The 115,343-nt window shown below is 34.8% G+C and carries 107 protein-coding genes, 1 pseudogene and 1 riboswitch (1 of these 109 running past the window's edge); of the genes and pseudogenes, 83 read left to right on the top strand and 25 right to left on the bottom strand.

Features of this window, described 5'->3' with window-relative positions:
* The 15 genes and pseudogenes from esaA to FS935_RS16705 all read left to right on the top strand — a co-directional run.
* Nucleotides 1–1,222 carry the final stretch of a type VII secretion protein EsaA gene (gene esaA / locus FS935_RS16775; protein WP_146949795.1) on the top strand. The gene continues 2,033 nt to the left of window position 1, outside the view, so only the last 1,222 of its 3,255 coding nucleotides appear in the window; its start codon lies beyond the left edge, outside the window; the stop codon is at nucleotides 1,220–1,222.
* Nucleotides 1,212–1,718, top strand: a complete 507-nt coding sequence (gene essA / locus FS935_RS16770) for a type VII secretion protein EssA (protein WP_146949794.1) — start codon at nucleotides 1,212–1,214, stop codon at nucleotides 1,716–1,718. Before esaA ends, essA begins: the two co-directional genes overlap by 11 nt.
* A 24-nt stretch (nucleotides 1,719–1,742) precedes the next feature.
* Complete coding sequence (locus FS935_RS16765; protein WP_146949793.1) at nucleotides 1,743–2,171, top strand: YwqH-like family protein; 429 nt, start codon at nucleotides 1,743–1,745, stop codon at nucleotides 2,169–2,171.
* A complete protein-coding gene (locus tag FS935_RS16760; RefSeq protein WP_146949792.1) occupies nucleotides 2,171–2,437 on the top strand; it encodes a DUF5344 family protein in 267 nt (88 codons plus the stop codon). Before FS935_RS16765 ends, FS935_RS16760 begins: the two co-directional genes overlap by 1 nt.
* A gap of 12 nt (nucleotides 2,438–2,449) precedes the next feature.
* Nucleotides 2,450–2,917: a T7SS effector LXG polymorphic toxin gene (locus FS935_RS16755; protein WP_146949791.1), complete on the top strand. Its 468-nt coding sequence runs from the start codon at nucleotides 2,450–2,452 to the stop codon at nucleotides 2,915–2,917.
* Between the two features lie 57 nt (nucleotides 2,918–2,974).
* On the top strand, nucleotides 2,975–4,423 hold the full coding sequence (locus FS935_RS16750) for a pre-toxin TG domain-containing protein (protein WP_146949790.1): 1,449 nt from the start codon (nucleotides 2,975–2,977) through the stop codon (nucleotides 4,421–4,423).
* Between the two features lie 11 nt (nucleotides 4,424–4,434).
* The gene (locus tag FS935_RS16745) at nucleotides 4,435–4,821 is read left to right on the top strand and encodes a UCP033725 family protein (RefSeq protein ID WP_146949789.1); all 387 of its coding nucleotides are present in this window, start codon (nucleotides 4,435–4,437) and stop codon (nucleotides 4,819–4,821) included.
* Nucleotides 4,822–4,896: 75 nt separating this feature from the next.
* The gene (locus tag FS935_RS16740; protein ID WP_146949788.1) at nucleotides 4,897–5,238 is read left to right on the top strand and encodes a hypothetical protein; all 342 of its coding nucleotides are present in this window, start codon (nucleotides 4,897–4,899) and stop codon (nucleotides 5,236–5,238) included.
* Between the two features lie 171 nt (nucleotides 5,239–5,409).
* Nucleotides 5,410–5,811 (top strand): hypothetical protein, encoded by a 402-nt coding sequence (locus FS935_RS16735; protein WP_146949787.1) that lies wholly within the window; start codon nucleotides 5,410–5,412, stop codon nucleotides 5,809–5,811.
* 193 nt (nucleotides 5,812–6,004) lie between these two features.
* Entirely contained in the window at nucleotides 6,005–6,481 is a 477-nt protein-coding gene (locus tag FS935_RS16730) for a hypothetical protein (RefSeq protein WP_146949786.1), read from the top strand.
* Between the two features lie 734 nt (nucleotides 6,482–7,215).
* Complete coding sequence (locus FS935_RS16725) at nucleotides 7,216–7,728, top strand: hypothetical protein (protein WP_158638631.1); 513 nt, start codon at nucleotides 7,216–7,218, stop codon at nucleotides 7,726–7,728.
* Between the two features lie 183 nt (nucleotides 7,729–7,911).
* Nucleotides 7,912–8,283: pseudogene (locus FS935_RS16720) on the top strand (UCP033725 family protein); the annotation flags it as partial.
* Between the two features lie 247 nt (nucleotides 8,284–8,530).
* A complete protein-coding gene (locus FS935_RS16715) occupies nucleotides 8,531–9,136 on the top strand; it encodes a hypothetical protein (protein ID WP_146949783.1) in 606 nt (201 codons plus the stop codon).
* A gap of 100 nt (nucleotides 9,137–9,236) precedes the next feature.
* Complete coding sequence (locus FS935_RS16710; protein ID WP_146949782.1) at nucleotides 9,237–9,872, top strand: hypothetical protein; 636 nt, start codon at nucleotides 9,237–9,239, stop codon at nucleotides 9,870–9,872.
* A gap of 52 nt (nucleotides 9,873–9,924) precedes the next feature.
* Complete coding sequence (locus FS935_RS16705; RefSeq protein WP_146949781.1) at nucleotides 9,925–10,548, top strand: hypothetical protein; 624 nt, start codon at nucleotides 9,925–9,927, stop codon at nucleotides 10,546–10,548.
* 106 nt (nucleotides 10,549–10,654) lie between these two features.
* Here FS935_RS16705 and iadA read toward each other — a convergent pair whose 3' ends face one another.
* Complete coding sequence (iadA, locus tag FS935_RS16700; RefSeq protein WP_146949780.1) at nucleotides 10,655–11,827, bottom strand: beta-aspartyl-peptidase; 1,173 nt, start codon at nucleotides 11,825–11,827, stop codon at nucleotides 10,655–10,657.
* A gap of 76 nt (nucleotides 11,828–11,903) precedes the next feature.
* Nucleotides 11,904–13,406 (bottom strand): putative basic amino acid antiporter YfcC, encoded by a 1,503-nt coding sequence (yfcC, locus tag FS935_RS16695; RefSeq protein ID WP_146949779.1) that lies wholly within the window; start codon nucleotides 13,404–13,406, stop codon nucleotides 11,904–11,906.
* A 174-nt stretch (nucleotides 13,407–13,580) separates the two neighbouring features.
* Between yfcC and FS935_RS16690 the strand changes: the two genes are divergently transcribed.
* Nucleotides 13,581–15,620 carry a sigma-54 interaction domain-containing protein gene (locus tag FS935_RS16690; RefSeq protein ID WP_146949778.1) on the top strand — a complete coding sequence of 680 codons (2,040 nt, stop codon included), beginning with the start codon at nucleotides 13,581–13,583 and terminating at the stop codon, nucleotides 15,618–15,620.
* 189 nt (nucleotides 15,621–15,809) lie between these two features.
* On the opposite strand, the gene FS935_RS16685 is transcribed toward FS935_RS16690, so the two are convergent.
* Entirely contained in the window at nucleotides 15,810–16,031 is a 222-nt protein-coding gene (locus FS935_RS16685) for a hypothetical protein (RefSeq protein WP_146949777.1), read from the bottom strand.
* Between the two features lie 377 nt (nucleotides 16,032–16,408).
* Here FS935_RS16685 and FS935_RS16680 point away from each other — a divergent pair, with 377 nt between their 5' ends.
* Nucleotides 16,409–17,791 carry a VWA domain-containing protein gene (locus FS935_RS16680; RefSeq protein WP_240050936.1) on the top strand — a complete coding sequence of 461 codons (1,383 nt, stop codon included), beginning with the start codon at nucleotides 16,409–16,411 and terminating at the stop codon, nucleotides 17,789–17,791.
* 370 nt (nucleotides 17,792–18,161) lie between these two features.
* On the opposite strand, the gene pepT is transcribed toward FS935_RS16680, so the two are convergent.
* Entirely contained in the window at nucleotides 18,162–19,400 is a 1,239-nt protein-coding gene (gene pepT / locus FS935_RS16675; protein WP_146949775.1) for a peptidase T, read from the bottom strand.
* A 119-nt stretch (nucleotides 19,401–19,519) separates the two neighbouring features.
* Nucleotides 19,520–20,224, bottom strand: a complete 705-nt coding sequence (locus tag FS935_RS16670; RefSeq protein ID WP_146949774.1) for a bacteriorhodopsin — start codon at nucleotides 20,222–20,224, stop codon at nucleotides 19,520–19,522.
* A gap of 185 nt (nucleotides 20,225–20,409) precedes the next feature.
* On the opposite strand from FS935_RS16670, the gene FS935_RS16665 reads away from it, so the two are divergent.
* Complete coding sequence (locus FS935_RS16665; protein ID WP_146949773.1) at nucleotides 20,410–21,441, top strand: hypothetical protein; 1,032 nt, start codon at nucleotides 20,410–20,412, stop codon at nucleotides 21,439–21,441.
* Between the two features lie 336 nt (nucleotides 21,442–21,777).
* On the opposite strand, the gene FS935_RS16660 is transcribed toward FS935_RS16665, so the two are convergent.
* Together FS935_RS16660 and FS935_RS16655 are read right to left on the bottom strand one after the other, a co-directional pair.
* The gene (locus tag FS935_RS16660; RefSeq protein ID WP_146949772.1) at nucleotides 21,778–22,707 is read right to left on the bottom strand and encodes a DMT family transporter; all 930 of its coding nucleotides are present in this window, start codon (nucleotides 22,705–22,707) and stop codon (nucleotides 21,778–21,780) included.
* 207 nt (nucleotides 22,708–22,914) lie between these two features.
* On the bottom strand, nucleotides 22,915–24,981 hold the full coding sequence (locus tag FS935_RS16655; RefSeq protein WP_146949771.1) for a metallophosphoesterase family protein: 2,067 nt from the start codon (nucleotides 24,979–24,981) through the stop codon (nucleotides 22,915–22,917).
* Nucleotides 24,982–25,144: 163 nt separating this feature from the next.
* Between FS935_RS16655 and FS935_RS16650 the strand changes: the two genes are divergently transcribed.
* From FS935_RS16650 to FS935_RS16635, 4 genes are all read left to right on the top strand, one after another.
* Nucleotides 25,145–25,903, top strand: a complete 759-nt coding sequence (locus tag FS935_RS16650) for a threonine/serine exporter family protein (RefSeq protein WP_146949770.1) — start codon at nucleotides 25,145–25,147, stop codon at nucleotides 25,901–25,903.
* Nucleotides 25,904–25,937: 34 nt separating this feature from the next.
* On the top strand, nucleotides 25,938–26,387 hold the full coding sequence (locus tag FS935_RS16645) for a threonine/serine exporter family protein (protein WP_146949769.1): 450 nt from the start codon (nucleotides 25,938–25,940) through the stop codon (nucleotides 26,385–26,387).
* A gap of 91 nt (nucleotides 26,388–26,478) precedes the next feature.
* A complete protein-coding gene (gene purU, locus FS935_RS16640; RefSeq protein WP_146949768.1) occupies nucleotides 26,479–27,378 on the top strand; it encodes a formyltetrahydrofolate deformylase in 900 nt (299 codons plus the stop codon).
* 482 nt (nucleotides 27,379–27,860) lie between these two features.
* Nucleotides 27,861–29,219: an SMI1/KNR4 family protein gene (locus FS935_RS16635; RefSeq protein ID WP_146949767.1), complete on the top strand. Its 1,359-nt coding sequence runs from the start codon at nucleotides 27,861–27,863 to the stop codon at nucleotides 29,217–29,219.
* A 362-nt stretch (nucleotides 29,220–29,581) separates the two neighbouring features.
* On the opposite strand, the gene FS935_RS16630 is transcribed toward FS935_RS16635, so the two are convergent.
* Nucleotides 29,582–29,971, bottom strand: a complete 390-nt coding sequence (locus FS935_RS16630) for a hypothetical protein (protein ID WP_146949766.1) — start codon at nucleotides 29,969–29,971, stop codon at nucleotides 29,582–29,584.
* Nucleotides 29,972–30,015: 44 nt separating this feature from the next.
* Nucleotides 30,016–30,219 (bottom strand): helix-turn-helix transcriptional regulator, encoded by a 204-nt coding sequence (locus FS935_RS16625; RefSeq protein WP_146949765.1) that lies wholly within the window; start codon nucleotides 30,217–30,219, stop codon nucleotides 30,016–30,018.
* A gap of 305 nt (nucleotides 30,220–30,524) precedes the next feature.
* On the opposite strand from FS935_RS16625, the gene FS935_RS16620 reads away from it, so the two are divergent.
* The 11 genes from FS935_RS16620 to FS935_RS16570 all read left to right on the top strand — a co-directional run bounded on the left by FS935_RS16620 (nucleotide 30,525) and on the right by FS935_RS16570 (nucleotide 41,433).
* The gene (locus FS935_RS16620; protein ID WP_146949764.1) at nucleotides 30,525–31,352 is read left to right on the top strand and encodes a uroporphyrinogen-III synthase; all 828 of its coding nucleotides are present in this window, start codon (nucleotides 30,525–30,527) and stop codon (nucleotides 31,350–31,352) included.
* Between the two features lie 382 nt (nucleotides 31,353–31,734).
* Nucleotides 31,735–32,058: a PadR family transcriptional regulator gene (locus tag FS935_RS16615; RefSeq protein WP_146949763.1), complete on the top strand. Its 324-nt coding sequence runs from the start codon at nucleotides 31,735–31,737 to the stop codon at nucleotides 32,056–32,058.
* Nucleotides 32,051–32,608 carry an HAAS signaling domain-containing protein gene (locus FS935_RS16610; protein WP_146949762.1) on the top strand — a complete coding sequence of 186 codons (558 nt, stop codon included), beginning with the start codon at nucleotides 32,051–32,053 and terminating at the stop codon, nucleotides 32,606–32,608. The genes FS935_RS16615 and FS935_RS16610 overlap by 8 nt, the downstream gene beginning before the upstream one ends.
* Complete coding sequence (locus tag FS935_RS16605; protein WP_146949761.1) at nucleotides 32,605–33,450, top strand: DUF4097 family beta strand repeat-containing protein; 846 nt, start codon at nucleotides 32,605–32,607, stop codon at nucleotides 33,448–33,450. Before FS935_RS16610 ends, FS935_RS16605 begins: the two co-directional genes overlap by 4 nt.
* 524 nt (nucleotides 33,451–33,974) lie before the next feature.
* Nucleotides 33,975–34,091, top strand: a riboswitch (SAM riboswitch).
* A 174-nt stretch (nucleotides 34,092–34,265) separates the two neighbouring features.
* On the top strand, nucleotides 34,266–35,285 hold the full coding sequence (locus tag FS935_RS16600) for a BMP family protein (RefSeq protein WP_146949760.1): 1,020 nt from the start codon (nucleotides 34,266–34,268) through the stop codon (nucleotides 35,283–35,285).
* Nucleotides 35,286–35,362: 77 nt separating this feature from the next.
* The gene (locus tag FS935_RS16595) at nucleotides 35,363–36,871 is read left to right on the top strand and encodes an ABC transporter ATP-binding protein (protein ID WP_146949759.1); all 1,509 of its coding nucleotides are present in this window, start codon (nucleotides 35,363–35,365) and stop codon (nucleotides 36,869–36,871) included.
* Nucleotides 36,868–37,947 carry an ABC transporter permease gene (locus tag FS935_RS16590; RefSeq protein WP_146949758.1) on the top strand — a complete coding sequence of 360 codons (1,080 nt, stop codon included), beginning with the start codon at nucleotides 36,868–36,870 and terminating at the stop codon, nucleotides 37,945–37,947. Before FS935_RS16595 ends, FS935_RS16590 begins: the two co-directional genes overlap by 4 nt.
* Nucleotides 37,934–38,851, top strand: coding sequence for an ABC transporter permease (locus FS935_RS16585; RefSeq protein WP_146949757.1), 918 nt, complete (start codon nucleotides 37,934–37,936; stop codon nucleotides 38,849–38,851). Before FS935_RS16590 ends, FS935_RS16585 begins: the two co-directional genes overlap by 14 nt.
* A 42-nt stretch (nucleotides 38,852–38,893) precedes the next feature.
* A complete protein-coding gene (locus tag FS935_RS16580; RefSeq protein ID WP_146949756.1) occupies nucleotides 38,894–39,556 on the top strand; it encodes a sulfite oxidase-like oxidoreductase in 663 nt (220 codons plus the stop codon).
* Nucleotides 39,549–40,271 (top strand): nucleoside phosphorylase, encoded by a 723-nt coding sequence (locus tag FS935_RS16575; RefSeq protein WP_146949755.1) that lies wholly within the window; start codon nucleotides 39,549–39,551, stop codon nucleotides 40,269–40,271. Before FS935_RS16580 ends, FS935_RS16575 begins: the two co-directional genes overlap by 8 nt.
* Before the next feature lie 178 nt (nucleotides 40,272–40,449).
* On the top strand, nucleotides 40,450–41,433 hold the full coding sequence (locus FS935_RS16570) for an aldo/keto reductase (RefSeq protein ID WP_146949754.1): 984 nt from the start codon (nucleotides 40,450–40,452) through the stop codon (nucleotides 41,431–41,433).
* 295 nt (nucleotides 41,434–41,728) lie between these two features.
* Here the strand turns inward: FS935_RS16570 and FS935_RS16565 are convergent, their stop codons facing one another.
* From FS935_RS16565 to FS935_RS16555, 3 genes are all read right to left on the bottom strand, one after another.
* Nucleotides 41,729–43,006, bottom strand: coding sequence for an MFS transporter (locus tag FS935_RS16565; protein WP_146949753.1), 1,278 nt, complete (start codon nucleotides 43,004–43,006; stop codon nucleotides 41,729–41,731).
* A gap of 54 nt (nucleotides 43,007–43,060) precedes the next feature.
* A complete protein-coding gene (locus tag FS935_RS16560) occupies nucleotides 43,061–43,468 on the bottom strand; it encodes a MarR family winged helix-turn-helix transcriptional regulator (RefSeq protein ID WP_146949752.1) in 408 nt (135 codons plus the stop codon).
* Nucleotides 43,469–43,629: 161 nt separating this feature from the next.
* Nucleotides 43,630–44,835, bottom strand: a complete 1,206-nt coding sequence (locus FS935_RS16555) for a nitrate/nitrite transporter (RefSeq protein ID WP_146949751.1) — start codon at nucleotides 44,833–44,835, stop codon at nucleotides 43,630–43,632.
* A 268-nt stretch (nucleotides 44,836–45,103) separates the two neighbouring features.
* Between FS935_RS16555 and nirB (FS935_RS16550) the strand changes: the two genes are divergently transcribed.
* The 5 genes from nirB (FS935_RS16550) to cobA all read left to right on the top strand — a co-directional run bounded on the left by nirB (FS935_RS16550) (nucleotide 45,104) and on the right by cobA (nucleotide 55,029).
* Complete coding sequence (gene nirB / locus FS935_RS16550; protein ID WP_146949750.1) at nucleotides 45,104–47,446, top strand: nitrite reductase large subunit NirB; 2,343 nt, start codon at nucleotides 45,104–45,106, stop codon at nucleotides 47,444–47,446.
* Nucleotides 47,447–47,497: 51 nt separating this feature from the next.
* The gene (gene nasC / locus FS935_RS16545; protein WP_146949749.1) at nucleotides 47,498–49,630 is read left to right on the top strand and encodes an assimilatory nitrate reductase catalytic subunit NasC; all 2,133 of its coding nucleotides are present in this window, start codon (nucleotides 47,498–47,500) and stop codon (nucleotides 49,628–49,630) included.
* Nucleotides 49,631–50,621: 991 nt separating this feature from the next.
* Nucleotides 50,622–53,036 (top strand): nitrite reductase large subunit NirB, encoded by a 2,415-nt coding sequence (gene nirB / locus FS935_RS16540; protein ID WP_146949748.1) that lies wholly within the window; start codon nucleotides 50,622–50,624, stop codon nucleotides 53,034–53,036.
* 75 nt (nucleotides 53,037–53,111) lie between these two features.
* Nucleotides 53,112–53,435: a nitrite reductase small subunit NirD gene (gene nirD / locus FS935_RS16535; protein ID WP_226669023.1), complete on the top strand. Its 324-nt coding sequence runs from the start codon at nucleotides 53,112–53,114 to the stop codon at nucleotides 53,433–53,435.
* Nucleotides 53,436–53,583: 148 nt separating this feature from the next.
* The gene (cobA, locus tag FS935_RS16530) at nucleotides 53,584–55,029 is read left to right on the top strand and encodes a uroporphyrinogen-III C-methyltransferase (protein WP_240050934.1); all 1,446 of its coding nucleotides are present in this window, start codon (nucleotides 53,584–53,586) and stop codon (nucleotides 55,027–55,029) included.
* A gap of 317 nt (nucleotides 55,030–55,346) precedes the next feature.
* Here the strand turns inward: cobA and FS935_RS23465 are convergent, their stop codons facing one another.
* Nucleotides 55,347–55,493, bottom strand: coding sequence for a hypothetical protein (locus tag FS935_RS23465; RefSeq protein WP_158638630.1), 147 nt, complete (start codon nucleotides 55,491–55,493; stop codon nucleotides 55,347–55,349).
* A gap of 135 nt (nucleotides 55,494–55,628) precedes the next feature.
* Between FS935_RS23465 and desB the strand changes: the two genes are divergently transcribed.
* Nucleotides 55,629–56,747 carry a Delta(10) desaturase DesB gene (gene desB, locus FS935_RS16525; protein WP_146949745.1) on the top strand — a complete coding sequence of 373 codons (1,119 nt, stop codon included), beginning with the start codon at nucleotides 55,629–55,631 and terminating at the stop codon, nucleotides 56,745–56,747.
* Between the two features lie 534 nt (nucleotides 56,748–57,281).
* Here the strand turns inward: desB and FS935_RS16520 are convergent.
* Nucleotides 57,282–58,823, bottom strand: a complete 1,542-nt coding sequence (locus tag FS935_RS16520) for an FAD-dependent oxidoreductase (RefSeq protein ID WP_240050933.1) — start codon at nucleotides 58,821–58,823, stop codon at nucleotides 57,282–57,284.
* Nucleotides 58,824–59,251: 428 nt separating this feature from the next.
* Between FS935_RS16520 and FS935_RS16515 the strand changes: the two genes are divergently transcribed.
* The 6 genes from FS935_RS16515 to FS935_RS16490 all read left to right on the top strand — a co-directional run bounded on the left by FS935_RS16515 (nucleotide 59,252) and on the right by FS935_RS16490 (nucleotide 63,834).
* The gene (locus tag FS935_RS16515) at nucleotides 59,252–59,602 is read left to right on the top strand and encodes a lmo0954 family membrane protein (protein WP_146949744.1); all 351 of its coding nucleotides are present in this window, start codon (nucleotides 59,252–59,254) and stop codon (nucleotides 59,600–59,602) included.
* 42 nt (nucleotides 59,603–59,644) lie between these two features.
* Nucleotides 59,645–60,292 carry a PspA/IM30 family protein gene (locus tag FS935_RS16510; protein ID WP_146949743.1) on the top strand — a complete coding sequence of 216 codons (648 nt, stop codon included), beginning with the start codon at nucleotides 59,645–59,647 and terminating at the stop codon, nucleotides 60,290–60,292.
* Between the two features lie 268 nt (nucleotides 60,293–60,560).
* A complete protein-coding gene (gene liaF / locus FS935_RS16505; protein WP_240050932.1) occupies nucleotides 60,561–61,298 on the top strand; it encodes a cell wall-active antibiotics response protein LiaF in 738 nt (245 codons plus the stop codon).
* On the top strand, nucleotides 61,295–62,338 hold the full coding sequence (locus FS935_RS16500) for a sensor histidine kinase (RefSeq protein ID WP_146949742.1): 1,044 nt from the start codon (nucleotides 61,295–61,297) through the stop codon (nucleotides 62,336–62,338). Before liaF ends, FS935_RS16500 begins: the two co-directional genes overlap by 4 nt.
* Nucleotides 62,331–62,963: a response regulator transcription factor gene (locus FS935_RS16495; RefSeq protein WP_146949741.1), complete on the top strand. Its 633-nt coding sequence runs from the start codon at nucleotides 62,331–62,333 to the stop codon at nucleotides 62,961–62,963. Before FS935_RS16500 ends, FS935_RS16495 begins: the two co-directional genes overlap by 8 nt.
* A 31-nt stretch (nucleotides 62,964–62,994) precedes the next feature.
* Nucleotides 62,995–63,834: an STAS domain-containing protein gene (locus FS935_RS16490; protein WP_146949740.1), complete on the top strand. Its 840-nt coding sequence runs from the start codon at nucleotides 62,995–62,997 to the stop codon at nucleotides 63,832–63,834.
* Between the two features lie 160 nt (nucleotides 63,835–63,994).
* On the opposite strand, the gene FS935_RS16485 is transcribed toward FS935_RS16490, so the two are convergent.
* Nucleotides 63,995–65,551, bottom strand: coding sequence for an ABC-F family ATP-binding cassette domain-containing protein (locus FS935_RS16485; RefSeq protein WP_146949739.1), 1,557 nt, complete (start codon nucleotides 65,549–65,551; stop codon nucleotides 63,995–63,997).
* 247 nt (nucleotides 65,552–65,798) lie between these two features.
* Here FS935_RS16485 and FS935_RS16480 point away from each other — a divergent pair, with 247 nt between their 5' ends.
* From FS935_RS16480 to qoxD, 7 genes are all read left to right on the top strand, one after another.
* A complete protein-coding gene (locus FS935_RS16480) occupies nucleotides 65,799–67,976 on the top strand; it encodes a DNA topoisomerase III (protein WP_146949738.1) in 2,178 nt (725 codons plus the stop codon).
* 40 nt (nucleotides 67,977–68,016) lie between these two features.
* Entirely contained in the window at nucleotides 68,017–68,481 is a 465-nt protein-coding gene (locus FS935_RS16475) for an SRPBCC family protein (protein WP_146949737.1), read from the top strand.
* 304 nt (nucleotides 68,482–68,785) lie between these two features.
* Nucleotides 68,786–69,760, top strand: coding sequence for a nuclease-related domain-containing protein (locus FS935_RS16470; protein WP_158638629.1), 975 nt, complete (start codon nucleotides 68,786–68,788; stop codon nucleotides 69,758–69,760).
* Between the two features lie 316 nt (nucleotides 69,761–70,076).
* A complete protein-coding gene (gene qoxA / locus FS935_RS16465) occupies nucleotides 70,077–70,997 on the top strand; it encodes a cytochrome aa3 quinol oxidase subunit II (protein WP_146949735.1) in 921 nt (306 codons plus the stop codon).
* An 82-nt stretch (nucleotides 70,998–71,079) separates the two neighbouring features.
* The gene (qoxB, locus tag FS935_RS16460) at nucleotides 71,080–73,023 is read left to right on the top strand and encodes a cytochrome aa3 quinol oxidase subunit I (RefSeq protein ID WP_146949734.1); all 1,944 of its coding nucleotides are present in this window, start codon (nucleotides 71,080–71,082) and stop codon (nucleotides 73,021–73,023) included.
* Nucleotides 73,024–73,026: 3 nt separating this feature from the next.
* Complete coding sequence (gene qoxC, locus FS935_RS16455) at nucleotides 73,027–73,623, top strand: cytochrome aa3 quinol oxidase subunit III (RefSeq protein WP_146949733.1); 597 nt, start codon at nucleotides 73,027–73,029, stop codon at nucleotides 73,621–73,623.
* A gap of 1 nt (nucleotide 73,624) precedes the next feature.
* Entirely contained in the window at nucleotides 73,625–73,915 is a 291-nt protein-coding gene (gene qoxD / locus FS935_RS16450) for a cytochrome aa3 quinol oxidase subunit IV (protein ID WP_146949732.1), read from the top strand.
* 74 nt (nucleotides 73,916–73,989) lie between these two features.
* Here the strand turns inward: qoxD and FS935_RS16445 are convergent, their stop codons facing one another.
* Entirely contained in the window at nucleotides 73,990–74,256 is a 267-nt protein-coding gene (locus FS935_RS16445) for a spore morphogenesis/germination protein YwcE (RefSeq protein WP_158638628.1), read from the bottom strand.
* 432 nt (nucleotides 74,257–74,688) lie between these two features.
* Here FS935_RS16445 and FS935_RS16440 point away from each other — a divergent pair, with 432 nt between their 5' ends.
* The 4 genes from FS935_RS16440 to FS935_RS16425 all read left to right on the top strand — a co-directional run bounded on the left by FS935_RS16440 (nucleotide 74,689) and on the right by FS935_RS16425 (nucleotide 79,889).
* The gene (locus tag FS935_RS16440; RefSeq protein ID WP_146949731.1) at nucleotides 74,689–75,897 is read left to right on the top strand and encodes an MFS transporter; all 1,209 of its coding nucleotides are present in this window, start codon (nucleotides 74,689–74,691) and stop codon (nucleotides 75,895–75,897) included.
* A 154-nt stretch (nucleotides 75,898–76,051) separates the two neighbouring features.
* Nucleotides 76,052–77,581 (top strand): sensor domain-containing diguanylate cyclase, encoded by a 1,530-nt coding sequence (locus FS935_RS16435; RefSeq protein ID WP_146949730.1) that lies wholly within the window; start codon nucleotides 76,052–76,054, stop codon nucleotides 77,579–77,581.
* A 420-nt stretch (nucleotides 77,582–78,001) separates the two neighbouring features.
* Nucleotides 78,002–78,877: an ABC transporter permease subunit gene (locus FS935_RS16430; RefSeq protein WP_146949729.1), complete on the top strand. Its 876-nt coding sequence runs from the start codon at nucleotides 78,002–78,004 to the stop codon at nucleotides 78,875–78,877.
* The gene (locus FS935_RS16425; protein WP_146949728.1) at nucleotides 78,870–79,889 is read left to right on the top strand and encodes an ABC transporter permease; all 1,020 of its coding nucleotides are present in this window, start codon (nucleotides 78,870–78,872) and stop codon (nucleotides 79,887–79,889) included. Before FS935_RS16430 ends, FS935_RS16425 begins: the two co-directional genes overlap by 8 nt.
* A 48-nt stretch (nucleotides 79,890–79,937) precedes the next feature.
* On the opposite strand, the gene FS935_RS16420 is transcribed toward FS935_RS16425, so the two are convergent.
* The gene (locus tag FS935_RS16420) at nucleotides 79,938–80,105 is read right to left on the bottom strand and encodes an aspartyl-phosphate phosphatase Spo0E family protein (protein ID WP_146949727.1); all 168 of its coding nucleotides are present in this window, start codon (nucleotides 80,103–80,105) and stop codon (nucleotides 79,938–79,940) included.
* Nucleotides 80,106–80,327: 222 nt separating this feature from the next.
* Between FS935_RS16420 and FS935_RS16415 the strand changes: the two genes are divergently transcribed.
* The 4 genes from FS935_RS16415 (at nucleotide 80,328) to FS935_RS16400 (ending at nucleotide 84,628) form a co-directional block, all read left to right on the top strand.
* The gene (locus FS935_RS16415; RefSeq protein ID WP_146949726.1) at nucleotides 80,328–81,629 is read left to right on the top strand and encodes a TolB-like translocation protein; all 1,302 of its coding nucleotides are present in this window, start codon (nucleotides 80,328–80,330) and stop codon (nucleotides 81,627–81,629) included.
* A gap of 419 nt (nucleotides 81,630–82,048) precedes the next feature.
* On the top strand, nucleotides 82,049–82,954 hold the full coding sequence (locus FS935_RS16410; RefSeq protein WP_146949725.1) for an SDR family oxidoreductase: 906 nt from the start codon (nucleotides 82,049–82,051) through the stop codon (nucleotides 82,952–82,954).
* Between the two features lie 397 nt (nucleotides 82,955–83,351).
* Nucleotides 83,352–84,260 (top strand): NAD(P)/FAD-dependent oxidoreductase, encoded by a 909-nt coding sequence (locus FS935_RS16405; protein WP_146949724.1) that lies wholly within the window; start codon nucleotides 83,352–83,354, stop codon nucleotides 84,258–84,260.
* Between the two features lie 113 nt (nucleotides 84,261–84,373).
* Nucleotides 84,374–84,628, top strand: coding sequence for a hypothetical protein (locus tag FS935_RS16400; RefSeq protein ID WP_146949723.1), 255 nt, complete (start codon nucleotides 84,374–84,376; stop codon nucleotides 84,626–84,628).
* 160 nt (nucleotides 84,629–84,788) lie between these two features.
* On the opposite strand, the gene FS935_RS16395 is transcribed toward FS935_RS16400, so the two are convergent.
* Nucleotides 84,789–85,640 (bottom strand): AraC family transcriptional regulator, encoded by an 852-nt coding sequence (locus tag FS935_RS16395; RefSeq protein WP_146949722.1) that lies wholly within the window; start codon nucleotides 85,638–85,640, stop codon nucleotides 84,789–84,791.
* 445 nt (nucleotides 85,641–86,085) lie between these two features.
* Here FS935_RS16395 and FS935_RS16390 point away from each other — a divergent pair, with 445 nt between their 5' ends.
* The 3 genes from FS935_RS16390 (at nucleotide 86,086) to galT (ending at nucleotide 89,880) form a co-directional block, all read left to right on the top strand.
* Nucleotides 86,086–87,252, top strand: a complete 1,167-nt coding sequence (locus FS935_RS16390) for a galactokinase (protein WP_146949721.1) — start codon at nucleotides 86,086–86,088, stop codon at nucleotides 87,250–87,252.
* Between the two features lie 40 nt (nucleotides 87,253–87,292).
* The gene (gene galE / locus FS935_RS16385) at nucleotides 87,293–88,282 is read left to right on the top strand and encodes a UDP-glucose 4-epimerase GalE (RefSeq protein ID WP_146949720.1); all 990 of its coding nucleotides are present in this window, start codon (nucleotides 87,293–87,295) and stop codon (nucleotides 88,280–88,282) included.
* 71 nt (nucleotides 88,283–88,353) lie between these two features.
* Entirely contained in the window at nucleotides 88,354–89,880 is a 1,527-nt protein-coding gene (gene galT / locus FS935_RS16380) for a UDP-glucose--hexose-1-phosphate uridylyltransferase (protein WP_240050940.1), read from the top strand.
* Nucleotides 89,881–90,000: 120 nt separating this feature from the next.
* Here the strand turns inward: galT and FS935_RS16375 are convergent, their stop codons facing one another.
* Nucleotides 90,001–90,315: a YflT domain-containing protein gene (locus FS935_RS16375; RefSeq protein ID WP_146949718.1), complete on the bottom strand. Its 315-nt coding sequence runs from the start codon at nucleotides 90,313–90,315 to the stop codon at nucleotides 90,001–90,003.
* Nucleotides 90,316–90,590: 275 nt separating this feature from the next.
* On the opposite strand from FS935_RS16375, the gene FS935_RS16370 reads away from it, so the two are divergent.
* The 6 genes from FS935_RS16370 (at nucleotide 90,591) to FS935_RS16345 (ending at nucleotide 94,419) form a co-directional block, all read left to right on the top strand.
* Nucleotides 90,591–91,424: a glycosyltransferase family 2 protein gene (locus FS935_RS16370; RefSeq protein WP_146949717.1), complete on the top strand. Its 834-nt coding sequence runs from the start codon at nucleotides 90,591–90,593 to the stop codon at nucleotides 91,422–91,424.
* On the top strand, nucleotides 91,405–92,094 hold the full coding sequence (locus FS935_RS16365; protein ID WP_146949716.1) for a uracil-DNA glycosylase: 690 nt from the start codon (nucleotides 91,405–91,407) through the stop codon (nucleotides 92,092–92,094). The genes FS935_RS16370 and FS935_RS16365 overlap by 20 nt, the downstream gene beginning before the upstream one ends.
* Before the next feature lie 29 nt (nucleotides 92,095–92,123).
* Complete coding sequence (locus FS935_RS16360) at nucleotides 92,124–92,297, top strand: uracil-DNA glycosylase (RefSeq protein WP_193559374.1); 174 nt, start codon at nucleotides 92,124–92,126, stop codon at nucleotides 92,295–92,297.
* A 23-nt stretch (nucleotides 92,298–92,320) separates the two neighbouring features.
* Entirely contained in the window at nucleotides 92,321–92,635 is a 315-nt protein-coding gene (locus FS935_RS16355) for a YwdI family protein (RefSeq protein WP_146949715.1), read from the top strand.
* A gap of 147 nt (nucleotides 92,636–92,782) precedes the next feature.
* Entirely contained in the window at nucleotides 92,783–93,082 is a 300-nt protein-coding gene (locus tag FS935_RS16350) for a hypothetical protein (RefSeq protein ID WP_146949714.1), read from the top strand.
* Nucleotides 93,083–94,047: 965 nt separating this feature from the next.
* Entirely contained in the window at nucleotides 94,048–94,419 is a 372-nt protein-coding gene (locus FS935_RS16345; protein WP_146949863.1) for a DUF423 domain-containing protein, read from the top strand.
* Between the two features lie 54 nt (nucleotides 94,420–94,473).
* On the opposite strand, the gene gerQ is transcribed toward FS935_RS16345, so the two are convergent.
* Nucleotides 94,474–94,956 carry a spore coat protein GerQ gene (gene gerQ, locus FS935_RS16340; RefSeq protein WP_146949713.1) on the bottom strand — a complete coding sequence of 161 codons (483 nt, stop codon included), beginning with the start codon at nucleotides 94,954–94,956 and terminating at the stop codon, nucleotides 94,474–94,476.
* A 270-nt stretch (nucleotides 94,957–95,226) separates the two neighbouring features.
* On the opposite strand from gerQ, the gene FS935_RS16335 reads away from it, so the two are divergent.
* On the top strand, nucleotides 95,227–95,697 hold the full coding sequence (locus tag FS935_RS16335) for a GNAT family N-acetyltransferase (protein WP_146949712.1): 471 nt from the start codon (nucleotides 95,227–95,229) through the stop codon (nucleotides 95,695–95,697).
* A gap of 134 nt (nucleotides 95,698–95,831) precedes the next feature.
* On the opposite strand, the gene hemQ is transcribed toward FS935_RS16335, so the two are convergent.
* The gene (gene hemQ / locus FS935_RS16330) at nucleotides 95,832–96,581 is read right to left on the bottom strand and encodes a hydrogen peroxide-dependent heme synthase (RefSeq protein ID WP_146949711.1); all 750 of its coding nucleotides are present in this window, start codon (nucleotides 96,579–96,581) and stop codon (nucleotides 95,832–95,834) included.
* 756 nt (nucleotides 96,582–97,337) lie between these two features.
* On the opposite strand from hemQ, the gene pta reads away from it, so the two are divergent.
* Together pta and lipL are read left to right on the top strand one after the other, a co-directional pair.
* Complete coding sequence (gene pta, locus FS935_RS16325; protein ID WP_146949710.1) at nucleotides 97,338–98,306, top strand: phosphate acetyltransferase; 969 nt, start codon at nucleotides 97,338–97,340, stop codon at nucleotides 98,304–98,306.
* A 223-nt stretch (nucleotides 98,307–98,529) separates the two neighbouring features.
* On the top strand, nucleotides 98,530–99,375 hold the full coding sequence (lipL, locus tag FS935_RS16320; protein ID WP_146949862.1) for an octanoyl-[GcvH]:protein N-octanoyltransferase: 846 nt from the start codon (nucleotides 98,530–98,532) through the stop codon (nucleotides 99,373–99,375).
* 56 nt (nucleotides 99,376–99,431) lie between these two features.
* On the opposite strand, the gene FS935_RS16315 is transcribed toward lipL, so the two are convergent.
* Both FS935_RS16315 and FS935_RS16310 read right to left on the bottom strand, forming a co-directional pair.
* On the bottom strand, nucleotides 99,432–100,241 hold the full coding sequence (locus tag FS935_RS16315; RefSeq protein ID WP_146949709.1) for an EcsC family protein: 810 nt from the start codon (nucleotides 100,239–100,241) through the stop codon (nucleotides 99,432–99,434).
* A 296-nt stretch (nucleotides 100,242–100,537) separates the two neighbouring features.
* A complete protein-coding gene (locus tag FS935_RS16310; protein WP_146949708.1) occupies nucleotides 100,538–101,350 on the bottom strand; it encodes an RsfA family transcriptional regulator in 813 nt (270 codons plus the stop codon).
* Nucleotides 101,351–101,727: 377 nt separating this feature from the next.
* Between FS935_RS16310 and FS935_RS16305 the strand changes: the two genes are divergently transcribed.
* The 4 genes from FS935_RS16305 to FS935_RS16290 all read left to right on the top strand — a co-directional run bounded on the left by FS935_RS16305 (nucleotide 101,728) and on the right by FS935_RS16290 (nucleotide 104,858).
* Nucleotides 101,728–101,952 (top strand): YuzB family protein, encoded by a 225-nt coding sequence (locus FS935_RS16305; RefSeq protein WP_146949861.1) that lies wholly within the window; start codon nucleotides 101,728–101,730, stop codon nucleotides 101,950–101,952.
* A 245-nt stretch (nucleotides 101,953–102,197) separates the two neighbouring features.
* Nucleotides 102,198–103,496, top strand: coding sequence for an HD domain-containing protein (locus FS935_RS16300; RefSeq protein WP_146949707.1), 1,299 nt, complete (start codon nucleotides 102,198–102,200; stop codon nucleotides 103,494–103,496).
* Nucleotides 103,497–103,539: 43 nt separating this feature from the next.
* On the top strand, nucleotides 103,540–104,061 hold the full coding sequence (locus FS935_RS16295) for a YwgA family protein (RefSeq protein ID WP_146949706.1): 522 nt from the start codon (nucleotides 103,540–103,542) through the stop codon (nucleotides 104,059–104,061).
* A 92-nt stretch (nucleotides 104,062–104,153) separates the two neighbouring features.
* Nucleotides 104,154–104,858 (top strand): Dps family protein, encoded by a 705-nt coding sequence (locus tag FS935_RS16290; RefSeq protein ID WP_146949705.1) that lies wholly within the window; start codon nucleotides 104,154–104,156, stop codon nucleotides 104,856–104,858.
* A gap of 103 nt (nucleotides 104,859–104,961) precedes the next feature.
* Here FS935_RS16290 and thmT read toward each other — a convergent pair whose 3' ends face one another.
* Nucleotides 104,962–105,147 carry a 2-hydroxymuconate tautomerase gene (gene thmT, locus FS935_RS16285; protein ID WP_146949704.1) on the bottom strand — a complete coding sequence of 62 codons (186 nt, stop codon included), beginning with the start codon at nucleotides 105,145–105,147 and terminating at the stop codon, nucleotides 104,962–104,964.
* Between the two features lie 587 nt (nucleotides 105,148–105,734).
* Between thmT and FS935_RS16280 the strand changes: the two genes are divergently transcribed.
* Nucleotides 105,735–106,409: a site-2 protease family protein gene (locus FS935_RS16280; RefSeq protein WP_146949703.1), complete on the top strand. Its 675-nt coding sequence runs from the start codon at nucleotides 105,735–105,737 to the stop codon at nucleotides 106,407–106,409.
* Between the two features lie 82 nt (nucleotides 106,410–106,491).
* The gene (locus FS935_RS16275; protein ID WP_146949702.1) at nucleotides 106,492–107,013 is read left to right on the top strand and encodes a YwhD family protein; all 522 of its coding nucleotides are present in this window, start codon (nucleotides 106,492–106,494) and stop codon (nucleotides 107,011–107,013) included.
* Nucleotides 107,014–107,246: 233 nt separating this feature from the next.
* Here the strand turns inward: FS935_RS16275 and FS935_RS16270 are convergent, their stop codons facing one another.
* Nucleotides 107,247–109,313, bottom strand: a complete 2,067-nt coding sequence (locus tag FS935_RS16270) for a transglycosylase domain-containing protein (protein ID WP_146949701.1) — start codon at nucleotides 109,311–109,313, stop codon at nucleotides 107,247–107,249.
* Nucleotides 109,314–109,691: 378 nt separating this feature from the next.
* On the opposite strand from FS935_RS16270, the gene speE reads away from it, so the two are divergent.
* The 5 genes from speE (at nucleotide 109,692) to argS (ending at nucleotide 115,188) form a co-directional block, all read left to right on the top strand.
* Complete coding sequence (gene speE, locus FS935_RS16265) at nucleotides 109,692–110,522, top strand: spermidine synthase (RefSeq protein ID WP_146949700.1); 831 nt, start codon at nucleotides 109,692–109,694, stop codon at nucleotides 110,520–110,522.
* 263 nt (nucleotides 110,523–110,785) lie between these two features.
* On the top strand, nucleotides 110,786–111,667 hold the full coding sequence (gene speB, locus FS935_RS16260; RefSeq protein ID WP_146949699.1) for an agmatinase: 882 nt from the start codon (nucleotides 110,786–110,788) through the stop codon (nucleotides 111,665–111,667).
* Nucleotides 111,668–112,038: 371 nt separating this feature from the next.
* Nucleotides 112,039–112,737, top strand: a complete 699-nt coding sequence (locus FS935_RS16255) for a CAP domain-containing protein (protein WP_146949698.1) — start codon at nucleotides 112,039–112,041, stop codon at nucleotides 112,735–112,737.
* A gap of 352 nt (nucleotides 112,738–113,089) precedes the next feature.
* The gene (locus FS935_RS16250) at nucleotides 113,090–113,521 is read left to right on the top strand and encodes a YwiB family protein (RefSeq protein ID WP_146949697.1); all 432 of its coding nucleotides are present in this window, start codon (nucleotides 113,090–113,092) and stop codon (nucleotides 113,519–113,521) included.
* On the top strand, nucleotides 113,518–115,188 hold the full coding sequence (argS, locus tag FS935_RS16245; RefSeq protein ID WP_146949696.1) for an arginine--tRNA ligase: 1,671 nt from the start codon (nucleotides 113,518–113,520) through the stop codon (nucleotides 115,186–115,188). Before FS935_RS16250 ends, argS begins: the two co-directional genes overlap by 4 nt.
* Nucleotides 115,189–115,343: the final 155 nt, after the last annotated feature.

Raw genomic sequence — 115,343 nt, 5'->3', positions numbered from 1 at the left:
GTATTTAGATCGATATGAAGCTACTTTAATTAGCATGATATCAGAAGATCAGGCAAAAAAAGATACATTGAGTAATGTAGAATTGCAAGAGGAAGCAAATAAGATGGTAGCTATTACAAGTGAAGAACAAGTAATCTGGGATCAACTCGAGGGAGATCTGCCAACAACGCAGGATGCTTTAAATACTATGGAGGATAACTTCACAGTCTTTATGGTTGAGTATCAAGTCACCGTTGATGAGCAGCAAACAAAGCTGATTGAAAGTCTTGATAGTATTGCGCAAGAAGCACAAGAAGTATTGAATCAAATTCAACAGCCAGAAAAGATGTTATCTCAAGCACCGCCAACATCAACGATAGAAGGTCAAGAAATGATAGTCGGAACTGAGCGTATCAATGATCAAATGGAATCCATTCATACATGGCTAGATTCTGTGCAGGAAAGTCAAACAAGTATTATTGATTATACAGGTGAGCTTCAAGGAAGAGTCGGTGACGTTCAAGCAGACGCAGATAAATTAAATAATAAATGGGCAACAAATGTTGCATCAACTGAATTGATTAGAGACGACGTATTTAGCGTACTAGGTAATACTTTTGTTGATGGCCAATCCAACGGATATGTTTATGATTTCCTAACAAATCCATTAAAAATAAGTGGAGATATTCCAGAGGAAACGAAGAGTACAACAGTTAAAAATATCCCACCGGTCGTTGTTTTATTTATTGTTCTTGTATGTAGCTTGTTAATTGGTTATACAAGTTTCTACTTTAAACAGCCACCATTGTGGATTCAAGGTATCTTGTTTTTGTTATTAAATTTAATTGTTGGTTTTGTTATCAGTCTATTTGGATTAGAAATTTATCCTTTAAGAGAAGAAAGTGCTGTGGAGTGGACTATTTTTACAATCGTTCTACTTACAGTAGGATCAGCATTAGTTAGAGTAGGCTTTGCTGTCCATCATTTAGTGGGGTTATTTATTACAGTAGGTATGGTGGTCTTCTATGTAACACCACTACTTGCTTTAACAACTCCAAACTTTAGCTTCCAGGATCCGATGTCTAAGGTGTATATGAGTATTCAATATGGAACAGAGTCTTTATTTACACAGGCAATGATTGTTCTTTGTTTATTACTTCTAGGTTTAGGAGCATTACAATACTTTATTGGCAGATCTCAGATGACTGTTGTTGAGAAAGGGTCTGAAACATATGAAGCATAAGCAAGTGAAACTAGTTTTCTTCTTTCTTTTGATGGTAACTGTTTATCATCTCGCAGCTGCTAGTGTTGTGCTTGGCGTGGAAGAAAAGTCGAAGATTGATGAGCTTGTGCCAAATGATTATCAAAAAGAAAAATTTAAGATTAATAAAGATCTAATTTTAGATGAACAACAGCAAAACCAACGAACGACAATACCAGAGGAACAAAAAGAGCTAACATTTGAAGGTGAAAAAACCTCAAATGATCGTGAAGTGAAGCATAACTTATTTTCAAGTGATGCAAAAGATTTAAACACAATTAAAGCAAAAGCTGTAAGTATGCAGCTTTTCTCAGAAAAAGAGCTGCTATCACAGAGTGCAATGGAGGAAGAGACAGATTCTTCCTCTGCTTCACCACTGAGCCTGTTAATTTGGATTTTAGTAGCGATGTGCAGTATCTTGCTGATTGTTGTGCTTTTTGTATGGAATAAATCGACTACTTTAGAAAAACGGGTTTAAAAATAGCTAGTGAGGTGATTTTTCATGAGCTTATCAAGTGCGTTATATGCGATTCAACGAACAATATCTTCACAGTCCAATGATCTTGATGAAAAAATTGATCGATTAAGAAAAGCAAAAAATGATATTAATAGAGAGCAAGGCTACTTACTTCAAGAGATAGCGAAGTTAAAGCAACCAGATCTAGGTAAAGAATGGGTAGGAAAAAGAGCAAATGAATATGATGATGAACGTGAAGAAGCCTATTCTATTATGCGGAAAATCGGTAACGTTGATTATGATGGATATCAGCAGCTTATTGAAAATAAAATCAATAGCTTAGAAATGGAAAGAAGTGTTCTTTCCTTTACACAAAGTCTTGCTTATGAAGCTGGAAGATTAGTTGGTAAAGGTGAAGAAGCGGCAGATGAGCTATCAGATCGTATTAATGACTTAAGAAGGCGGTTATTTTAATGGTAACAATTAAATTAAACTATCAAGCTGTCATAAAAGATCTAAATGAAGCGAAATCTGCGCTTCTGCATGTGAAGTTAGCTACACCAAGTTCTAGTGATCTTGGTAAGAACAAACTAGATTACACAAGGTATTTTCTTGAACGTGAAGTAAGAATTCATCAGCTAATTAACGAATATGTTTCAATTGTTGAAAAAAATCTTGAAGATACAAAAGTAAATGTCCGTTCATTAAAAGAACAGGATGAAGCCATTACGAGAAACTAATGGAAAGGGCAGATGCGGGCTGTGAAAGTATTTGAAGCAAAAACATTAATCGAGTCAATGGAAGACCGCTCACAAAATTATGATGATTTAAGAGAAAAGCTTCAACACCTAAAAAAGAAATTTACTGATATTGTTCAACTAGACGATCCCCTTCAAGGTAAAGGTGCAGCAGCAATCAAAGGCTTCTATCAAGGTCAGATCGACGTTGTAGAAGCCTGGCTTCGCCTTATCGACCGAAATATTGCCTTTTTCAATGGTGTATCAGGTATGACTGAAGATATTGATTTAAGTGGTAACACTACTGTATACCTTCCCTTTCTTGAAGACGAACTATCCCATCATGAAACCAGCTATAGCGCAATGGTCACAAGTCAGCAAGAAGAGCTCCAAACAATAGTCAATCTAATTGATGACCTTGTTCCTCTAAACGTATTTTCAATGGATCGCTTCAATGATCAACTAGCCCAGGCACAAAAGTAAAGGCGTTCTACAATACAAGCAGTAGAATCACTTGATGCAGACTTAAAAACAGAATATATGCTTTCAGAGAACGATGAATATTATGCAGTTACTCTCTTTCAGCAATTAATAGAAGCAACCAGACAAGGTGGCAATACAATTTCGCCAATTCATTTTAACGCTGAGGCTTATAAGTCGAGTGATGTTTATAAACTGAAGGAGCAGGCCGAGCAGCAGGCGAATGAATATCTTTCTTACAAAGAAGAACAAGAGAAAATGAGAGAACAACTTAGAGAGTTAGAAGAATTGGAAAGGCGTCCTTGGTATGAAAAAGCAGCTGATACCGTAAGAACCTTTACAGGAGAATTAACAGGCTATTACGATTATATTCGTGCATCAGAAGGAGTTGACCCAGTTACAGGCGAAGAATTAACAGAGGGTCAACGAGTTGCAGCTGGTGCAATGGCAGCAGCTGGATTCATCCCAGTTGTCGGATGGGCAGGAAGGATCTTTAAAGGTGGCAGTGCTATATACAAAACAACAAAGGGAGTAAAAGCTGCAGACCAAGCATTGGATGTATATCGTAATAGCAAGACTTTTTCAAATTTAGAAAAAGCTGAGATGGGCATTTATGGGCTTGTCTCTGCAAACGGATTTAGTGAGTATCTTACAGGCAAAGATATGTTTGGAAATAAACTAACTGTCGAGCAACAAGAGAATAGTCTTTATCAGGCTCTAGGGTTACTGGCTGTTGGTGGTGGTGCTTATTATGTTAATAGGTTGCAGGCTGAGAATGGGATTTATCAGGTGAAAAGAAGTTCAATTTCTAAAGAGATTAATGAGAAAAAAGATAAAGCCTTTTATATGGAATTAGAGGATCTCCTTAAACAAAAAGATTTAAGCATGAAAGATTTTAACGATATGCGTCTAAAGAGAGTAAGTGAGCTAAGTACAATAGAGATACAAAATATGAAAGAGATTCGTAGAAGTGTATCCCCAATCAATAAAGATACAATGATGCAAAAGGTTTTACCACCTAGTGCAAAAAAATGGTTATTTAGTTCTCCCAATGAGGGACAAATAAAGATAGGTGGTTTTTTAGCAAAAGTAACCGATACAGAAGCATTAAATACGTATGATAAAATATTTGAAGGTCTTCGATTAGATTATAAAGGAACAGCTGAATGGCCGAATGAATATTTAACAGTCGACTCTGCATTGGCAATACGCTTTAAATCGGTTGAACCAGACGACTATAAGATTCCATTTGGGGGTCAAAATAAAGATGAAGTAACTAAAATGATAGATGGGGATAATAGTGATGACTTTATTGATGAGCTACAGGGGGATCCATTTACAGGGAATGGTTTCACTAAAAGTAAAAGCTATATAATACCAGAGTATGAAAATAGGATTAAGGTTGACCTCTATGATGGAGTTGAGCTTTATGAAATTAGTAAGGATGGAGAAACGTTGATTGCAACATATAGTCAAGAGGATAGAAAGTTTACTAGTATAAGGAAATAAGGTGAGCACATATGAGAAGTGGAAAGAAAGCGGTATATAAAGGGAAAGAGTATGAATATATTTCAACCGATGATGAAATTTACAAATTGTTTGTACGGAAAGGATCGGATGCTCCTGATGATTTTGAAATAAATGAAAAGGGTAACTTTCAAAAGTTCGTTAATAGAGACGAACTAGATGATGTTTACAATATACGACAATTTGCAAAGTATAAAGGACATACTTTTCCAATATGGGAAATGGATGGTGAAAAACTATTATTAGGTGAAGGTAGTTATACTATTGCCCAGGAGGTAGGTTTTTCTCCATCTGAATTACCATGGGAAAGAGGCTTATATAAAAAATGGGTATCGAAGATAGATGTAGAAGAAATTGTAGAAGAAAGAAAACCATTATAGAAGATAAACTTAGAGCCAAGGAAGCGATAAAAGCTCATAAGTTAAAAATTAAATTCATAAAGCAAGGAAAGAACCATGAAAACTATTATTAATTGGTTTATTGCACCATATCAAATTGTACGATCAGAGTGGGGATATTTTTCACAAATAAAGAGGGAAGAATCTACATCTAAAGAAGAGGAGATGCGGATTTTTCAACTACAAATTTTCAACATTCTATTGTTGGTCGTGTACTCAGTGTTTTTTGTCACGTTCTTTGTGTATATCGGATTGATTTTTATAGTGAAATGGTATGCTCTTTCCGGAGTAATTGTGGGTCTTGTTATGATGAAAGCTATCAAATTCATACAAGAGAATAGGTATATGAAACGTCGCGATGCATTTATTAAAAATGATTCCAATTTAATTAAATCTTAGATGTTTAATTGGTAGATAAAGGTGAAAAATCTTAATTAAAAATTGTATTGTCTGCTAGAGCCAGCCTATAAAAGACTGATTTTTATTTTATATAGTTCTTAAGTACAGCCTCTCAGTCGAGTAAAGAAGGGAAATAAATTAGTGGATGGGAAATCAGGAGAGATTTTAATTTTGAATACTATTATAAATAAAACTTTAGATAAAAAAGTATTCATTAAGAATTTAGGAGAGTTTTTAGAAGACAATAAAGAAGAACAAGATGTTTTTGAGTTCAAAGATGCTGTAGAAATTGAATCAATGCGGTTTTGGACTTGGATTATTTTTAATCATAATCATGTAGCAAGCGTTATGCTTGAAAATGCAGATAAGAATTTACAAAACTCTTATACAAATTGGTCTAATCACAATGTTAAGAAAAAAAGACAATTACATGATGAATGGTTAATGGATAATTTAGGTAGTGACTATGAGAAAACACCTACATCAATTATTTATAAAAGAAATTGGGGAGAGGTCACCTCTTACACTGATATGAAGAGTGGGGAAGTTAGAATTTCAATAGTATATTATTAAAAATAACAAGGAAAGGGCATAGCCAAAAGTTAGGCCCCTTCTCATTTTTCAAACCTCATCTTCACAATTGTAGTCCCTTTCTTAACCACGTGCTGCCCTTCTACCTATACTGATTGCACTTGTATTTGGTATATTTTGAATGCAAGTATTTTTTTTGAGCTGGGAAATGTAGGTGATTAAAGAGGTTGATATTATGGGGAAGTTTGCAAAATATAAAAATAAAGTATATCCAGTTTTCATTAGAAATGGAAAATACCGCTTGAAAAGTATCGCAAGAGAACCGGGATTTAAAGAACTCGTTGATCTGACGGGAAAAGTACATCAAGATATTTATGTAAAAGAAGTAGATTTAGAAGATCTTGAACTAATTTATGAAAGAAAGTACAGAATCATTTACCAAGGCAGAGAGTATAAACCTTTTGCTATAGGTGAATTGGTAATAGAAAATTTTAAAATTTCTTTGTTTAGCAGTGACTACTTAGATTATGAAAAAAACGGATTTATTAAAAAAGAACAGTTTGTTTTTATGAAGGAAGTAAGTATCAATGAAATTGATCGTTTAGTTTTAATAAAAACTCCTATTGATAAATTTAAGGAACTTCCAGAAGAAAAGATAATTATACCTAGTAATGATATTTTGGAATACTATGAAAAATTCATAAATAATTGATGTTTATCATAACACAGTAAGTTTTTATAAAAATGTAAACTTTAAGAATGATTTAAGATCACTTTTAAGAAGATTATAGTTATGCATATTACTAATTGGCGAACCTAGGTGGGTTTGCTATATTCGACCGAAATACCGAAATCAGGTTTGAAATAATATGTCGATTTAAAATGTAACACACAAAAATATTCCCTTCCTTAAAGACGAATGGAGTGGTTTTTTAACTTGAACAAGTTTACTAACTGGTTGTTGGAACCATATAAGATAGGAACAAATGAGATAAGGGATTTGAGAGAATTACAAAGGGGAACAACTGATAAAGGAAAAAAGAATAGATTACATGGTCTAATTTCATTTAATGTGATTATATTCATCATACATACTTTTTTACTTGCTATGATCGCGACATATATCGTTCTTACTTTTGTTAATGTATTTTCCTTTTTAGGAATAGCATTTATTATTCCAATTATCATGTTTCTAAAATGGTTCTATAGGAACAGATATATGAAATTCAGGAAGGTCTATATCAATAAGGACCCCAACTCGATAAAACATTTTTAGTTGTAAGAATTCATTTACTCCTAATTTACAAAAGTTAGCTTTTCAATTATTTGATCTTCGAGAGGAACCCCCTTACTCAGCAACAATAAAATTGTCTCTGAAGGGATAGGTACACGTGAACAAATTAAGTTTAATTATCACTTTTATTTTGATGCTTGTCGGTTGTGGTAGTGATACTTCTTCAGAGAAGCAAACTAGATGCTAAACAAACAAGTCCTGTAAGTACATCTACAGATAATGAGTTATCATATGAAGAAAAACAAAAAGAAATAGTTGATTTTATAAATGAAGATATGAACGAAATTGCTAGCTATGAAACGAAGGCAAATAAGGCATTAGCAAGTGTTTCTGCTGAAAACTTTAAGAACGATAAAGAGTTATACAGAGTTTTAACAAGTGAGGTTATTCCGGAGTACGAAAAGGCTCTTGAGAAAGCGAAATCACTTGAAGTAAGTGTCGAAGAACTAACGCCAATAAAAGATAAATTGGAAAAGGCTTTAATTATCTATTACGATGCACTACAACTTGAGAAGGAAGCTTTAGAGAAAACAGATAAGGCATTGATCGAGCAGTCAAATGCAAAAGGTAGTGAATATATAGAAGCGATCACAGAATATCATGTAGAGATGGAGAAGCTAGCGGAAGAATATGGTGTTAATTATAAGAAAAGCACAACAAATTAATGGTGTTCAAACCAGCCTATAAAAGACTGGTTTTTATTGTACCTATCTTACAGTCTAGCATCTTAACTTAGTAATGGTAGATTTCTGAACGGAAATAAAAAAATTCACTCTGAGGTTATGAAGCTTATTAATTTGGACAATTTTTCTTAGAGATAAGGAGAGCATAATAAGAGGAACGGAAAAAGAGCTGTCTATAAAGGAAAAGAGTATGAATATATTACAACTGACGATATCGTTTACAAATTGTTTGTAAGGAAAGGATTTGATGCTCCTAATGATTTTGAAATAAATGAGAAGGGAAACTTTCAAAAGCTCGTCAATAGAGGAGAACTAGACGAAGTTTACTATATTCGGCAATTTGCCAAGTATAAAGGATATACTCTTCCAATATGGGAAAGTGGTGATGAAAAGTTACTATTAGGTGAAGGTAGCTATACTATTGCCAAAGAATTAGAGTTTGCTCCATCGGACTTACCATGGGAGCGAGGGTTATATAAGAAATGGGTACCAAGAATAGACATAGAAGAAATTGTAGAAGAAAGAACCCCACTTTAGATGACATGCCTAGAGTCAAACTATTGTACAAACTTTACCGATTCTTCTTTAATCATACATGCTTAAAAGTATGAGATTTTTAATACCATCTCATCAAGAGTTGCAAGACTATTTTCACTGAAATGATAGCTATATCTTAGTGATATTTTCACACAGCGATATCCAAAACCCACTCACACAAGAAACGACAATTTACAATATAAGCAATAGACTCAATACATTTGATTAAAATGAAAGGAACAAGGAAATGGATATCAGTCAATTACAATACATATGTACAGATTTAGGAATAAATATTGTTATTAATAATGGAGAAATAAAAGAAAATAAAGGATATTATGAAAATTATCATCAATTACAAAAAGAAGGAGAGAATTGGTGCTATTCTGTGATGAATTTTGAAAAGAGAACAGGGCCAGAGAAAGAAGATATTAAAAAATTTAATGATCAAAAAGAAGCTGTGAAGTACTTTTTTCTAAAAGTTTTATATCAGAATTATTCCTCTGAAATTTATCCGTCCAATAATCCTATAAAAAAATTCAACAGACTAGAAGAATTAATAAAATACTTTAAAAATATCGGTATTTCAGATGAGTTTTACAGTTTTAATGTTATTGAAACTCAAAAGATATATGGAGAAATAGAAGACGAAAAGATTGTAGTTAGCTATATTGATGATAAGAAACAAAAGAAATTTACAACATTACCATTAGATAGTAAAGATGGGATTTTTGAAATTTATAGGTTAACTTATTCTCTTTGGTTATTAAAGACTTTGGAGGAGAAATATATTGAAAAAGGTATTCTATTAGAAGAATTTAATGATGAAGATATAGTACGATTTATAAAGTGAAAATGATCAAAAAGTTTTCATGCTTAAACTATATCAGTTTCTAATTATACAAACACTAACCCATATAGAAGATGGTGTTAAAGGGATGAGGTGATTTTTAATGGATATTACTCAGGTAGCAAAGCTATTAAATCGTGTGGGAAAGTTAGTGGAAATTAAAGATGGTTACCTTAGAGAAAAAGAATTTCATGCTAAAAATCACCATAAATTAGAAGAAATAGATGGTGTTTGGGAGTTTGGATTAGTTATGATAGAAAGGACAAACAACCCAATAATGAAGAAACTAAAAGAATTTAGTACAGAAACTGAAGGTGCAAAGTACTTCCTTTTAGATAATTTATCGTCTTTCTTTTTTTCAGAGAAAGTTCGACCATTTATGATGGAGCATGATGAATTAGACATAGGAGGATCAAATTTTGATATAGATATGTTATTTAAAACAATGTCTTTATTAAGCATTCCTTCTTCCTTGTTAATAATAGCTAAGCAAAAAGTCAAACAAAGATCTATTCAGTTAGAAAGAGTAGATGAAACAAATTATATTGTTTCTTTTATTGGTGAAAAAGGAGATATTATCCACTCAACAATCCCAATAAATTATCATAGAGCATTATTTATAGCTTTTAAAAAGGTATACATGCTCCACCTTTTTAAACAAGAAGTAATTAAGCTATTAGAAGGTGAAGAGATAATAAATGACTTCTCTGAAAATGATATAAGTATATTTTTACAATAACTCTGTAAGATAAATTTATTTAATTCTTATCAGCTAAATGAGGTGAATAAATATGAACGATAACCAATTTACCAATAAGCTAGGAAATGATTTTATGATAATAAAAGAGGATGGAATTGAAATTATAGATGTTTATCCAAAGAATATTGATGGAAGTGCAAACCTTGATGTGGGTTTTAAATTAGTGGAGCAGAGATTTAACCAATCTTGGTTGCTAAGGGAAGTTCAAAGAGAGAAGGAATATGAGTTAGGAAAGTTTAGTAGCCGGGAAATCGGGGTTTTAGCACTTTATGCTGCGGTAAAAGGTAGATTTGATAATTTAAAGGTTAACAAAGATGTAAAAAAGAAGTTAAGGGAAAAAGCTGATACGTTAATTATAGGAGATGAGATTCTAAAAGGTACTATTGATAGTAAATATTTTTCTTTAGGTCTAGAAAAAGAAGGAGCCCTCAACTTAGAAGAAGAATCAAAAAAGTATAATATATATTATCTAACTTTTATGAAAGAAAAGGTAATTATATCAAAGGGCAGATCTTTGTCTAGTGCTCTTGTAGTATTATATAATTATGGTCTATTACTTGAAAAATTTGAAAATCAAATAAATCCTTTACTGAAACAATCATCAATACATTTGGCTGAAAGGGAAGTTTTAAAAAAGCTATATATAGGAAAATAATTCAGTTCAAAGTCCTAATTAAAGAAAGTGTGTACGAATGGAAATTCTGAATATATTATTTTGAAATAATATTAAAAAGGCCTAGCCAAAAGCTAAGCCCCCTTACTCAATCCTCAAACGTACCCTTCACAATTGCTATTCCATTTTCAACCATATGCTGACCTTTTGCCCAAACTGATTGAACATTTAGGTTATCATCTAATAAGACGAGATCAGCATCTTTGCCTACTTTTACTTCACCTTTTTGATGAAGCTTTAAAACTTTAGCTGGATTGCTTGTGATTACTTTAAGAGCTGTAGCAAGGTCAACGTTTTCTTCTTTAACTGCATCTCTTACCTCTTTGAACAAAGTATTTACCTTTCCAATTTTAAGACCGATCATCTCACCATCTTTATCAAAATCAGGAAGGCTAGCTTGTCCATCTGAAGTGAACGTGATTTGTTCAATTGAAACACCTGCTTCTAGCATTCTTCTTAGTCCGATACTACATTTTACTTCCCCTTCTTCGAGGAATTTAGGAATGGTACTTGTAGTGAAATCAACCCACCCACCTGTTTTTGCGTATTCAATGCCAGCCTCAAATAGATGTGGATTTCGATTAATATGAGTTGGGTAAAATTGTCGGATAGGAAGGTCGGTTGATGACACAACTTGTAATAGTAAATCAAGGTAATCATGACTGTCTCCAACATGTATATTGACAATCCCTGCTTTGCCTGAAAGCATTCCACCAATTCTTGCTGCTGAAGCAATTTTAGCCATTTCTTCGACTGTAGGCTGTGAAGAACGGTGATCACTAATCGCAATTTCTCCCACACCGATAATTTTATCAATTAATATTAAGTCATCTTCAATTTTCCCAGTTAACGTTTTTACTGGTACCTGATAAGAACCTGTATGAACATAACAAGAAATTCCTTCTTCTTCTAACCCTCTTGCTTTTGCGAGTAAATTGCTCATTGTCCGAGTCGTTCCATCTGTTCCAATAACCCCTACTAGCGTTGTAATGCCTGAAGTTGTCGCATCTGATAATTGGATTTCAGGTGTGCGTGTTTTAAAGCTACCTTCACCGCCGCCCCCAGTAATATGTACATGAGCATCGATGAATCCTGGTACCACCTTCATTCCACTTGCATCGATTACTTTCACATCAACAAAACTGTTAGGAATTGAAATTTCATCCTCTATAAAACCAATTTTATCGTGTGTAAGGAGGATATCTTTTTTACCTAAAAAATCAGGCGCATATACTTCTCCGTTTTTTATAAGTGTTAACATCTGACATGCCCCTTTCTAAGATGTATAGGTATAGGGGGCAGGTACCTAGAGCGTTAGGTGTCTGACCCCCTATTTATTAAAATCCGGTAAACACCGCTATAAAGATAAAGATACTTGAGAGTAAGAACATTAACAACATGAACTTGATAATGAATTTTGCCCATGTACCCCAGTCTACTCTTGCTGCGCCTAGTGCGCCCATTAGTGCTGCAGATGTTGGGACTAGGATGTTTGTAAGGCCATCTCCTAACTGGAATGCTAAGACGGCTACTTGTCTTGTGACTCCTGCAATGTCAGCTAATGGAGCCATTAAAGGCATTGTTAAAGCTGCTTGCCCAGAGCCTGATACAACAAAGAAATTGAAGACAGATTGGAAAATATACATGAACCATGCTGATAGTGCTTCAGGATAGTCACCGATTCCTTGGCCTGCTCCATATAACATAGTGTTTAGAACAGATGGTGCATCTGGACTATCTCCACCAAGAATAATGACGATTCCTTTGGCCATGCCCACTACGAGCGCAGCCGGTAGTAAGTCTTTCGCCCCTTCAATAAAGCCTTCAGCAATGTCGTTAACGCGCATGCCATTTAATTTAAATAAAACACCAATGACCCCAGCTACTAAACCTATTGTGAAAAATTGAGAAGCTATTTCTGGAATATAGTATGCGTGCTCAACGACTCCCCAAACTATCCAAGCAATTCCCGCTGCGATGGTTAAAACGACTAATGTATGACCGAGCGTAAATGCTGAATTGACATTTTGCTTACTTGCTTCTTTTCGGAAATATCCATCAGATTCATATGAAACGGAACGAGTTGGATCTTTTCGAATGGTTGAAGCGTATTTCCAAGTATAAATAATTCCAACTAATGTGAAAACAACCCACATTGTCATACGAAATGGAGTTCCTGATAATACGGGCACATCTGAAACCCCTTGGGCAATAGCTACGCCAAACGGATTCATCCAAGATGTAGCGAAACCAATTTGTGTAGCAACATACGTAATCATCACGCCAGTTATCGCATCATAACCAAGTGCAACCATTAGAGGAACAAGAATCATTGCAAAGGCAATCGCTTCTTCACCCATCCCAAATACAGCTCCTCCGAGTGAGAAAAGGAAAAACATAATCGGTATAATTAGAACTTCTCTACCCTTTGTTTTATCAATAACCTTTAATATGCCTTCTTCAATCGCCCTTGTTCTCATGATAATTCCAAAGGCTCCACCTATAATCAAAATAAATGCAATGACTCCTACTGCTGACCCCCATTTATCACCAGATACAAGTCCTTCAAATACATAATTTAGAAAACCAGCTTCGCCGTAAGGCTCGAATAAACTAGTTCCAGGACGAACTAAATTTCCATCCTCATCTTTTACATATTCAAAGCTATCAGAAACTAAAACCGTTTTTGTACTTTCTTTTCCGTCAGAAGTATATGTTACTTCCTCGGTTTGGAACTGTCCCACTGGAATGAGAAAAGTCATAATAGCAGCTAAAACCACGACAAAAAATACAATGACAAACGTGTGCGGCACTTTCCAAGTTTCGTTTTTCTTTTTCACTCTAAATCCCCCTCTATCGTTTTATATAAACTAGTAAGCAAGAACTGTGCCAACAATAAAAAGTCTGAATATAAGGAAAAAAGATAAGGCTTTTGATATAATTGGTTGATATTAACCAACCTTTTATCAACCAATTAAATCTGAAAAAACCTAATACTTATAAAGGGTGAAAAAATGAAGAGAGAACTTGTCCTATTAGCGGGAACAACAGAGACAAAAAGAACGTTAACAAATCAACTTCAATCTATCTTTGGCGAATTGGTAAGGATTAAAAGTTATGCTACTGAAGAATCTCTTCCAGTAAGTCTATCTAATCAATTAGTTGTTTATTCTTCTTACCTTATTAAAGAAGAGGTGAAGAATGTTGTTCAACAAAGCTGCAAGGTTATTATTGCTAATCGCACAATTAACTATGAGTTTATAGACCAACTTTTATCCGTTGCAGAGGGCACTGATGTGTTATATGTGAATGATTTTCTGGAAACAGCACATGATTCCATACGTACGTTAAAGGCATTAGGGATTAATCATGTTACATATACCCCTTATCATCCAGGAGACCCTATCCCATCACATATAAATGTAGCCATTACACCTGGTGAGTTGGCTTTAGTTCCTTCTCATATTGATCAAAAAATTAATTTAGGTGTTCGTCTTATAGATATTCATACCATATTTAAAATTGTTGATTACTTCGAATTACCAGATTCAATCAGCACTGAGCTAGCAGATCGCTATACTAAGGAAATCATTGACTTAACAAAAAAATTATCAAATGCTAGTCAAAAAGCTTCAACATTAAATCGTTATTTAATGAGAGTGGTAGATGGAGTGAATGATGGAATCCTAGCTGTAAATAGTGTAGGTCATATTACAGTATTTAATGAAATTTTAGAACGTTTAACAGGTTTATCCCATGAGTTTGCAGTTGGAAAAACCTTGAATGCAGCATTTAAGAATGTAGAGCTTATTAGGTTCCTAACAAAGAAGGATATAGAAGCAAAAGAATACTTTACAATTAAACATTCTCCTTATATGGTTCACCGCTTCTATATTAAGTCAGAAAAAACAGTTGTGGCTACTTTTAAAAACATTGATGAAACACTTGATATGGAAAAAGCAAGAAGATCAGATCTTCAGAAAAAAGGATATGTTTCAAAATATACCTTTGATCATATTTTAGGAAAAAGTAAAGTGATGAAAGAAACAAAAAAAATTGCTTTTCAACTCGCGAAAACAGAAGCGCCAATCTTAATTTACGGAGAAAATGGAACAGGGAAAGAATTGTTTGCTCACGCCATCCACCAAGCATCATCACGTATTAACAGCCCATTTGTAGCGATAAATTGTAGTGCACTATCTGAAGATTTATTAGAAAGTGAGCTCTTTGGTTATGAGGAGGGAGCATTCACTGGTGCAAAAAAAGGTGGGAAAAAGGGCGTTTTTGAGCAATCAGATGGTGGGACAATTTTCTTGGATGAAATCGGCGACATCAGTATAAAGCTGCAAGCACGTCTTCTTAGAGTTCTACAAGAAATGGAGATTCGTAGAATTGGTGGAGATAAAAATATTCCGATCAATGTGCGAGTACTTGTGGCCACAAACAAAAATCTGGTCAAAATGATCGAAGTTGGGGAGTTTCGCGAGGATTTATATCACCGAATCAAGGTATTATACTTGAAAGTTCCGCCATTAAGGGAAAGGATAGAAGACATTCCCCTACTTATTTCAGCATTTTTAGAGCAGCTTAGCAGCACGGATAGTGTTCCAACTCTAGAAACCTATTTATATCCCCTATTCCAAAAACATCAGTGGAAAGGTAACATTCGAGAATTGAAAAATGTGCTTCAGTATATGGTAGCTGTTTCAGGAGGTGTCCCTCTTACAGAAGAGCATCTACCAACCGATTTTCAAATCGAAAAATGCATAGGAAAAAAACAGGATGATCAGCTAACATCAGCTATGCAGTTTGTTCTTTCAAGCATTCTTGAGCTACACCATGAAGGAACAGGAATCAGCAGGAAGAAGATTGTAGAATGGACGAAAGAAAATGGAGAGGCATTATCAGAACAACAAGTCCGAACAATTATGAGAAAATTAGCTGAGCTTGGCTTTATCGTCATTCAGCGAGGTCGTGGTGGAACGGAATTAACGACGAAGGCTCTTGATTATATGAAAATAAAAGAAGAGGATACTTTACATTTAAAGGTTTGAGGATTGCCATATTAGAAAAGATCATGTAAGTAGTTTGAAATTATGAAGAAAAAATAAAAGAGTAACATAAAATGTACATTATATTACATCAGTAACTACCATATAAATAACATAAAACCCATAATGAAAACGCTTGAGAACATACGTTTTTTTATGGGTTTTGTTCTTGTACTAGTGTTGAAAAAGTTATCAAGTATTTTTATGTATTGGCTCCATTTTATGATTGTTGGCTTTTTTCTGAGATTGAAAAGTTCTAATCATACTCGGAACTCCTGCCAGCATACTAACCATAAAGCTCCACATAACATAACGCCAGTCTCCTGTAACAATCGATACGAAAATAAAAAACACTAGCTGCCCCACAAGTGCAAACCACGAAGCGATCCAAGCAAATTTTAAGTTTTCTTTCACTTACTTCACCCCTACCCTTTAACTGATTTATTCCACATTCACTATTTACTTTTAATTTTAACATAAAATTACAATTTCCCATATGATCTCGAAATGAGGATAATACAAACAAATTAGTAATAGAAGCAGAATCCTTGAACCCTAACTCATTTGGAACATGACGTAAATAGTAAGGATTTATCTAAGAAAATAGTCAGTTAAATGTACTTTTTCTCCTACTCACAAGCTTAAATTTTCAGGTAAATATATCTATAGAAAATTATATTTATAGGTAAATATAGTGGTTTTTATTACCATATAAGTATATTTATGTATTTTGTTTACGTTTTATGTTATTCGTATAAGAGGGAAAAACTACATAATAAGGAGAGATGAGGATGAAGAAGAATATAATTACGATTTTAATACTTTTGTCCGTTTTAATTGTATTAGGAGGATGTGGATCAAATGAGACATCAAAAGAAAGTGAACAATCTGAACAAGTGAAAAAGGAAGAAGTTGAAACAGAAAAAAAGGATGAAGAAAGTAGCGATGATGATACAGAACAAGAGCAAGAGGTATCAACAACTTTAGAAGAAATAATTGAAGAGAAATCAGGTAAATATGCTGGAAATGCTTATAATGAAGCAATTGTACATAGAGATTTAGACGAAAATAGCTTTCAGGATAAAGATAGCTTCCAAGTTTACAATTATTTATTAAGTCTTATGAGTGAATCAGAAACGTATAAAGAGTTTTATGAGGATTTACAGAATTTCAATGATTCTATTGAAACATCAATTTCAAGCACTCCAGAAGGAATGAAGCTTGAAGATGGCCAAACAATAAATGGAACATCAAACATTGCGATTTTACTAGATGCTAGTGGAAGTATGGCTCAGAAAATTGGCGGGAAAACGAAAATGGAGCTTGCTAAGCAAGCAGTAAATGAGTTTGTTGCTTCAATGCCTGAGGGATCAAATATTTCCCTAAGAGTCTACGGACATAAAGGGAGTAATAGTGACAAAGATAAAAAGGCTTCATGCTCAAGTACAGAGCTAGTTTATGAATTAAATTCATATGATGAATCAACATTTAAGGAATCTTTAAATAGTTTTAAACCAACAGGCTGGACACCGATTGCCAATGCGATCAATGAGACGAAAAAAGATTTTGAACAGGTTACTAATGAAGCTCAAAATATCATTTATGTTGTGAGTGATGGAGTAGAAACCTGTGATGGAGACCCTGTAAAAGCAGCCAAAGAACTTCATGACTCAAATATAAAGGCTGTTGTTAATATCATGGGCTTTGATGTTGATCAGGATGGTCAGAAGCAATTGCTGCAGGTTGCAGAAGCCGGTGGTGGAAAATTTGAAACCGTTGATTCAGCAGATGATTTCAAGAAGGTTTGGGAGCGTGAGCGAGTACGTCTTTATAATGAATGGAGCTCTTGGTCAGCAGAAAATTATAATGACATAGCTGCTGAGCAATCAAAAAAGATCAATGAATTATATGGTTCAAAATCAGACTTTTCTAATTTAACTTATGATGAGAAGAATCACCTTAATGAAGCGGTATACTATCTAAAAGATAAAGAACAAATTAGTTCTGATGTGAGAGAAGAATTATTGAGTCTAATTAAACAAAGACACACTATTTTAGATGAATACCAAGAAGAATATAAAGCATCAATAGAAGAGATTGAAACAGAAGGTAAAAGGTTGAAGGAAGAGATTCAGGATAAAGGAAAAGAAATGAAAGATAAGTATAGCAATTAATTGGTGAAAATAGAGGTGGGGACATAATTGAAGAAGTCATGCAAAAATACGAATAAATCGAAATTCAGTTAAGCTGAAAGAAATAAGTTCGTTCCATTGCGCTGCAGACACTCGCTTTCCACGGGGAGGAAGCTGAGCCTCCTCGGCATGCCTGCGGGGTCTCAGCCTTTCCTCAATTCCCGTAGGAGTCGAGTGTCTTCCGCTCCATTCCACTAGTTCCTAAAAATAGTATGCAAAATCAAAAAACTATTGATGACAGCAAATAAAAACCCGAACTAATAGGCGATGATTAATTGATTTATCACCTAATAATTCGGATTTATCACTAGCTTTAATACTTATGTCACAGTATCTTTATCTATATCGTGCCTTAATTATTATCTCTTTCTTCAAACAGCTTAACAATTTCAATAATAGTTTCCACTGACTTCTCCATATTCTCAATTGAAATAAATTCAAATTTACCATGGAAATTTTCTCCACCTGTAAACACATTTGGTGTTGGTAATCCCATGTAAGAAAGCTGAGAGCCGTCTGTTCCACCGCGAATAGGTTCAACGATTGGCTTTATTCCGAGGTTTTCCATCGCTTGGTGGGCAACATCAACAATATATTTTACAGGCTCGATTTTATCCTTCATATTGAAATATTGATCATTCATTTCGAAAAGAATAGCTTCTTCTCCATAAAATGACTGAAATTCTGCTACGAGCTCAGAAATTGTGTTTTTACGAGATTGGAATTTTTGTTTATCATGATCTCTTATTATGTAATGTACCTTTGTTTCTTCTACAGATCCTTCTATTGATATTAAGTGGTAAAACCCTTCATAACCTTCTGTGAATTCTGGTGCTTCCATCGCAGGTAATTTACTTTGGAAAGCCATAGCCATTTTAGCGGAATTCACCATTTTTCCTTTTGCTGTTCCGGGATGCACATTGTTTCCTTTAAAAGTAATTTTCGCAGCTGCAGCATTGAAGCTCTCATATTGAAGCTCTCCTAATGGACCACCATCGATTGTATAAGCAAAATCTGCACCAAAAGCGTCAACGTTAAATTTATGAGGGCCTCTACCGATTTCCTCATCAGGTGTAAATGCTACTCTTATTTTTCCATGCTTAATTTCTGGGTGTTTGATTAAATACGCCATTGCCGTTATGATTTCAGTAATCCCTGCTTTATTATCTGCACCTAATAATGTCGTACCATCTGTTGTCATAAGTGTATGGTCAATATAGTTTTCTAGGTTTGGGAATTGCTTGGGAGAAAGAATAATATTCAATTCTTTATTTAAAACAATATCCTTACCATCATAGTTATCAACGAGCTGTGGATTTACATTTTTACCAGTAAAATCTGTAGCGGTATCAACATGTGCTAAAAATCCGATTGTAGGTAGTTGTTTATCTGTATTAGCAGGAAGTGTTGCCATTACATAGCCGTTTTCATCGATTGTTACATCATCCATGCCGATTTGGTTTAATTCTTCTACAAGCATGTTTGCTAATGTTATTTGTCCCTCTGTTGATGGACATTTTTCGTTATTTTCATTTGATTGTGTATCAACTTTTACATAGCTTGTTAAGCGATCTATTAATTCTCTTTTCATTTTATATCCCCTTCCTTATTGTAGGATAACTTTATATTATCATGCTCTTTGCATTATCGCATTTTTAATAACTATGAAAAGAGCGCTAAAGGAAAAAAGAATTTCTCTAAGATTATCACTTACATATTTACTTGATTTGTACTGTTAACTCCTAGTTTTCTTAGGCCATAAAGATCTAAGATACTAAAACCAACCTTCGAGAAAATGGGTAAAATAATAAAAGCAGTGACATCTGTTAGTTCCTGAGTGAGTCCGAGACCAGATGGACCAATAATCCAAACGGTAGGATAACTAATCCAAAAAATAGTTAAATAAGCTGCTGTTTTTTTATAATGCTTTGATAATGCTAAACCTCCATTATCAGCAATTTTTCGTAAAGGATACCAAATGACATATAAAATAATCAATAGTGCAATAACACCTAGGAAATACCAGATATATGTTGTAACACCGTTTGATAAATCTGCAATTAAGCCTGTTAAAATCATGAACACATCTGCAAATATAAGTGTGAATATAATCGTTTTGTTCTTTTTAACATAAAACATAGCTGTAAATGCCAAAGCCAATAACAACATAGGTGTTGTAACGACCCAATCAATGTATCTAGCATAGTAAATAGTCTTTTCAGGTTTTTCTAAAAAACCTTGTCCAAGGGCAATGGATAAGTAAGCAGCACCAGACCATATTGGTATTAATATAGCAATTAAATATTCATATTTTGGAACTCCCCTAGGATCTCTACTTTGAATATAAAAGTAAAAAGCACCGATTAACATAACAGCAACATAAAAGTAATGAAGAAAATAAATAGCATTGTTCAAAATATAGCCACCTTAATCATCTTTTTAACTAGGTATGTCCATAATTAAACGTTAATAAACTATTTTTGATACTGGAGAAGTCTTAGTTGAGAAATAATGAATTAAATGTATTTAGGATTTAGTACGTATATATGGTAAAACAATAATAGAGATAATTAATTTGGTATAAAGAAAGGAATACATAAATGAACTTTAAAGATAGAGTTGAACCCATTCTCACAACAGATGATCCTTTTTTACAAGAATTTATTTCATATCTATTACATGATTATCCTGGCATAGAAAGTTCATGGCTAAAAAAGCTATTACATAAAGCAAAAGAAAAGCCAGAAAGTGCTTCTACGATCCTATTACTTTTAAATGTTGATTCTGCTGATGAAGATGTTGCGCGTATGTTGGCTGAGGGAGTGATAAACTCAGATCCAAGTATTGCGCCATTATATTTACATTTGGTAAACAAATTATCACCAGAATTAGTATTAACGCAAAAACAGCTTATTGAATCATATATCTCGACAGAGGTTTGGGATTTTTATGAATTATTAAAGAATGGAACAGAAGATGTAGTGTGGCCAGTATTCTTTGAGACATTATCGAAACTAGAATCTAGCCATAATGAACACGAAGAATTTCAGAAGGCAAAAAAAATCGCTTATACACTTGTCCAAAGAAACTGGATTACGATAGATACTGTGGTTAGGATATTTCAGGAAAACCTAGAGGAAGACGCATTTTACTACAGTGGAATTCTTGCTATCTATTTAATGAGATTAATGAAGTTAGAGCAGTATATGGGAGATTTAGCCAAACTGCTTGAACGAGAGGATGAAGACCTTCTATTAGATGAGGTTTGTGAAACATTAATTTCCTTCCAATCTCCTGCTGTTATCGATGCAATCAAACCATATCTATCAGAACAAGAAACAAATATATATGCCCTTTCAATTGCAGAAAATATTAAAATAGATGAAAGTTTAGACGCATTACGAAATGCCTACTATAGAGTTGAGCGAGATGAAAGTAAAGTAATGATCATCGAAGCTCTCGCAAATCAGCTTCATTCAGCTGCTGAAAAAGAAATAAATGATTTTGTAAGTAGAAGAGAGAACAACTTTATAGTTGATCTTGATTTAATTTCATACGGCTATTATAAAATAGTAGGCATCGATCATCCATTGATGTCAGAGTGGGTAGAAACCCTACATAATAGAGCTTGAAGAAAGTGGCTAGGACAAAATTAAAGAATCGTCCATAAAGAAGAATGAACCTAAATTATTCAAGATATAATACTGTTCTCTATTAATCAGGTAAGCTGGGCCTCCTTGGCGCAAGCGCCTGTGGGGTCTCAGCCTTTCCTCTATTCTAAGTAGGTGCCCTAGTGTCTTCCGCTCCATTCCACAGGCTCTAAAAAAAGTATTCAAAATCAAAAAAACTATTAAAGACAGCAAATAAAGACCCGAACGATTAGGCTAAAGATTAAAAGAATGATCACCTAATCATTCGGGTCTAACATTAGCTTAAATACTTATGCCCGAGCCTCTTTATGATGTAAATTATGCCACGTATTTTTGCTTCCCTTTTCGATATCGTACTAATTCCTCAAACCCACCTGATCCAAGAACAACACCGAATATAATAAAGATAAATCCTAAAACCTGAGGAAGTGAAATCACTTCACCTAAGAATAATGCTGCCCCTACTAGTGCAAAGAAAGGATTTAGGTTTATGAATATAGCAGATTCAGATGGACCGACCTTCCCTATTGCATAATTGTAGATCATATGGCCAACTGAAGTAGCTAAAAAGGCAGATGCAAAGAATAACAACCAAATACCAACTGATCCATTCCCCATACTTTGTAATCCGTTAGGCTCTACAATTAAACTAATAGCAAATAAAATGACTGATCCAAAAAGCAGCATGTACCCTGTCATTAATCGAGGATCCAATGTCCCAGAGATCTTCTTAATCATAATAAAGCTGATTGCTTGTAAAAAGATTGATAAAAACACATGAAAATCGCCCAATGAAATGGCTTGAAGTCCATTTCCACTTTGAAAAATAATGAAGAAAATCCCGATAAAGCCAAACATTATTCCAACAAATCGTAGAACAGTCACTTTGTAATTTAATAAAAATATAGCAAAAATTGTTGTTAAAATTGGTCCCATACCTAAAATGAGTCCACCATTAGAAGCAGAGGTTTCCTTTAATCCAACTGATAGGAAATAATGGTGTCCAACTACATTAAAAAGTGAACATAAGATCATGTAAAGAAACTGATTTTTTGTAGGCTTCTTTAATAAACCTAAATAAAATAGAATAAAGAAAACTCCTACAGCTGCTGTAAAGATTCGAAAAGCTGTCATGGTTACGGGCATAAAGCTAGTAACAAGAAGTTTTGTTGCAATAACATTAAGTCCCCAAGTGATCATCACAAAAAATAACGTTATATAGATTTTCAGCTTACTATTTTTACTCATGAATTTACTCCCTTAAAGACAAAAGATGTTACAGTATATTTCATAAATCATATAGCAAACACTTAGTATTGTCTAATGTGCGAATACATTTTTATATGAATGGAAATTAGGATGATTTAAGTAGTGATGAATACAAAAAACGATGGTTTTCACTATATGACATCACAAAAGAAAAAAGGATACTATTTCAAGTATCCACCTAATGTTTTAGATATCTTCATTCAAAGGTTGCTCACCGAATGGTTTTGCAACAGAATCTAGAAGTAACTTACTTTGTATCTTATTACCTGAAAAATTTAATATTCCAAGATTATTATTTGTGACCAAAATTGAACCGTCTTCTATAGATTGATAGCTAATATCCTCTGTCCATGAAAGATGAGTATTCTGTAAGGAATTTGAATCAAGATTATGATTGCTCACTTTGCGATCTTTTCCTTGAAGGGTATTGATCCACACAATAAGATTTAATAAACTGCCAAATACACCGCCAAAGCTATCATTATTCATTGGACTACTTGTTAGCTGGTAAATGGAAAGATCATGATTGTTTATCACAACATTCGCTTTTGCAGTAAAAGCATAATGCACATCACCTGATAAGATGATGGTATCACTTGGCTTCCATTTTTTTAGTTGTTGTAGAAAAGACGAAAATCCTTTCATATTGTATCTCCATGCTTCAAAATCTAGCTTGTAATGTACAGGAACACCTAATGCACGAAATGGATAGATATTTTTTTGTAGAAAACGCTCGATCAATTGTACCCCGTATAAAGGTGTGGCTGATGCGATAATTAACGGCTCTCCTGTCTCCCATTGGGCTTCTGATAAAAGAGAATCAACAAGACTCCACCCTTTCTCTCCGATAAGTATTGGCGGTTTGCTTACTTCATTAACAAAGCTCAATAGCTTTACTTGTTCTAAGGAAGCATCATATTCTCTTAGAGTTCGCGTATCAAGGAATAATGAAGCTGGTGTTGTAGGTGCTACAAAATGCCACGATTGAAAAGAGAATAGCTGTGATACCCAGTTTACATAAGAAGTTGCTCCAACACGATAGTTTTTAAAATAAGCTGTATGTGTTTGAATAAAAGCTTCATCATATATGGCAGGCTGATTCCCCCACCCTTGAAACAACCAGTATGCAGATAATCCGTTTGCAATTGTGTGTTTGCCTAGCGGTGAAACGTATACATCTTCTTTCCATTGTGAAGAAAGATTCCAATCATCCGTCAAATCATGATCATCAAACATCATATAGGTTGGAGTATTTGCTAAAACCCTTCGAACCCTTGATATAGATTTCTCAAAGGCTTGAAGATCATTTAATTGTTCAGCATATCGTTTCTTATTCTCGATATACTCTTCATTATGTTCATCATCTGAGGATTTCTGTGATGTAAAATGAATTTGATTTCGCTCATATACATCATTATAAGATTTCACAGCTTTTTCTCCATGAGCTAAATTCCATAATTCAGGGCTCCAGCTTAGTAGATACATAACAGCATACTCACCAAGGGTTATTAAATGGTTATGCGCATTTGATGAAGTGAATTGACAAAGGTTGTTCATAATATCCTGTCTACCGCGGACTTTCGTAAGCCGTTTTTTTCGCTTTTGTTCTTTTAGTTTTGGTTCTACAGCAACTAAATTCTCATGCTGTGCACCGATCAACCTTCTACTTATATTGTAGATAAATGGGAATATGGGGTCGGCTACATCATCAGCATATATTTGATCTCCTAGCATAAACAATGCACTTGGTCTTTGGGAAAGATCATTTGAGGTTTTGGCCAATATATGATCTGCTTCTGCTAAACGATCTGGACCTTTTCCGTGAAGCTTTCTGCATGAGCCATATAGAATGTTCGGATTTATTTCCGATTGAATAAAAAACGTAGGATATTGAAAATCTCTATATACTATTGAGCCAGGATTTTCTTGGTTAAGTAATTCAAGGTCGTGTAAATCAATAGCTTTTTCACTATTTTTAAAAGTGATGTTATATCCGAGAAGTTGGTCAACAGGAAATTCACCATAAAAAGGTGTAATTTTAATGAGATTTATAAATAGATGATCTCCTGCTTTTACTGTTTTTTGATTTACTCGAACATGTAAATCGTCATATTCTTTTGATTCATCGTTTGTTTGAATGATAAAAAGCTTAGCACTTATTGAAAATTCCTCACTTGTGGCTAACCATATATAAATATGTGACGGCTCTACCCTCCGAAGAATCGGACCAGCCAATATAGTTGGAAAATCCATTTATGTTAGTCACCACCTGAAATAGGTTTTTATTAACGTATTCAGAATTAGGCATTTTTGTGAGAATGGGCAGAGGATTTTCAAACAATTAAGCTAATGGAATTGATTATCTAGACTTTCTTCATTACACTTTAACTAGACATCACAATGATGGAGTGAAAAAATGGTAAATTATAATGAAAATGAGATTTTCGATATAATGGAGGTATGCTTGCTAGCTGGGAAAATCATGCTCCGAAGTGGCGCAGAGACATACAGGGTAGAAGATACGATGATGAGAATTGGGTCAGCTTATGGAGTTGAACAATCACATAGCTATGTAACACCAACTGGGATTATCTTTTCTGTTAGTAGCAAAACACCTACCCAATTAGTAAGAATTGAAGATCGATCAACAGATTTACAAAAAGTTGAAAAAGTAAATAGTATTTCAAGGGAAATTAGCAATGGCGAGCTTTCTGTAGAGGAAGCATATAAACAGCTTAAAGTGATTGAACAAGCAGCACATGCTTACCCAATATGGGTGCAAATTGCTGCAGCCTCAATATCAAGCGGCTGTTTCCTCATCATGTTCAATGGTGGCTGGAGTGATTTTTTACCTGCTGTTATTGCTGCCGGAATTGGATTTTCCAGTCTCATATATTTTCATCAGCTAGTTGAAATCAAGTTTTTTGCTGAATTTTTGGCATCCTTTGTTATTGGTTTATTAGCTGTTTTGATGGTCACCTTAAACATAGGAACAGAGCTGGATAAAATTATTATTGGATCTGTTATGCCTCTTGTACCAGGCTTATTAATTACAAATGCTGTAAGAGATTTAATGGCAGGACATTTAGTATCAGGCATTTCAAAAGGTGCAGAGGCATTTTTAACAGCATTTGCGATTGGTGCCGGTGTAGCGGTTGTGTTTTCTATTTATTAGTAAAGTTATTATTTTCAATATGGGGGCCTTACATATGATTGAACAGCTTGCTACTAGCTTTATTGCATCAGCAGCATTTGGTGTCATTTTTAATGCACCTCAGAAGTCATTATTAAAATGCGGCTTAGTTGGAATGGTTGGCTGGATTATTTATGTAACACTTTATGAATATTCCAGTGATAGTGTTTTTTCCTCATTAGTAGCTTCCTTTTGTATTGCGATTATCAGCCAGTTTTTTGCTAAAAAATATCGTACACCTGTGATTATCTTTAACGTGTCAGGTATTATCCCTTTAGTTCCAGGTGGATTAGCTTATGATGCAATGAGACGGGTTGTTGAAAATGAATATAACGCAGCTATTTCGTTAGCAGCAGAAGCATTTATGATTTCTGGTTCAATCGCAATTGGACTGGTTTTATCTGAAGTGATCAATCAAATCATTCGAAAAAAGAAGCTGAGGAAAGTTTCTTCTGAGGGTTTGTAAGTAAGATTTTACAAAGAAAATATGAAAAAATCTTAAGCTTTTAAGCTAACTAATGTATAATGTTTTAATCACTTACAGAGAGGTTTGTATTATGAATTCATATATTAAGGATCAAGTAGAACAATTTCAAGTACGTAACAAAAATCGTGGACGATTATTAGTAAGCTGTCCTGATCAACCAGGTATTGTTTCAACCATTTCACAATTCTTATTTTCTCACCAAGCAAATATCATTGAATCTAGCCAATATTCAACAAATCCAGAGGGAGGATCATTTTTTATTCGTATTGAATTTGAATGTCCGAATCTTGATGAAAAGGCAAGTAAAATGGAGCAGGAATTCACTGGAATTGCTGGAGAATTTTCGATGGAGTGGAGCTTCACACATGTGTACAACTTAAAGAAGGTAGCAATATTTGTTTCAAAAGAGCTTCATTGCTTGCTAGAGCTTCTATGGGAATGGCAAAGTGGAGATTTAATGGCAGATATCGCCCTTGTGATTAGTAATCATGAAGAAGCAAGAGAAGTTGTTGAAAACTTAAATATTCCGTTTTACCATATCCCTGCTAATAAAGATATTAGACAGGAAGTAGAAGAAAAACAGTTAAAATTATTAAAAGAGTATGATATTGATTTGATTGTGTTAGCTCGCTACATGCAAATTCTAACACCAACATTTGTTTCAGCAAACCCTAATAAAATTATTAATATTCATCACTCCTTCTTACCTGCATTTATCGGTGCAAGACCTTATGAAAGAGCTTATAATCGTGGAGTGAAATTAATTGGAGCAACATCACATTATGTAACAAATGATCTTGATGAAGGCCCAATTATTGAGCAGGATATTAGTCGTGTTGATCACCGAGATAATGTTGATAAACTAAAGAAAATAGGTCGTGGCGTTGAACGTAGCGTATTAGTTCGTGCAGTGAAATGGCACTTAGAAGACCGAATTCTGGTTCATGGAAATAAAACGATTGTATTTTAAAGGCTAATTAGTTTACATTGTTGTTTTGATGTAGAGTTAACATGGAGAACCATAGTAATTAGCACTATAATTAGCAGACCAAATCAAATTGATTTGGTCTTTTACTTTTATATGACTATATATTTTAATGAGTTATTGTCTACGAAATCGCAACCAATTCTACAAGACAGCAGCGATTATAAACTCAAAATGCTTTATTGTTTATAGTGCAATTTAATATCTTGAAATAGATAAAAGAGAATTGTAATTATATATTAAAATCTATATGGATTTTGGAAGGATATTTTCTTAAATTAACGGAGTAAGGTAGTGAAAGAAGGAGAATTAACTTTTTATAAATAATTAGTAAGGTAATAATTATTCTAGGGAATGTAGGCTGGAAGTAATCTATAATTTAGCGATGCAGTCTAGTCCACTAAGTTCTATGAAAGAAACTATCTCTAATTTTTATATGATTAAATAAACGAGGAGGGGTAAAAAGTATGGATGATATAAAAATTCTTTTATCAAAGTGGGAGAAAATATTACAAAAAATAGAAAATAATAACGGGAAAGTGACCCCCATTGAAATTGGAGAAAAAGCAACAACTCAGGAGATTGAGGCAAAAGAAAAGGAATTAGGTTATCAATTGGCTCCATCATTTAAATACATATTACAGAACATAGGAAAGTCACTTTCCTTTTATTATTCATTTTCCGAAGATATAATGATTCCTAATGAATTTCAGGAAATATGCTCTGGGGAGTTAAATTGGAATATTGACTTCCTTCAGAATTTAACTATATTAGCTGACGAACTAATGAGTGATGAGGAAGATTACGGAAGCAATCTACGGGGTAAATTAGAGTTTTCTCAGTCTGGGAATGGTGATATTTATGCGTTTGATATGTCTGTAGACAGTGAAGAAAAGCCAGTGATTTATTGGGATCATGAAGAAGACACTGTTACATATATTGCTGACTCATTTATTGATTATTTATTTAGGATTACAGAACTTGGGTGTATTGGCAGCGAAAAATGGCAGTTTGAATATTTTCTAGGTGATGCGGGAGTGGACATTACAAACCCACGGGCAGTCAAGTGGAAGCATTGGTTTGAGTCATTTTCTGAAACAACTTTAAAAGATGTGAAAGATAATATGGAACAACTGGTTGCCTTTGTTATTTATCGAAAGAAATTAGATGAAGAAACAATTGAGTTATTCCAGAATTTCGAAGAAAATAAACTATTTCAGCATCTTTTAGTAAAATTACATCAAATAAATACATTTACTGACCAGAAAATAGTATGTGAGATTATTGGAAAAGTTTTAGGGATTTCCGCAGAGAAGTGGGTAAGAGGTTTATGGGAAGCTAAACAAGATACGGTGAATACTAGCCTGCGTTCCTATTTGACTTCAATGTGTATAAATAAAAATGAGGGACTTACTTTAGTATTTAATTTTCTTGACCAAAAATTTAATAAAAAGATAGCTGGATATGAAGCTGTTTCCCATCTTGGTGATTTTCATTCGAGGGAAGTTATTTTATGGATGGAGAATCATGTTAAATTTCCTGTAACAGAAGGTTGGGACGAACTATTCCTAAAATCAAACTTTTCATGGGATGACATAGAAAGGTGGACCTCATTAGAAGAGAAGCACGAAGCGACTGTCATTCACGCATTAGAATTATTTGTCCAAAAGAAGCACGAGAATAATAAATATACTTATGTTATACCAGGTTTTCCATCAAGACCAGAAGCAATTGATTTTTTTGTGAAATTATGTGCTAAACAAGTCATAAAAAAGCGGATTCTCCCCATAGAAAATGTAATGCAAAACATAGATATATTTTATTAAGGTTGAGAAAATCCCTAAGCAAACAAAGAGCTATTGGTATTTTTCATACTGAATATAGAGTTTTTCAGTATATCATCACAACTGTTACTTAGGATTTTTTCTTAGTATTGAAACTACATAATCTATAAATAGTTCTCTTTTTTAAGGTAAGAAAAACTTAGTGGAATGGAGCGGAAGAGACTTGACTCCTGTGGGTGCATAGGAAAGGTCGAGACCCCACAGGCGCAGCCGAGGAGGCTTGACTTCCTTCCCACTCCCCACGGAAAGCAAGTGTCTGCAGCGAAATGAAACGAATTAATTTTTACGCTGAATGAAATTAAATGGGTCACCTATTATGGAATAACATATAAAGTAACGATTTTTTAATAACGCTTAGACAATACAACAAACGATGAAAATACCGTGATTATCGTTAATGTTGCTAACAAACTAACAGTCTGATATCCACTTAACTGAATGATTTCAAAATAAAGAAGTGGCATGAGTACAACCATATAACCTAATATAAAGAAATAGCTTACAAACATCCCTTTTTCTCGTATTCTTTTTGATCGTTCATCATTTTCTTTAAATTGCGGATAGAGATACGATAAACAAAAACACATAACTGTTGAACCTAAAAAAACAAGTTCATATCCTACAAAAGCCCCCCCTGTTGATATACTCGCAAAACTTAGTAACAAGCTATAAAATAAAAATAACAAACCACTAAATAAGAAAAATCTCCTCCCGGCTTTACTACTCATTTGCATAAATTTTCCCCTCTCCTAGCTTGTTCAAAATAATCCTGTAAAACCTATTCTTTTTCTTCTTCTAATAGAAAAACTTCTTCTACAATTGTGTTAAAACATCGTGCTATTTGAATAGCAAGAGGCAATGAAGGATTATACCGACCTTTTTCAATAGATATAATTGTCTGACGTGAAACTTCTAGTATCTCTGCCATACGTTCCTGAGAGATTCCATTTTCCTGTCGTAACTCTTTCATGCGATTCTTCATATAAGCAACACTTCCTCTACACCCATTATTTTACTGTAAAGGAAACTTAACTGTAAAGGGTGCTTTACATAAAAATACAGCACATATTGTGTTACATTTTTATAAATTTAATTTTCACTAACTGGCATATTAGAAAGTAACGAATCCGTTAATTGTTAGCTCCACAATATATGAGAAAACCGTCTAAAAACAACAACTAGCTTTTAACATTTCTTTTTGCTCTACAGTTTTTTATCTATTGTTTTATTAATCTAGCCTAGAATGATGGTAAAATAATAGAAATGAATCATGACGGAGGGGTTTTTTTGAAACGATTAAATGGCAAAACGATCGCACTTGTTGGACAAAGGAAATCGGAAGAACTAAGCAAGCTTGTAGAAAATCTAGGTGGAGTAGCACTCATTCGTCCTGCACAGGGTACAGTTTTTTTAGATGAATCAAACGTTGAAAAGGAAATACATGCACTAGTAACAGGTGATTTTGATTGGCTTATTTTTACGACAGGAATTGGCACAGACAAATTATATCAAACAGCAGTAAATATGGGTTTAGGTGAAACATTTATTGAAGCACTGCAAAAGGCAAAGATTGCAGCAAGAGGCTATAAAACTGTAAATGTATTAAAAAAACTAGGTATTAAACCAGATGTAAGAGATGATGATGGTAGTACAGCTGGTTTGGTGAGACAGCTTGATGCTCAGAAACTAACAGGTTGTCGGGTCGCGTTACAGCTTCATGGAGATCCTGCACCATTATTGATTAATTGGCTAAAAAACCAAGGTGCTGAGTATCGTGAGATTCTTCCTTATCAACATGTTCCACCAAAACCGGAAGTAATGGAGCAGTTAATGGATGAGATTTTAAGTGGGAAGATTGATGCTGTTAATTTCACAAGTACACCACAAGCAAGGTTTTTACTGGCTTATGCTAAGGAAAAAGGTAAAGAGAAGGAGATTTTAGACGCATTTGCCACAAATGTGATCGCTGTTTCTGTTGGTAAAGTAACAGCACAAGCTCTACGGGAGGTTGGAATTACTCGCATGGTTATCCCGGAAGAAGAGCGAATGGGAAGTGCGATTATAGCTTTAGTTCAGTTTTATCAAAAACAAGAAGAAGTGGAAACGAGTGAGTAAATCAAAGCTATTCTTTATAAATACTCAACTGAATTAACAACATCAAAACAAGGATTGGAAATTACTTGTTTTCCCTTTTTTATTTCATTCAACAAATATAAAAACTCAAATAGGTACCTAATTACAAGTAAATAATGTTGAATTATTGACTAATATATCTAAGATTCTAATTGATTATTTTAAAATGAAAAGCGGCTTATTATAGTCGCTTTTTTTCTTCTGGAATGCAACAAAAGAAAATTTTGTAAATTTATTGTTTAGTACCTTGCAATGTTCACTAGTGAATGGTACGATATACTTGAAATTGGAAAAAACGTATTTTTTTGGTCCACTAGTAGACAATACACAGTAGTGATCAACATATAATAGGAGCTGACCGAAAATGAATGTTCAATTTAAGAAAGGTGTGCTAGAGCTATGTGTTTTAGTTCTCATTTCCAAAAAAGACCAATATGGTTATGAGCTAGCACAAAATATATCAAAGAGAATAGACGTTGCAGAAGGGACTTTATATCCATTGCTTCGTAGATTAACAAAGGAAGATTACTTCACAACATATTTAGTTGAATCTTCAGAAGGACCATCACGGAAGTACTATACCCTAACGGAGAAGGGCCGAGAATATATGGTGAATTTGGTTGATGAATGGAAACAGTTTAGTTCAGGTGTGAATCAGTTAATTGAGGAGGGGATGAAAAATGAATAAGCATAAATTTTTAGGTGAATTATCAAATCAGCTAAAAAGTGTTCCGCAGCATGATCGTAACGAGATGCTTTATGATTTTGAGGAGCATTTTAAAATTGGTATTCAAGAAGGTAAATCTGAAGAAGAAATCGCACAAGGGTTAGGTAATCCAAGAGTCATTGCAAAGGAATTACTTGTTGAGTATAGAGTTACACAAGCAGAAACGGATCAATCAGTAAAAAGTATGTTCAATGTTGTGCTTGCAACAATAAGCTTAAGCTTTTTTAATATTATTTTCCTATTAGGACCGATTGTAGCCATTATTGGTGTTTATATTGCGTTATCAGCTGTGGCACTAGGTTTCACACTTTCCCCAATTGCATGGATTGTTTCTCTATTTTTCATTGGGTTGGGAGACTTTCTATCAGGCCTTTTTGCTAGCGTTATCTTATGTAGTTTAGGTGTGTTAATGAGCATTGGTATGATCTATGTTGGTAAGTTTCTTTATAAAGTTATTTTGAAGTACGTAAGATTCAATATAAGGATTGTAAAAGGGGGAGAAAGTCGATGAAAAAGGTAGCTTTAACAGCTTTTGTAGCACTTATTATAGGTATCATAGGCTTTTTTACTGTTAGTGGAAATGTGTTTTCAGTTGGAAGAAATGCAAGTATTGATGAAAGAGAAACCTTTACTTCTAGAAATATAGATTCAATGATCATAAAAGTAGATGTAGGAGAAGTGAATATAAAGGAAAGTAAGAATGATGAAATAGATGTTCATTTACACGGAAGTATAGCAAAAAAGCTTAAAGATCAAATCGGATTTTCAGTCGAAGAAAATGGATCAACAGTTGAGGTAAATGTTAGTCAAAGAGAAAATACATTTTTTCTGCAAATTCCTTTTATTAATGCTGATTTTAATAGTAACCGAGTGCTAGATGTAAGTGTACCAAAAGAGTTACTTAATAAACTTGATGTAAAAACAGATGTAGGAGAAATTGCTATTAATGGAATTGATGTGGAGGAATTAAGGGCACATAGTGATGTTGGAGAAATTTATGTTAATGGATTCACTGGAATTGGTGATTTTCAATCAAATGTAGGAGAAGTTGAGCTAGAAAATATAAGCGGGAAAATTAAAGCTCAAACAGATACTGGAGAAATTGACTTAAAAGTAGCTGAGATGACAGATGATATTGAACTTTCATCAGATGTAGGAGAAGTAACGGTTAGTTTTGCAAAAGAGCCTAGTAACATAGGGTTTGATTTAAGTAGTGATATTGGTGAGGTTTCAATAAATGGTTTTAAAGGCTATGATAACAATTCATCAGGCAGTATTGTAACGCAGATAGGCAATGGTGGTCCAATGCTTAAGGTTAGCACTGATATTGGTGAGATTTTGGTAGAAAATTAATACCTATTTATTATAAAGGTTCAACGATCTATATTCTAGTTATTGGAGCTTTAAGTTATATTAAAGCTCTTTTCTACAAGTTTGTCGTGTTTAAAGTATGTTGAACAAAACTATTTTGGGTTGATTGTAGCGAAAGGTGCGAGACTCCTGCGGGAGCAGCGGGACAGGTGAGACCCCACAGACGCTATGCGTCGAGGAGGCTCACCGCCCGCCTCGCGGAAAGCGAGCAACCTGTAGCGGAAATCAACCAGCAAAATACTTTTTATAAAGCAACAAAGTTTGCTTAAAAATATAAATCTAAATTCTGCTGAATAATCGTCACAGTCCCTTTGATAGTTATTTATAGAATGCTTTAGGAGGTATCTATTTTTATATAGGTACCTCTCTTTAATAATCGCTATACATTTGATTTTGTTGTTTTTATACTCACACAAAGTTTTTTGAAAAAATAAAAAAATACCTTGCAAAATTTTAAATTTCCTTTAAAATAGGAAATAATTTAATTTTACGACAATTTACGACAAACCTTATCAAGAGAGGCAGAGGGACTGGCCCTATGACGCCCAGCAACCACTATGTGTAATCTAACATAGAAAGGTGCTAAATCCTGCAGAACATATTTCTGTTCTGACAGATAAGGAAGAGATCTTAATAAGACAACTCTTCCTGTTAAAGGGAAGAGTTTTTTATTGTTTCAAAAAACGAACAATAAATAAATTTTTGTTTATAATGTTTGTGTTTTGGGGTTTAATTTTCTCTAAAACTGTTGTATAGTTGTCACTATGATAAAAAATACCGAAGAAGGTGGAGCATCTATGAAAAAAATATTTGTCTTTTTAGCATTGTTTACATTACTTTTAGCTGGTTGTGGTGCAAATGAAACAACTAAATCTGAAGGTGATACAGCATCAGAAGAAAAATCAAAGAAAATTGCATTGATTCTACCTGAGAAAATTGGCGTAAACCCATTTTTCCAACAAATGGATGAAGGGGCTAAAAAAGCTGCAGAAGAGTTTGGCTTCGAATTTAAAACAATTGAATCTACAGACATAACGGCAATAGAAGAAAACCTTCGTGTTTCAGTAGCAGAGGGATATGACTTAATTATTACATCTTCATTCGAATCAGAAGATGCACTTAAAAAAGTAGCAGGTGAAAATCCTGATCAACAATTTGCTATTATAGATACAACAGTTGATTTACCAAATGTACGAAGTGTTAATTTTAGAGAGCATGAAGCAGCGTATCTTTTAGGAGCTACAGCAGGTTTATCAACTAAAACAAATACAGTTGGAATGGTTGCGGCAGTAGATATTCCACTTCTTAAAAAATGGACAGTTGCTTTTGAAGAAGGACTTAAATCAACAAATCCAGATGCACAATATTTAGTGAATTATGTTGGTAGCTTTGATGATCCAGCAAAAGCAAAAGAACTGGCATTACTTCAATTCTCAAAAGGTGCTGACTTTATTGCTGGTGCTGCAGCGGTAGGAGATCTTGGTGTATTTGAAGCTGCTAAAGAAGAAGGTTTTTATACAGCAGGACAAGATATCGATCGAACAGAGCTTGATCCTGAGCATATTGTTCTTTCTCAACTAAAAGGAACAGATGCAGTTGCTTATGAAACAATTAAAGCTTTTGCTGAGGGAACGTATGAAGCTGGTGTTGTTGCTTATGGCTTAAAGGAAAATGGCGTTGGATTAACATATGTAACACATGATAGTAGCACACCATTGAATGACTTTGTTGGTCAAGAAGCAATTGATCAAGTAAAAGTTATTAAAGATGATATTGTAAGTGGAAAATTAGAAATTAAAAACCCATTAGAAAACTAATAAAATATAAAAAACTTGAAACCGACTACTTTTATAGCAGTCGGTTTCCCATGCTTTTTGGGGAGGAGGAAGTTTAGATGGCTGTTCGTTTAGAAATGAGAAATATGACGAAAAACTATGGTAGTTTTAAAGCGAATGATTCTATATCTCTATCTTTAAATGCTGGTGAAATTCATGCAGTTGTTGGTGAAAACGGTGCAGGAAAAACAACATTAATGAGAATGCTATATGGAATGGAGCAGCCTACCTCAGGGGATATTTATTTAGATGGAAAAAAGGTGATGTTCTCTAATCCTAATGATGCAATAGAAAATAAAATAGGGATGGTACATCAGCATTTTATGTTGTTTCCTGATTTTACTGCAGCAGAGAATATTGTCATTGGTCATGAGCCTATGAAAGTGGGATTTTTTGATCGTAAAAAAGCAATCGAAAAAGTTCAGAACTTAGTAGATCAATATAAAATTCCTGTTAGACCTAATGCTAAATCTGCTAGTTGTTCTTTAGGAGAACAACAAAGAATTGAGATTTTGAAAGTTCTCTATCGAGGTGCAGATATTATTATTTTGGATGAACCAACAGCGGTTTTAACTCCTTTAGAGGTTAAGGGCTTATTAAAAACAATTCGAGAGCTTGCAAATCAGGGGAAAAGTATCATTCTGATTACACATAAACTTCGTGAAGTGATGGAAGTAGCTGACAAAATGACTGTCTTGCGGAATGGTAAAGTGACAGGCTCTGTTTCAAGACAAGAAACGTCAGTAGATGAATTAGCAAAATTAATGGTAGGTCGTGATCTTCAAAATTTAAGTACCCTTACTCCAATGAATGGAAAGCCTATACTTGAAGTGAAGAATATGACCATTCAAGAAAAAACGAATAAGCCTATCCTTGATGATATTTCCTTCGCTGTAAATCAGGGTGAAATTGTTGGCATAGCAGGTGTTTCTGGTAATGGACAATCAGAGCTTCTTCAGGCTATAACAGGGCTGAGGCCAATACAACAAGGAAATGTTTATTTAGAAGGAAAAGATGTGACAAATCAACCTGTTGCATCTATTCGTGAAGCTGGCTTATCACATATACCTGAAGATCGTTACTTATGGGGTGCAGCTAAACAGGCAACTGTTGAAGAAACAGCGTTAATGGGCTACCATACAAAACCATCGTACCAATCAAAATCCTTCTTATTAAAAAAACCTTTCAGGAAACTAGTAAAAGATTGGATAACTAAATTTGAAATTAAAGCTGGATCACTTGAGGAATCAGCAGGGAACTTATCAGGCGGTAATTTGCAAAAGCTGATTGTAGCCAGAGAACTTGGACAAGAAACACCGATTTTAATTGCAGCAGAGCCAACTCGTGGTGTTGATATTGGAGCAATGGAATACATACATGAAGCTCTTCTTAATAAGAGGAATAAAGGTGAAGCTGTTTTACTTGTTTCGTCAGAGTTAACGGAGATTATGGCACTTTCAGATCGTATTCTTGTTATGTATGAAGGGGAAATTGTTGGAGAAATAGGACGCAAAGATGCTACTGAAGAAGCAATAAGTGTCTTAATGGCAGGAGGGGTAACAACATGACGGGCGTTCAAAATGGTATAAAGCGGTTATTTTATTCGCTACTACAACCCTTTTTTGCAATATTTTTAGGCTTGTTAACTGGAGCAATTGCAATAAGCATTGTTGGGGAACCTGTTCTTGCTTCTTACAAAGAAATGTGGAATGGCGCATTTGGAAATTTTTACTTCCTCACATCAACACTAGCGAGAGCAACACCTATTATGCTTGTTGGACTAGGTGTAGCGCTAGCTTTTAGAGCAGGTGTTTTTAACTTAGGAGCAGAAGGACAAATGGTGCTTGGTGCAGTGAGTGCTGCATTAGCAGGTGTCTATATCCCTGGTACTGGAATTGGGAAGACACTTCTCGTTTTGTTAGTTGGAATATTAGCAGGAGGTCTTTGGTCATTACTTGCAGGCTGGCTTGAAGCGAAGTTTAAAGTTCAACTATTAATTTCTACGTTACTTCTAAACTATGTAGCTGTTTTATTTGCGAGCTATTTAGTATCAGATCCATTTCAAGATAAAACAGGCTCAGGTGCTTTAGCGCAAACTCATATGCTAGATCAAAGTATTTGGCTTCCTAAACTTTTTCAAGGAATGAGTGTTCACTGGGGCTTTTTAATTGCTGTGGGTGCAGCCATTATCATGTTTATTATATTCCGTACAACATCAGCAGGGTATGAAGTGAAAATGCTAGGTTTGAACCCGTTTTTCGCATCGTACGGTGGTGTAAATAAAATAAAGGTGATGCTCACAAGTATGTTTATTAGTGGTGCACTATCAGGATTGGCTGGCACTGTTGAAGTGTTAGGGTCACAATATCGTTTTGTAGATGGAGCGCTCACTGTTCCAGGGTACGCATGGACAGGCTTGATGGCAACATTACTTGCAAACTCCCATCCAATTGGTACAGCCATTACGTCTATTTTCTTGGCGGCTATCGAAACTGGTGCAATGGGAATGGAGCGCAATACGCAAGTACCTTTAGAAGTATCTAGTATTATTCAATCTGTTCTTATTTTATTTATTTCAGCAAAACTAACGTTAAAATGGTGGAAACGAAAATCGAAAGTGGGTGGATCACATGGAACTCTTTGACCTTACATTACTTAGCTCAACCATTCGTATGGTTACACCCATTTTATTAGCTGCACTAGGTGGTGCATTATGTGCACGTGTTGGTTTATTTAATGTCGGATTAGAAGGTTTAGTGCTAATCGGAGCCTTTTCAGCAATAGTAGGCAATCATATAACAGGAAATGTGTTACTAGCTGTATTATTTGCAGCCTTTATGTCATTTTTATTTGCGATGCTCTTTGCCGTTATGACCATACAGTTAAAAGCGAATGATATTGTTGTTGGTGTTGCCATTAACTTTTTGGCACTTGGACTTACAACATTTGCTCTAAGAACAATTTTCCAGGTAAAAGGTGCTTATTATGATAAAGATATGGAAGGACTTCCTAAATGGGATATTCCAGTCATACAGGATATACCAGTTGTAGGTTCTATCTTGTCAGGACATTCTCCGCTTGTTTATTTTGCCTTTTTAGCAGCGATTTTATTGTATGTGTTTCTATATCGAACAGTTATCGGTTTTAGGGTTTTATCCGTAGGGATGAATCCAACAGCAGCAAAAAGTATTGGCTTAAAAGTTAGTTCATTACAGTACTTAGCAATAGGCATGAGTGGTGTTTTATGTGGTCTTGCTGGTGCTCAGCTGTCACTTGGACAAGTGACTTTATTTACTGAAGGAATGACAGCTGGACGTGGATTTATTGCATTGGTGGCAATGATGCTCGGTCAATCTCACCCAATTGGTATTATTGGATCAAGTCTATTATTTGGATTTATGGATGCAATCAGTATCCGACTACAAGGCTTCTCCCTACCAACTCAATTCACACAAATGCTTCCATACTTAATTACGATTTTAGCAATGTTCTTATTAAGAGATCGTGGAATGGGCTCACAGCTTGGCAATCAACAAAGTGGAAGATAAAAGGATAGTAGATATATAAATAACCTGAAAGGAAGATAAATAATGAATAAAGCAGATCGAATTAAACGTATGAAAGTACCAGCCGTCGATCCACAGTTAGCAAAACGTTTACCACCTGGTCAGGTATTAACAGAGCGTTTTCCCATTTTACATGAAGGTGAAGTACCTAAGTATGATCTTGAAAATTGGACATTGAAAATCTTTGGAGCTATTGATAAAGAAATGACCTTAACATTTGAAGACATTATGAAGCTCAATCAATCTTCTGTAACGTGTGATATTCATTGTGTAACAAGATGGTCTCGTTTTGATAACACATTTACAGGAGTGCTTTTCAAAGATTTATTAAAAGAGCTGAACATTAATCCAAAGGGTAAATATGTGATGCTGCATGCAGATCAAGATTATACAGCAAATCTCGAATTATCTGATTTAGATCGTGATGATGTATTATTAGCACATTCATTTGAAAACGAACCTCTAACAGATAAACATGGTTGGCCACTTCGATTGGTTGTTCCTCATTTATACTTTTGGAAAAGTGTGAAATGGATAAGAGGAATAGAATTTTTTGACGAAAACAAACCAGGATTTTGGGAACAAAATGGATTCCATATGAACGGTGATCCTTTCAAGGAAGAGCGTTTTTCGGGTGAAGATTTGCCAATACCAGAAGATGAATGGGAGAAAAAGGACTATGACTGAGTTATTGACAAATCTAAAGGTGAACTCAGATGAATTACCTAAAAAGGTACTAGTTTGTGGTGATCCAGCACGTGCAAAAAAGATTGCTAGTTTACTTGATGATTCTATGCTGCTTGCAAAAAACAGAGAATATCATTCTTATAAAGGAAGCTGGCAAGGTGTTGAGCTAGCCATTGTAAGTCATGGAGTAGGATCACCAGGTGCTGCTGTTTGCTTTGAAGAGCTGGCTAAAGGTGGTGCCAAAACCATTATTAGAATTGGAACAGCGGGTTCTTATCAGGCAGAAATTCAGCCTGGTCACATTGTGCTCAGTACAGCTGCCGTAAGAAGAGATGGTTTAACAAGCCAGCTTGTACCAGAAGGCTTCCCTGCCGTTGCTGATCGTCAAGTTGTGAAGTCATTGGCTGATGCAGCTAATGAAAGAAATCAACCTATTCATGAAGGAATAACTCTAACATTGGATGTGTTTTATACAGGTATCATCGAGTTTCCTCATGAACTTTATAAAAAGGCTGGAGTTTTAGCTGTTGAGATGGAAAATTCTGCTCTTTTTACAATTGGTGCGATCAGAGGTGTGAACACAGGGGCAATTCTTGCAATCGATGGTTATGCTGATGCTGATTTACGAAACGATTATAATCCACACACAGATTTAGTTTCTGAGGCAATTGAACAAGAAGCGTTTATAGCTTTGGATGCGATTATTCATACTTAATAATAGAAAGTAGATGTGATGAGATAAAGCTATTTTATTTTTCATATCTACTTTTTTAATTTGTTAGAAGTCCAATTTCTTTTGTTAACGCTTTATTTTTACTATAATGGATATAGTGTTTTAAAAGATAGGCCTGGTAAGCTAAACAGTGCCTTTAAGAAAAGGGATGGTGTAGAGTATGAACTATCGTCAATTAGGAGACACAGAGCTTAAGGTTAGTGAATTAAGCTTTGGTACATGGGCAATAGGAGGTTCTTGGGGTAAATCATCTGATCAAGAAGCATTAAAAGGATTAGAAAAAGCAATGGATGCGGGTGTTAACTTTTTCGATACTGCAGATGTATATGGTGATGGACATAGTGAGAAATTACTTGCAAAAGCAACAAAAGGTAAAGAAGACAAAATACATATAGCAACAAAATTCTGTCGTGCTGGAGATATTTTTGATCCAGAAACATATTCAGAAAAAGCGGTTACAGAATATTGTGAAGCAAGTTTAAAGCGCCTTCAACGTGAAACAATCGATCTTTATCAAATTCATTGTCCACCAATGGAGATTTTAAAAGATGGTCGTGTTTTTGAAGTATTAGATAAATTGCAGCAGCAAGGTAAAATTCGCCACTACGGCGTTAGTGTTGAAACAGTTGAAGAAGGATTATTTTGCTTAGAGCAGGAAAATGTAAAAGCACTACAAGTTATCTTTAATATTTTCCGTCAAAAAGCGGTAACAGAATTACTTCCTCAAGCTAAAGAAAAAGGTGTTGGCATATTAGCACGTGTTCCTTTAGCAAGTGGGTTATTGACTGGTAAATTTACAAAAGTAGCGAAGTTTGAAGAAGATGATCATCGTAACTTTAACAAAGATGGTGAACATTTTAATGTTGGTGAAACCTTCGCAGGTGTTGAGTTTTCTAAAGGTGTTGAATTAAGTGAACAACTAAAGTGGATTGCTGAAGATCGTGGCAATATGACGAGAGCTGCATTACGATGGATTCTTGATCATGAAGAAATTACAACTGTTATTCCTGGCTTTAAAACAGTCAATCAGGTAGAGGATAACTTACAAGCAACAGAAGTTCCACACTTCAGTGAAGCTGAGCTTAAAAAGTTAACTGATTTTTATCAACATGACATCCACCCGAATATTCGTGGAGTTTACTAATAAGTAGGAAAAAGAGTTAAGGCTAATATATGTGGCTTTAACTCTTTTTTTGTGTCTTGTACTGGAAGATTGCAGATTGCTTGTAAAGTTGGCGAGTTTTGTCGAATGATGGAATAGTTAAGAAAGTTGAATGATTATCGTGCAAAGTTGAATGAATAACAGCAAAAGTTGAATGATTATTACCCAAAGTTGAATGATTATTGAAAAATGGAAGAAGTGGAAGCATCCATAGTCAAAAAATAGCCAAAATAAACCCTCTCTGTTGGAAGATAGAGAGGGTTATTATCGTTATTGCTTATAAATTTGCAGAAACAGGTGAAGTTGTTGCTTCTTTTCTTCTTTGATGCCGGTGGTAGACGGCGATAATCCCGATAACAAACAAGCCAGAATAGAAATAAAGTACTTCATACCCCAGTTGTGAGACGATGATCCCTAGAATGTATGCTCCAGCTGCTATTCCAATATCAAAAAAGGTGAAAAATGTAGCGGTAGCATGACCACTTCGCTTCAAATCTGTTGCTTGAACAGCGAGTGTTTGTAAACATGGAACAATTGAGCCATATCCTAAACCGATAAAGCCCCCAGCTAAAAGAAATAGAAAAGTAGTTTGGGCAAAGCTTAGTAAAATTAATCCGAGTACAAAGAAAATAAGTGCTGGATAGATCACACTGTTTGGCCCTTTTTTATCAAATAAACGACCACTAAAAGGCCTTGATAATATCATAACAACTGCAAAAACTACAAAGAAATAGCTAGCAGCTTCTAATAACTCGAGCTCTTTTGCGTACATAGAGATAAATGAAATCACACTTGAATAAGAGAAAGCAACTAAACTACCAATTAAAGCAATAGGGAGTGCTTTTTTATCAAATAAATCCTCTAATGCTATTTTTTTATCCGTATTCTTTTGACTAGCTGGAAGTTCTTTGATTTTACTAAATGCTGTAAACACAACACCAATGACCATTAATAAAGCTAAAACAAGAAACAAAACTAAGAACGAAGTGATTTGTATTAAAGTTAAAGCAATAAAAGGACCAAATACAACGGCTAAGTTCATTGACATGGCAAAATAACCAAGTCCTTCTCCGCGACGTTTATTTGGGACTAAATCTGCGGCAATGGCTCCAGTAGCAGTAGTAGCAATGCTAAACCAAATTCCATGGAAAAAGCGAAGTGCTAATAAAAGACCATAATGATCAATCCATAAATATAGAAAAGATGATAAAGTAAATAAACTAAGACTTAGCATTAATACTTTTTTCTTTCCGAAATCCTGAAGTAACTTTCCAGAAAATGGTCTAACAATAATGGCTGAAAGAAGCAAAATCGTTACAATCAGTCCTGCTTCAACGCTAGATTTATTAAGTTCATCCACAACATAAATAGGTAAAGAGGTTAATAGACCATAAAAGGTGACAAAGATGAAAAAGTTACTTAAGAAGATACTAATAAAGCTCTTTGTCCAGATCGGCTGTTTATAGACAGTGTTCATTTTTTCATCCTGCCTCCTTTGGTTTTTACTTTCCTGGTGTCTAGTTAAATAGTAAGTAAGGCAAGAAACACGAGTTATTTCAATTCCTATCTGCTTTGGCCGCCTAAAGCTATGTAGCTTGTGCTTGCCATATCAATTTCCTAGTTTATTTAATAAAGAAAGTAAGTATTCTTGTTCTTCCTCTGTTAAATTTTGAAGCATCTGTTCTTCAAAATTTGTGACACTCTTCTCAACAGTGGGTAGGTGATTTTCAGCTTTTGAAGTTAGAAATACAAGTCGTTCGCGCTTATCTTTTCCATGCTTTCGTGAAATCCACCCAGCGTCTTCAAGCTTAAGTAGTGTGCGTGTAACAGTTGGTGCTTCAACACCTAAATAACGCCACATTTCACTTTGTGTCATTGGACCATTCTTTTTTAAACAATAAAGAATCGACCATTGAGAACTGTATAATTGATGCTGTTGTAGCTGTTCATTAAGTTCTTTTGTCATATGCCTTGTTTTTTGGTATAGCGTATGAAATAACTCACTTTTATTTATCATCACATGTCACCACCTAAAATTATTTACCTAGGTAAATAATTAACTTCTACTACTATAACAGATTGATAGTGGATGTAAAGGATTCTAGATTTTATCTTACTAACCTAACTAACAAAAAAAGCCTAGCAACATCTGCTAGGCTTACTCACTGAAATAGTAAATTATATTTTTACTGCACCATCCTTTATATTCCATGTTTTTCTCCAAGAGAAGTTTGCAATGATTAAGATTGCGATTGCAGCAAGGGCAATACAAGAAAATGTGATAAATCCTGAAGAATATGATCCTGTTAGTTCTTTTAAAGTTCCTAAAATGTTTGGTAAGAAGAAACCACCGATACCTCCTGCTGCCCCTACTATTCCTGTTACCATACCAATTTCCTTTTGGAAGCGTTGAGGTACTAATTGGAACACTGCTCCATTACCCATTCCTAAGCACATCATCCCGACAAAAAGTAATGCCGTGATCGCAAATAGTGGTGGCAATTGACTAACACCTAGCATACAAACAGCGACACCGATAAATAGGAATGATAGCACTTTAACTCCACCTATTTTATCTGAGATATATCCTCCTACTGGTCTGAAAAAGCTTCCGGCTGCAACACAGAGTGTCACAAAGTCACCTGCTTGAACTGAGGAAAGACCATATTCATCAACAAAGAACATACTAAGAAAGCTTGATAAACCAACAAACCCGCCAAATGTAACACTATATAGTAAGCAAAAGAACCATGTATCTTTATGAGCAAATACTTTAAAGTAATTTGCAAGTGGCTGTGGAGCAGGCTGTGTAGGAGCATCCTTTGCCAATAATATAAAAACAAAAAACGTAATAAGAAGTGGGATAATGGCAAGACCCATTGTTACATGCCAACCAAAGTTTTCAGCTAAACGAGGGCCAAATAAAGTGGCAATTAATGTCCCACTATTTCCAGCACCAGCAATCCCCATTGCTACACCTTGTAAATGAGGAGGATACCATCTGCTAGCCATTGGAAGTGCTACTGCGAAGCTTGCACCTGCAACACCTAGTAAAATCCCAATCATATAAAGCTCAGGAATGGTATTACCGGCAAATAACCCCCACAGTAAAGGAATAGTTGTGATGCTCATTCCTAATATAGCTGTCTTCTTAGGTCCAAAACGATCTGTTAAGATACCTAATACAATTCTAAATACAGATCCTGCAAGAATAGGAACAGCAACAATCATTCCTTTTTGAGAAGGTGACAATCCAAAATCCTGTGTAATAAAAACTCCAAGAGCTCCAAGAATAACCCAAATCATAAAACTGACATCAAAATACAAGAATGACGAAAAAAGTGTTTTCGGGTGACCGCTAGTTTTTAATTCTGATAATTTCATATAAAATCTCCTCTCATATTTGTTATTGTTAAAATTTTCTGTCTACTCATGTTCTGTGCTCATTATAAAACGTGAAAAAGAAGTAGAAAAGATACTTGTAATTAAATGTAACGCAGAATGTTAGTAAACCTTATTGTATCAATGGTTTGAAAAGCTCACTTTTAAAAATGTATGTTAGGAAATATGACAAAAAACCAATGTGAAGAAGCTCTGTATGAAATAATAAGATCAATAAATTAGGTCAGACCATTTATGCTAGGAGGGTAATATGAAGCAAAAATTGGTGGTAGTCGGAAATGGAATGGCGGGTATCCGTTGTGTTGAGGAAATTTTAAAGCATTCTTCAGACGTTTATGAAATATCAATTATAGGCAGTGAAAATCATCTTAATTATAATCGGATTTTATTATCATCGGTTTTGCAGGGAGAAGCAAAAATCGCAGATATCACACTTAATCAAAAGGAATGGTATTCGAGTAACCAAATTAACCTATTTTCTGGTGAAACTGTGATGAATATCGATTCAAACCAAAAACATGTTTTAACTGACAAAAATCGGTTGCTGTCATATGACAAACTTATCTTAGCTACTGGTTCATCTCCTTTTGTGCTACCTGTTCCAGGTGTAGAAAAGGAAGGAGTTATCACTTTTCGAACAATCGAGGATTGCAAAAAAATGATTGAAACCTCTAAAAATGATCGAAGTGCAATTGTGATCGGTGGAGGAGTATTAGGTCTTGAAGCAGCTTGGGGATTACTCCATCTTGGTTTGGATGTGAAAGTTGTTCACAATTCAGATTGTTTAATGCAACGTCAATTAGATCAAGCTTCCTCACGACTTCTTCAAAAGCAGCTAGAAAGAAAAGGTGTACAGTTTTTATTAGGAAAAACAACAAAGGAATTCAAAGGGCGGCAACACAAAGTAGAGGAAATAATTTTTTCGGATGATTCTTCAATTAAAGCGGATTTAGTTGTGATGTCTATTGGTGTTATGCCGAATGTACAGCTTGCAAAGGATTGTGGTATTCACACAAATCGTGGAATTGTTGTTAATGACTATATGGAAACAAGTGAAAGAGATATTTATGCTGTTGGTGAATGTGTGGAGCATAACGGTTTTGTTTATGGACTTGTTAAACCGTTATATGAACAAGGAAAAGTGCTGGCAAATCGACTTTGCAGTACTAAGAAGAAAAGGTATAAAGGATCTGTGTTATCAACAAGCTTGAAAGTGCCTGGTATCGATCTCTTTTCGATCGGAGATTTAAGGGAAGATGAATCAACACAAGCATTAACAATGCTAAATGAAATCAATGAAGTCTACAAAAAGATGGTATTTCGCGGTGATATCATGGTCGGTGCCGTGTTATATGGCGATACAAAGAGTCAATCAAAAATTGCAGATGTGATAGTCAAAAGAAAGCATATAAATGAACAGGAAAAGCAGCAGTTAATGTATTCAACAGAAAAAGATTATTCACTGTTAAGTTCAATGAAGGTAAGCGAAGTTATTTGTAACTGTAACGGAGTATCTAAGGGAGCTATTATGGAGGCTGTTCAGCATGAGGGAATATCAACTCTAGATGAAGTAAAGCAATGCACAAAAGCATCTAGCTCTTGTGGTAGCTGTAAATCACTTGTTTGCGATTTGCTTGAATATATTCATAGTGATGATTGTAATGAAGTAGCAGAACAAAAGACACTGTGTGCTTGTACGACATTAACAGAAGATGAAGTTGTTTACGAGATTCAACAGCAGAACTTATCTTTAGTAGGTGAAGTAATAGCAAAGCTTAATTGGCTTTCTAAAGATGGGTGTTCAAAGTGCATACCGGCAATTTCCTACTATTTAGCGATGATCTATCCAAAAGCTGAGGCTGCTAAAACTTCTAGTTTTGAAAACAAAGAAATTTTCCTTTCTTCTCAAAAGGACGGAACATATAGGCTTACTCCGAGAATATATGGTGGGAGAATGTCAGCTCAGGAACTAAAGAAAATTGCCAATGTTATTGAAAAATATCAGTTAAGTTATGTCGGATTAACGTCAGCTCAAAATATACAGATAAAAGGAATAAAAAAGGAGTACGTTCAAGCTGTATGTGCCGAATTAAATATGAGCTTTCATTCTTTAGAAAATAACACTGTTCAACATATTAACACGTTGTTTGGTGAACATGCTTGTATTTGTGATTATGATGATGCCATGCAATTATCAATTGAGTTAGAAAAAGGAATGGAAACAATCATCACTCCTTATAAAGTGATATTGAGCGTTTCAGCATGTAAGCATAGCAATGCTAATAATATTCAAAAAGACATTAATATTATTGGTGATGATAGAGGGTGGGAAATCTACGTTGGTGGTCAAATCCTTTCGGTAGATCAGCAGGAAGAGTTGTTAACAATTGCTCAAGATGTAGTAGAAGTAAAACAAGTTGTTTTAGGTTTAGTTCAATATTATAGAGAAACTGCAAATTATTTAGAATGTATTTTTGACTGGATTGAAAGAGTCGGGTTGATTCATATAAGAGAAGTTCTCTTTGAAGAACCTCTGAGAATGCAGTTGGTAGAAAGGCTAGAGTTGGAAGTGCAGCAAACGTTAAGTTTGTAATAATGAGGGCTGTATTTTTCTTAATAGATTATTAGAGGGAGGTTTATATACTTGACTGATTTATTATTAAAATATTTCAGAACAAAGCAGCAGGAAGTTCAATCTGAAAAGGTGTATGATACGCAATGTCCATTTTGTAGTATGCAATGTAAAATGCAATTGATCGAACAATCTGTTGTATCTAGAAAAACATTTAAAACAATTGGTAAGGATAATCCTACATCACAAGGTAGATTGTGTGTAAAGGGGATGAATGCACATCAACATCCCTTTCATAAAGATCGAATTATGCATCCCTTGCAAAAGGTTAATGGTGAGTTTGTTCAAATATCATGGGAAAAGGCATTGCAGCATATTAAGGAGCAGTTCGAATCGATCCAAGCTACTGATGGTCATGATGCTCTTTCTGTTTATGGTAGTGCATCAATTACAAATGAAGAAGCTTATTTGCTTGGAAAGTTTGCTAGAGTTGCATTGAAAACTCCGTATATCGATTATAATGGTCGATTGTGTATGTCTGCAGCAGCAACAGCGGCAAATCAGACATTTGGTGTTGATAGAGGATTAACAAATGCGTTGAATGAAGTGCCTCATACAAGGGTAATCATTTTAGCTGGCACAAATATCGCAGAATGTCAGCCAACAATCATGCCTTATTTTGAAAAAGCAAAGGAAAACGGTGCATATATTATAGCAATTGATCCTCGTGAAACGGCAACAACAAAGCTCGCTGATTTACATTTAAAGGTGAAGCCAGGAATGGATGCAGCTTTAGCAAACGGTCTACTCAAAGTGATTATTGATGAAGATTTAGTAGATAAACAGTTTGTTCAGGAACGGGCAACAGGGTTTGAAAAGGTTAAGGAGCATATAAATTCCCTTTCATTGGATGAAATTTCAACCTTAACAGATGTACCTATCGAGCAAATGAGAACAGCTGCAATAAAATTTGCGAGTGAGGATTCAGGTATGCTTTTTTCAGCAAGAGGGGTAGAACAGCAAATTGATGGAACCCATGCTGTACGGAATTTACTGAATATTCTAATCTCTACCGGTAAGATAGGGAAGAAATATTCTGGCTATGGAGCAATAACTGGTCAAGGTAATGGTCAGGGAGCACGCGAGCATGGACAAAAGGCCGATCAGCTTCCAGGTTATCGATCAATTGAAAATGAAGAACATCGTGAACAGGTTGCAAAGGTTTGGGGTGTAGATAAAGATGAGCTTCCTCGAAAAGGTGTATCTGCATATGAAATGTTCCAAAAAATAGATGAGGGCAAAATTACGGGTATGTTCTTAATGTGCTCAAATCCTGTTGTCTCAAATCCAAATGCCAACTTTATTAAAAAGGCATTGAAAAAGCTTAAATTTTTAGTTGCGGTAGAAATGTTCATCTCTGAAACTGCAGAGATGGCAGATCTAATCCTGCCAACATCATCATATTTGGAAGATGAGGGAACAATGACAAACCTAGAAGGAAGAGTCACACTAAGAGAAGCAAGTCGACCTTGCCCTGGTGAAGTTAAGCATGATTGGGAGATACTTTGCGAAATTGCGAAAGTTCTTGGAAAAGAGAAGTATTTTCCTTTTACATGTGCAGAGGACATCTTTAATGAATTAAGGGAAGCAAGCAAGGGAGGAGCGGCAGATTATTTCGGAATTACCTATGATCGGATTAGAAAAGAACAGGGAATTTTATGGCCATGTCCAAATTTAGATCACAAAGGAACTGTTCGTTTATTTGAAAATGAATTCGCGCATAGTGATGGAAGGGCTAGAATGATACCTGTTTCAAATTTGTCAGAAATTCCGAAAGAAAAGGTTGATGAAGAATATCCATTGTATTTAACAACAGGAAGAATTGTTTCACATTATTTAACAGGTGTACAAACAAGAAAAAGCTCAGCATTAGCTGCGAGAAACTTTGAATCTTACCTGGAGATTCATCCTGAAACAGCAAAGAGATACAATATTGAGCATAACAATTTAGTGTCTGTTACTTCTAAGCGAGGAAATATTGTTGTTAGAAGTAAATTGTCTGAGAAGATTAGAAAAGATACGGTGTTTGTTCCAATTCATTGGACGGAAGCTCAAAACGTGAATCTGTTAGTAGGTGAGGACCTTGATCCGAGCTGTAAAATGCCTGGGTTTAAAGTGAATGCGGTTAGGGTTGCACCTGTTTGATTTATCGATTTGATCCATTATTCATTACAGGCTCTTTTCGTAAAAGTTATAGTGTTTAACAAAGGGGTGGTTGGTTGTGCTACAGGTTGTTCGCTTTCCGCGGGGCGGGCGGTGAGCTTCCTCGGCGCACAGCGCCTGTGGGATCTCACCTGTCCCGCTGCGCCCGCAGGAGTCTCACACCTTCCGCACAACCAACCACTGCTATCGTAAATTGCTTAAGAAATGAAAATAGAGAAACCTATAAGTTAGTTCTCTTTTTTCTTATTATTTTAGAAGATAATCAATTTACCTCTCCCAAAAGGAATTACTTATAAATATTAAGATCTCCCCTCACCTTAAAATTCTGAGACCACAATATAACAATGTAGATAATCTATCATACAATCCTACCAGATAACTTATATATTACATCTGCAAATCCCTTCATTCATGTTTCTTCATACTTATTATTTTAAAACCGTTCTGAAAAGGTACAAAATACTGCTAATTTTCTTTAGTAGTACAAGCTTAACTTTTTATAACACAAAATTATCCTTTTCAAAGTAGATACATAGTTTTTTCTATTGTTCTTACAACTTCTTAATTTAGCCTATTTTTCAAGGGTTATTTGATTTCACACACTATAGTGGAATGGAGCGGAAGACATTTGACTCCTGTGGGTGTAGAGGAAAGGGTGAGACCCCGCAGGCGCGCAGCTTATGAGGAGGCTCAGCTTCCTCCCCACGGAAAGCAAGTGTCTGCAGCGAAATGGAACGAACGTGTTTTATACGAAAAATTATTAAAAATAACAGCAAAGTATCGAGATGGGTTTTCCGAAAGGTTAAATGTTTTTGACTATCACTATACTCCTTAATAATTTTCAAAAACATTAAAGTTCTCGATAATAATAGCCTAAATATAAAAAACCATGTAAGGAAAGCTAACATGTATATAAAATAAATGATTTATCCGTGATACATTATAAGAAACTTTCCTAAGGGAGGCAATTCAAGTGGATAAAAAGAAATTAGTCTTAATTGGAAACGGAATGGCCGGAGTTAGAGCAATCGAAGAAATCTTAAAAATATCAAATGAACTATTTGACATTACGATCTTCGGAAGTGAACCACATCCTAACTATAATCGAATTTTATTATCAAAGGTTCTGCAAGGAGATACAGCTGTTAAAGATATAACATTAAACGACTGGAATTGGTACGAAGAAAATAATATTACCCTTTATACAGATGAAACAGTCACAAAAATTGACTCAGAAATGAAGGTTGTTTTATCAAATAAAGGTCGAGAGATTCCTTACGATGAAGTGATTATTGCAACAGGATCCGTACCATTTATCCTCCCTTTACCTGGAGCTGATAAAGAAGGTGTAACAGCATTTCGTGATATAAAAGATACAGACATTATGCTTGATGCATCCAAAAGATTTAAAAAAGCAGCTGTTATCGGTGGTGGATTATTAGGATTAGAAGCAGCTCGAGGTTTATTGAATTTAGGAATGGATGTTTCCGTGATTCACATAGCTCCAACATTAATGGAACGTCAATTAGATGAAACAGCTGGTAAATTATTGCAAAAAGAATTAGAGAAGCAAGGAATGAAATTTCTTTTAGAAAAGGCAACAGAAGAAATTTATGGAGAAGAACGAGTAGAAGGATTGAAGTTCAAAGACGGCTCAAACCTTGAAGCAGATTTAGTTGTTATGGCAGTTGGTATTAAACCAAATATTCAACTGGCGAAAGAAAGTGGATTAACAGTAAATCGAGGAATTGTTGTAAATGATTATTTACAAACAGATCTTCCTAATGTCTATGCTGTTGGTGAATGTGCAGAGCATAATGGCATTCCATATGGCCTTGTTGCTCCTTTATATGAACAAGCAAAAGTATTAGCACATCAAATATGTGGCAGGGCTACAGCTCCTTATCAAGGCTCAGTTTTATCAACACAACTTAAAGTATCTGGTGTGGAAGTTTTCTCTGCCGGTGATTTTACAGAAGATGAAGAGAAAAAATCAATAAAAATCTTTGATGAGCAAGATGGAATTTATAAGAAGATTGTCCTCAAAGGTAATAAAATTGTTGGTGCTGTTTTGTTTGGTGATAGTAAGGAAGGAAATCGTCTGTTTTCAATGATTAAAAAAGAAGCGGATATTTCAGATACCGAGAAAATTAGTATTCTACAGCCACTAGGAGCGGAAGCTGGAGAAAGCTTAGTTGCTACAATGAGTGCTGATGAAATTATTTGTGGATGTAATGGGGTTTCTAAAGGTGCAATTATTGAGGCCATTCAAGAAAAAGGCTGTACATCTGTAGATGATATTAAAGCCTGTACGAGTGCTTCGAGATCCTGTGGAGGCTGTAAGCCATTAGTTTCAGATGTTTTACAATTTGCGTTAGGCTCTGATTTTGATGCATCTTCCCAAAAAGAAGCAATTTGTAGCTGTACAACATTATCAAGAGATGAAGTTGTTGATGAGATAAAAGCAAAAGGTCTAAAGCATATAAGAGAAGTAATGAATGTACTTGATTGGGAATCTGAGGAAGGCTGCTCTAAATGTCGTCCAGCTTTAAACTATTACTTAGGTATGGTAAATCCAATTGAGTATGAAGATGAAAGAGAATCACGATTTGTAAATGAACGTATGCATGCAAATATTCAAAAAGATGGTACGTATTCAGTTGTTCCAAGAATGTATGGTGGAGTAACAAATGCGAAGGATTTACGAAAAATTGCAGATGTTGTTGATAAATTTGAGATTCCTTTAGTCAAAGTTACAGGTGGTCAACGGATTGATTTGTTTGGTGTAAGTAAGGATGATTTACCAAAAGTATGGCAGGAGCTAGATATGCCATCTGGTTATGCATATGGAAAATCATTGAGAACGGTAAAAACGTGTGTTGGTGAGCAATTCTGTCGCTTTGGTACGCAAGATTCGATGGGACTTGGAATACGATTAGAACAAAAATTTGAAGGCTTGCAAACACCTCATAAAGTGAAAATGGCAGTATCTGCTTGTCCAAGAAGCTGTGCAGAATCAGGCTTTAAAGATATTGGTTTTATTGGCATAGATGGTGGCTGGGAAATCTATGTTGGTGGAAATGGTGGTACACATGTTAGAGGTGGAGATTTATTATACAAAGTCAAAACCGATGAAGAAGCGATGAGTATTACGGGTGCATATTTACAATATTATCGTGAAACAGCAAACTATTTAGAACGTACATCAGCTTGGATTGAAAGAATCGGCTTAGCACATGTTCAATCTGTATTAGATGATGCTGCTAAATGTAAAGAACTGAATGCACGTATGGATGAAACATTGTCTGTTTATAAAGATCCTTGGAAAGAAATTGTCGAAAGTAAGAAAACAACTAAAGAGTTATTTGAAACAGTGGGTAATGCTTGATTCTTATAAAATCGAATCGGGATTGCAAATTGCACACTTTAAAGACTGAATATTTCGCCAAAGGAGATGATCGATATGAAAGAAATGACAAAAACCAAGTTATATGTGGGACCTCTTTTAGAATTACCTGAGCGTGTTGGGAAAACGGTTATCATTGAAAAGGGAAAAGAAGTGGCAGTTTTTAGACTTTCAAATGGAAAAGTGAAAGCAGTAGAAAACAAATGTCCACATAAAGGTGGAGTATTAAGCGAAGGAATTGTAAGTGGAGACTTCGTATTTTGTCCAATGCATGACTGGAAAATTTGTCTTGAAGACGGTAATGTTCAAAAACCAGACTTCGGTTGTGTGAATAAGTATGAAACACTAGTAGAAGAAGGTGAAGTGTTCCTATTAATTTAATATAGAAAATAATGTATTTGGTATTTTAATATGTAGATTCTGTTAAAATGTTAATACAATACTTTAATAGAGAGGCAAAGTAAGGTATAAAACGAGGAAATTCTTCCCTTACTTTAAACAAAATAAAATGTGAGGGAGAATGATGGATATGGGAAAGGTATATTTAGTAGGTGCTGGTCCTGGGGACAGTGAGCTTATTACAGTGAAGGGTTTAGAGACGATCAAAAAAGCTGATGTTATTTTATATGATCGTTTAGTAAACCCAGCTATCCTTGATCATGTACCATCAAATTGTGAGCTAATCTATTGTGGAAAGCTACCAACTCGTCATTTTATGAAGCAGGAAGAAATTAATACTGTATTAGTAGAAAAGGCATTAGCAGGTTTCACCGTTGTGAGGCTAAAAGGAGGAGATCCGAGTGTATTTGGAAGAGTTGGTGAAGAAGCTGAAGTATTAGCGGAGAACAACATTCCTTATGAAATAGTACCGGGTATTACCTCAGGGATTGCGGCACCACTTTATGCAGGGATTCCTGTCACACATCGTGATTACGCAGGCTCCTTTGCCATTGTTACAGCTCATGATAAATCAAAAAATGGTAAGCCTGATATCGATTGGGAGGGCTTATCACGAGGAGTACAAACAATTGCCTTCTATATGGGAATTTCAAATTTAGAGCATATATGTGAAAATCTGATATTACATGGCAAATCATCTGATACTCCTGTGGCAATCATCAGATGGGGAACATGGAGCAGACAGCAAACAGTTGTAGGAACATTATCAACAATTGTTAAGATGGTACGTGATCAAAAGATTGAAAATCCCGCTATTACATTAGTTGGCCAAATCATTGAAACAAGAGAAAAAGTAAAATGGTTTGAAGATAAGGCACTTTTTGGCCAACAAATATTATACGTTCGGGGAAATCTTGATAGAGAGAGCTCTGTTAAAGAACTTACTGATCTTGGTGCTGATGTTATTGAATTTCCTAAATGGAAGATTAATGAAGCAACAGTAAATGGTGATGATCGAAACAACATCTTACAAGCAGAGAAGCTGCTTTTCACAACAACTTTATCAGTTACCTATTTCTTAAAGTTACTAAGGAAAGAAAAGATAGATATCCGCCAAATAAAAGCTGCTTTTTACTCCAGAAATAATCAAATTCAAGGCTTGCTTGAGGAACATGGTCTAATGGCCTTTTCAGAGAATGAATTAATAAATAAAGAAGGCTGTTTAGTTATAGGATCAACTCAGATGGAGCTTAATGATACTGAACAACATCTTGGTGTGTATGATTATTATGCTGATACTAGATTTGAATCTATTACCACTAGAGCAATATCTGATGCATCAATTAATTCGGTTATGTTAGATTCTAAAGAAGCTGTACATCTTTTAATGAAAAAATCAGCGGAATATCAAATAGAAAACCTGTTGGAAGCATCCATCCTTGTTAATTGTTTAACAGAAGATGCATTTGAAGTAGCTAAAGCTTATGGACTTAACGCTAACCTATTAATTGAATTAGCACCATCTGTCAGTACCAATTTAAACCAAGATAGTAAAGTCATTGAATTAACTTACTAAATATAACAGCATAATAAGTATTATATAAATAAATCAGATTTTCTCTTCAAGAGGTGATCTGATTTTTTTATTTCTCCATTTTATTACTTAATTCAATACTATAAGGTTCTAGCAGGAGTCTTATGACTTTCACTCAAAATGACAAAATGCTAATAAATTTCATGATGTTTTACCATTTAGCTAATTTTATCCAGTTAAGTATATTTTGGTAGATAATGTGGCATAATTTTTTCCTGTAGAAGTGTCTTTTTAGAAGATAAGCTAACCATGGTAAGGGAAGTGTTTCCATGGTTAGCTTCAAAGAACTGCTGGAAAAATTAATACTCAATTTCCTCATAATCCTTAGGTTGAGGCACAGGTTGTTCTGGAAGTGAGATGTTGTATTCTGAAAGAGCTTCTGATTTTCTTCTGTAAATTTTTCCTTTAAGAGAGTGTGACTGTTTATTGTTAGCTGGCTTTTCCATATAAACAACTCCTTTTAATTATTGATGATTATAGTTTAACCAAAATGGGTATTAAAATGTTTGATTGTAGGCATTATGCCATTGTTAAAAATTCACATCAAATGAAAACAATTGTTATGGAAGGAGACATTTTAGATGAAGGATCTTCATTCTTTTGCATGGTATGCAAAGCAAATTTCCCCTAAGCTGCCTAAAAAAGTTTTTAAGCCTGTTCCTAGTAGGCTTTGGGGTGGACTTGCCTACTTATTAATTGTGGTTGCAGGTTTTTTAACGATTGGTTTATTTCAACTACATCCATTTATTTACCTGTTAATCTCATTCGTACTTGGCACAAGCTTTGCTGCAATGGGCTTTCTTGGACATGAGATATTACATGGAACAGTTGTCAGAAAACCCTGGCTCCGTGATTTTCTTGGGGCAATTGCTTTTTGGCCATTAAGTATAGGACCTAAATTATGGAGAAAGTGGCATAACCTTTCTCATCATGTAAATACACAGCATGAGGAACATGATCCCGATGCATGGCCGACATTAGAAAGGCTTTCTAAAACAAAATTATTAAATTGGATTTACCACTTACCACATGGAGTTCGAGCATTTGGCAGCTTTGCTTCACTAACACTGATGTTTACACTACATTCAGCTAGAATGTTTGCTGCGTATATAAAGGAATTTAATCCAAAGCATCGCCGTTCAGTTTGGGTTCAGTTAATTCTTCCGTGGGTATTTTGGATAACACTTTTATTTATAATGGGACCAATGAAATGGGTGTTTGCTTTCTTAATTCCATTACTTATTGCAAATGCAATTGTTATGGGATATATCTCGACTAATCATCGTTTAAATCCAATTACTGAGATTAATGATCCATTAGCAAATAGCTTAACTGTAACAGTTCCTAAGTGGGTAGATGTGCTGCATTTCAATTTTTCCTATCACACTGAGCATCACCTTTTTCCTGGTATGAGCTCGAAATACTATCCTTTAGTAAAAAAACACGTGAAAAATATGTGGCCTGACCGTTATCACGAAATGCCTATTGGTAAAGCATTAGTGGCACTCTGGAAGACTCCGCGTCTTTACTACGATGGAAATCAGCTAATTGATCCAAGAGAAGGTCATGTTTATTCAACACTAGGTCATGGCTTAGATATCTCCAATATAACATTTCGTAAAGTGAACAAAGACGATGCTTTAGAGAGAATCATAAAGCTTTCGAAATCCAAAGTTGGGCAAGTCTTAAAAGACAAATAATATGAAAAAATAAATATTTAAATGATGAAAGGGATAGACATTAAAATTGTCTATCCCTCAGTTCATAGGTAAAGTTTTGCTGATTTTCGAGGCGCTAAACCTTGTGTGTAGATGCGTTACCCTGAGTGGTTATGGGTAATATATATCATGATGTGTAACGAAGAAGGCATGCATGTCTAAACAGTTTAAGAGGCTGGGACATAAGTATTTAAGCTAATGATAAACCCGAATTATTAGGTGATATTTCAAGTAATCTTTCGCCTAATAGTTCGGGTTTTTATTTGCATTTTTCAATAGATTTTTTGATTTTGTATACTATTTTTAAGAACTAGTGGAATGGAGCGGAAGATAATCGACTCCTACGGGAATTGAGGAAAGGTTGAGACCTAAGCAGGCGCTTGCGTCGAGGAGGCTCAGCTTCCTCCCCGTGGAACGCGAGTGTCTGCAGCGCAATGGAACGAACTTGTTTCTTTCAACTTAACTGATTTAGATTTATTCGTCTTTTTGTATGATTTCTTGATTATGTCCAAACCCCTAGTTCAAATCCACCTTTTTTAAAGCTTTTTTAGCCGGTCCTTCAATCACATCTCCACCTACATCAAATCGTGATCCATGACAAGGGCAATCCCAAGAACGATCTCCACTATTCCACTCTACTTCACATCCCATATGCGTACACGTTGTATCAACAAGATTAATGTTGCCGTCTGCATCTTTGTAACAGCCAGCACGTTTGCCATTTACCATGACGATAGAGCCTTCATCATTTCCGATATCTTCAACACGTTTGTCTGCTATATCGATTTTTCCCTCAATAAGATGTGCTGCTACATCGATATTTTGCTTTAGGAATTTCTTGATACTTGGATCAGCATAAAATCGAGATGGTGAATACAATTCTTCATAAGGATTAGATTTTTCTGCGACAAGATCAGCAAGCAAATGTGCCGCAGCTGTTCCGTTTGTCATACCCCATTTACGGTAGCCTGTTGCGATAAGAATATTTGTTTTTTTTGAAGTGATTGGACCAACATAAGGAACCTTATCTAATGTATAAAGATCTTGAGCTGACCAACGATATTTAATTTCTTCAATACCAAGGACTTCCTCACCAAACTCTTCTAATGCTTGGTAATGCTTATAAGTTGATTTTCCTTGTCCCGTTTTATGACCATCACCACTTATTAAAATAAGCTTTTCACCGTTCATCGGTGTGTAACGTAAAGATCGAGTTGGCGAATCTGCGCTGTAGAACATCCCACCAGGGTAATCAAGCTTAGCACGAACAGCTAAAATATATGAGCGTTCTGCATGTAATCGAGCAAAATAAAAGCCTTTTTTATCAACAAAAGGAAAATGAGAACAAGCGATTGCAAACTGACATGCTACTCTGTGACCATCTCTTGTGATAATAGTTGGTTTTGGTGTTGTTTCATCAATATCAATAGCTGTTGTTTGCTCGTATATTTCACCACCAGCCTTAATTATTTCATCGACAAGTGCTTTTAAATAATTTAGTGGATGAAATTGACCTTGTGACTTCATAATAACAGCACCTTTAACATCAATTGGTAAAGGGATATCATCAACAAACTCACTATGTATTCCTAGCTTTTGATAAGCATCAAATTCTTTATGAATTTTTCTAGCGTATTCATCACTAATTGCGTACATATATGAATCTTCATCTGAAAAATCACAATTTATTTTTAACTCTTTCGACGTTTGACGAACAAAGTTCAGCGCCTCATTGTTTGCCTCATAGTAAAGCTTAGCTTTTTCTTCACCCAAATGCTGAATGAATTCATCATAAATTAGTCCATGCTGTGCTGTTACCTTTGCAGTTGTATGTCCAGTTGTACCGTTTAAGAGATTTCCTGCCTCAAGTATAGCTACTTTAAAGCCTTTTTTTGATAGTAAATAGGCAGTTGTAATCCCAGTAATACCACCACCAACAATGGCAACATCAGTTTCGGTATCAATTTTCAAAGGAGAAAATGTATTTAATTGTGAAGTATCTCTCCAAAATGGTTCTGGTTCATAAGGCATTTTTCCTTGAGGAAATTCTTCAGTCATTGCTTCTACCTCCTATATATACGTTCATTTCATTTTTTCCAATATCAGTTAAAACATGTATGGTTTTTTGAAAAGACCTTTAAAAAAACTCTGGTGCACTTTTAAAATTTGTGGATAGGAATCTAGATCGTTCCATTTCGCTCCAGACACTTGCTTTCCTCTTCACCCGCAGGCGTCAAGTGTCGTCGGCTCCAACCACTATTTTTATGTAAAAAGTAATGGTATTGAATGGGTCTTATTCCTTCTACGCCTCAAGTCCTAGTACAAAATAAAGCTCAAGCTCGTTTTGAGCTTCTTACAAAATAGGTAAGATAAAGACATAGAAAAGAGCACAAGTAATAACGGAGATTAGCTCAATCAATAAAACTTGTGTAGAGCTGAAGATATTTTAAAAACTTCAAGCTTAAAAAAAGAAAGGAGGAAGAAAGATGAAGAAGTTTGGTTATTTATTATTAGGTGGGGTGGCTGTTATTGTCCTACTATCAAATCTTGCACCGATGATTGCCCTGGCATTAACTCTTGTGATTTTGTATTACTCTTATAGAGGCTTCGTAAAAACAACCTCAACATTTAATAAAGTGTTGTTAGCTGTAATCGGAGTGATTGCATTGTTTGCTTCAGCATCAAACCTACCAGCAGTTCTAGGCTTTGTCGCTTTATATGTATTGTATGTTGTATTTAAAAACTGGAATAAAGCTTCTAAGGTAAAAGAAAAAGAAGATGCAGATCCATTTACGAACTTTGAAAAAGAATGGAAGAACTTAAAAGGTAACTATTAATTAACGATAATTAAAAACCACAACTAAAAGGAGAGAAAAATAATGGCAAATATTTTTTCAAGAATTAAAGATACAGTAGCAGCTGATTTACACGAGGCAATCGATCAAAAGGAACAAAAAAATCCTATTTCTGTTCTTAACCACTATTTAAGACAATGTGAAAATGAAACGGAAAAAGTTCGTAAGCTTGTTGAACGTCAATATTTATTAAAAGGAGAATTTGATCGTGAATATAAAGAGGCGTTATTTTTAGCAGATAAGCGCAAACACCAAGCAGAAGTAGCAGCAAAAGCTGGAGAATCTGAGTTGCATGAATTTGCTTTAAAAGAGCAAGCACATTATGAGGAAAGAGTAGCTCGACTAAATGAATCTCGACTTCAAACAGGTCGTCAGCTTGAGGAATTAGAGCAAAAGTATGAGGAAATGAAACATAAATTAAAGGATATGCAAATTAAGCGTATGGAACTAATGGGAAGAGAAAATATGGCAAGAGCTCATCATCGTATGAATAAAGTGGTTGAGCAAAACAGCTTTTCAACAAAAGCATTTTCTCGCTTTGAAGAAATGGAAGGCTATCTAGATCGTCTTGAGCATCAAGTAAATTCAACATATCACCGCAATACAATTGATGCAAGAATTGCTCAATTAGAAAAAAAGATAAAAATGGAAGAAACAAATACAGTTTCATAAATGAAACGTGGTATTCTAAGAAAGTAGCAAGGTACCTGGAGCTAGACACAAAAAACTAAGGTCGAAAACTAATAAATACTTCTTCCTTAAAAAAAGGCGTAGATTTCTACGCCTTATTGTGCATGAAAAATAAGAGCTATAATTGATGATAGTAACAGCGATAGCGAATGCTAACTGAAATTTACCATTAAGTAAAGAGGCTTTTAAATAAATATACTATCTATCTACTAAAATCGAGTAAAATAAAAAAGGAAGGAGGATATCACTTATGATACAAAATAACGTTAAATCAGAATACTTCAATTGGATTGTTTTAATAGGAATACTCCTTCTTTTTTTAGAGGTTTTATTTTTTAATGGTGGATTAATTATAACGTTTATATTATCGATAGGATCCATCTATTTAGGACGAAAATGGAAGCCTCGTTTTAGCGGTAAGGTTTTTTTCTGGATAGGCTGGATATGGTTTATTGTCACGGTTTTAAATATGATGACATTTCGTTATTTTTTATGTGTTGTTTTGCTATATTATATTATTCAGTTTTTCCAAACTCAGCAGAGACCGAAGAAAATCAAACCAATTGTGTTGGAGAAATCAAATGAGAACCGAACAGAGCCTTTAATGGAACGTAAAAAGTTATTTAATAATCGTTTCTTTTCCAGTCAAGAAACACCTGAACATGCCTATGAATGGAATGATGTTAATATCCAGGTGGGTATTGGAAATACAGTGATTGATTTAAGTGAAACTGTATTACCTAAAGGTGAATCAGTGATTTCTATTCGCAATTTAGCAGGAAATGTAACAATTCTTGTTCCATATGAATTTGAGGTTCATATCAATTCTTCGATAATCGCTGGAACGCTTGCGGTATTTCATGAACAAGAACAAAGGATTATTAATGAAAATATTGTTTATGAAACAGAAAATTACCAGCCTTCTGAACAGAAAATAAAGCTTTTCACTTCATTTATAACAGGTAGACTTGAGGTGAAGAGAATATGACGATTATTCAAAGGCAAATTTTAATTGGAGCTATTTTTTCACTTTGCTGTTTTGTTTTATTATCATTATTGTTTTTCACTGCTTTCCCAATAGCTAAATGGAGTTCTTTATGGGAAGAAAAGATCTTTGATTTGCCTTTCATTTATATCGTACCAAGTATTAGTATTTTAATTGGTGTTTCTTATGGACTAATTTCAGGATTGTTTTGGCAAAAACAGCTGAATTCAGTAGAAGTGGCAATACGCGAGCTTGAAAAAGGTAAAGCAATATCTGCTGAGCCACATTCAGTACCAGAAATACTAAGCATTTGGAAAAAGATTGATAAGGTACAAAAGCAAATGTTAGAGCAAACAAAGCTTTCTCAAAAGTTAGCAAATGAAAGGGCAGAGGATCAAGAAAAAAGAATTCAAGAAATGGTTTCACAAGAGAGAAATAGATTAGCAAGAGAATTACATGATTCTGTAAGCCAACAGCTTTTTGCTGCTTCTATGATGATGTCAGCTATTACAGAATCTAAAGCTTCTTCTGATGATCGTGAAACAAAGCAGCTAAGATTAATTGAAGAAACGATTCATCAATCACAGCTTGAAATGAGGGCACTTTTGCTTCATCTACGTCCTGCTGCATTAAAGGGCAAAACCTTACAAGAAGGAATTCAAGAGTTACTGGTAGAATTAATGCAAAAAGTAACAATGGATATTAAGTGGAAAATCGAACCGATCATTTTAGATAAGGGTGTTGAAGATCACTTATTTCGAATTCTCCAGGAATCTGTTTCAAATACATTGCGTCATTCAAAAGCAACTAGCTTAGATATTTTATTAATATTAAGAGATGATTTTGTTATTTTACGAGTTTCTGATGATGGTGTAGGTTTTGAACTTGACGATGAGAAAACCGGATCTTATGGTTTACAAAATATGCATGAACGAGCTATTGAGCTTGGAGGATCTATGAAAATTGTAAGCCTAAAAAATAGAGGAACACGTTTAGAAGTGAGAGTTCCTGTGCTTGCAGGGGAGGGCGATAAAGATGATTAAAGTGGTGTTTGTTGATGATCATGAAATGGTTAGGATAGGGGTTTCCTCCTATTTATCTGCACAATCAGATATAGATGTTATTGGTGAAGCTGATAACGGTAAAAAGGGTGTTGAATTATGCCTAGAGCTTCGTCCTGATATTATATTAATGGATTTGGTCATGAAGGAAATGGATGGAATAGAAGCAACAAAAGCAATCATTGACGCATGGCCTGAAGCGAAGATTATTATTGTCACAAGCTTTCTTGATGATGAAAAGGTTTACCCAGCACTTGAGGCAGGTGCAACTAGCTATTTATTAAAAACATCTAAAGCTAGTGAAATTGCAAATGCAGTTCGCTCTACTTTCCATGGGCAATCAATACTTGAGCCAGAAGTTACGGGAAAAATGATGATGAAAATGAGGCAAAAAGATGTCATTTCTTTACATGATCATTTAACATCAAGAGAGATGGAGATTCTCATGCTGATGACACAGGGGAAAACGAATCAGGAAATAGCTGATGAACTATATATAGCTCTAAAAACAGCAAAAACTCATGTGAGTAATATTTTAAGCAAGCTCGAGGTTCAGGACCGAACTCAGGCTGTTATTTATGCTTTTAAACACTCGCTTGTAAAATAACCATGATCGTTTTGATGAAGGAGAGACAACTATGCATAGAAATATTGAGTTATATGAATTTTTAGTAGAGAATTCTTGGCAAATCACTGAACAATGGTATCAACAATTAGATGATCTAGATGAATCATCCGTGTACTCAACTCAGGATACCGTGACAATTAATTCGTTAAAAGAAAAAAACCAAGAATTTGTAATGCAGTTACATAAAATATTTAATACAGAAGAAAAGTCATTTTTTGAAAAATTTGAGGAATGGACGGTTAACTTAGCGAAAGATCAAAAGCATTTAGATACTGATGTTCATTATGTAGTAAGAGAATTCTATCGAACTCAAGACATCTACCTTTCATATATTCAAACATTCTATAAACAAAATCAAGATAAATTAGAGATTGACCAATTCTTCACATGGAGTAACATTGTGAGAAAGGTTTTTAATTTATCAGTCTATATTTATATCGATGAAGCAAATAAAAATACATTGAAGCAAATTGCTGCACAAAAAGAGATGATTAATGAACTAAGTTCACCAGTGATTCTCCTTCAAAATAATGTTGCCTTACTTCCGTTAATTGGCGATATTGATACAGCACGCGCAAAATTAATTTTAGAGAATACACTAGCACAATCTGCCAAATTAGGAATAAGTAACTTATGTATCGATTTATCAGGAGTGGCAATTATAGATACGATGGTAGCTCATGAAATCTTTAATTTGATAAAAGCACTTAAATTATTAGGTGTTTCATCCACTTTATCTGGAATCCGTCCTGAAATTGCGCAAACAGCTATCCAGTTAGGACTAGATTTCGAGGAAGTACATACTGCTGCATCTCTTGCTCAGGCATTAGAGAAAATAACTAAGGGTTAAGGCTGAAGCACAAAAGGACTTTACTATAATTGAAAATATTTAATCTTATTTTCATCAACTTTTAGGTTATAACAATCTACCAAACATCACCAAACATCACCATACAAAAAATTACATAGCAAAAAAGCAGCTAGTAAGATTCAGCTGCTTTTTACTCATTTCAATTTGAACTATTTTCTGCCCAATCCTCAATATCCCATACCTTTGTTACCCAATCTTCATAAAAATCAGGTTCATGGCATACAAGGACAACAGTTCCCTTATAGGCTTTGATTGCACGTTTTAATTCTTCTTTTGCCGTTACATCCAAATGATTTGTTGGCTCATCAAATAATAACCAGTTGCTTTCGTGCATTTGTAGCTTACATAAACGAACCTTTGCCTGCTCTCCACCACTTAATTGTGTTAATGGACGTGAAATATGCTCGTTTTTTAAACCACTGCGTGCTAAAAGAGCTCGTACTTGATGTTGATCTAAGCTAGGAAATGCATTCCAAACATCATCGATTGGCGTAATAGAATCAGCTTTTACCTCTTGTTCAAAATAAGATGGAAAGAGGAAATCACCACGATTTACCTTACCGCCTAATGGATCAAGTTTACCAAGAATTGTTTTTAATAGTGTTGATTTACCAATACCATTACATCCAACAATCGCAATTTTTTCTCCACGTTCAATAGTCATTGTTAACTTAGGTAAAAGAGGCTCATTGTAGCCAATTTCAAGATCCTTTGCTTCAAAAACAAAGCGGCTACTTCCACGAGATTCTTTGAATTCAAATGTTGGCTTCACAGCTGTTTCAGGACGATCGATTCGTTCGATACGATCTAGCTGCTTTTGACGGCTTTTTGCACGACCTGTTGTTGAATAACGTGCTTTATTTTTAGCAATAAAGTCTTCTTGCTTTTTAATGAATTCCTTTTGTTTTTCATACGCATGAATATGTTGATTTTTATTAATTTCAGCAAGCTCTAAGAACTTCTCATATGTTGCTGTATAACGAGTAAGTTTAGAAAATTCTAAATGGAAAATAACGTTTGATACACCATTCATGAATTCTGTATCATGTGAGATTAATAGGAAAGCATGAGGGTATTCTCGTAAATAATTTCTTAACCAGCGAATATGCTCTACATCCAAATAGTTGGTCGGCTCATCAAGTAAAAGAACATCAGGCTGTTCGAGTAAAAGCTTTGCAAGTAAAACCTTTGTACGCTGACCACCACTTAATGCAGACACATCACGTTCTAAACCAATCGCATCAAGACCAAGACCACGTGCTGTTTCTTCAACCTTCATATCTAATAAATAGAAGCCGCCAGCGTCTAGACGATCTTGAATTTCTGCCATTTTTTCTAACAACTCTTCAAGCTCCTCAGGACTTGCAGTAGCCATTTTATCTGTTACTTCATTTAATTCCTTTTCTTTCTCAAATAAAGGCAAAAAAGCATCGTTTAAAATATCACGAATGGTTTTTCCTTTTGTTAAAACTGTATGTTGATCAAGGTAGCCATAACGAACACCTGGTGTCCATTCAACGCGTCCATCGTCATGAATAAGCTGCCCTGTAATAATATTCATCATCGTAGATTTCCCTACGCCATTTGCACCAACAAGACCTACACGTTCTCCCGCTAATAAGCGAAGTGAAACGTCTTTAAATAATGTTCGATCTCCATAGCTGTGACCGAGATTATCGATTGATAATAGACTCATTTCTCCTTAACCCTCCAAAAATAACCAGTATCTTGCCTCATTCTACTATTGTTTGATTTAATAAGCTAATGGTATATAGATGAAGTACTTTGATTTTTCATTGTTTTTTCAATTTAACCTATGACAATTAACATTTACTAGTATCATGCTTGTTTTTGAAAAAACTGGATGCGAAAACAAATTAGATTTACGAAGTAATTACACTTATAATAGAACAAGGACTATGTGTATGTGAAAGGATGTTTAGATGAGTAAAACTGTTGTTTTAGCTGAAAAACCTTCTGTAGGAAGAGATTTAGCTAGAGTATTAAATTGTCATAAAAAAGGAAACGGATATCTTGAAGGAGATCAATATATCGTGACATGGGCTTTAGGTCATCTCGTGACTTTAGCTGATCCAGAAACATATGGTGAGAACTATAAATCTTGGCGTCTAGAAGACTTACCGATGCTACCTTCACCATTAAAGCTTGTTGTGATCAAAAAAACAGGAAAACAATTTCAAGCTGTTAAATCTCAGCTTTTACGTAAAGATGTCGGAAATATTGTCATTGCCACTGATGCAGGACGTGAAGGAGAGCTTGTTGCTCGCTGGATCATTGAAAAAGCACATGTGAACAAGCCAATTAAACGCCTATGGATTTCATCTGTGACAGATAAAGCGATTAAAGAGGGCTTCCGTAAGCTAAAAAGCGGTAAGGAATATGAAAATTTATATGCTTCAGCTGTTGCAAGAGCAGAAGCAGATTGGATCGTTGGGTTAAATGCAACACGTGCACTAACAACAAAATATAATGCCCAGCTGTCTACAGGTCGTGTCCAAACACCAACACTTGCCATGATTGCCCAGCGTGAGGAAGAAATCCGCAGCTTTAAGGCTAAGAAATACTTTGGTATGAAGGCAGTAACAAATGAGGGATTATCACTTATTTGGCAAGATGCTAGATCTAAAGATACAAAAACATTTGCTGAAGATCAGCTCGAACAAAAATTAAAGGTTTTGAAAAATAAATCCGCGGTCGTTGTTGATGTGAAAACAACGCCGAAAAAATCCTATTCACCTGCACTATACGATTTAACAGAGCTTCAGCGTGATGCAAATAAACGATATGGTTATTCTGCAAAAGAAACACTTTCAATCATGCAAAAGCTATATGAACAGCATAAAGTATTAACATATCCAAGAACCGATTCACGTTATTTAACAAGTGATCTTGTTTCTACATTAAAAGATCGACTTGATGCCTGCCGAACAAAAGAACATGCTGCGGTTATTGCAAAAATTACAAAGCAGCCGATCAAAGCAAATAAATCATTTGTTGATGATCAAAAAGTTTCAGATCACCATGCAATTATTCCAACAGAAGAATCTGTACCGATGAGTGCATTAAGTGATAAAGAAAGAAAAATTTATGACTTAGTTGTGAAACGCTTTTTAGCTGTATTATTACCTGCTTATCAATATGACCAAACAATTGTTACAACAGAAATCGGGAATGAATCGTTTTTTGCGAAAGGAAAACGAATTGTTTCTCTGGGATGGAAAGAGGTTTACAGTGACTACAAAGATGATGATAGTGATGATGAACAAACACTTCCTTCCTTATCAAAAGGTGACAACCTTTCACTAACATCATTATCAAAAACAACTGGTGAAACAAAACCTCCAGCACGCTTTAATGAAGCAGCACTTCTTTCTGCAATGGAAAATCCAACAAAATATATGGCAGGAGAAAGTAAAGAGCTGATCCAAACAATTGGTGAAACAGGTGGACTCGGCACAGTTGCAACAAGAGCAGATATTATTGAGAAGTTATATAGTAGCTTTTTAATAGAAAAAAAGGGCAAAGAACTATTCATTACTTCTAAAGGTAAACAGCTGTTAACACTAGTTCCTGAAGATTTAAAATCACCAGTGTTAACAGCAGAGTGGGAGAGAAAGCTAACAAAAATCTCAAAAGGCTCTTTACCTAAGCAAACTTTTTTAAATGAAATGAAGCATTATGCCAAAGAAGTTGTAAACGAAATAAAAAATAGCAAGCAAACCTTTAAGCATGACAATGTAACAGGAAAGAAATGCCCAGAATGCAGTAAGCTTCTTCTTGAAGTGAATGGCAAAAAAGGAAAAATGCTTGTTTGTCAGGATCGTGAATGTGGCTATAAAAAGGGTGTTTCAAAAGTAACAAATGCTCGCTGTCCAAATTGCCATAAAAAGCTTGAACTACGAGGTGAAGGCGAAGGCCAAATGTTCGCTTGCCGCTGTGGTCATAGAGAAAAAATGTCAACATTCCAGGAACGACGTAAAAAGAATCAAAACAGTAAAGTCTCCAAACGTGATGTTGCACAATATATGAAAAAACAAGATGACGAGTTTACTAACAATGCATTAGCAGATGCGTTAGCTAAGCTTAATCTTAAGAAGTAATCTCCTCCAAGTGAACCATTTTTAGAATAGGAAGATTAACATGCCAATTATTAAAACGGATATGTTTATTTATGCACCGCGCCACATTTGCTTTGATGTTGCGCGGGATATTGATATTCACACACAATCGACAAGCCAAACGAATGAACGGGCTGTTGCAGGTGTAACAAGTGGCTTAATAGGGTTGAATGAAACGGTAACATGGGAAGCCGTTCATTTTGGCATAAAGCAAAACCTGACTGTCCGCATAACAGAATTAGATTTTCCAAACAGATTTGTTGATGAAATGGAAAAAGGTGCATTCAAACGCTTTTATCATGTGCATGAATTTATAGAGAAAGAAAATGGTACATTGATGGTTGATTCGTTTGATTACACATCTCCATTTGGATTTATAGGTAAAATAGCTGATCGACTTTTTCTTGAGCAGTATATGAAAGAATTTTTAGTGAGGCGTAATCGGTATATAAAGTTGATTGCAGAAGATAGGTATGGTGGGAAATAGGAAGTAGTGAGTTGGGCCGCATGAATGCGGCTTTTTTATTTTCGGGAAAATTGCTGATGTTGTCATAGATAGGGAGATAGTGGGTGGCTTGCTTTGCGAAATTTGTTAGTTGGTGTCGAATGAACGATTAATACTGAAAGTTGAATGAATAATATCAAAAGTTGAATGATTATTGGCCAAAGTTGAACGAATAATAGTAAAAGTTGAACGATTCTAGGATTCAACCAAAATTTTATATAAAAAGAGAGAGGTATTAGCTGCTTTTTATAGAAGATATATGTCATAAATGAATGGAGTTGATGAAATGATCATAAAAACACGTGAAAAGCCACTAATTATATTACAATTAGAAGCATTAGTAAGAAGATTACCACCGGAACATGTTAAACTACCGAGGATAAAAGAGAGTTTATCGAAAAGAAATGCCGGATACAAAGGAGAAAAAGCTGTTGACTATCATCTTGAACAGCAACCGGAAAAAGATTTCGCAATTTTGAATGATTTACGACTTCAAAATGATGATTACTACTATCAACTTGATTCTATCCTTATCAATAGTAGCTTTATAATTACTCTAGAAATAAAAAATATTGCGGGAACACTCTTTTTTGACCAAAACTTTCATCAGTTAATCCGTACGATAGATGGAAAAGAAACTGCTTTTCCAGATCCAATAGTTCAGTCGCAGCAGCATGTTACAAAGCTTAAGAACTGGCTAATTAAAAAGCAATTTCCAGACATTCCGATTATCCCTCTCGTTGTGATAAGCAATACAAACACTCTCATCCGGACTTCTCCAGAAAATCAACGGTTAAGCGACATTGTCATCAACATCAATTACCTTCCCTTTAAAATCCTACAAATTCAAAAACTCTATTCAAAACAAATTTTTAATGACAAAGATTTGAAAAAATTAGCTAGACAATTGAAGAAAAACCACACAGAGCAATTTCAACCTGTTTTACCTAGGTTTGAAATAAATGAAAAAGAGGTACTTAAAGGTGTAATATGTCCAGCTTGTAAAACGTTAGGTATGGAAAGGATATTTGGGAGTTGGTGTTGCCCGAGATGCCAAACAAAAGATAAAGACGCACATATTCTTGCTTTAAATGACTACTATTTGTTATTTGGTCAAGATATTACCAATAAGCAATTAAGAGAACATATATGTATTTCTTCTCCTACATTAGCTGTAAGAATTCTAAACTCAGTAACCCACTCATCTAGCGGATCCACCAAATCAAAAGTGCACAAATTATCCTTAATTGTTAAAGAATAACCATCCAACTAATGCACAACCTCCCATTACAGTAGTATTTTTTCCAAAGAAGTGAACAATTTATGATCAAATTATTACGAATTCGTGATCATCCGTTGAACGTTGCATGACACTTCTTTTTATTGATTATCAGAGGAGTAAACGTCTGATATGATGTGAGTAAGCAGTTTGTGTGACCTTTCACACAGTTTACAATAAAGTATATCGAATCGTAATAAGTTCATTTGATCACACTTACTTTTCGGTTTTAGGTAATTTATGTAGCACCAAAGAATAGATTGAAAGTTTATGTGTTTTTAAAGAAAGGAGTACTTGTATGAAATTGAAATTGGCTTTATTCACAATTATTTTATCTGCTATTACAGTACTTGCAGGTTGTGAGCCTTTATTGGTGTTAGATCCAAAAGGTCCTCAAGCAGAAAGACTCGCTAGTGACATTCTGTTATCAATGGGAATTATGGTAGGTATTGTTATTGTTGTATTAGTGTTATTGGTTATGACGTTAGTAAAATATCGTGCTTCTAAACAAGCAGATGATTATGAGCCACCACATATTGAAGGGAATATTTGGGTTGAAGCAGTGATGATTGGTATTCCAATCCTTATCGTTGCGTACCTTTCATTTGTTTCTGTTCAGAGTAACTATATTGTAGAGTCAGCTCCAAAAGGTTATGAAGATAAAGAGCCATTAGTTGTTTATGCTTCATCATCTAACTGGAAATGGCATTTTAGTTATCCTGAAGAAGGAATTGAAACTGTGAACTATTTATATATTCCAACAGATCGTGCTCTTGAATTTAAATTATATTCTCATGGACCAATTACAAGCTTCTGGATTCCACAATTAGGTGGACAGAAATATGCGATGAATGACCATGTTACAACACTTCATTTAGCAGCAGATGTTGCTGGAGATTATATGGGACGAAATGCAAACTTTAGTGGTGCAGGTTTTGCTGAAAATATCTTTGATGTAACAGCTATGTCACAAGAAGAGTTTGATGAATGGGTAGAAGAAGTAAAAGAAACGGCTGATCCTATTACAGAAGATAAATTCGAGGAATTACTTGAGCCTGGTCATCTTGGACGTATGACGTTCACTGGTACACACTTAGAATTTAATTCACCACCAGAAGGTCATCACAATCATGGCTCAACAGACCATGAAGGTCATGAAGAATCAGAAGAAGCTGATTCACATTCATCTGACGAAGAAACAGACCATAGTAATCATTAATTCAAAAACAGTAAAGTAGAAGTCGTTAACAAAAAGGTTTTATCATTACGGACATTTCACTTCCGAAAGGAGTCAAAATAGAATGGAATTTTTCGAACGCTTTGCCATACCTCATCCAAGTCTTCCGATTTATATAGCAATGGTATCTATTGGACTTACTGTTATAGGAATACTTGCAGGGTTAACGTATTTTAAAAAATGGGGTTATTTATGGCGTGAATGGTTAACAACTGTAGACCATAAAAAAATCGGTATTATGTATTTACTTTCTGCCTTAGTGATGCTTTTCCGTGGTGGAGTAGATGCGATTATGATGCGTGCACAGCTTGCTGTTCCAGATAATGTTTTACTAGATTCACAGCATTATAATGAAATTTTTACAACACATGGAATTGTTATGATTTTATTTATGGCGATGCCATTTATCATGTTCTTTATGAACTTTGTTGTTCCATTACAAATTGGAGCACGTGATGTTGCTTTCCCAAGATTGAATGCATTAAGCTTTTGGTTGTTCTTTATGGGTGCAATGTTATTTAATATCTCATTCGTTATTGGTGGTTCTCCTGACGCTGGGTGGACTTCATATTTCCCACTTGCAGGGAACGAATTTAGTAAATCAGTAGGTACGAACTATTATATGATTGCCATTCAGATTGCTGGTATTGGTACATTAATGACAGGTATTAACTTTATTACAACGATCCTTAAAATGAGAGCACCTGGTATGACGTTAATGAAAATGCCAATGTTCACATGGTCTTCTCTAATTGCTAGTGCGATTATCGTATTTGCTTTCCCTGTCTTAACAGTAGCACTTGCTATGGGAACGATGGATCGATTGTTTGGAACGAACTTCTTTACACTTGATAACGGTGGTATGGATATGCTTTGGGCTAATATCTTCTGGGTATGGGGACATCCTGAGGTGTATATCTTAATTTTACCTGCGTTTGGTATTTTTAGTGAAATTATTTCTACATTCGCTAGACGTAACTTATATGGATACAAATCAATGGTAGGATCAATGGTTATTATCTCACTTCTATCATTTATCGTTTGGGCTCATCACTTCTTTACAATGGGTCAAGGGGCACTTACAAACAGTATTTTCTCTGTAACAACAATGGCTATTGCTGTACCAACAGGTGTTAAGATCTTTAACTGGATATTAACACTTCGAAAAGGAAAAATTACTGTGCCAACACCAATGCTTTACTCTTTACTTTTCATTCCACTATTCACTTTAGGTGGAGTAACAGGAGTAATGCTTGCGATGTCAGCTGCAGATTATCAGTATCATAATACGATGTTCTTAGTAGCTCACTTCCACAACGTTATTATTCCAGGTGTAGTATACGCTATGCTTGCAGGATTCACATACTACTGGCCAAAACTTTTCGGTTTCATGTTAAATGAGAGAATCGGAAAATGGACAGCATGGTTAATGTCTATAGGATTTATCTTGGCGTTTATCCCAATGTATATTACAGGATTAGATGGTCAAGCACGTCGTATGTACACATATTCTGAGTCAACAGGATTTGGTCCATTAAACATGGTTTCATTTGGTGGAGCTGCAATAATGGGAATCAGCTTTGTTCTGATTGTTTATAACATCTACTATAGCTTCCGTTATGCATCAAGAGATATTAGTTCAGATCCTTGGAATGCACGTACGCTTGAGTGGGCAACACATACACCTGTTCCAGAATATAACTTTGCAATTATTCCAGAAGTTAAGTCTGAAGAAGCATTCTGGGATGCGAAGAAAAAAGGGCATGTATTATTTAAAGGTGAATATGAAAAGATTCATATGCCTAACAACAGTGGTTTACCATTTATCTTAAGCTGTATATTCTTTGTTTGGGGCTTCTCATTAGTATTTAGCTTGTGGATCCCAGTAATTATTACAACAATAGGAATTTTTGTATGTATGACAGTACGTTCATTTGAAAAAGATCATGGACGTTACATCTCTGTGAAAGAGATCGAAGAAACTGAATCAGAATTGCGAGGTGCGTAATAAATGAAAATAGATAACTCGCTTCCGCTTGAATATAGTACCGAAGAAAATCGGTTAAAGATATTAGGATTTTGGATATTTCTAGGTGCCGAAATTATGCTATTTGCAACACTTTTTGCATCATATTTCACACTAGAAGGACGTACCGCAGATGGTCCAACTGCAGCAGAAATATTTCACATTACACCAGTTTTAATTGAAACACTATTATTATTAACAAGTAGTTTTACAATAGGGCTAGCTATTCATGCAATGCGACTTGGTAGACAAAAAGCGATGTTAACCTTCTTTGGAATTACACTTCTTCTTGGGTTAGCATTCCTAGGAGTCGAAATCTATGAATTTGCTTTATATGTCCACGAAGGTGCGGGATTGCAAACTAGTGCATTCACATCGATTTTATTAACAACATTGGGAACACATGGTGCTCACGTATCACTTGGGTTGTTCTGGGGATTGTTTATTATGATCCAAGTGAAAAAACGTGGATTAACTCCTGAAACAGCTAACAAATCATTTATTTTCTCACTTTACTGGCATTTCCTAGATGTTGTCTGGATCTTTATCTTTAGCTTCATCTATTTGAAAGGAATGATGTAAGATGAGAGAGCTATTTCCAATGAAACAAGTCATGGGTTTTGCGTTTTCATTAGTTTTAACTGTCGTTGCACTTGCAGTATATTTCTTAGATATGTCATTCGCTTTAGGTATGACAATACTGCTTATCACAGCATTTATCCAAGCAGGTCTTCAGCTTGTTGTATTTATGCATGCTGGTGAGTCTGAAGATAAAAATGCGATTTATCTAAATATTTATTATGGGATTTTTATCGCTCTTGTAACAGTATTCGGTACATTACTAATAATGGTATGGGATATGGGCGGATATTAATCATATAGCTGTACAATACAAAAAAGGTATGACTCAATTTAAGAGTCATACCTTTTTTGTATTGTGTAACGTTCTTAATAAATATAATCTTTTACTCGTTTTGAAAAGTGAGACAGATATACGTAAAGACCTGTTCCAAGAGCAGCAAGAACATTTATTGCGAAAATGATACCGAATAATGTGAATTCCAGTGTGCCAAAGCTAGTTGTCATATATAAAGCAAACATGATCCACATTAGTGCTATAACAGGCATTTGAAGGATCGCAAGTTTTTTGTTTTCTTTCCATAAAAATAATGGTGTCGCACTTGAAAATAGTAAATAAGCAAAGAATACGTCCATTTTGTATCATCTCCTTAAAAATGTTGACGCTTTCAGGTTTGTGTCTAAAAAAAGAATATTTTGTGAACATTTTGTTACAATTAATATAACATAGGACAAGCTAATAAATAAAGTAAAAAGTGAATGATTTTAAAAAGAATTTGGAATGTTAAGTAATATACATTGACTATATAATTTTGTTTGAGTATAAGTGAAGATGGAGTATTTTAAAAATATTATTTAGTAGTGTTACGTTTTATTTAGCCTTTTAGTGGGTTTTTTAAACTTTACACATTAATTTCTAGGTAAACCGCACAGAAATACATCTTAAGATTATGAACAGGTTTCAAAAAAAATTATAGACTTGGTATAAAAATCAACCGGTAATTTTTACATGTGTGGCAAAGAAGTGAACACCACTATTTGATGCTCTACTAGTGAAAGGTGGTCGAAATGGTAAAAACTCAAGAATTATCTCGAAGAAAATTACTTGGAATCGCAGGGCTTGGATGGATGTTTGATGCAATGGATGTTGGGATTCTTGCATTCATTATTGCTGCTTTGCAGAAGGATTGGAATTTAACAACAGCTCAGATGGGTTGGATTGGTAGTGTTAACTCAATTGGTATGGCTGTAGGTGCTTTAGTATTTGGCTTGATGGCCGATAAAATTGGTCGTAAGCATGTATTCATTATTACATTACTATTATTTTCAGTAGGTAGTGGTATTTCTGCTTTTGTGACATCTTTAACACTCTTTCTTATCCTCCGATTTTTTATCGGTGCTGGATTAGGTGGGGAGCTTCCTGTAGCATCAACACTTGTATCAGAGAGCGTACCAGCGAATGAAAGAGGAAAGGTTGTTGTTTTATTAGAAAGCTTCTGGGCTGCTGGCTGGCTACTTGCAGCACTTATATCTTATTTTGTCATTCCAAGCTATGGGTGGCAGGCAGCATTACTATTAAGTGCACTACCGGCATTTTACGCTTTATATTTAAGACTAAAATTACCAGACTCGCCTAGATTCCAAGCAGTAAGTGTATCTAAACAAAAAGAGTCTTCATGGATGAAAATTTCAAAGGTTTGGAGAAAGCCTTATACAAAACAAACAACAATGTTATGGATTTTATGGTTTTGTATTGTTTTCTCTTATTACGGAATGTTTTTATGGCTACCAAGTGTAATGGTTATGAAGGGCTTTAGCTTAATTAAAAGCTTTCAATATGTGTTAATCATGACACTTGCTCAATTACCTGGCTACTTCACGGCTGCTTATTTTATTGAACGTGCAGGACGTAAATTTGTGCTAGTTACCTTCTTAATCGGAACTGCAGTTAGTGCTTATTTCTTTGGAAATGCCGATTCTCTACCTTTATTATTAACATCAGGAATTTTCCTTTCCTTCTTTAACTTAGGTGCATGGGGTGGTTTATATGCATATACACCAGAGCATTATCCGACAGAAATTCGCGGAACAGGTGCTGGTTTAGCTGCTTCATTTGGAAGAATTGGTGGAATACTTGGGCCGCTATTAGTTGGTTATTTAGTGGCAGCAGACGTATCGATTAATGCGATTTTCTTAATATTTGCTATTGCAATATTTATTGGAGCTATGGCTGTACTGTTTTTAGGAGAAGAAACAAAACAGAGGGAATTGGTTTAAATACGATGATTTAAAGGAGGTTAGTTAACGCTAATCTCTTTTTTGTAGTTTTAAAACTTCTCCATATAATACCTAGGATAAGTTATAAAAGAAATGCTACTCTTTGATAATTTTTATAATATAATGAATTATGAAAGAAAAGTAGGTGACAAAATTGACCTTACGTAAAAAGCTGCTATTTGCCTCAATAGGTATTATTACCTTCTTTATGTTACTCATAATGGTGATTGCAGGAATGATCACAAGTAAAATTCATTCTATTTATGAGCGGGAACAGGTAACAAAACAAATAAATCAAACTCGAAATTTAATTAAAAATGAAATAGAAAATTTAAATCAATTAAATTTAGATTACGCTGCATGGGTTGATACATCAAAATTCATCCAAGAGAAAAATTCAGAATATATTGAATCAAATTTCACAGAAGAAACCTTTGAACAAAACCGTATAGATCAAGTTATATTTTTAAATCAAAAAGGTCAATTTGTTTATAGTAGTAGGTTGAACGCTACTACTGGAGATTTAGCTGAGAATGTTGCAGAACCAGATTGGTTGGATCTTTATCATTTAAAAAAGCCTCTTTCCCCAGATGAAAAGATTAGTGGAGTTATCCAAACAAGTGAGGGGATAACCTTAATTTCTGCTCATCCTATCTTAAATAGCCATTATGAGGGACCATCAAATGGAACCCTGATTTTTACTAGAAAATTTGATCAGGAGTTAATTAGTGAGATCGGAGATACGATCGAATTAAAGCTCTCACTTTTTCAATCAATCCCAAAAGAATTAAATGCATTAAAGCTAAAAAATCTAGGTGAGGATGACTTATACATTCATGAACTGAATGATACTGAAATAGCTGGATATAGCACACTATCTGATTTACTAGGAAATAAAATTAGTTATGTTGAGGTCAAAAGCGAGCGAACCATATACAAAAATGGTAGACTTTTAGTTTTATTAAACCTCGTCTCTCTTTTAGTATTAGTAACGGTCATATGTACGGTCATTTATTATACTTTTGATAAAATATTTGCTTCAAGAATTATAAGATTAAAGCAAAGTGTTATCGGAGTTCGTTCATGTAAGAAATTAGGAGGTCGTGTTGGCGAGCATGGCGAAGATGAAATTGGTGATCTTGCCAATCAAATAAATGAAATGCTAGATGCTCTTGAAACTTATAGTGAAAAGTGGAAACAAAGAGCAAATTATGATTCACTTACAAATCTCCCTAACCGAGAATTTTTAACACAATTGATCGCAGATGAAATGACTAAAGAGGAAAATTTCTCTGTTTTCTTCATGGATTTAGATGGATTTAAGGATGTTAATGATACGTATGGACATGAAACAGGAGATAAATTACTACAAGTAGTTTCAGAGCGTTTAAAGAATGTTGTTCGTTCAGGTGATGCGGTCTCAAGACTAGGTGGAGATGAATTTGTTTTGTTAATCAAAAAAGCGAGTGATCAACAAATCATTATTGACTTAGCTGAAAGAATAGTAAAAGTAGTCAGTGAGCCTTTCCATATCAACGGCTCTGTCATTTCTGTTTCAGCAAGTATTGGAATTGCTACGTATCCACAGCATGGAGCAGATTATCGATCACTAGTTAAAAATGCAGATGAAGCTATGTACAAAGCAAAGAAAAATGGGAAAAATAATTATTATGTATTGAAATAAGCTGTATGATAAAACATAAAGCTGGGACATAAGTATTTAAGCTAATGATAAACCCGAATTATTAGGTGATAATTAACCATTTGCCTAATAGTTCGGGTTTTTACTTTCGTCTTTAATAGACTTTTTGATTTTGCATACTATTTTTAAGAATTTAATGAAATGGAGCGGAAGACACTAGGCCACCTACGGGTATAGCGGAAAGGCTGAGACCTCGTAGGCTCAGCTTCCTCCTCGGCGAATCTTGTGTCTGCAGCGCAATGGAACGAACTTGTTTCTTTCAGCTTAACTGAATTTAGATTTATTCATCTTTTTGTATGACTTCTTTAATTTTGTTCCATCCCCTTTTACATTATTCAAATAGTAGAATAATATATAAATAGAAATAAATAATTGGGAGGAATTAACATAGGAGGTGGAAGGATGAAAAAGCTAGGTGGTATGGTTGGTCAATTTATTGCTGCTTGTATAGGAATTGTTATATTTGGTGCAATACCTTCGTTGTTTTTCACTGTTGGTACAGAAGAAGGTCCTTTAGCCATGTTTTTTAAAACAGTAAAAAGTATATTGTATAGCTTAGTTCATTATGACGAACTTACGATAATGATGAGAGGAACAGAATATAAGCTATATCCACTAATTTTAGAAGGTGCATTATATTCACTAACGCTGATTTTAGGAGCTTTGATCTTAGCATATATAACATCGATATTATTAACGATCGGCACCATGCAGTTTCCTAAATGGCTACGAGAGAAAATGAAGTTTCTCATTTTGTTTCTTGAATCTCTGCCAGATATATTAGTCGTTTTAGTCCTGCAGTTAGTGATTATCGTTCTTTATAAGAAAACAGATTTCCTTCTGATGAAGGTTGTAACAGTTGGTGATAGTCAGGCCTTATTATTACCTATCATATGTTTAGCTCTTTTGCCTACAATTCAGCTTTATCGTATAACGGTACATCTTTTTGAGGAGGAGCTTTTTAAGGATTATGTTTTACTAGGAAGGGCAAAAGGATTACATCATACTTTTTTATTAGTTGTTCATGTGTTTAGAAATACCGCAATTTCTTTATTTTTTAATTTGAAAAAGACAATCTGGTTTATGCTATCAACCTTAGTTGTTGTTGAACTGTTATTTGGTATATTTGGAATTACCTATTATTTGACAACGTATATGGCTCCAGAAGTGTTCACCTTTATATTATTATTTTTATTTGTACCGATTTTTGTTTTTTATCATATCGTTAAAATGATCATCGAAAGAACAATTAAAGGGGGAGAACAGTCGCATGATTAAATTATTTAAAAATCCTCTCTTTTTAATTGGGTTCGTGTTTATAGTTGGACTAGTCACGGCTAGTTTTATTTATTCTCATATAGTGAATAACGAAGTAAAACAGATTTACCATATATATGGTGAAGATAATGAATTAGTCGATTCAGCACCTATTGCTCCTAGGAAAGAAGCTCTGTTAGGTACCGATAAGCTTGGATATGATATGTTAAGCAAGGTCCTCATTGGTGCAAAATTTACGATATTAGCGGCACTCATCATTGCTATATTAAGAATGGTCATTTCGGTGCCAATTGGATTGATAGTAGGAACATATTTTTCAAAAACAAAAAAATATTTAAATAGTTTAGTAGATGCTTTTCACTTTATTCCACTAACAATTATCGCTCTATATTTATTACAGCCAGTTCTCTATATGCGACCAGAAGGCTTTACATATTCTCTCACAGAAAGAATGGGAATCGAAATTCTTGTATTAGCTATACTAACTGTGCCTATTTTATCTGTACTTATTGGTAATGAAGCAGGAGAGCTATTAAAATCTGAATATGTAATCAGTGCTAAAACATTAGGGGGATCTAACCTACATATCATAGTAAAGCACATTATTCCGATTATGAAGGATCGTTTCTTCATCCTATTTGGTCAGCAGTTTGTCCAAACATTGATCGTTATGGCGCATTTAGGATTATTTAATTTATACTTTGGTGGGACGCTAGTGTCATTTGATAAGATGGGTACTGATCCACCTCAATCTATGACTAATGAATGGTCAGGACTAATAGGCGGGACAAAAATTTTCCTGCAATGGGCACCATGGATTCCGTTAACTCCAATCATCTGCTTTGCCCTAACAATATTGGCAGTTTCATTTATGGTAGAGGGATTTTCTAGAGTAACAACAGGAAGACCTGTTTATTTTAAGAAAAGAAAGAAATTTAATGAAGATCGAATGAATAAAATGGACATAGAAAGTAGAAGTGATCAGTTCAAACTCTTGAACAAGTCATCTTAATGAGGATTATCTTAGGAAGGTGATTTTGAAGTTTTTTTGTTAGCAAAATCACCCACATTTTATTTTTTGGTATCTGTTCAGAAGAACGTCTAGAGCTTGGCTGCATTTAATGGTTTCAGGGTGTTCAATTCCTTTATGCTCTGCAGTTGAAATCATTTCCATTCTAAGTAATGAAATTTCTGCCTCCAATTTATAAATGGGGAGCTCTATTTTCATTGTTAATACTCTCCTTAAGATAAATTTTTGTTAGGAATTCGGTTTCTATCAGTTAGGTATATATTAAAACAAATTATATAAAGATATAACGTTTTCGACAATTGTTATCATAATATGACAGTGTTTTTAGGTTATATCATTGTAGTGTAAAAGTATGTTACTGCTTTTTGACATGCTACTAGTATAGCATCACTTCCATCTTAAACAAGGAGAGGATATTTTTTGAAACAAAATCGGATAACTATTTTCGTTATGATCATTAGTTTTGCTCTTACTGTTACTTCCATTTCTTATAATATGTTAGTAGACCACGATCCGTATAAATATTTTACAGGCTTGGGAAGCGATATAGCTGTTTCACCGAATGATGAGGAAATTGCCTTTTCATATTTTTTAGATGGTAATGAAGAGATTTATACGGCAAATATTGATGGCAGTAATATGGATAAAGTGACAGAGGGTAGTAATCATCGATATCATACACCAAGATTTTCAACAGATGGGGAGAGTATTTTATATCTATCAACTTCTGAACATAATATAAACAGCTTAATCACACAAAACATTGACAGTGATAGCAGTGTGCAGCTTACAGATAGCACCCTGCATGTGACAGATGCCTTATTCTCTTCTACAGGAGAAAGCATCTATTTTATTGGAATCTTAGCAGAGGAGTTTAAGAAAGCAGAAGGTGAAACAAAGGAAGGCTTTGATCTTTATCAAGTAGATGTTGCTAGTAAAGACATAACACAGCTAACTGATAATGACCATTTTTCCATGACTGATCTTTCAATTTCAAAAGATGGAAATAACATATATTATAGTTTATTCAAAAACACCGAACAGCTTTATAGCTACGATTTAGAAGATAAGATAGAAACGCCTGTAGATGAAGGGTCGAAGCATGAAGTATACTCTTCAGTTTTATCGTTTGATAACAAGTATTTAGCTTATACAGCTGTTTCAGAAGAATCAGAGGATACATCATTATTTAAATATGAATTGTATGTGAAAAACCTAGAAAATAATGAAACAAGTAAGCTGACTGATTTGCAGACATATGTGCAGTCACCAACATTTTTTAACAAATCCAATAACCTAATTTTTTTGGAATATAAAAACTGGCCAGCAGAACCAGAGAACTATCAGCTAATGACCATGTCATTAACAGATGAAGCTCCTTCCCCAGTAGATTTGGAACTACCTGAATCACAAAAGAGCCATCTGTTTATGAAGCTGGTTGATCTTTTCGTAAGTGAGGCAGCGCTTGCTATTTATTACATTGTCTTTTTTGGGTGTTTCATTGTTTTATCACAAAGACATTCGCGAAAAGTATTTCTCCCATTTTTTATTAGTTTAGGTCTTGCAGTTGTGTTATTTATTAGTAGCTTTGTTGTGGCAGCATTAAGTAACCCGTGGTATGGAATAGCAATTGCAATGGTTGCAGCTGCGATGGTTGGCTGCTCAATTGTACTGTTGCTTCTTACATTTATTGTGAAGAAAATAGTGAAACCTATTTTATAGAGAAAAGAGCTAAAGTTGTGAATTTACAGCTTTAGCTCTTTTTTAGTTTTGCATCTGGTGTGGCGGGGAGCGAATTTTGTCGAATGAACGATTATGCGAGGAAGTTGAATGATTATCATGAAAAGTTGAATGAATAGTAGATAAAGTTGAACGATTATAGCCCAAAGTTGAATGATTACTAAGGTATGAGCTGAGTTTAGCTATTAAGAGGACTGACAAGTATAGTTTATTTCAATTTGGGAGTTGAATTGACGCTCTTTATTGCTCTTTTTTCTGAAAAGGGCTCTTCTCACTATGTAATAGTCCTTATTTTTTATCTTTAAAGTGGTCGTATCGCTAATTTCTTGTTCTCTGTCCAAGCAATGTGGGAATAGTGTTAATTGAATGCCAAGATTACATGATCTCAGGGAGGGAATTAAATGTATCCATATCCTGTTTATCCATACTATGCGATGCAACAAAAAGTTAAGCAAAAACCGATTGTCTTTCCGCCTCAGCATCAGGAGCAACAGCCAGGCTTAGAATATAAAATGGATCCAAGGCCCATTTCTGAATGGGCTGGATATAAAGGAAGCGGCAAGCTTAAAAATAAAGTGGCGATCATCACTGGCGGTGATAGTGGAATTGGAAGAGCGATAGCATATGCATTTGTGAAAGAAGGGGCAGCTGTTGTGATTGCCTATCTGAATGAACATAAAGATGCACAAGAAACAAAGCAAAGAATCGAGGAGCTTGGAGGAAGATGTTTGCTTATTTCAGGAGATCTTGGGCAAGAGCATACCTCCTATGAAGTCGTGCAAAAAGCAATTCAAGCATTTGGCAGACTCGACATTATTGTGAATAACCATGCTATCCAAATTGTTCAGGAAAGTATCCTTAATATTTCCGCACAACAGCTTGAAGCAACCTTTCGAACGAATATATTTGCCTTTTTCTATATGACTAAAGCGGGTTTACCTTACTTAAAAGAGGGAAGTTCCATTATAAATACAACTTCAATTACAGCTTATGAAGGAAATGAGAAACTTATAGATTATTCAGCAACTAAAGGAGCAATTACCACGTTTACACGTTCACTATCTCTTTCATTAGTGGAGAAGGGGATAAGAGTGAATGGAGTTGCTCCAGGACCAATTTGGACTCCATTAATTCCAGCTAGCTTTTCAGCAAAAAATGTATCAACCTTTGGCTCAGATACTGAAATGAAGCGACCAGGTCAACCCTTTGAATTAGCGCCATCTTATGTTTATCTTGCATCAGATGATTCTAGGTATGTAACTGGGCAAGTGCTGCATGTAAATGGTGGGAGATTTAGAACAACTTAACGAATTTGAATAACATTTTTCTATTTTACACAGGGTATAAAGTAATAAAATGCCTGTGTATAACCTGTGAATAGTGGAAAAAAGACCTATATATATTGTGGCGAACGAATGTACCCACACAAAATGTGGATAGATATTGTGGATATGTTGATAACTTCTGTGGATAACATGCTATTAATTGTTCAAAACTATGTTAATATCTAATTTTTTAATTTGGGAAATAAAAATTTGTGGAAGAATAATAATTTTCTATAGATTTATCTTACTTATCCACAATCCATATTTGTAGTTGAAAGGATTTGAAATAGCAAATCCTTTCTTTTACTCCGTATAAATTAGAATATTACAGAGACTTTGTTGCATTCTAATTTATACGAAGTAAAAAGGACGGGTGAAAATGGTAGCAAAGAATTATGAATGCATCATTGTTGGAGCAGGAATTGCAGGATTACAAGCAGCTATTCAGCTTGGCAGGTATATGCACAATGTACTTGTTATTGATTCTGAAGATGGAAGATCAAATTTGTGCAGAGGCTATCATAATATTCTTGGCTGGCCAGAAGGCGTTAGTGGCCAAACTCTTAGACAGTTAGGTATAAAACAAGCTCAAGACCTGAAAGTTGAATTTTTAAATGATAGGGTTATAAACGCACAAAAACAAGATCATCAGTTAACTTTACAAACCAGTTCAGCCAAAGAATTTAAGACCAAAACATTATTGCTGGCTACTGGTATAAAAGATCGTATTCCACCAATTAAAAACATTAATCCATGCTTAGGTATATCCGTATATGTATGTCCTGATTGTGATGGATATGAGGTAAGAGACAAGCATGTTTTATTACTTGGTTCTGGAAAAACGGGGGCAAATCTTGCACTAACTTTAACGTATTGGACAAACAACATCACGTTTATTAATCATGATCGAGAGGAACTAGATCCAAAAATAAAAGGAAAACTTAGAGCTGAAAATATAATAACTATAAATGAAAAAATAGAATCAGTCATAACTGAAAATGAGTCAGATTTTAAAGGGGTAATCCTACAAAATGGACAAGCTATCACTGGAGATAAAGGGTTTATTGGGTTCGGAGGAAATGTTGTACATTCAGATCTAGGACAACAGCTAGGTGTTGAGCGTCTAGAAAACAAACATTTACTTGTAGATCCAAGAACAAAAGAAACAAATATAACAAATGTGTGGGCTGCTGGTGATGTTGTTGCTCATTCGGAGCAAGTGACAATTGCCATGGCAGATGGCTGTCAGGCTGCAATATTTATTCATAAGCGACTATTAAAAAGCTAGTGCACTATGGAAATGAAAAAAAAATCTGAAAATATATAAAAGCAGACTTTTACATTGCTGGGGATCATCTTGTATCATAGAAGCTAAGGAGAAAGACAAGGGAGAGAAAGGCAATGAAAAATGAAATAGAAGAGCTATATGATGAAGTGTATGAAAAGCTTGCAGATTATCATCAACAATCTCAGGATTTACTGATAAAGCTAGCCTCAGTAGTGAAGGATGAACGAGAAGAGGAAACAGAAAAGCTGGAAAGAATAGAATTTGCTCTACAAGCTGCAAAGGACATTATGGAAAACATGATGACACCAGGAACAAAAATGACGATCATGCATCAAAAAGGACTTATTCAAATTGATTTAAATGATTAGCAGAATGCAAAGAGGCAGGGACATACATAATTATTTACTGTAATGATTAACCCGAAGTATTAGGTAATTGATCAATTAATCTTTCACCAAATAGTTCGGGTCTTTATTTTACTGTCTGCTATAGATTTTTAAATTTTTGCACTGGCTACTTTATCTTCTTTTACTCCCCATCACCTTGGCGGATTTGACCTGGCGATTTTCCGGTAAGCTTACGGGTGATTTTGTTTAAATAGTTAGCGTTTTTATAGCCTACTAATTGAGCTACCTCATCAACAGAATATTTTGTATGCTCTAAAAGTTCAATCGCTTTTTGCAAGCGGATATTTGTTAAATATTGAATAGGTGTGACACCTGTTTCTTGTTTGAAAAGTCTTGAGAAATGATATTTCGATAGCTTTGAAGCTTCTGCCATTTCTTCAGCTCCAATTTCATCTTGATAGTAATTTCGTGCAAATAAAACAGCACTTATGATTCCTTCTGACCAATCCTTCATTAATTTGTCATTTGTTGAAAGATATAAATAGAGCTCAGTAATAAAGTGATAAGCAATGCTTGAGCCTTGATAAGCATTGGTAATCTTTTTATCTCTTGCATCATCATATATTTGCTTTAAAAGCTTAACGGGAGAAGATTCTGGGTGAAACCTGACAACCTGACTTTCAGAATTTCGGATATAATCCCAACAACGCTTAGCTTGCTCGCCGTAAAGTGTTAAGTAAAGAAATTCCCATTTACTCGAATTCTCTGGTAAATAATAATGATAATTACTTGGACTGCTCACAATAAAAGCATGTCCAGGTTTTAAAGAATAAATCTCCCCATCTATTGAAATTTCCCCACCACCAGATAAGGTATATTGAAAAATATATTTGCCTTGATCCTTTCTTTCTGTTCCACTCCAATTATAAAGTGAAGAATGCTGCTCATCCCAACCGACTGACCAGATTTGTGTAACAGAGTTTACATGGGGTTCATTAAAGCGAAAGGCAATGGCTCCGGTTTTCTTATCCATAGCAAAAAACTCCCCTTTTTCTACCCTTTTTATCATAGGCTCTTTTCTGAAAGAATGTTATTAATTAACCTGATTTTGCTTTGGACATAATGTTTTTACAGCATAAAAGGTACTAATCGATTAAGAAAAGATACCACCAGGCTTTATACTGTGCAGTTTTCTTAGAGTTGTTTAAGCAAATAAGGTTTATGGAAACAGCTCACTATATTAGCAAAAAAAGAGTGTGAAACTTTAATTTATATAGGTTGAAAACAAGTTGTTTTCAGTATTTTCTTCAGTATTATCCAGATCAGGAATAGCAAAAAAGTGCTAAAACGTCACTTTAATTTTACCATTGTTTCCAAAGAAAAAGGACTATAAAATGAGCTTACATACAAATAGAATATTTAACTCAAGAAAAAAGGAAAGTTATTACCAAATTACGATATAATGGAAGGTGATTTTCATGAAGAAGCAACTATTGGAAGAATTTACAAATATATTCAAGAAAGCTGAAGGAGTAAGAGCCTTTTTTGCACCAGGAAGAGTTAATCTAATTGGTGAGCATACAGACTATAACGGAGGACATGTTTTTCCATGCGCATTAACGTTTGGCACATATGCATTAATTTCAAAGCGTAATGATCGGAAGGTTCAATTCTATTCAACAAATTTCCCTGATATTGGGGTCATTTCTCTGTCACTAGATGATACTTTAACATTGAATAAAGAACACGACTGGGCTAATTATCCAAAAGGTGTTATAAATGAATTCTTTAAAAAAGGAATTAAATTAGAGCAAGGCTTTGATATGCTTTTTTACGGAAACATTCCTAATGGTGCTGGCTTATCATCATCAGCTTCTGTTGAATTGGCTACAGCTGTTGCCCTGCAGGCTATTTATGAAACAGATTTTTCACGTGTTGAGCTTGTGAAAATGAGTCAGCGAGCAGAAAATGAATTTGTTGGAGTTAGCTGTGGAATTATGGATCAATTTGCAATAGGAATGGGCCAAGAAAATCAAGCTATTTTACTTAATTGTCAAACACTTGACTATCAATATAGCCCAGTTGTTTTACAAGACGCATCTTTAGTTATTGCAAATACAAACAAACGTAGAGCTTTAGCAGATTCTAAATATAATGAACGTAGATCTGAATGTGAACGTGCGTTAAAAGAATTGCAAACAGAGGTTTCGATTGAATCTTTAGGAGATCTTACACCAGAGCAGTTTGAAGGTTATCGTCATTTAATTCCAAATGAAACAGATCAAAAACGTGCTAAGCATGCTGTATATGAAAATGCCCGAACAATTTTAGCTGTAGAAAAATTAAATAACGGTGATATTGCAGGCTTTGGACAATTAATGTGTGATTCACATGCATCATTAAGAGACGACTATGAAGTGACTGGTTTTGAATTAGATACACTTGTTGAAGAAGCAGTAAACCAAGAAGGTGTGATTGGATCACGAATGACAGGTGCAGGTTTTGGTGGATGTACAGTTTCCATCGTGAAAAATGAGCACATTGAGAAATTCATTGAAGACGTTGGCAAAAATTATCGTGATAAAACAGGCTTAACAGCTGAATTTTATGTAGCAAATGTTGGAGATGGAGCGAAGGAAATTTAAGATTTTCTTATTAAAATAAAGATTAGTGGAGGGAAAAACAATGGCTGTATTAGTATGTGGTGGAGCAGGATATATTGGAAGTCACGCTGTTTCTGAGCTATTAGATCGTAATGAGGAAGTTGTTGTTGTAGATAATCTGCAAAAAGGACATCTACCAGCGGTTTTAGAAGGAGCAAAGCTTTACACAGGTGATTTACGTGATGAAAACTTCTTAAAAACAGTTTTTCAAGAAAATGATATTGAAGCAGTTATTCACTTTGCAGCTGATTCGCTTGTAGGTGAAAGTGTTGAGCAGCCTCTTCAATATTATGAAAATAACGTATATGGAACAATGTGTCTTTTAAAGGTTATGACAGAGTTTGATGTAAAGAAAATTGTGTTCTCATCAACTGCAGCAACTTATGGTGAAGTGGAAAACACACCAATCGTTGAAACAGATCCAACTGTCCCAACAAATCCATATGGTGAAACAAAGCTTGCTGTGGAGAAAATGCTGAAATGGAGCGAGCAGGCTTATGGCCTAAAGTATGTTGTATTACGTTACTTTAATGTTGCTGGTGCACATATGGAAGGAAAGCTTGGTGAAGATCATCAACCTGAAACACATCTTATTCCAATTATTTTACAAGTAGCATTAGGTGATAGAGAGAAAATTATGATCTTTGGTGATGATTATAAAACAGAGGATGGCACATGTATTCGTGATTATATTCATGTGACAGATTTAGCTGATGCTCATATTTTGGCAATTGAGAAGCTTAGAAAAGAAAATACAAGTGCAACGTATAATCTAGGTAACGGTAACGGATTTTCAGTGAAAGAAGTAATCGAAACAGCAAGAAAAGTAACAGGTCACCCTATTCCTGCAGAAGTAGCACCACGTCGTGCAGGAGATCCTGCAATATTGATTGCTTCATCAGAAAAAGCAGTAAAAGAATTAGGTTGGAAGCCAAAATATGCAGATCTTCACACAATGATTGAAAGTGCTTGGAATTGGTTTCAAAAAAACCCAACAGGCTATAAGAAATAATTCTTAATTGATCGGAGCAGGCATCATAGTCTGCTCCACTATCAAAATACGAGGAGATGATATTATTGTCTATTAATATAGAGCATGAGATTGAGAGGCTGCTGCAATTTGGGAAAAAAAAGCAGCTTATTTCTGAATGGGACGTTGATCTTACTCGTAATAAAATACTTGAAGTTCTACAACTGAATGACGTGAAGCCTGTGATATTACAGGATGAATTTCTAGATTCTCCAGTAACGATTTTGGAAAATATCCTGAATTGGGCTGCTGAAAACAACATCTTAAAGGAAAATACGGTCACCTACCGAGATCTTCTTGATACAAAGATCATGGGCTGTTTAGTCGGCACACAAGGTGAAATTATTCGCCAATTTAATGAAGTGTTTCATTCAGAATCTCCTCAAAAGGCAACAGAAGCCTTTTATCAATTTTCGAAGAATGTTCATTACATTCGAACAGATCGGATTGCGAAAAATGAAGAATGGCTTGTAAGTACTGATTATGGCGATTTACAAATGACGATTAATTTATCAAAGCCTGAAAAAGATCCTGTAGCTATTGCTGCTGCACGTGAGCTACAAAAAAGTGAGTATCCATCTTGTTTATTATGTAAGGAAAATGTCGGATATGCAGGTCGTTTAGATCACCCTGCTAGACAAAATCATCGAATAATTCCTGTTACATTACAGGATGAGCAATGGTTTTTACAATTTTCTCCTTATGTATACTATAATGAGCATGCTATTGTTTTTGCGGGTCAACATAAACCAATGAAAATTTCGAAAAATACTTTCCATAAGCTTCTTGATTTTGTTGAACAGTATCCTCATTATTTTCTTGGATCGAATGCCGATTTACCAATAGTAGGTGGATCCATTTTAAGTCATGACCATTTCCAAGGTGGACATCATACATTTCCAATGGAAGTTGCTAAAGCAGAATACAAATTTAAATTGAGTAAATATCCATCAATTGACTTAGGTATTGTTAAATGGCCAATGTCAGTTCTTAGGCTTTCGGGTGAAAATAAAGAAGACCTTATCCAAGCTGCTGAAGATATATTAAATGAATGGAAAAAATACAGCGATCCATCAGTTGAGATTGAAGCGTTTACAGGAGAAACTCCTCATAACACGATTACACCAATCTCAAGAAGAAGAGGCGAGCTTTACGAGCTTGATCTTGTTTTACGTAATAATCGTACTAATGATGTTCATCCATTAGGGGTTTTCCACCCGCATCAAGAAGTACATCATATCAAAAAAGAAAACATCGGGTTAATTGAGGTTATGGGTTTAGCTGTATTACCGGGAAGACTGCTTGATGAGCTTAAGCAGTTAGCTAATGAACTACCAAAAGAAAATGGTCCTGCGGTTATCTTAGAAGATGATGAATTAAAGAAGCACTATGATTGGGCTAAGAGTATAAAAGAAAAGCACCCAGAGCTTAGTCAGGAAGATAGCTATAACATACTACTCGAAGAAGTCGGAAAAGTGTTTGCTACTATTTTAGAGCATGCAGGCGTATTTAAGCGTGACGAAGAAGGTCAGCAAGCATTTCAACGATTTACAGAGACGTTACAAAAGAATGTAAAATAAATTAAAAATACTAGTATAAGATAATCCTATGCTGGCGATAATGCTAGTAATCCCCCCCTAATCTTTATATATGTATGTTCCTCCTTACGTTAGTAAGGAGGTTTTTTTTTAGCATTTAAATTACTGGGCCACAATTACAACTTTGCCTTCATCTAATTCTTTTTCAAGTCTGACTGCTTCACTTAGTGATACGCCAATAGATGCCATTCTAATTTGAAGATCTTCTCCTCTTGAACGGAAAACCCTTGCGATTTTATCAAACATTCCTTCCTCTGTTAGGCCGATATCATTTGTATCTGTATGTTCTGTTAAATGCTTTGAACGAGTAAGATCGTGTGCGAATAAATAAATTTCATCTTTTGAATATCCTTCAGCTTTTAACACAGATATCATTTCATTAGCTTGTACACCATTTTCAACTACATATGTTTTCATTCTTATCCTCTCCTTTTTATATATTGTTATATTTCCCCTGCATTGTGTGATGAAACATTATTCAATAGATAAATGTGCTTATAGGTAGTTGTTTTGGAAATTCTTGTTGATATGAAAGCTGAGAAAAATAGATTTCCTCTAGTCGCACTGAATAAAAATTTAGAATCTGTTTACTTAATTTACAGGGCTTTCGGTGCTGCAGAAGATTTTTCCTATTAAAGATTCTGCTACCTTTGTTAAAATAGAGAATAGAATGTTGAAAAGGTGATGACATTATGAAAATATCAATTGTGATTGCAACATATAATAGACTTTTAGAGTTAGGCGAGCTTTTAGAATCGATATCAAAGCAAACCGTATTACCACATGAAGTGATCATTGTGAATGATGGTGGAGAAAGTGTTGCTGTTTTAGTTGATTTATATAAAGAACTACCGATAAAAGCGATTGAACTAACTGAAAATGTTAAGCATGTTAAAGCAAGAAACATTGGTGTTCAACAAGCTACTGGTGATGCTATTATGCTTTGTGATGATGATGATATGATAGTAGCCAATCACATTGAGCAAGCACAATTGTATTTACGCGAAGCTGACTTTATTTATTTTGATGCTGAAATTGTAGCTTTTGAGATACAAGACCAAACTCGTTATCCTTTGTCTAGAAGAACCTTTGCTTATCAATATGATATAGAAGAAATGAGGAAGTTTTCCACCTATATACCATCAGGTAGTGTGTATAAAAGAAACGTACACGAGAAAATTGGTTTGTTTGATTCTGAAGTTCATAATTATTGGGATTGGGATTTTATTCTTCGGGCAGCTAAAGTATGTAACATACAGCGTGTCCCAACCGCTAGCGTTATTTATGCCTTTTCTGAAAATGGAAATAACCAATCAGCAGAATTGAATGAAAGACGAAAGCTGTATTTAGATAAATTATGTGAAAAGCATGATCTGGGTGACTTGCCTACCAAAAACTTCTTTGTTCTATTAGAAGAGCCTTATATGAAGCAAAGAGAAGCACAAACAAACATTGTTTGGGACGGTAAGCCCTTTGTTTCTCGTTTAGCTAATTTGGAGGTTAATGATGTTACACCATCACATTGAAGAAAATTGGCGGAAGCTACTTAAAGATACATTCAATGAAGAATATTTTGAAGAGCTAATGAGTTTTTTAGAAAAAGAGTATGATGAGCATACAATATTTCCTAAAAAGGAGGATGTTTTTACCTCCTTAAATATAACAAGCTACAATGCTGTAAAAGCCGTCATCTTAGGTCAAGATCCCTATCATGGAGAAGGACAAGCACAGGGGCTAAGTTTTTCTGTTTCTCCTGGGGTCAAATTACCTCCTTCATTACGAAATATTTTTATCGAATTAAAGGATGATCTTGGGTTTCCTACACCTCAAAATGGATCACTGAAAAAATGGTCAACAGAAGGTGTTTTACTGTTAAATACTGTTTTGACTGTTAGAAAAGCTGAACCTAATTCACATAAAAATCAAGGGTGGGAGAAATTTACAGATGAAGTGATTTCTTTACTAAATAACCGAGAGCAACCAATCGTTTTTATTTTATGGGGAAAACATGCTCAAAAGAAGAAACACTTAATTTCTTCACCACAGCACTTCATTATTGAATCAGCACATCCTAGTCCGTTTGCAGCAAGAAAAGGCTTTTTTGGAAGTAAGCCTTTTTCAAAAACTAATGATTTTTTGAAGAAAAAAGACCTTGGTGAAATTGATTGGTGTTTAACGGATGTTCATACAAAGTAAAGGAAATGATGGTAAAGGAGTTATCATACATGAATGAGGCACCAATAAATTGCATAAAGTGTAAGCACTTCTATGTAACATGGGATTCTAGATTTCCTAATGGCTGTCGTGCATATGGCTTCAAATCTGCAAATAGGCCAGCCATTACGGTAAAACAATCATCTGGAATGTCATGCTTAAAATATGAGATGAAAAGAAAATAGCTCTACTATTTGGAGGAAATTAAGTGAATATACATGTATCAAAAATAATAGCAAAAATGCAGGACGAAATAGAAAAAGCGAAAACAAGTACCTCAGAGCATCATATAAAAGAACATATTCTTATCATTCAGTCACTTTGTGATTTGATTGTTGAAAATAAAACACAAGCTCAATCAGTTATATCTTCATCAAAAATAGTTTCACCTAATTCTAGTCAAATCAATCCCACAGAGCTTCAAAAAATGATGGGAAATATTCCAACTGTCACTAAGCAAAAATCCGAGTCTTCTTCTTATAAAGAAGAAGGGGCAAATGGTGATTCACTATTTGATTTTTAACAAATGTTTTAACAATTCGACAGTGACTAATTGAATTTTAAAGAAAATTAACTATTTCCATAACAAAGTAAACCAGCCAGAGAAATCCATCATAATATAACCTAATCAGGACACAATGATAGTAAATATTGTGAGGAGGTTAGGAAAATGGCATATGATGATTTATTTGATGTAGGCGGGGGAAGAGCTTTTATGGGACTATTCGATGATCCATTAGGAACAAAGATATCCCAAGATCGTTATGATGTTTATGTAAATGAAGATTATATAGGTCAAAAATTTCTGTTAACAGCACAAGAATCTGTTCAAGATATAGATGATTTCTTGAAAAATGAAGGTATCAACCACTTCGATTCATTTGTTGATGGAGATCATTATTATATAAAAGCTGGAGAAGACAAACAAAGAGTAGAAGATGTTCTAAAAGTGTATCTTCAAAACCGTTAAACAATCATTTATGATCAATTAATATATGGCTCTTAGACTGTAGACAATTCCAAGTTTGTCTACAGTCTTTTTATTAATCGATCTTTTCTCGATGGAAACTCCATTCTGTAACAAGACCGTTCCTTTTCGCTGCGGTCACAAGATTCCTCCCCGATGAAGGACATTGAGCGGGGGAAAGCCCGAGAAAAAGGTCGTCATAGAGCGGATGAAGAACATGAGTACCTATATTATTAAATGTTAATGAACTTATCTTGAAATTAAAAAAGGCAAAGCTAGAAAACCAGTTAGAATCTGGATAAAGGTACTAAATATTATTAATTATTGAGGAAAATGATTACCTTCCAATTGGCAAAGAAGATGCAATCTACTTCTTTAGCTAAATGATTTAAGATATAAAAAGAAAAGTACTATTTTAACTACAAAATATTAGCTTTAAAGAATGAGATGCAGTGTTCAGGATAGTAGATTTCTACACACGAAATAGTCTTAAATATTATTGTAGGCAGGTTTTCCAAGCTTATTCCTTAATAATCCACCTTAGTGTAATGGAGCGGAAGAAACTTGACTCCTGCGGGCGCAGAGGAAAGGTCGAGATCCCGCAGGCAAAGCCGAGGAAGCTCGACTTCCTCCCCGCGGAAAGCAAGTTTCTGGAGCGAAATGAAACGATTTTAGTACGATCTAAAAACTAACTTATTATTTCTTGAACAATTTTATACTTTTAATCAAAAACTAGCTCAGTTCAAAGCTCTTAGAGGCAGGTTTTCCCAAGCTTATGCCTTAATAATTCACCATAGTGGAATGGAGTAGAATAAACTTTGACTCCTGATGGCAGAGGAAATGTACTCAGATTTTTAATACCTTCAACTGCAACTAATTCATAAAACCATCAAAATTAATAAGTTGAAAAACATTTCATGTAAGGTAAGATGAAAGAGGAAGATACAAGGAAGGAGTGTATAAACACAATGAAGCTTTTTCTTATTTTAGGTGCTATTAACGCTTTCTTAGCAGTAGCTTTAGGAGCCTTTGGTGCACATGGGCTAGAAGGAAAAATCCCCGAGAAATACATAAAAATATGGCAAACTGGTGTTACCTATCAAATGTTCCACGCTGGAGGTTTATTTGTTATTGCTTTTCTAATAGATAAACTTACTAATGTAGGCTTATTAACAACCGCTGGATGGTTATTTCTAATCGGAATCATTTTATTCTCAGGAAGCTTATATGTGTTAAGTATCACACAAATAAGTGTTTTAGGAGCTATCACACCATTAGGCGGACTATCATTTCTAGCTGGATGGATATTGCTGGGATATGTAGCTGTACGATACTTATAATACTTTTTAAAGGCTGACATGATTTGTCAGCCTTTGTTTTTATTACCCTTCACCTTATCTTGGTTGATATGATGCTAGTGAATATTGTGGCTCGTATTGTAGCTCTTCGTCAAATGTTACATAATCTAAGTAAACCATTAACAATAAATAACGCATTCCTGTTTGTGGATCACTTAGGATAAGATGATCTCGACCAGCTGCTTCGATTACACCTTTGAAAATTTTAGCATTCCACTCACGATTGTTTTCAAAAGTCATATAAACTGTTGCAATCTTACCACGATTTAAACGTAAAATATTCTCAATATATGACTCCTCAAGAGGAAGCATACCTGGGATGTTTTGAGCAATCCCTTGTTGTTGTGGAAATTGTGGTACTTGAAAACCTGGTTGAGCAGTGTATTGACCTGGATACCCGTATGTAGCATAAGGATTGTAACCTACTCCCTGCTGCTGCATCGGTTGCTGTGGTGTAGCTTGGGTACCTTGCACACCAGTCATATCATAAGGTTGAGCTTGAAATCTTTTGTTAGTCATTATAAAAACCCTCCCTGAAAATTTAATGTACACCAGGACAATTTGATTGTTCTGGAGAGTAAAAACAATGTGATTTGTAGCAGCCAGAATTCTATGAATTGTAACGTTGAGCGGATAGAAGGAATAACCCCATTTTCTAAAACGACCCTTTTTGCTAAGGTCATCGATCGTCGCAAAAGGGCTCTTTTTTCAATCTTTGCTCATTCATAGGTATGTATAGGAAAAACAACTTATGCCATTTAAAGTAAAATTTATAAGGTGGGATTTGAGATGATTTCTGTTGTATTTGAGAAAGTGTCAGAAGAAAAATTACATATTGTACACGAAATTGTTTCTTCAAATAAAAAATATAACGTGTTAGAAAACGGTAACGAGCTACGATCAAATGAAGAATTAAAAGAAGAATTTCTAAATTCACATTCTCATAGCTTTTTTATTAAAAATGAAGATAGATATGTAGGAATAGTGGATTATATAGATGAAAATCCAAAGGACAAATATCCCTGGCTTGGATTATTGATGATAAGGGGAGACGAGCATGGAAAAGGCTATGGAAAAAGTGCTTATCAATTATATGAAAATCATCTAAAGGAAACGGGGAGAACTGCTATTCGTATAGGGATTTTGAGAGGAAATAAACAGGCAAAGTCATTTTGGGAGTCAAGAGGATTTCATTATGTTGAAACGAAGCCGTTTAAAAATGGCAAACAAGTTGACTGCTATCAAAAAGATATCGGTTAAGAAGTAACATAAAAAAGGATGGCTCAAAGGTTAGGATTATTGAAAATCCTTCTGAGTCATCCTTTTACATCTCATAATTTAGCAAAAGCGAAATATTTTTCAAAAGTGAACACCTCGAAAAATATTAAAGCCTATTAAACATGAAAGAATGAATCTAATTTTGTTGGACTTAATAGATTTCCAACAAAGAAAGAACCAAACTCTCCGTAACGTGCACTTACTTCATCAAAACGCATTTCATATACAAGCTTTTTGAATTGTAGTACATCATCAGCAAAAAGTGTTACACCCCACTCGTAGTCATCAAAGCCTACAGAGCCGGTTATGATTTGTTTTACTTTCCCTGCATACGAACGTCCAATTAAACCATGACTTCTCATCATTTCTTTACGCTCATCCATTGCAAGCATATACCAGTTATCATCACCTTGGCGACGCTTATCCATTGGATAAAAGCATGAGTATTTAGCTTGTGGAAGCTTAGGATATAGCCTTGAGCGAATGTGTGGATTTTGATATGGATCTTCGTTGCTTTCTCCGGCTAAATAGTTACTTAGCTCTACAACAGATACATATGAGTATGTAGGAATGGTAAATTCAGCAAGCTTTGTTTTGTTAAATTCAAGCTCAATGTCGTTAAGCTCTTCCATTGTTGGACGTAGAATCATCATCATAAAATCTGCTTTTTGACCAACAATTGAATAAAGAGCGTGTGTGCCTTGCTCATCATTTTCTGTTACATTCCATTTTTCAAGTAAACCTAGAAATTCATTGGTTACTTCTTGTCGTTCTTCATTAGTTAAAAGCTTCCATGAAGACCAATCTATTGAACGAAAATCATGTAAACAATACCAACCATCAAGTGTTTGTGCTGCTTCACTCATTTATATTCACTCCTAATAAAAAATCATTATAGATACACTTTTACTATATCATAGTTTGTCCATACATCTCTGTGAATAAAACTTGAAAGTTAATAGGGATATAGTTAAGTCAAAAGACAGTTATTATGGATGGGGTTTTCTGAAAGGAGGTTTTAATATCGTAGCAAATCCGTTCCATTTCGCTTCAGACACTTGCTTTCCGCGGGGAGGAAGCTGTGCCTCCTCGGCTACGCCTGCGGGGTCTCAGCCTTTCCTCTGCACCCGCAGGAGTCAAGTGTCTTCCGCTCCATTTCACTATAGCAACCAACTTTGAGAAAGGCTCTTTTCTGAAAGATTGTTGCTTATTGACTTAATAATCTGCTAGAAACAGTAAATTTATCTCATGAAGATATTATTATAAAAAATGCAACATGACTTTATAAAGTGCTAATCTGTACGAAGATAAAAAACAAAGTATAAGAAATCACCATTTCCAAAAGAACAATGTACTTTGATCTGCTTAGTAATCAGCTTTTATGATTGATTAAAACAAAATAACCACCAATAAGAGTAACTTTACATTTTTTGGTGAATTATAAAAGTGGAAATGGATTACATACCCACATTTTATAGTGGTAAGTACTTTTCAGTTTATTTTGAAATTTAAGACTTTTGTATGTAAGCGTTATTAGCTGTTTGTATTGTTTGAAATTACGAATAAGTGGAGTATTCTAGTGGAAGAAGGGTATTCACATACCAAATAAAGGAGGTTTTTTTGTGTCAGATTTATTTGCGACATTAAAAGAAAAAGTGAGCGGACAACAAGTTAAAATTGTTTTTCCAGAAGGATTAGATGAAAGAATTTTAACAGCTGTTAATCGTTTGGCTGGAGAAGGTATTTTACATCCGATTGTTATTGGTAATCAACAAGAGGTAACAAACAAAGCGAATGAATTTAATTTAACATTAGATGGTGTAGAAGTATTAGATCCTCATACATATCCAGAAATGGACCAGCTTGTAGCAGCATTTGTTGAAAGACGTAAAGGAAAAGCAACGGAAGAAGATGCACGTAAAATTCTTTTAGATGAAAACTACTTTGGAACAATGCTTGTTCATCTAGGTAAAGCACATGGTCTTGTAAGTGGTGCTGTGCATTCTACTGCAGACACAGTACGCCCGGCTTTACAAATTATTAAAACAAAAGAAGGAATTAAAAAGACTTCTGGTGTATTTATCATGGTTCGTGGTGATGAAAAATATGTTTTTGCTGATTGTGCAATTAATATTTCACCAGATAGCCAAGATCTGGCGGAAATTGCCATTGCTAGTGCGGAAACAGCAAAAATGTTTAATATTGAACCACGTGTTGCGATGTTAAGCTTCTCAACAAAAGGATCGGCAAAATCACCAGAGACAGAAAGAGTTTCAAATGCAGTTGAAATCGCAAAACAACTGAATCCATCCATTGTTCTTGATGGTGAATTCCAATTCGATGCTGCATTTGTTCCATCTGTAGCACAAAAGAAAGCTCCTGATTCTGTTATTAAAGGAGATGCGAATATATTCGTATTCCCAAGCCTTGAAGCAGGTAACATCGGCTACAAAATTGCTCAACGCTTAGGTAATTTTGAAGCAGTTGGCCCTATCCTACAAGGATTAAACAAGCCAGTAAATGACTTATCACGTGGCTGTAATGCAGAAGATGTATATAAATTGGCATTAATCACTGCAGCTCAAGCTTAAAAAGTAGCAGGGGGGTCAGACCCCAATAAGGATCTGGCCCTCAAAATTTTTGTGCAAGTAAACTATACAGTTCACAAAGGTTAGAAAAGCAATGTGTTTATTCCAAACCAAAAAAGCTTGCAAAAATCCCCTTTAAACATTCCTTTTATAATGACGTCTACCATAAACCTTCGTAAATGATATAATGAGATAATTATTTTGTTAATGGGAGTAAAATATGAATATGTTAATCTCTTCAGCTTCATTAATTCATCAGCCACAATGGCGTTATATTGATCATTCAAGCCTAGGACCACAATTCGATGCCCAGCATTCATTTGCGATTGATGATACATTATGTGCAAGTGTAGGGAAAGCTGTATCTCCTGCAGTTGCAAGGACCTGGATTCATCACGATACGATTGTTCTAGGTATTCAAGATACAAAGCTTCCATTTTTGAAGGATGGAGTAGAATTTCTGAATCAAAGTGGCTACAAGGTGATTGTCCGGAATTCTGGTGGACTAGCTGTTGTTTTAGATCGTAATGTGTTGAATATATCACTGATTTTTCCTGATAGTGAGAAGGGTATAGACATTAATCGAGGGTATGATGCTATGCTCGAATTAATTAAATATATGTTCAAAAAGCATGGAGCAAAGATAGAGGCTCGTGAAATTGTTGGATCTTATTGCCCTGGGAGCTATGATTTAAGTATAGATGGCAAAAAGTTTGCTGGTATTTCTCAAAGAAGACTTAGAGGTGGAATAGCGGTCCAAATATATCTGTGTGTATCTGAAAGCGGAGAAGATCGGGCAGATTTAATAAGACAATTTTACGAACTTTCCTTAAAAGATGCTTCAACAAAGTTTACTTTTCCTTTAATAAAGCCTAGTACAATGTCATCACTTGCGGATCTGCTTCAAATAGATTTAACGGTTGAAAAACTGTTGTTAGAGCTTTTACTAACATTGAAAAATCACAGTGAGCAAATAATTTCGTCTTCATTAACACCTGATGAACAGCTGCTTTTTCAACAAAATTTACTCAGAATGAATGATCGAAATGAGAAGGTTTTTTCGAAAATATAAAATAGAAAGTCAGCTATCAATTTAAGGTAGCTGACTTTTCTATGCAACGTTGCATTTTATTCGCTTTGAACCAAGTCTAGCTTTTCTAGTATTCTTCTTTTTCTGTACAACATAATCCCTGCTTCTGATATATCATGAATCATTGAGCGGTTAGTCATCGCTCCAAAGAGAATGCCTGCGATAGGGACCATTTGGAGAAGCTTTTTCCAACCAAATTGATCTCGGTAAGTATAAACAACCTCACGCCAGCCTTGAAGCTGTGATATCATCTCACTTTTAGCTGCCTTATCTTGACCATAGTAGGATGATAACTCATTTAAGATTGCTTGTTTTCCAACAATATCTGCTGATACAAACTGCAGACATTTTAAGATGAAAATTCGCTCTTCACGATCTTTTGGATCGTAACCATATGCAATAGCAATTTCTTGGAGAGTTTTAAGGGATAAACCTAATAAAACGGGAATATCGATTGCTAGGGTGAAGATTCCTCCAACTCCAGTAGTGGCTCCCTGTATTGTCGCAAGATTACTACGATTTGTTTTTAGATCTTGACCAATTTGATCCATTGTCATTAAAGGTAGAGTTGCGATTTCAGAAATAGCTGTAATTTCATTTTCGGAGTGCTTGTTAATTCTAGCTAGTATTAATTTTTCCTGTGTTAAATATTGTCCACCATTTTGTACAAATTGACCAAGTTCATCAAGCAAAACACTAATCTTTTTTTGAATGAAATTTGGAGTTAATTTATCTAATATTTTAAAAGGAAGTCTACCAATTCTTTCCCAAAACCAAATTCCTTTTTGGTCCTTCTCCCAGCTTTCTATTCCTTTTAGCTCAGTTTCTAACCAAACCTTAGTTTCCATCTAAATCCCTGCCTTTTTATACTTACTTGAAGACCCTTTTTTGAAAAATTGTACAAATTATACGAATGAGCTGTTACAAGCATTGATTCTATCGATTAAAGCGTAAGAAGAAATGTCATCCTTAGACTATATACCAGTGGTAACACAAGACTTCCTCTCAAAAATTAATCTATTATGTATATGTTTACGATTTTAGGATGTACTAAGTTTCAAAATTCACTCAGATAACTTTTTAATAATAAAAAGACGTGAAGCTTCCACGTCTTTTTGTTTCTATTAATATACCCATTAATTGTTTATTCAGCCATTTTTTCCAAATTGCCATTGCGATCCATTTTAAAGGTTGTAGATACAGAGCGATCTTCTTCATCAAATAACACTAGTTTTCTTGCTCTGTTCATGATTTTCATTAATGTTTCATAGTCTTCTTGAACAGTTACTGTGTCTTGTTCTAGTCTTGCAACCTTTTTACTTAGTTCCTCATTTTGAGCATAAAGCTCTTGGTTTTCACGCTTTAAACGTCTATTTTCACTTACAAGTGCTTCAGAGTGCTCATTGCTTGATTGGTAGGACTGTAAAAATGAAATAACTTGCTTCATTGTTAACCGACCAGTAGCTGGAACAAATTGGTTTAGATTAGATGTTTTATTGATGTTCATAGCTGGCTGTGGAGCTACTTTAGGTACTGGAGCTGGAGATGATAGATTTGTTTTGACATCCTCATCTTCAGGCATAACCTCTGCCATATGACTCTCTAAAGCTGACATCATAGTAAGTTCTTCTTGCTCATCAAAATCGACGTCAGAATTAACTTCTGCTCCTTCTGGCATATCTGGTGTATATAATAATTGTTTTTTGACTGGTTGTCCTTTTCCAAGTGCTCTCATACGTTGTTTGCGTTGTTTTTTTGCTAGTTGAAGAGCTTTTTCATAATCATGTCTTACAACTGCGTTCCAGCGAAAGCCACAAGCAGCAGATGTGCGGTTTAATTTATCTCCAACTTCTTCAAAAGCATTTAGCTGTGTGCTGCCTTCACGAACATGTCGTAAAACTGTTTCAGCTAGTAATAAATCATTTTCTTCTGACCATGCATCTTGTCTTTGTTTCATTTTTTTCCAACTCCCTATATAAATAGATGTTTTTTAAATGTAGTATTTCACTGTCAATAGCATGGACAATTTTCCAATGTTTTATACAAACATCTTAAGAGGATAGTAGATTTTTTTCTTTATGCTTAAAAAACATAAAGTTTTCTTACACTTTTTTAATCTATTATTTATCTTCAACAACAGGGAAAAGTAACCGGAAATGGAATAGAAAAGTGTTATTTATCATGATGGTTTACTTGCATGTACACTTAATTAAAGGTAAAATACCTTTTAGTGCAAAAACGAATGAATTCAAAAATGAAAACTAAAGATAGTTTCATTTTGTGTATATAGGATGTATCAAGTAGTCCATGAAAGTTGAGAAAGGATCGATAATGATGGCAAATGAATTTCGTATTTGTGATGATTGCCAAGCAACTAATATAAAAACGCTTGTTCCTCGTTTAAATAAAATAGATTCAGAAGCTAAGATAGATATTGCTTGTCAATCCTATTGTGGTCCTGGGAGAAAGAAATCCTTTGCCTTTGTAAACAATCGCCCAGTTTCGGCCCCAACTGAAGACGAGTTAATCGAGAAAATCGAAAAAAAACTAGCAAAATAAAATCACCTCTGTGACTTTTTACAAAGGTGATTTTTTTATTGAGTTTATAAAGAATTCATACTAGCTTCTGGATTCATCATAGTGGGAGCAAACTCCTTACTACCTATCAACTTATTAAAACAGCTTTCATAAAAAACAATCGCAAATTATGGGTGTTCATGTCGAGTTGAAGTCGATATAATAAAAGCAGTCGATTTAGTTACGAAAACATCCTTAAAAATGATAGAACGGAAGAGGGAAAGACAATGCTAAATGAAAAGTTGTCTGAAGAAAAGGTTTTTAAAGATCCCGTTCACCGCTATATACATGTACGTGACAAGCTTATTTGGGATCTAATTGGAACGAAGGAATTCCAACGTTTGCGAAGAATCCGTCAGTTAGGCACAACATACTTAACCTTTCATGGTGCTGAGCATAGCCGATTTAACCACTCTCTAGGGGTATATGAAATTGTAAGACGTATTGTTGATGATGTATTTAATGGTCGTCCTGAATGGGATGATGAAGAAAGATTATTATGTCTTTGTGCAGCACTTTTGCATGATTTAGGACATGGTCCTTTTTCCCATTCATTTGAAAAAGTTTTTCATCTGGATCATGAAGATTTTACGCAGAAAATTATTTTAGGTGATACTGAGGTTCATGCTGTTTTAAGTAAAGTCGATAATAGCTTTCCGAAGAAGGTTGCTGAAGTTATTGCCAAAACTTATGAAAAGAAACAGGTTGTAAGTTTAATATCTAGTCAGATTGATGCCGATCGAATGGATTACTTACAACGAGATGCCTACTATACAGGTGTTAGCTACGGTCATTTTGATATGGAACGTATTCTTCGTGTTATGCGTCCAAGAGAAGATCAAGTGGTGATTAAAAGTAGTGGAATGCATGCTGTTGAGGATTATATTATGAGTCGTTATCAAATGTACTGGCAGGTTTATTTTCACCCAGTTACTAGAAGCGCTGAAGTTATCCTTACTAAAATTCTCCATCGAGCAAAACAACTGCATCACGAATTTTATTCCTTTAAACATAATCCTATACATTTTTATTCTATATTTGAAGATGAACTAACTTTAGAAGACTATTTAAAGTTAGATGAATCAATCATTCTCTATTATTTTCAAGCATGGCTTGAGGAAACTGATCCGATTTTGAGTGATTTATGTAGAAGATTCATGAATCGCCAATTATTTAAGTTTGTTGAATTTAATCCTAATATTCAAATGATGACATTAATTGAGTTAACAACACTATTTAAAAAAGCTGGAATTGATCCAGAATATTATCTAGTTGTTGATTCATCCTCTGATCTGCCATATGACTTCTATCGTCCAGGTGAAGAAGAAGAGAGACTGCCTATTCATTTATTAATGCCAAATGGTGATTTAAAAGAGTTATCAAGACAATCAGAAATTGTTGATGCCATATCCGGTAAAAGAAGAACAGATCATAAATTATATTTTCCACTAGACTTAATCGAGGATTTATCAACAAAACGAACGGCAAAAAAGAGAATCCTTGAATTATTAAATATAAAGAAATAGTCATAATGATAGAAACAAAGAGATGTTAGGAGATGACGGGGCTTTGATGAAAGAACATGCTAAGCTGATGGAAGTAATCTCATCAGCTGGGGAAATCATTGGTCGGAAAAAGTTACAAAAGATGATTTATATTGCAAAGAAAATAGAGCTTCCTTTCTATGAAAAATATAATTTCCATTTTTATGGACCTTACTCAGAGGAATTAACTCTTCGTATTGAAGAGCTTTGTAATTTAGGCTTCTTAAATGAAATTCATGAAAAAAAGGGTGGTTATTTTCAGTATCGTTATTCACTAACAGACGCTGGAAGTGATTTTTTAGGACATTATGATTTAGATTTACCACCACTAAAAGACTGTATGTTGAATTTAAATGAACAAAGTTCACGCTTTCTAGAGCTTGTTTCAACCATTCTTTACTTTGAAGGGCATTCAAAAAAAGAAGTAAAAGAAAAGGTATTCACGTTAAAGAGCAAGCAGCGCTACACTGAGGAAGAAGTGAATGAAGCATATCTATATATTGAAAAAGTAAAAGATATTATAAAAAATGAAGTCGCCCAACATTAATTCGATGTGGCGGCTTTTTTTAGTTCTCTATTCATAATATCTCGCTCCTTGTGCACACTATCTGTGTAAAACAGATAAAAAGGAGTGATCATATGGAATCACATGATAATCAAGGTTTTTCACATGATGAATTTAAATTAAACAAAACAGGCTTTGATCCTCAAATGCCAGGACATCAGTCAAACCACCAAGACAAAATGATTTTACGTCAAGAACCAAGGATGGCAAGAAAAGAAGGTAGTGGGATTAGTTTACCTTACGAAACACGTCAGGAGATGGGCTTGCAGCTAGATGAACATAATTGTGCATTAAATGTGGCAATGAACCAATACACGAAACATCATTGGTTAACAGAAGGAGCAGAGTCATTCGGTAGCTTACATCATATTTTAGATGAACATATTGATGTAACAAAAAAGCATATTGATATGATTGGTGAAAGAGTTGCACGCTTAGGGATGGTGCCAACCGCTCACCCTGTTACTCAGCATGAGCTTTCATATATTAAGCATGAAGTAGAAGGTCGCTACACAATGAGAGACTTTCTAAGAAATGACCTAGAACATGAAATTAAAATTCAAGGCATGATGAGAAAAACAATTAGCCGCGCTCATGAACTAAATGATTTTGGCACAGTACAGGTGTTAGAAGAAGTGCTATTAAAGCGTGAGGACTTTGGTTATCACATTTGGAGCCTGCTTGAGGATGATACCCTTGTTCGTGGCATGAAGCATCTTCTTGATGGAGAAGATGATATTGCATCAAATCGTAAACTAAATGACAATTTAAAGCATTGATCACTAATTCCTGTTTTGTTTTTGCTAGTAATAAAAGTGAGGAAACCTTTAAATGGCTTCCTCTTTTATATCTGGTGAATCAGATTTTCATTTATATATCTATCTATTCGTCACTTAAACGTTTACCACCTAATGCATAATTGTTTTTGCTCATTTCTTCGATAAAGATCGCAATTTTCTCTGCAGGAGCACCTGTTGTTTCAGATACAGCTGCTGTAACCTTCTCAACTAAAGCTTTTTTTTGTTCCTCTGTTCGGCCTTCTAGCATTTTAACTGTTACATATGGCATTGTACTCTCTCCTTTTTATAAAATTCCGTGAATGATGTCGATAAAAAAATATGTATAAACAACCTATCAAAAGCATTTGTACAAGAAATTGATCCTTAAATATAGTATACTTTATTCGAAAATAGATTGCATTACATGTTAAGGTAGAAGGATATAGAGATTGGTACATAGTGATATGTGTTTAATTTATTTCACGGGTTTCAAAACTTTTCTTTGTCCTCTATTAAATACTAAGAAGCAAATAGTAATGTACAAAGCTTGGTGGGTATCTTTACTTAATAGATTTGTACACTTTATGCTATATGAATAATGTTTTACTACATGTTGGTTCAAATTAAAAGGGGTTTAAAACAAACTTGTTGTGTTTAATATATTTTAAAAACAAAAACTACGTAAGTTGATTTTCTCGGAAGGTGCGAGACTCCTGCGGGTGCAGCGGGACAGGTGAGATCCCACAGGCGCTGTGCGCCGAGGAAGCTCACCGCACGCCCCGCGGAAAGCGAGCAACCTGGAGAGGAAATCAACAAACAGCTACACTAGTTATCTGGTGCTTTTAAGCCTTTACTAACATATCAAAGGAGAAATAAATGAACGATTTTAGCAGCTTTTTAGCATTTCCTTTAGAAATGATTCCGTATGTTGTGATCACCTTAATTGTAGCCTTTACTCTTCATGAATTTGCACATGCGTTTGTTGCCTATAAATTTGGTGACCCAACCGCACAAAGACAAGGAAGGCTGACCCTTTCACCACTTGCACATTTAGATCCAATCGGTACCATTTTAATCTTTATCGCTGGATTTGGTTGGGCAAAGCCAGTACCTGTTAATCGCTTCTTTTTTAAAAGACCTCGACTTGCTGGTGTATTAGTATCAGTTGCAGGTCCACTTAGTAATTTATTGCTAGCTCTTTTAGGAACAGCAATTGTGAACATACTATATGTATCAGGCTTATTGACAATGCTACCAGGAAATTATGCGGAACAATTAGAACTGTTTTTTAGCCTTTTTGTTTCACTTAATGTGATGTTATTTTTATTCAACTTGCTGCCTTTTCCACCTCTAGACGGATATAGAATCATTGAAGATCTTGTACCAGCTCATATCAGATCAAAAATGACTCAATATGAAAGCTATGGAATTGTTGTTTTCCTTATTTTAGTGATAACTCCATTAGATTCTTATACAATTCACCCGTTTTTAGAAATTGGCAGAACAATTGTCATGAGCATCATTCATTTAATACTTAGTCCATTTTTTTAACCATAATCTAAGCATATGAGCCTGAACTTATTATCAAGCTCAAAAACATATCTATAGAGTTATTTTAGAAGGAGGATTTCATATGGAACAAGATAAAAAGAAAAAAAGCATTGGCTTTAATATTATAAAAAATGATCCAACAGATGGTCATGGAGGATTTGGCATTGGTGCATTAAGTCTAGATAATGTATCACCTGTTTTTATAGATATTGAAGAAGATGAAGCATTTGTTGATATAGGGGCTATGCATGCAAGAAGTGTTGTAGAAAAAGGAATTAAGTTTCTTAAAACAAAAGAAGAGGTACCAAATGGGAAGCCGTATTGGCTCGTTTGGGTAACGATTGATCGTAAAGCAGAGGGACCGTACTATGCAGGTGTAACAGCTTGTGAGCTTACAGTAGACCGTTCAATACGACGAGGCTATAAATCTCTTCCAGAGCATGTGAATCGTATGGATAAATCAATGAAGCGTCATATTATTGTTGATCATATGGATGATCGTTCAAAAGATATTCTTGCGAGATATTTACATAATCATAATGAAGACATGTGGAATTTGTCTGAGCAAAAATTAAAGGATGATCTTAAAACAAATCATAGTTAAAACTACTAAAAGATGTGGCAAGGCTTCCAGGTGATATTGCTGGATGTCTTGCAAGTGAATATGTTAATAAGAGGGAAATATGTGGCTAAAGTGTGACAATTCAGTGAACAACAAGGGAATTTCTTGTGGTTATTCCATAAAATTAGTAGACTAAGATTACAGTTTTATAAAACTAGGACATAAAAAACCCCGAGCATCCTTTGCTCGGGGTTTTTTATTGTTATCAATATGCTTTAATCCCACCATTTAAATAGCTTATCAAACCAACGATCTTCTTCTTGCTTGTTTTCGTTTGCATCATTTTCTTCAACTTCATCGATATGATCTTCACAATAGTCAGTTGGCTCGGTTCCCGTGATGAAATAGGTATATCTTTTAACAGGACAACCCTTTGTAGCGAGTTTTCCACTTTCAGGATTAACATATGCACCAACAACGCCATCTGGTGGTGTGAAGGCTTTTACTGATTGATCGTCTAATGCTTTTTCCATAAATGTTGCCCAAATATTTTTGGCATAGCTTCGTTCTTGAACAAGATTAATCGTTTTACCTTTATCATATCCTGTCCAAACACCAGTAACTAATTGAGGAGACATACCAACCATCCAGCTGTCTGTTGAGGTGGTCCCGGATTTCCCAGCATATTCTCTTGTTAAAGAATCAGCAATACTATGTCCTGTAACAGATGTATAACTATTTAAGGATGTATCAAACATTCCTGTCATCATATGAGTTGTTACAAATGCAGCTTGTTCATTTAAAAGCTGCTCCTTTGTTTTATCTGGTTTGTAGATGACCTCACCATCAGCATTTTCAATTTTTGTCACAAACTTCGGAGTAATCTTATTACCGCCATTTCCAAGCATTCCATATGCATTAACAAGCTCAATAAGGCGAACAGGAGATGTTCCTAATGCTGTTGATGGAATTTGTTTGATTTTTGATGACAGTCCAAAGAGTTCCCCTGTTTTTGCGAGCTCTTCCATTCCGATAAACATATGGGTTTTAACAGCAAATATATTATCAGATAAAGCAATCGCTTCAAGCATTGTAATAAAATCATCAGCATAATAGTCGTTGTAATTACTTGGTTTATAATTTGCTTTGCCATTATCATACGTAAAGGATGTTGGCTCACTCTTCATTTCCGTTGAAGGAGTAAATCCTTTTGTTACAGCGGCATAATAAAGTAAAGGCTTTATAGAAGATCCAGGCTGTCTTTTAGCTTGTGTTGCCCGGTTAAAAGGACTTTCAGCATAATCACGACCACCTATTAATGCCTTCACATAGCCTGTTTTAGGATCCATGGCTACAAATCCTGCTTGAATATCTGATTTTTCATCGATCGATTGTTCAACAAGTTTCTCAGCAATTTCTTGCATGTTAGGATCCAATGTAGTGTAAATTTTTAATCCTTGTGTTTGGACCATCTGTTCATCAATTTGATGCTCATTTTCTAAAGAACTCATCATAGCATCCTGAAAATAAGGAGCAATACCCTTTTGGATATTATTTGTTTTTATTTTATAAACAAGCTTTTGATTTACCGCAGTATCAAGTTCTTTTTCCGTAATGTAGTCTTCTTTCTTCATAATTTCCAGAATAATTGACTGTCTCTTTTCAGCTTTTTCTTTATTAATATAAGGAGAATAAAGATTAGGTCCTTTCGGAATTCCTGCGAGAAGTGCAGCTTCAGCTAATGTTAATTCCTTGGCACTTTTTCCAAAATAATAATTAGCAGCAGCTTCTATTCCATATACACCATGACCATAATAAATCGTATTTAAATAGCCTTCTAAAATTTGATTCTTACTATAGTTTTGCTCTAATCGAATCGTATATAATGCTTCATTAAATTTTCTCTTCCAGGTTTTCTCATGCTCTAAATATAGATTACGAGCATACTGCTGTGTTATTGTGCTGGCACCTTGAACCTTCGCCATTGCTTTAAGATCAGCAAGTGCTGCTCCTGCTATTCGTTTATAATCAAATCCATTATGTTCATGGAAATTTTGATCCTCAATGGCTAATGTGGCGTTGAGTACATGCTCAGAAATAGAATCAAGATTTACCCAATAACGCTTTTGGCCATTATGGAGCTCACCTATTGTAGAACCGTCATTTGCATAAATAATTGTTGATTGTGGCACTGCTAAAGAAGGAGGACCTTGCCACTTCGCATATAATACAACACTTAAAATAACAGTTGATAAAAAAACAAAGAATAATAACCCTATAAATGTGAGAGCACGAATTGTTTTTAATGTGATTTTTATACGTTTAGGAGTAATAACATCCAACCTGCTCACCTCCTTATTTTTATTTACGGACGTGTATACTATTAGCCATTATGAGTTTTTTAGGAGCTTTTTAAACATTTTGATAAAAAGTCATAGATTTTTCCTTGATTTTCTGCTAGATTCAACTATAGCTTTAAAGAAATAACAGGTAGTTTTTATAAAGCAAAAAATCTTTTTCGATAACAAAAAAACAAATAGAAAATATACCGGATGCTCGTGAGATCAACCGGTTAAAATAATATGAGACAAGCTATATACGATCGTGCCTTTCACTTTAGGTTTTTTGGCTATGTTAAAGACTTAACCAAGACAAAAGTTTTAAATTTAAAGAGTAAGGATAAACGTATAGTAAAAGCTGGTTGAAAGGATGGTAAAAGAATGAGCGAATTATGGTACACAGAAAAACAAACAAAGAATTTTGGAATTACGTTAAAAGTAAAACAAACGTTACATACAGAACAAACTGATTTTCAATATTTAGAAATGGTTGAAACAGAAGAGTTTGGTAATATGCTTTTCCTAGACGGAATGGTCATGACTTCTCAAAAAGACGAATTTGTTTATCACGAAATGGTAGCTCATGTACCTTTATTTACACACCCAAACCCTGAAAATGTACTTGTTGTTGGTGGTGGAGACGGAGGAGTTATTCGCGAAGTTCTTAAACACCCTCAAGTAAAAAAAGCAACACTTGTTGATATCGATGGGAAGGTTATTGAGTATTCAAAGAAATTCCTTCCAGAAATTGCAGGGAAATTAGATGACCCACGTGTTGATGTAAAAGTTGGCGATGGCTTCATGCATATTGCAGAAAGCGAAAATGAATATGACGTGATTATGGTTGATTCAACAGAGCCAATGGGACCTGCTGTAAACTTATTCACAAAAGGTTTTTATGCTGGTATCTCAAAAGCGCTAAAAGAAGATGGCGTATTTGTTGCACAAACAGACAACCCATGGTTCACACCAGAACTTATCACAAATGTTCAACGTGATGTGAAGGAAATCTTCCCAATCACACGTCTTTATACAGCAAACATCCCAACATACCCAAGTGGATTATGGACATTCACAATCGGATCAAAAAAATACGATCCACTAGAAGTAAGCGAAGATCGTTTCCACGAAATCGAAACAAAATACTACACAAAAGAACTTCACAAAGCATGCTTTGTATTACCGAAGTTTGTAAGTGACTTGATTAAATAAGAAAAGCGTAATCGCCTGTTCAGCTCCGACAAGCTTAAGAGGCTCAAGAATTGAAGGTGTTCTTTACCTTCAACTCTTGAGGAACTTAAGACCTCGAGGGGCTAGGCGATGAAGCTAGCCAAATAGAAAAGCGTAATCGCCTGTTAAGCCTCGGTCAAGCTTAAGAGGCTCAAGAATTGAAATGCAATGTAAACAAAACAGAATAGATGAAATGAGGTGAGGGGTCTTTCTCTCACTTTTTTTAAAGAACGGAGGAATTTTTCATGAAATTTGATGAAGCATATTCAGGTAATGTATTTATAAAAAGTCATCCGAATTATGAGGAAAGTGAAGCAGTAATTTATGGTATGCCAATGGATTGGACGGTTAGTTATCGACCAGGCTCGCGTTTTGGTCCATCAAGAATACGTGAAGTTTCAATTGGACTTGAAGAATATAGTCCATATTTAGATAAAGAACTAGATGAAGTGAAATACTTTGATGCAGGCGATATTCCCCTTCCATTTGGTAATCCACAAAAAAGTATTGAATTGATTGAAGAGTATATCGATTCTTTATTAAAGGATGACAAGTATCCGTTAGGGATGGGTGGAGAGCATTTAGTTTCTTGGCCAGTCATGAAGGCAATGTATAAAAAATATCCTGATTTAGCAATCATTCATATGGATGCACATACAGATCTACGTGATGATTATGAAGGTGAACCTTTATCACACTCAACACCAATTAAAAAGATTGCAAATTTAATTGGACCTACTAATGTGTACTCTTTTGGCATTCGTTCAGGAATGAAAGAAGAATTTAAGTGGGCAAAAGAAGTAGGCATGCATATTTCGAAATTTGAAGTACTTGAGCCGCTTAAAGAAATACTGCCGAAGCTTGCTGGACGTCCTGTGTACGTAACAATCGATATCGATGTGTTAGATCCTGCACACGCACCTGGTACAGGAACAGTTGATGCAGGTGGAATCACATCAAAAGAGCTACTAGCTTCAATTCACGCAATAGCAGCTTCTGATGTACGTGTTGTTGGCTCTGATTTGGTTGAAGTAGCACCAATCTACGACCCATCAGAACAAACAGCTAATACAGCTAGTAAAATTTTAAGAGAAATGATTCTTGGTTGGGTACAGAAAAAAGGATAATAGTTTATGGAATGGGGTCAGACTCTTGGGGTCTGACCCCATTTTTATTGTGACAACCTGTAATATCCTGTAACCATGAGGATATATTTTGTCATATTTAAAGAATAATAAAAACTTGTCAACCATCATATTTAACTAAAGAATTGGATGTTATCCCATTTATTTCTGAAAACTAGTAACTATTACATAGATTGAAATTTTTAATGATCTTATATTTTTCCTGTAAAAGAATAAATACTTATATGTCATTTTTCCTAGAAAGTAATCTATTTTTGAGTTTTGCTAAAATCTCCCTCAATTATGACAAAAAACCGCATGTTACGATACTTGCGAAAGTTAGAGAAGAATGAAAATGAGGGAGGATAAACAAAATGAAAAAGAAACTAATCGTATCAATCGTTGCTAGTGCAGCAATATTGATGGCAAACCCTTTAACGAATAAAGCGGATGCAGCCTCAAATACGACTTATACGAAGGTATATACTTATAAATCTAGTAATCTGAGTTCAGAACAAATTAATGCTTTATTTGAGAAGTATTTTAAAAATATTCGCATTCAACAGCAACCAGTAGAAACACAAAAAGTTGAACAACAACCGGTGACAACACCTGTTACACAACCTACTCAACAGCCTGTTCAGCAGCAGCCTACTCAAAAAGAAGACACATCAAGTGAAATAGCAGGATACCAGCTTAATCAATTTGAGCAGCAGGTAGTAGAATTAACTAATCAGGAGCGTGCTAAAAATGGATTGTCAGCTTTAAAGGTTGATCCAGCTCTTAGTAAAGTGGCACGTGAAAAGTCTTTAGATATGCAAAGAAATAATTATTTTTCACATACAAGTCCGACGTACGGTTCGCCTTTTGATATGATGAAGAAATTTGGCATCAGCTACCGAGCAGCAGGTGAGAATATTGCTAAAGGTCAGCGTACCCCGGAAGAGGTTGTAAATGCATGGATGAATAGCTCAGGTCATCGTAAAAACATTTTAAGTGGGAACTTTACACATATTGGTGTGGGATTTGTTTCGAGCGGTAACTATTGGACTCAGCAGTTTATCGGGAAATAACGTTAAAAAAGCGGCTAGCTCATGACTAGCCGCTTTTTTGATGCGTCATCGAGGAGGTTGCAGAGAGTTTTTTGATGTCGAATTATGTCGCATTTCTAATATATTGGCTATTTCGGCAAATATAATCAAATAAATAGCAAATAAACAGAACAAATCAGCAAATAAAATGCCTACTTTAGCAAATAAACTCCACCAAACAGCAAATAACATCATAAACAACGTTCCATTTACTTGGAACACTCCCCAATTTAAGGAGAATTTCCCTGCAATATCAACAATCCCATCTTGCGCAGTTGCAAATCGTTCTTTATACTATTAAAGTTAAGGATATGAATGAAAAGGGAGTGTCGATATGACAGAAAGCACACCTGTTTCCATTAATGTTGTTTCAGAAATTCATAATGAGAAAGATCATGATATTGAAAAGATTGAAGTAGCAACAACAGGAGAGTATATCGAAAAAGGTCGTTCCATTTACCTTCGATATAATGAAAAGCATGAGCTTGGATCTGTGAGAACAACTGTGAAGATTGGCGACGATGAGGTCGTTGTTATGCGATCTGGTGCTGTGACTATGAAGCAACGCTTTATTCAAGCGATACCAACAGTGACAGACTATGGCACTCCTTTTGGGAAATTACAGCTTCAAACATTTACACATACATTACAATTTGAAAAAACAGAGCTTGAAGATAGGCTCGTTATTTTATATGATTTGCAAATAGATGAAAATGAAAAGCATGTACATAAACTAATGATTTCGTATAAGGAGGATAACAAATGAACATAGTTGAGCAAGTAAAAGAACGGTTAAAAGATGAAGTGAAAGCAGCAGTTTTAAAGGCTGGTTTAGCAGAAGAAGCGCAGATTCCTGATGTATTATTAGAGCTTCCAAAAGAAAAAGCACATGGTGATTATTCAACAAATATGGCGATGCAGCTTGCACGAGTTGCAAAAAAAGCACCTCGTATGATTGCTGATGAAATTGTTGCTAATTTTGATAAAGAGAAGGGCTCTATCGATAAAATTGAAATTGCTGGACCTGGGTTTATTAATTTTTATATGAATAATAGCTATTTAACTGATTTAATTCCATCTATTTTAAAAGCAGGAACAAGCTATGGTGATACAAATGTTGGTAATAATGAAAAGCTACAGGTTGAGTTTGTTTCAGCAAATCCTACTGGTGATCTGCATTTAGGACATGCACGTGGAGCAGCTGTAGGGGATTCTTTATGTAATGTATTATCAAAAGCAGGCTATGATGTATCACGTGAATATTATATTAATGATGCGGGAAATCAAATTAATAATTTAGCTCGTTCAGTTGAAGCTCGTTATTTACAAGCTTTAGGCAAGGACGCTGAGATGCCTGAGGATGGATATCATGGTCAAGATATAGTGGGTATTGGTAAAAAGCTTGCTGAAGAATTTGGTGATCAATATGCTAACCAATCTAGTGAAGAGCGTTTAAGCTTTTTTAGAGAATATGGCTTGAAATATGAAATGGGTAAGCTGAATGCTGACTTAGAGGAGTTCCGTGTTCCATTTGATGTATGGTATTCAGAAACATCTTTATATCATAATGGAAAAATTGATACTGCTTTAGCAGCGTTAAAGGATAAAGGTCATATTTATGAAGAAGAGGGAGCAACATGGTTCCGCTCAACAACATTTGGTGATGACAAAGATCGTGTACTGATTAAAAATGATGGATCTTATACGTACTTAACTCCTGATATTGCTTATCATAAGGACAAGCTTGATCGTGGATTTACAAAGCTTATTAATGTATGGGGTGCTGACCATCATGGTTATATTCCGCGTATGAAAGCGGCAATTGAAGCGCTAGGGTATGGTAAAGATACGTTAGAGGTTGAAATCATTCAGCTTGTTCATCTTTATAAAGATGGCGAAAAAATGAAGATGAGTAAACGTACTGGTAAAGCTGTAACAATGAGAGACTTAATTGAAGAAGTTGGTCTTGATGCTGTTCGTTACTTCTTTGCAATGAGAAGTGCTGATACACATATGGATTTTGACCTTGATTTAGCTGTTTCAAAATCGAATGAAAATCCAGTTTATTATGCTCAATATGCACATGCACGTATTTGCAGCATGCTTCGCCAAGGTGAAGAGCAAGGACTTACTTTTGAAGACAACTTAAAGCTAGATGAAATTTCATCTGAAAAGGAATTTGATCTACTGAAAAAATTAGGTGAATTCCCACAAGCTGTAACAGAAGCTGCACAAAAACGTATTCCACACCGAATCACAAATTATATTTATGATTTAGCATCAACTTTACACAGCTTTTATAATGCTGAAAAAGTGCTTGATTCAGAGAATATCGAAAAAAGTCGTGCAAGACTTGCATTAATGAAATCAACACAAGTGACACTACAAAATGCACTAACACTAATTGGTGTTTCTGCTCCTGAAAAAATGTAATAGGAAAAAGGCTGGGACATAATTAAAGATGTCATACAAAAAGACGAATAAATTTAAACTCAGTTAAGCAAAGAAACAAGTTCGTTCCATTTCGCTGCAGACATTTGCTTTCCGCGGGGAGGAAGCTAAGCCTCCTCGGCGCAAGCGCCTGTGGG

The organism is Metabacillus litoralis (genome assembly GCF_007994985.1).
GTDB lineage: Bacteria > Bacillota > Bacilli > Bacillales > Bacillaceae > Metabacillus > Metabacillus litoralis.
The sequence above is the reverse complement of the archived record's forward strand: the minus strand, read 5'-3'. Positions and strand labels throughout refer to the sequence as shown.

Bases quoted from the DNA above. Each gene is read 5' to 3' on its own strand.
- FS935_RS16710 (WP_146949782.1), top strand. From the start codon at position 9,237: ATGGATATTACTCAGGTAGCAAAGCTATTAAATCGTGTGGGAAAGTTA.
- FS935_RS16515 (WP_146949744.1), top strand. From the start codon at position 59,252: ATGAAGAAGTTTGGTTATTTATTATTAGGTGGGGTGGCTGTTATTGTC.
- FS935_RS16730 (WP_146949786.1), top strand. From the start codon at position 6,005: ATGGGGAAGTTTGCAAAATATAAAAATAAAGTATATCCAGTTTTCATT.
- lipL (WP_146949862.1), top strand. From the start codon at position 98,530: ATGTTAATCTCTTCAGCTTCATTAATTCATCAGCCACAATGGCGTTAT.
- FS935_RS16430 (WP_146949729.1), top strand. From the start codon at position 78,002: ATGAAAAAGCTAGGTGGTATGGTTGGTCAATTTATTGCTGCTTGTATA.
- FS935_RS16495 (WP_146949741.1), top strand. From the start codon at position 62,331: ATGATTAAAGTGGTGTTTGTTGATGATCATGAAATGGTTAGGATAGGG.
- FS935_RS16405 (WP_146949724.1), top strand. From the start codon at position 83,352: ATGGTAGCAAAGAATTATGAATGCATCATTGTTGGAGCAGGAATTGCA.
- FS935_RS16390 (WP_146949721.1), top strand. From the start codon at position 86,086: ATGAAGAAGCAACTATTGGAAGAATTTACAAATATATTCAAGAAAGCT.
- FS935_RS16275 (WP_146949702.1), top strand. From the start codon at position 106,492: ATGGAACAAGATAAAAAGAAAAAAAGCATTGGCTTTAATATTATAAAA.
- FS935_RS16305 (WP_146949861.1), top strand. From the start codon at position 101,728: ATGGCAAATGAATTTCGTATTTGTGATGATTGCCAAGCAACTAATATA.
- hemQ (WP_146949711.1), bottom strand. From the start codon at position 96,581: ATGAGTGAAGCAGCACAAACACTTGATGGTTGGTATTGTTTACATGAT.
- FS935_RS16585 (WP_146949757.1), top strand. From the start codon at position 37,934: ATGGAACTCTTTGACCTTACATTACTTAGCTCAACCATTCGTATGGTT.
- FS935_RS16290 (WP_146949705.1), top strand. From the start codon at position 104,154: ATGGAATCACATGATAATCAAGGTTTTTCACATGATGAATTTAAATTA.
- qoxD (WP_146949732.1), top strand. From the start codon at position 73,625: ATGAGAGAGCTATTTCCAATGAAACAAGTCATGGGTTTTGCGTTTTCA.
- FS935_RS16500 (WP_146949742.1), top strand. From the start codon at position 61,295: ATGACGATTATTCAAAGGCAAATTTTAATTGGAGCTATTTTTTCACTT.
- FS935_RS16335 (WP_146949712.1), top strand. From the start codon at position 95,227: ATGATTTCTGTTGTATTTGAGAAAGTGTCAGAAGAAAAATTACATATT.
- FS935_RS16750 (WP_146949790.1), top strand. From the start codon at position 2,975: ATGCTTTCAGAGAACGATGAATATTATGCAGTTACTCTCTTTCAGCAA.
- gerQ (WP_146949713.1), bottom strand. From the start codon at position 94,956: ATGACTAACAAAAGATTTCAAGCTCAACCTTATGATATGACTGGTGTG.
- thmT (WP_146949704.1), bottom strand. From the start codon at position 105,147: ATGCCATATGTAACAGTTAAAATGCTAGAAGGCCGAACAGAGGAACAA.
- FS935_RS16490 (WP_146949740.1), top strand. From the start codon at position 62,995: ATGCATAGAAATATTGAGTTATATGAATTTTTAGTAGAGAATTCTTGG.
- FS935_RS16280 (WP_146949703.1), top strand. From the start codon at position 105,735: ATGAACGATTTTAGCAGCTTTTTAGCATTTCCTTTAGAAATGATTCCG.
- FS935_RS16690 (WP_146949778.1), top strand. From the start codon at position 13,581: ATGAAGAGAGAACTTGTCCTATTAGCGGGAACAACAGAGACAAAAAGA.
- FS935_RS16660 (WP_146949772.1), bottom strand. From the start codon at position 22,707: ATGAGTAAAAATAGTAAGCTGAAAATCTATATAACGTTATTTTTTGTG.
- essA (WP_146949794.1), top strand. From the start codon at position 1,212: ATGAAGCATAAGCAAGTGAAACTAGTTTTCTTCTTTCTTTTGATGGTA.
- FS935_RS16425 (WP_146949728.1), top strand. From the start codon at position 78,870: ATGATTAAATTATTTAAAAATCCTCTCTTTTTAATTGGGTTCGTGTTT.
- FS935_RS16705 (WP_146949781.1), top strand. From the start codon at position 9,925: ATGAACGATAACCAATTTACCAATAAGCTAGGAAATGATTTTATGATA.
- FS935_RS16615 (WP_146949763.1), top strand. From the start codon at position 31,735: ATGAATGTTCAATTTAAGAAAGGTGTGCTAGAGCTATGTGTTTTAGTT.
- FS935_RS16745 (WP_146949789.1), top strand. From the start codon at position 4,435: ATGAGAAGTGGAAAGAAAGCGGTATATAAAGGGAAAGAGTATGAATAT.
- FS935_RS16310 (WP_146949708.1), bottom strand. From the start codon at position 101,350: ATGAAACAAAGACAAGATGCATGGTCAGAAGAAAATGATTTATTACTA.
- FS935_RS16480 (WP_146949738.1), top strand. From the start codon at position 65,799: ATGAGTAAAACTGTTGTTTTAGCTGAAAAACCTTCTGTAGGAAGAGAT.
- FS935_RS16570 (WP_146949754.1), top strand. From the start codon at position 40,450: ATGAACTATCGTCAATTAGGAGACACAGAGCTTAAGGTTAGTGAATTA.
- FS935_RS16365 (WP_146949716.1), top strand. From the start codon at position 91,405: ATGTTACACCATCACATTGAAGAAAATTGGCGGAAGCTACTTAAAGAT.
- iadA (WP_146949780.1), bottom strand. From the start codon at position 11,827: ATGTTAACACTTATAAAAAACGGAGAAGTATATGCGCCTGATTTTTTA.
- FS935_RS16575 (WP_146949755.1), top strand. From the start codon at position 39,549: ATGACTGAGTTATTGACAAATCTAAAGGTGAACTCAGATGAATTACCT.
- nirD (WP_226669023.1), top strand. From the start codon at position 53,112: ATGAAAGAAATGACAAAAACCAAGTTATATGTGGGACCTCTTTTAGAA.
- FS935_RS16375 (WP_146949718.1), bottom strand. From the start codon at position 90,315: ATGAAAACATATGTAGTTGAAAATGGTGTACAAGCTAATGAAATGATA.
- FS935_RS16370 (WP_146949717.1), top strand. From the start codon at position 90,591: ATGAAAATATCAATTGTGATTGCAACATATAATAGACTTTTAGAGTTA.
- FS935_RS16445 (WP_158638628.1), bottom strand. From the start codon at position 74,256: ATGGACGTATTCTTTGCTTATTTACTATTTTCAAGTGCGACACCATTA.
- FS935_RS16715 (WP_146949783.1), top strand. From the start codon at position 8,531: ATGGATATCAGTCAATTACAATACATATGTACAGATTTAGGAATAAAT.
- FS935_RS16360 (WP_193559374.1), top strand. From the start codon at position 92,124: ATGAATGAGGCACCAATAAATTGCATAAAGTGTAAGCACTTCTATGTA.
- FS935_RS16555 (WP_146949751.1), bottom strand. From the start codon at position 44,835: ATGAAATTATCAGAATTAAAAACTAGCGGTCACCCGAAAACACTTTTT.
- FS935_RS16485 (WP_146949739.1), bottom strand. From the start codon at position 65,551: ATGAGTCTATTATCAATCGATAATCTCGGTCACAGCTATGGAGATCGA.
- FS935_RS16625 (WP_146949765.1), bottom strand. From the start codon at position 30,219: ATGAAGAATCGCATGAAAGAGTTACGACAGGAAAATGGAATCTCTCAG.
- FS935_RS16650 (WP_146949770.1), top strand. From the start codon at position 25,145: ATGGTAAATTATAATGAAAATGAGATTTTCGATATAATGGAGGTATGC.
- FS935_RS16440 (WP_146949731.1), top strand. From the start codon at position 74,689: ATGGTAAAAACTCAAGAATTATCTCGAAGAAAATTACTTGGAATCGCA.
- galE (WP_146949720.1), top strand. From the start codon at position 87,293: ATGGCTGTATTAGTATGTGGTGGAGCAGGATATATTGGAAGTCACGCT.
- FS935_RS16420 (WP_146949727.1), bottom strand. From the start codon at position 80,105: ATGAAAATAGAGCTCCCCATTTATAAATTGGAGGCAGAAATTTCATTA.
- FS935_RS16560 (WP_146949752.1), bottom strand. From the start codon at position 43,468: ATGATAAATAAAAGTGAGTTATTTCATACGCTATACCAAAAAACAAGG.
- pepT (WP_146949775.1), bottom strand. From the start codon at position 19,400: ATGAAAAGAGAATTAATAGATCGCTTAACAAGCTATGTAAAAGTTGAT.
- FS935_RS16765 (WP_146949793.1), top strand. From the start codon at position 1,743: ATGAGCTTATCAAGTGCGTTATATGCGATTCAACGAACAATATCTTCA.
- FS935_RS16755 (WP_146949791.1), top strand. From the start codon at position 2,450: ATGCGGGCTGTGAAAGTATTTGAAGCAAAAACATTAATCGAGTCAATG.
- FS935_RS16665 (WP_146949773.1), top strand. From the start codon at position 20,410: ATGAACTTTAAAGATAGAGTTGAACCCATTCTCACAACAGATGATCCT.
- FS935_RS16520 (WP_240050933.1), bottom strand. From the start codon at position 58,823: ATGACTGAAGAATTTCCTCAAGGAAAAATGCCTTATGAACCAGAACCA.
- FS935_RS16680 (WP_240050936.1), top strand. From the start codon at position 16,409: ATGAAGAAGAATATAATTACGATTTTAATACTTTTGTCCGTTTTAATT.
- qoxA (WP_146949735.1), top strand. From the start codon at position 70,077: ATGAAATTGAAATTGGCTTTATTCACAATTATTTTATCTGCTATTACA.
- qoxB (WP_146949734.1), top strand. From the start codon at position 71,080: ATGGAATTTTTCGAACGCTTTGCCATACCTCATCCAAGTCTTCCGATT.
- liaF (WP_240050932.1), top strand. From the start codon at position 60,561: ATGATACAAAATAACGTTAAATCAGAATACTTCAATTGGATTGTTTTA.
- FS935_RS16580 (WP_146949756.1), top strand. From the start codon at position 38,894: ATGAATAAAGCAGATCGAATTAAACGTATGAAAGTACCAGCCGTCGAT.
- FS935_RS16350 (WP_146949714.1), top strand. From the start codon at position 92,783: ATGGCATATGATGATTTATTTGATGTAGGCGGGGGAAGAGCTTTTATG.
- FS935_RS16400 (WP_146949723.1), top strand. From the start codon at position 84,374: ATGAAAAATGAAATAGAAGAGCTATATGATGAAGTGTATGAAAAGCTT.
- FS935_RS16345 (WP_146949863.1), top strand. From the start codon at position 94,048: ATGAAGCTTTTTCTTATTTTAGGTGCTATTAACGCTTTCTTAGCAGTA.
- FS935_RS16635 (WP_146949767.1), top strand. From the start codon at position 27,861: ATGGATGATATAAAAATTCTTTTATCAAAGTGGGAGAAAATATTACAA.
- FS935_RS16595 (WP_146949759.1), top strand. From the start codon at position 35,363: ATGGCTGTTCGTTTAGAAATGAGAAATATGACGAAAAACTATGGTAGT.
- FS935_RS16395 (WP_146949722.1), bottom strand. From the start codon at position 85,640: ATGGATAAGAAAACCGGAGCCATTGCCTTTCGCTTTAATGAACCCCAT.
- nirB (WP_146949750.1), top strand. From the start codon at position 45,104: ATGAAGCAAAAATTGGTGGTAGTCGGAAATGGAATGGCGGGTATCCGT.
- FS935_RS16470 (WP_158638629.1), top strand. From the start codon at position 68,786: ATGATCATAAAAACACGTGAAAAGCCACTAATTATATTACAATTAGAA.
- FS935_RS16740 (WP_146949788.1), top strand. From the start codon at position 4,897: ATGAAAACTATTATTAATTGGTTTATTGCACCATATCAAATTGTACGA.
- desB (WP_146949745.1), top strand. From the start codon at position 55,629: ATGAAGGATCTTCATTCTTTTGCATGGTATGCAAAGCAAATTTCCCCT.
- FS935_RS16760 (WP_146949792.1), top strand. From the start codon at position 2,171: ATGGTAACAATTAAATTAAACTATCAAGCTGTCATAAAAGATCTAAAT.
- FS935_RS23465 (WP_158638630.1), bottom strand. From the start codon at position 55,493: ATGGAAAAGCCAGCTAACAATAAACAGTCACACTCTCTTAAAGGAAAA.
- FS935_RS16600 (WP_146949760.1), top strand. From the start codon at position 34,266: ATGAAAAAAATATTTGTCTTTTTAGCATTGTTTACATTACTTTTAGCT.
- FS935_RS16250 (WP_146949697.1), top strand. From the start codon at position 113,090: ATGACAGAAAGCACACCTGTTTCCATTAATGTTGTTTCAGAAATTCAT.
- FS935_RS16610 (WP_146949762.1), top strand. From the start codon at position 32,051: ATGAATAAGCATAAATTTTTAGGTGAATTATCAAATCAGCTAAAAAGT.
- FS935_RS16605 (WP_146949761.1), top strand. From the start codon at position 32,605: ATGAAAAAGGTAGCTTTAACAGCTTTTGTAGCACTTATTATAGGTATC.
- speE (WP_146949700.1), top strand. From the start codon at position 109,692: ATGAGCGAATTATGGTACACAGAAAAACAAACAAAGAATTTTGGAATT.
- cobA (WP_240050934.1), top strand. From the start codon at position 53,584: ATGGGAAAGGTATATTTAGTAGGTGCTGGTCCTGGGGACAGTGAGCTT.
- purU (WP_146949768.1), top strand. From the start codon at position 26,479: ATGAATTCATATATTAAGGATCAAGTAGAACAATTTCAAGTACGTAAC.
- FS935_RS16630 (WP_146949766.1), bottom strand. From the start codon at position 29,971: ATGCAAATGAGTAGTAAAGCCGGGAGGAGATTTTTCTTATTTAGTGGT.
- FS935_RS16645 (WP_146949769.1), top strand. From the start codon at position 25,938: ATGATTGAACAGCTTGCTACTAGCTTTATTGCATCAGCAGCATTTGGT.
- FS935_RS16590 (WP_146949758.1), top strand. From the start codon at position 36,868: ATGACGGGCGTTCAAAATGGTATAAAGCGGTTATTTTATTCGCTACTA.
- FS935_RS16475 (WP_146949737.1), top strand. From the start codon at position 68,017: ATGCCAATTATTAAAACGGATATGTTTATTTATGCACCGCGCCACATT.
- speB (WP_146949699.1), top strand. From the start codon at position 110,786: ATGAAATTTGATGAAGCATATTCAGGTAATGTATTTATAAAAAGTCAT.
- FS935_RS16315 (WP_146949709.1), bottom strand. From the start codon at position 100,241: ATGGAAACTAAGGTTTGGTTAGAAACTGAGCTAAAAGGAATAGAAAGC.
- argS (WP_146949696.1), top strand. From the start codon at position 113,518: ATGAACATAGTTGAGCAAGTAAAAGAACGGTTAAAAGATGAAGTGAAA.
- FS935_RS16655 (WP_146949771.1), bottom strand. From the start codon at position 24,981: ATGGATTTTCCAACTATATTGGCTGGTCCGATTCTTCGGAGGGTAGAG.
- qoxC (WP_146949733.1), top strand. From the start codon at position 73,027: ATGAAAATAGATAACTCGCTTCCGCTTGAATATAGTACCGAAGAAAAT.
- FS935_RS16410 (WP_146949725.1), top strand. From the start codon at position 82,049: ATGTATCCATATCCTGTTTATCCATACTATGCGATGCAACAAAAAGTT.
- FS935_RS16510 (WP_146949743.1), top strand. From the start codon at position 59,645: ATGGCAAATATTTTTTCAAGAATTAAAGATACAGTAGCAGCTGATTTA.
- FS935_RS16300 (WP_146949707.1), top strand. From the start codon at position 102,198: ATGCTAAATGAAAAGTTGTCTGAAGAAAAGGTTTTTAAAGATCCCGTT.
- FS935_RS16255 (WP_146949698.1), top strand. From the start codon at position 112,039: ATGAAAAAGAAACTAATCGTATCAATCGTTGCTAGTGCAGCAATATTG.